This is a genomic window from Shewanella sp. SM71 (assembly GCF_025653905.1).
GTDB classification, from domain to species: domain Bacteria; phylum Pseudomonadota; class Gammaproteobacteria; order Enterobacterales; family Shewanellaceae; genus Shewanella; species Shewanella oncorhynchi.
In genome coordinates this window covers 57,672-164,045 of sequence record NZ_JAKKRW010000012.1, presented here as the reverse complement: position 1 = coordinate 164,045, position 106,374 = coordinate 57,672, and the positions used below count along the sequence as shown (strand labels likewise).

106 protein-coding genes, 6 tRNA genes and 1 other RNA gene are annotated in these 106,374 nt (G+C 46.1%); 37 read left to right on the top strand and 76 right to left on the bottom strand.

The window, feature by feature from the left end; genetic code table 11:
* Positions 1 to 257 precede the first annotated feature (257 nt).
* Entirely contained in the window at positions 258 to 1,553 is a 1,296-nt protein-coding gene (locus L5L97_RS13605; RefSeq protein WP_263182357.1) for a tyrosine-type recombinase/integrase, read from the bottom strand.
* Between the two features lie 61 nt (positions 1,554 to 1,614).
* Positions 1,615 to 1,833: a hypothetical protein gene (locus L5L97_RS13600; RefSeq protein WP_105252484.1), complete on the bottom strand. Its 219-nt coding sequence runs from the start codon at positions 1,831 to 1,833 to the stop codon at positions 1,615 to 1,617.
* Positions 1,834 to 2,013: 180 nt separating this feature from the next.
* Between L5L97_RS13600 and L5L97_RS13595 the strand changes: the two genes are divergently transcribed.
* Positions 2,014 to 3,585, top strand: a complete 1,572-nt coding sequence (locus tag L5L97_RS13595; protein ID WP_263182356.1) for a DUF3369 domain-containing protein — start codon at positions 2,014 to 2,016, stop codon at positions 3,583 to 3,585.
* Between the two features lie 70 nt (positions 3,586 to 3,655).
* On the opposite strand, the gene L5L97_RS13590 is transcribed toward L5L97_RS13595, so the two are convergent.
* On the bottom strand, positions 3,656 to 4,108 hold the full coding sequence (locus L5L97_RS13590) for a hypothetical protein (RefSeq protein WP_263182355.1): 453 nt from the start codon (positions 4,106 to 4,108) through the stop codon (positions 3,656 to 3,658).
* 258 nt (positions 4,109 to 4,366) lie between these two features.
* Between L5L97_RS13590 and ccoN the strand changes: the two genes are divergently transcribed.
* From ccoN to ttcA, 11 genes are all read left to right on the top strand, one after another.
* A complete protein-coding gene (gene ccoN / locus L5L97_RS13585; RefSeq protein ID WP_107404951.1) occupies positions 4,367 to 5,803 on the top strand; it encodes a cytochrome-c oxidase, cbb3-type subunit I in 1,437 nt (478 codons plus the stop codon).
* A gap of 13 nt (positions 5,804 to 5,816) precedes the next feature.
* Positions 5,817 to 6,443: a cytochrome-c oxidase, cbb3-type subunit II gene (gene ccoO / locus L5L97_RS13580; RefSeq protein WP_263182354.1), complete on the top strand. Its 627-nt coding sequence runs from the start codon at positions 5,817 to 5,819 to the stop codon at positions 6,441 to 6,443.
* An 11-nt stretch (positions 6,444 to 6,454) separates the two neighbouring features.
* Positions 6,455 to 6,631 (top strand): cbb3-type cytochrome oxidase subunit 3, encoded by a 177-nt coding sequence (locus L5L97_RS13575; RefSeq protein WP_107404487.1) that lies wholly within the window; start codon positions 6,455 to 6,457, stop codon positions 6,629 to 6,631.
* A complete protein-coding gene (ccoP, locus tag L5L97_RS13570; RefSeq protein WP_263182352.1) occupies positions 6,631 to 7,599 on the top strand; it encodes a cytochrome-c oxidase, cbb3-type subunit III in 969 nt (322 codons plus the stop codon). The genes L5L97_RS13575 and ccoP overlap by 1 nt, the downstream gene beginning before the upstream one ends.
* A 111-nt stretch (positions 7,600 to 7,710) precedes the next feature.
* Positions 7,711 to 8,190, top strand: coding sequence for a FixH family protein (locus L5L97_RS13565; RefSeq protein ID WP_263182351.1), 480 nt, complete (start codon positions 7,711 to 7,713; stop codon positions 8,188 to 8,190).
* A gap of 22 nt (positions 8,191 to 8,212) precedes the next feature.
* Positions 8,213 to 10,612, top strand: coding sequence for a heavy metal translocating P-type ATPase (locus tag L5L97_RS13560; protein ID WP_263182350.1), 2,400 nt, complete (start codon positions 8,213 to 8,215; stop codon positions 10,610 to 10,612).
* 38 nt (positions 10,613 to 10,650) lie between these two features.
* Complete coding sequence (gene ccoS, locus L5L97_RS13555; protein WP_173244909.1) at positions 10,651 to 10,899, top strand: cbb3-type cytochrome oxidase assembly protein CcoS; 249 nt, start codon at positions 10,651 to 10,653, stop codon at positions 10,897 to 10,899.
* Positions 10,896 to 11,588 carry a sulfite exporter TauE/SafE family protein gene (locus tag L5L97_RS13550; RefSeq protein ID WP_263182349.1) on the top strand — a complete coding sequence of 231 codons (693 nt, stop codon included), beginning with the start codon at positions 10,896 to 10,898 and terminating at the stop codon, positions 11,586 to 11,588. The genes ccoS and L5L97_RS13550 overlap by 4 nt, the downstream gene beginning before the upstream one ends.
* A gap of 55 nt (positions 11,589 to 11,643) precedes the next feature.
* Positions 11,644 to 12,396 carry an electron transport transcriptional regulator EtrA gene (gene etrA / locus L5L97_RS13545; protein WP_006081599.1) on the top strand — a complete coding sequence of 251 codons (753 nt, stop codon included), beginning with the start codon at positions 11,644 to 11,646 and terminating at the stop codon, positions 12,394 to 12,396.
* A 222-nt stretch (positions 12,397 to 12,618) separates the two neighbouring features.
* Positions 12,619 to 13,551: a universal stress protein UspE gene (gene uspE / locus L5L97_RS13540; protein ID WP_028759972.1), complete on the top strand. Its 933-nt coding sequence runs from the start codon at positions 12,619 to 12,621 to the stop codon at positions 13,549 to 13,551.
* Positions 13,552 to 13,629: 78 nt separating this feature from the next.
* Positions 13,630 to 14,598, top strand: a complete 969-nt coding sequence (gene ttcA / locus L5L97_RS13535; protein WP_173244915.1) for a tRNA 2-thiocytidine(32) synthetase TtcA — start codon at positions 13,630 to 13,632, stop codon at positions 14,596 to 14,598.
* A gap of 184 nt (positions 14,599 to 14,782) precedes the next feature.
* Here ttcA and L5L97_RS13530 read toward each other — a convergent pair whose 3' ends face one another.
* Both L5L97_RS13530 and L5L97_RS13525 read right to left on the bottom strand, forming a co-directional pair.
* Positions 14,783 to 15,406 carry a DUF2987 domain-containing protein gene (locus L5L97_RS13530; protein ID WP_028759974.1) on the bottom strand — a complete coding sequence of 208 codons (624 nt, stop codon included), beginning with the start codon at positions 15,404 to 15,406 and terminating at the stop codon, positions 14,783 to 14,785.
* Positions 15,399 to 16,211 carry a glucosaminidase domain-containing protein gene (locus tag L5L97_RS13525; RefSeq protein WP_263182348.1) on the bottom strand — a complete coding sequence of 271 codons (813 nt, stop codon included), beginning with the start codon at positions 16,209 to 16,211 and terminating at the stop codon, positions 15,399 to 15,401. The genes L5L97_RS13530 and L5L97_RS13525 overlap by 8 nt, the downstream gene beginning before the upstream one ends.
* Positions 16,212 to 16,521: 310 nt before the next feature.
* Between L5L97_RS13525 and L5L97_RS13520 the strand changes: the two genes are divergently transcribed.
* Positions 16,522 to 17,442, top strand: coding sequence for a YvcK family protein (locus L5L97_RS13520; protein WP_105253119.1), 921 nt, complete (start codon positions 16,522 to 16,524; stop codon positions 17,440 to 17,442).
* A 113-nt stretch (positions 17,443 to 17,555) separates the two neighbouring features.
* Here L5L97_RS13520 and L5L97_RS13515 read toward each other — a convergent pair whose 3' ends face one another.
* The 5 genes from L5L97_RS13515 to L5L97_RS13495 form a co-directional block, all read right to left on the bottom strand.
* Positions 17,556 to 18,749 (bottom strand): amino acid aminotransferase, encoded by a 1,194-nt coding sequence (locus tag L5L97_RS13515; protein WP_028759977.1) that lies wholly within the window; start codon positions 18,747 to 18,749, stop codon positions 17,556 to 17,558.
* A 392-nt stretch (positions 18,750 to 19,141) separates the two neighbouring features.
* Positions 19,142 to 19,228 (bottom strand) — tRNA-Leu (locus tag L5L97_RS13510).
* Between the two features lie 49 nt (positions 19,229 to 19,277).
* A tRNA-Cys gene (locus L5L97_RS13505) sits at positions 19,278 to 19,351 on the bottom strand.
* Between the two features lie 24 nt (positions 19,352 to 19,375).
* Positions 19,376 to 19,451 (bottom strand) — tRNA-Gly (locus L5L97_RS13500).
* Positions 19,452 to 19,824: 373 nt separating this feature from the next.
* Positions 19,825 to 21,258, bottom strand: coding sequence for a glyceraldehyde-3-phosphate dehydrogenase (locus L5L97_RS13495; RefSeq protein WP_028759978.1), 1,434 nt, complete (start codon positions 21,256 to 21,258; stop codon positions 19,825 to 19,827).
* Positions 21,259 to 21,461: 203 nt separating this feature from the next.
* On the opposite strand from L5L97_RS13495, the gene L5L97_RS13490 reads away from it, so the two are divergent.
* Both L5L97_RS13490 and gap read left to right on the top strand, forming a co-directional pair.
* On the top strand, positions 21,462 to 22,361 hold the full coding sequence (locus L5L97_RS13490; RefSeq protein ID WP_263182346.1) for a DUF2989 domain-containing protein: 900 nt from the start codon (positions 21,462 to 21,464) through the stop codon (positions 22,359 to 22,361).
* A 201-nt stretch (positions 22,362 to 22,562) separates the two neighbouring features.
* Positions 22,563 to 23,573, top strand: coding sequence for a type I glyceraldehyde-3-phosphate dehydrogenase (gene gap, locus L5L97_RS13485; RefSeq protein WP_006081590.1), 1,011 nt, complete (start codon positions 22,563 to 22,565; stop codon positions 23,571 to 23,573).
* Between the two features lie 163 nt (positions 23,574 to 23,736).
* Here the strand turns inward: gap and nadA are convergent, their stop codons facing one another.
* The 5 genes from nadA to astE all read right to left on the bottom strand — a co-directional run bounded on the left by nadA (position 23,737) and on the right by astE (position 29,940).
* On the bottom strand, positions 23,737 to 24,819 hold the full coding sequence (gene nadA / locus L5L97_RS13480) for a quinolinate synthase NadA (RefSeq protein WP_263182344.1): 1,083 nt from the start codon (positions 24,817 to 24,819) through the stop codon (positions 23,737 to 23,739).
* A 132-nt stretch (positions 24,820 to 24,951) separates the two neighbouring features.
* Positions 24,952 to 26,574 (bottom strand): dihydrolipoyllysine-residue acetyltransferase, encoded by a 1,623-nt coding sequence (locus L5L97_RS13475; protein ID WP_263182342.1) that lies wholly within the window; start codon positions 26,572 to 26,574, stop codon positions 24,952 to 24,954.
* Positions 26,575 to 26,583: 9 nt separating this feature from the next.
* Positions 26,584 to 27,561 carry an alpha-ketoacid dehydrogenase subunit beta gene (locus L5L97_RS13470; protein WP_014610632.1) on the bottom strand — a complete coding sequence of 326 codons (978 nt, stop codon included), beginning with the start codon at positions 27,559 to 27,561 and terminating at the stop codon, positions 26,584 to 26,586.
* Between the two features lie 3 nt (positions 27,562 to 27,564).
* On the bottom strand, positions 27,565 to 28,743 hold the full coding sequence (locus L5L97_RS13465) for a thiamine pyrophosphate-dependent dehydrogenase E1 component subunit alpha (RefSeq protein ID WP_107404477.1): 1,179 nt from the start codon (positions 28,741 to 28,743) through the stop codon (positions 27,565 to 27,567).
* 162 nt (positions 28,744 to 28,905) lie between these two features.
* Complete coding sequence (astE, locus tag L5L97_RS13460) at positions 28,906 to 29,940, bottom strand: succinylglutamate desuccinylase (protein ID WP_263182341.1); 1,035 nt, start codon at positions 29,938 to 29,940, stop codon at positions 28,906 to 28,908.
* Between the two features lie 331 nt (positions 29,941 to 30,271).
* On the opposite strand from astE, the gene msrA reads away from it, so the two are divergent.
* Complete coding sequence (msrA, locus tag L5L97_RS13455; protein ID WP_028759985.1) at positions 30,272 to 30,751, top strand: peptide-methionine (S)-S-oxide reductase MsrA; 480 nt, start codon at positions 30,272 to 30,274, stop codon at positions 30,749 to 30,751.
* Positions 30,752 to 30,867: 116 nt separating this feature from the next.
* Here the strand turns inward: msrA and pgm are convergent, their stop codons facing one another.
* Together pgm and seqA are read right to left on the bottom strand one after the other, a co-directional pair.
* A complete protein-coding gene (gene pgm, locus L5L97_RS13450) occupies positions 30,868 to 32,520 on the bottom strand; it encodes a phosphoglucomutase (alpha-D-glucose-1,6-bisphosphate-dependent) (RefSeq protein WP_263182340.1) in 1,653 nt (550 codons plus the stop codon).
* Positions 32,521 to 32,593: 73 nt separating this feature from the next.
* Entirely contained in the window at positions 32,594 to 33,136 is a 543-nt protein-coding gene (gene seqA / locus L5L97_RS13445) for a replication initiation negative regulator SeqA (RefSeq protein ID WP_198573466.1), read from the bottom strand.
* Between the two features lie 298 nt (positions 33,137 to 33,434).
* Here seqA and L5L97_RS13440 point away from each other — a divergent pair, with 298 nt between their 5' ends.
* The 6 genes from L5L97_RS13440 to efp all read left to right on the top strand — a co-directional run bounded on the left by L5L97_RS13440 (position 33,435) and on the right by efp (position 37,299).
* Positions 33,435 to 34,211: an alpha/beta fold hydrolase gene (locus L5L97_RS13440; protein WP_263182339.1), complete on the top strand. Its 777-nt coding sequence runs from the start codon at positions 33,435 to 33,437 to the stop codon at positions 34,209 to 34,211.
* A gap of 101 nt (positions 34,212 to 34,312) precedes the next feature.
* Positions 34,313 to 34,534 (top strand): DUF2788 domain-containing protein, encoded by a 222-nt coding sequence (locus tag L5L97_RS13435; protein WP_006081578.1) that lies wholly within the window; start codon positions 34,313 to 34,315, stop codon positions 34,532 to 34,534.
* Between the two features lie 10 nt (positions 34,535 to 34,544).
* Positions 34,545 to 34,817, top strand: a complete 273-nt coding sequence (ybfE, locus tag L5L97_RS13430; RefSeq protein WP_006081577.1) for a LexA regulated protein — start codon at positions 34,545 to 34,547, stop codon at positions 34,815 to 34,817.
* Positions 34,818 to 34,871: 54 nt separating this feature from the next.
* Positions 34,872 to 35,399, top strand: a complete 528-nt coding sequence (gene fldA / locus L5L97_RS13425; RefSeq protein ID WP_006081576.1) for a flavodoxin FldA — start codon at positions 34,872 to 34,874, stop codon at positions 35,397 to 35,399.
* Between the two features lie 112 nt (positions 35,400 to 35,511).
* Positions 35,512 to 36,693 (top strand): elongation factor P maturation arginine rhamnosyltransferase EarP, encoded by a 1,182-nt coding sequence (gene earP, locus L5L97_RS13420; RefSeq protein WP_263182337.1) that lies wholly within the window; start codon positions 35,512 to 35,514, stop codon positions 36,691 to 36,693.
* Between the two features lie 45 nt (positions 36,694 to 36,738).
* Positions 36,739 to 37,299: an elongation factor P gene (gene efp / locus L5L97_RS13415; RefSeq protein WP_105252465.1), complete on the top strand. Its 561-nt coding sequence runs from the start codon at positions 36,739 to 36,741 to the stop codon at positions 37,297 to 37,299.
* Positions 37,300 to 37,445: 146 nt separating this feature from the next.
* On the opposite strand, the gene L5L97_RS13410 is transcribed toward efp, so the two are convergent.
* On the bottom strand, positions 37,446 to 38,780 hold the full coding sequence (locus tag L5L97_RS13410; RefSeq protein WP_263182336.1) for a glutamine synthetase family protein: 1,335 nt from the start codon (positions 38,778 to 38,780) through the stop codon (positions 37,446 to 37,448).
* Between the two features lie 296 nt (positions 38,781 to 39,076).
* Complete coding sequence (locus tag L5L97_RS13405) at positions 39,077 to 40,459, bottom strand: Na+/H+ antiporter NhaC family protein (protein ID WP_113939692.1); 1,383 nt, start codon at positions 40,457 to 40,459, stop codon at positions 39,077 to 39,079.
* Positions 40,460 to 41,213: 754 nt separating this feature from the next.
* Here L5L97_RS13405 and L5L97_RS13400 point away from each other — a divergent pair.
* The 3 genes from L5L97_RS13400 to L5L97_RS13390 all read left to right on the top strand — a co-directional run bounded on the left by L5L97_RS13400 (position 41,214) and on the right by L5L97_RS13390 (position 44,603).
* A complete protein-coding gene (locus tag L5L97_RS13400; RefSeq protein WP_263182335.1) occupies positions 41,214 to 42,428 on the top strand; it encodes a pyridoxal phosphate-dependent aminotransferase in 1,215 nt (404 codons plus the stop codon).
* 212 nt (positions 42,429 to 42,640) lie between these two features.
* Positions 42,641 to 43,228, top strand: a complete 588-nt coding sequence (gene yfbR / locus L5L97_RS13395) for a 5'-deoxynucleotidase (protein WP_263182334.1) — start codon at positions 42,641 to 42,643, stop codon at positions 43,226 to 43,228.
* A gap of 25 nt (positions 43,229 to 43,253) precedes the next feature.
* Entirely contained in the window at positions 43,254 to 44,603 is a 1,350-nt protein-coding gene (locus L5L97_RS13390; RefSeq protein WP_168825240.1) for an anti-phage deoxyguanosine triphosphatase, read from the top strand.
* A 186-nt stretch (positions 44,604 to 44,789) separates the two neighbouring features.
* Here L5L97_RS13390 and L5L97_RS13385 read toward each other — a convergent pair whose 3' ends face one another.
* From L5L97_RS13385 to zwf, 4 genes are read right to left on the bottom strand one after another with little or no spacing between them, the layout of a single operon-like run.
* Entirely contained in the window at positions 44,790 to 45,431 is a 642-nt protein-coding gene (locus tag L5L97_RS13385; protein WP_028759995.1) for a bifunctional 4-hydroxy-2-oxoglutarate aldolase/2-dehydro-3-deoxy-phosphogluconate aldolase, read from the bottom strand.
* Positions 45,432 to 45,451: 20 nt separating this feature from the next.
* The gene (edd, locus tag L5L97_RS13380; RefSeq protein ID WP_263182370.1) at positions 45,452 to 47,278 is read right to left on the bottom strand and encodes a phosphogluconate dehydratase; all 1,827 of its coding nucleotides are present in this window, start codon (positions 47,276 to 47,278) and stop codon (positions 45,452 to 45,454) included.
* Between the two features lie 24 nt (positions 47,279 to 47,302).
* Positions 47,303 to 48,001, bottom strand: coding sequence for a 6-phosphogluconolactonase (gene pgl / locus L5L97_RS13375; protein ID WP_105252460.1), 699 nt, complete (start codon positions 47,999 to 48,001; stop codon positions 47,303 to 47,305).
* Between the two features lie 9 nt (positions 48,002 to 48,010).
* Entirely contained in the window at positions 48,011 to 49,483 is a 1,473-nt protein-coding gene (gene zwf / locus L5L97_RS13370) for a glucose-6-phosphate dehydrogenase (RefSeq protein WP_028759998.1), read from the bottom strand.
* Between the two features lie 312 nt (positions 49,484 to 49,795).
* Here zwf and L5L97_RS13365 point away from each other — a divergent pair, with 312 nt between their 5' ends.
* Together L5L97_RS13365 and pyk are read left to right on the top strand one after the other, a co-directional pair.
* Entirely contained in the window at positions 49,796 to 50,650 is an 855-nt protein-coding gene (locus tag L5L97_RS13365) for a MurR/RpiR family transcriptional regulator (RefSeq protein WP_006081563.1), read from the top strand.
* A 186-nt stretch (positions 50,651 to 50,836) separates the two neighbouring features.
* On the top strand, positions 50,837 to 52,276 hold the full coding sequence (gene pyk / locus L5L97_RS13360; protein WP_105252459.1) for a pyruvate kinase: 1,440 nt from the start codon (positions 50,837 to 50,839) through the stop codon (positions 52,274 to 52,276).
* A gap of 242 nt (positions 52,277 to 52,518) precedes the next feature.
* On the opposite strand, the gene L5L97_RS13355 is transcribed toward pyk, so the two are convergent.
* Both L5L97_RS13355 and L5L97_RS13350 read right to left on the bottom strand, forming a co-directional pair.
* Positions 52,519 to 54,798, bottom strand: a complete 2,280-nt coding sequence (locus L5L97_RS13355; protein WP_263182332.1) for an acyl-CoA dehydrogenase — start codon at positions 54,796 to 54,798, stop codon at positions 52,519 to 52,521.
* A 16-nt stretch (positions 54,799 to 54,814) separates the two neighbouring features.
* The gene (locus L5L97_RS13350; protein ID WP_263161120.1) at positions 54,815 to 55,453 is read right to left on the bottom strand and encodes a TetR/AcrR family transcriptional regulator; all 639 of its coding nucleotides are present in this window, start codon (positions 55,451 to 55,453) and stop codon (positions 54,815 to 54,817) included.
* Positions 55,454 to 55,673: 220 nt separating this feature from the next.
* Here L5L97_RS13350 and L5L97_RS13345 point away from each other — a divergent pair, with 220 nt between their 5' ends.
* Positions 55,674 to 57,539 carry a M2 family metallopeptidase gene (locus tag L5L97_RS13345; RefSeq protein ID WP_263182331.1) on the top strand — a complete coding sequence of 622 codons (1,866 nt, stop codon included), beginning with the start codon at positions 55,674 to 55,676 and terminating at the stop codon, positions 57,537 to 57,539.
* A gap of 84 nt (positions 57,540 to 57,623) precedes the next feature.
* Here L5L97_RS13345 and smrA read toward each other — a convergent pair whose 3' ends face one another.
* Complete coding sequence (gene smrA, locus L5L97_RS13340) at positions 57,624 to 58,214, bottom strand: DNA endonuclease SmrA (RefSeq protein WP_168825232.1); 591 nt, start codon at positions 58,212 to 58,214, stop codon at positions 57,624 to 57,626.
* 118 nt (positions 58,215 to 58,332) lie between these two features.
* Between smrA and L5L97_RS13335 the strand changes: the two genes are divergently transcribed.
* Positions 58,333 to 58,908: a nuclear transport factor 2 family protein gene (locus tag L5L97_RS13335; protein ID WP_263182328.1), complete on the top strand. Its 576-nt coding sequence runs from the start codon at positions 58,333 to 58,335 to the stop codon at positions 58,906 to 58,908.
* A 104-nt stretch (positions 58,909 to 59,012) separates the two neighbouring features.
* Complete coding sequence (locus L5L97_RS13330; protein ID WP_263182326.1) at positions 59,013 to 59,531, top strand: YchJ family protein; 519 nt, start codon at positions 59,013 to 59,015, stop codon at positions 59,529 to 59,531.
* A 170-nt stretch (positions 59,532 to 59,701) separates the two neighbouring features.
* On the opposite strand, the gene L5L97_RS13325 is transcribed toward L5L97_RS13330, so the two are convergent.
* From L5L97_RS13325 to L5L97_RS13315, 3 genes are all read right to left on the bottom strand, one after another.
* Positions 59,702 to 61,885: a putative bifunctional diguanylate cyclase/phosphodiesterase gene (locus L5L97_RS13325; RefSeq protein WP_263182325.1), complete on the bottom strand. Its 2,184-nt coding sequence runs from the start codon at positions 61,883 to 61,885 to the stop codon at positions 59,702 to 59,704.
* A gap of 244 nt (positions 61,886 to 62,129) precedes the next feature.
* A complete protein-coding gene (locus L5L97_RS13320) occupies positions 62,130 to 62,417 on the bottom strand; it encodes a DUF406 family protein (RefSeq protein WP_113939682.1) in 288 nt (95 codons plus the stop codon).
* A gap of 208 nt (positions 62,418 to 62,625) precedes the next feature.
* A complete protein-coding gene (locus L5L97_RS13315) occupies positions 62,626 to 63,114 on the bottom strand; it encodes a VC2046/SO_2500 family protein (protein ID WP_263141936.1) in 489 nt (162 codons plus the stop codon).
* 125 nt (positions 63,115 to 63,239) lie between these two features.
* Between L5L97_RS13315 and L5L97_RS13310 the strand changes: the two genes are divergently transcribed.
* The 4 genes from L5L97_RS13310 (at position 63,240) to L5L97_RS13295 (ending at position 65,084) form a co-directional block, all read left to right on the top strand.
* A tRNA-Tyr gene (locus tag L5L97_RS13310) sits at positions 63,240 to 63,324 on the top strand.
* A gap of 71 nt (positions 63,325 to 63,395) precedes the next feature.
* Positions 63,396 to 63,480: transfer RNA gene (locus tag L5L97_RS13305), tRNA-Tyr, on the top strand.
* 142 nt (positions 63,481 to 63,622) lie between these two features.
* Positions 63,623 to 63,707, top strand: a tRNA-Tyr gene (locus L5L97_RS13300).
* A gap of 231 nt (positions 63,708 to 63,938) precedes the next feature.
* Positions 63,939 to 65,084 carry a PLP-dependent cysteine synthase family protein gene (locus tag L5L97_RS13295; RefSeq protein ID WP_263182324.1) on the top strand — a complete coding sequence of 382 codons (1,146 nt, stop codon included), beginning with the start codon at positions 63,939 to 63,941 and terminating at the stop codon, positions 65,082 to 65,084.
* 98 nt (positions 65,085 to 65,182) lie between these two features.
* Here the strand turns inward: L5L97_RS13295 and queE are convergent, their stop codons facing one another.
* Positions 65,183 to 65,851 carry a 7-carboxy-7-deazaguanine synthase QueE gene (queE, locus tag L5L97_RS13290; RefSeq protein ID WP_263182323.1) on the bottom strand — a complete coding sequence of 223 codons (669 nt, stop codon included), beginning with the start codon at positions 65,849 to 65,851 and terminating at the stop codon, positions 65,183 to 65,185.
* 171 nt (positions 65,852 to 66,022) lie between these two features.
* Between queE and queC the strand changes: the two genes are divergently transcribed.
* On the top strand, positions 66,023 to 66,745 hold the full coding sequence (gene queC / locus L5L97_RS13285) for a 7-cyano-7-deazaguanine synthase QueC (protein ID WP_263182322.1): 723 nt from the start codon (positions 66,023 to 66,025) through the stop codon (positions 66,743 to 66,745).
* A complete protein-coding gene (gene rrtA, locus L5L97_RS13280; RefSeq protein WP_263182320.1) occupies positions 66,742 to 67,338 on the top strand; it encodes a rhombosortase in 597 nt (198 codons plus the stop codon). The genes queC and rrtA overlap by 4 nt, the downstream gene beginning before the upstream one ends.
* 76 nt (positions 67,339 to 67,414) lie before the next feature.
* On the opposite strand, the gene uvrB is transcribed toward rrtA, so the two are convergent.
* From uvrB to L5L97_RS13185, 19 genes are all read right to left on the bottom strand, one after another.
* Positions 67,415 to 69,421, bottom strand: coding sequence for an excinuclease ABC subunit UvrB (gene uvrB / locus L5L97_RS13275; protein WP_028760013.1), 2,007 nt, complete (start codon positions 69,419 to 69,421; stop codon positions 67,415 to 67,417).
* A 305-nt stretch (positions 69,422 to 69,726) separates the two neighbouring features.
* Positions 69,727 to 69,879, bottom strand: a complete 153-nt coding sequence (locus L5L97_RS13270) for a hypothetical protein (protein WP_158497640.1) — start codon at positions 69,877 to 69,879, stop codon at positions 69,727 to 69,729.
* A gap of 242 nt (positions 69,880 to 70,121) precedes the next feature.
* A complete protein-coding gene (locus L5L97_RS13265) occupies positions 70,122 to 70,883 on the bottom strand; it encodes a DNA adenine methylase (protein ID WP_168825217.1) in 762 nt (253 codons plus the stop codon).
* Between the two features lie 145 nt (positions 70,884 to 71,028).
* On the bottom strand, positions 71,029 to 71,250 hold the full coding sequence (locus tag L5L97_RS13260) for a hypothetical protein (RefSeq protein WP_076500504.1): 222 nt from the start codon (positions 71,248 to 71,250) through the stop codon (positions 71,029 to 71,031).
* Complete coding sequence (locus L5L97_RS13255; protein WP_263182319.1) at positions 71,247 to 73,034, bottom strand: hypothetical protein; 1,788 nt, start codon at positions 73,032 to 73,034, stop codon at positions 71,247 to 71,249. Before L5L97_RS13255 ends, L5L97_RS13260 begins: the two co-directional genes overlap by 4 nt.
* A 2-nt stretch (positions 73,035 to 73,036) precedes the next feature.
* Positions 73,037 to 73,336 carry a hypothetical protein gene (locus tag L5L97_RS13250; protein WP_263182318.1) on the bottom strand — a complete coding sequence of 100 codons (300 nt, stop codon included), beginning with the start codon at positions 73,334 to 73,336 and terminating at the stop codon, positions 73,037 to 73,039.
* Positions 73,329 to 74,354, bottom strand: coding sequence for a hypothetical protein (locus L5L97_RS13245; RefSeq protein WP_263182317.1), 1,026 nt, complete (start codon positions 74,352 to 74,354; stop codon positions 73,329 to 73,331). The genes L5L97_RS13250 and L5L97_RS13245 overlap by 8 nt, the downstream gene beginning before the upstream one ends.
* Positions 74,355 to 74,378: 24 nt before the next feature.
* On the bottom strand, positions 74,379 to 76,874 hold the full coding sequence (locus tag L5L97_RS13240) for a hypothetical protein (protein ID WP_263182316.1): 2,496 nt from the start codon (positions 76,872 to 76,874) through the stop codon (positions 74,379 to 74,381).
* Positions 76,875 to 76,886: 12 nt separating this feature from the next.
* Positions 76,887 to 77,252 (bottom strand): hypothetical protein, encoded by a 366-nt coding sequence (locus L5L97_RS13235; protein ID WP_131525971.1) that lies wholly within the window; start codon positions 77,250 to 77,252, stop codon positions 76,887 to 76,889.
* On the bottom strand, positions 77,249 to 81,175 hold the full coding sequence (locus tag L5L97_RS13230) for a tape measure protein (RefSeq protein WP_263182315.1): 3,927 nt from the start codon (positions 81,173 to 81,175) through the stop codon (positions 77,249 to 77,251). The genes L5L97_RS13235 and L5L97_RS13230 overlap by 4 nt, the downstream gene beginning before the upstream one ends.
* 119 nt (positions 81,176 to 81,294) lie before the next feature.
* Positions 81,295 to 82,041 (bottom strand): hypothetical protein, encoded by a 747-nt coding sequence (locus tag L5L97_RS13225; protein ID WP_263182314.1) that lies wholly within the window; start codon positions 82,039 to 82,041, stop codon positions 81,295 to 81,297.
* Positions 82,042 to 82,061: 20 nt separating this feature from the next.
* On the bottom strand, positions 82,062 to 82,502 hold the full coding sequence (locus tag L5L97_RS13220; protein ID WP_173497609.1) for a hypothetical protein: 441 nt from the start codon (positions 82,500 to 82,502) through the stop codon (positions 82,062 to 82,064).
* Positions 82,502 to 82,957 carry a gp436 family protein gene (locus tag L5L97_RS13215; RefSeq protein ID WP_263182313.1) on the bottom strand — a complete coding sequence of 152 codons (456 nt, stop codon included), beginning with the start codon at positions 82,955 to 82,957 and terminating at the stop codon, positions 82,502 to 82,504. The genes L5L97_RS13220 and L5L97_RS13215 overlap by 1 nt, the downstream gene beginning before the upstream one ends.
* A 2-nt stretch (positions 82,958 to 82,959) precedes the next feature.
* Positions 82,960 to 83,484 carry an HI1506-related protein gene (locus L5L97_RS13210; RefSeq protein ID WP_263182312.1) on the bottom strand — a complete coding sequence of 175 codons (525 nt, stop codon included), beginning with the start codon at positions 83,482 to 83,484 and terminating at the stop codon, positions 82,960 to 82,962.
* Positions 83,485 to 83,566: 82 nt separating this feature from the next.
* Entirely contained in the window at positions 83,567 to 84,487 is a 921-nt protein-coding gene (locus L5L97_RS13205) for a Mu-like prophage major head subunit gpT family protein (RefSeq protein WP_263182311.1), read from the bottom strand.
* Complete coding sequence (locus L5L97_RS13200; RefSeq protein WP_263182310.1) at positions 84,487 to 85,644, bottom strand: phage protease; 1,158 nt, start codon at positions 85,642 to 85,644, stop codon at positions 84,487 to 84,489. The genes L5L97_RS13205 and L5L97_RS13200 overlap by 1 nt, the downstream gene beginning before the upstream one ends.
* 95 nt (positions 85,645 to 85,739) lie before the next feature.
* Complete coding sequence (locus L5L97_RS13195; RefSeq protein ID WP_263182309.1) at positions 85,740 to 86,447, bottom strand: hypothetical protein; 708 nt, start codon at positions 86,445 to 86,447, stop codon at positions 85,740 to 85,742.
* A gap of 1 nt (position 86,448) precedes the next feature.
* Positions 86,449 to 86,877, bottom strand: coding sequence for a hypothetical protein (locus L5L97_RS13190; RefSeq protein WP_263182308.1), 429 nt, complete (start codon positions 86,875 to 86,877; stop codon positions 86,449 to 86,451).
* Positions 86,878 to 87,969: a hypothetical protein gene (locus L5L97_RS13185; protein WP_263182307.1), complete on the bottom strand. Its 1,092-nt coding sequence runs from the start codon at positions 87,967 to 87,969 to the stop codon at positions 86,878 to 86,880.
* Positions 87,970 to 88,271: 302 nt separating this feature from the next.
* On the opposite strand from L5L97_RS13185, the gene L5L97_RS13180 reads away from it, so the two are divergent.
* Entirely contained in the window at positions 88,272 to 89,114 is an 843-nt protein-coding gene (locus L5L97_RS13180; RefSeq protein ID WP_263182306.1) for a hypothetical protein, read from the top strand.
* 2 nt (positions 89,115 to 89,116) lie between these two features.
* Here L5L97_RS13180 and L5L97_RS13175 read toward each other — a convergent pair whose 3' ends face one another.
* The 27 genes from L5L97_RS13175 to L5L97_RS13045 form a co-directional block, all read right to left on the bottom strand.
* Positions 89,117 to 89,569 carry a phage virion morphogenesis protein gene (locus L5L97_RS13175; protein ID WP_263182305.1) on the bottom strand — a complete coding sequence of 151 codons (453 nt, stop codon included), beginning with the start codon at positions 89,567 to 89,569 and terminating at the stop codon, positions 89,117 to 89,119.
* 9 nt (positions 89,570 to 89,578) lie between these two features.
* Positions 89,579 to 90,898 (bottom strand): phage minor head protein, encoded by a 1,320-nt coding sequence (locus L5L97_RS13170; protein ID WP_263182304.1) that lies wholly within the window; start codon positions 90,896 to 90,898, stop codon positions 89,579 to 89,581.
* Positions 90,891 to 92,492 carry a DUF935 domain-containing protein gene (locus tag L5L97_RS13165; protein WP_263182303.1) on the bottom strand — a complete coding sequence of 534 codons (1,602 nt, stop codon included), beginning with the start codon at positions 92,490 to 92,492 and terminating at the stop codon, positions 90,891 to 90,893. The genes L5L97_RS13170 and L5L97_RS13165 overlap by 8 nt, the downstream gene beginning before the upstream one ends.
* The gene (locus L5L97_RS13160; protein ID WP_263182302.1) at positions 92,492 to 94,138 is read right to left on the bottom strand and encodes a hypothetical protein; all 1,647 of its coding nucleotides are present in this window, start codon (positions 94,136 to 94,138) and stop codon (positions 92,492 to 92,494) included. Before L5L97_RS13160 ends, L5L97_RS13165 begins: the two co-directional genes overlap by 1 nt.
* A complete protein-coding gene (locus tag L5L97_RS13155; RefSeq protein WP_263182301.1) occupies positions 94,138 to 94,707 on the bottom strand; it encodes a DUF3486 family protein in 570 nt (189 codons plus the stop codon). The genes L5L97_RS13160 and L5L97_RS13155 overlap by 1 nt, the downstream gene beginning before the upstream one ends.
* On the bottom strand, positions 94,697 to 94,969 hold the full coding sequence (locus L5L97_RS13150) for a hypothetical protein (protein WP_263182300.1): 273 nt from the start codon (positions 94,967 to 94,969) through the stop codon (positions 94,697 to 94,699). The genes L5L97_RS13155 and L5L97_RS13150 overlap by 11 nt, the downstream gene beginning before the upstream one ends.
* A gap of 2 nt (positions 94,970 to 94,971) precedes the next feature.
* Positions 94,972 to 95,268 (bottom strand): ArsR family transcriptional regulator, encoded by a 297-nt coding sequence (locus L5L97_RS13145; RefSeq protein WP_263182298.1) that lies wholly within the window; start codon positions 95,266 to 95,268, stop codon positions 94,972 to 94,974.
* Entirely contained in the window at positions 95,268 to 95,606 is a 339-nt protein-coding gene (locus tag L5L97_RS13140; RefSeq protein WP_012197073.1) for a DUF2730 domain-containing protein, read from the bottom strand. Before L5L97_RS13140 ends, L5L97_RS13145 begins: the two co-directional genes overlap by 1 nt.
* Entirely contained in the window at positions 95,603 to 95,827 is a 225-nt protein-coding gene (locus L5L97_RS13135; RefSeq protein WP_263182297.1) for a hypothetical protein, read from the bottom strand. The genes L5L97_RS13140 and L5L97_RS13135 overlap by 4 nt, the downstream gene beginning before the upstream one ends.
* A 96-nt stretch (positions 95,828 to 95,923) precedes the next feature.
* Entirely contained in the window at positions 95,924 to 96,493 is a 570-nt protein-coding gene (locus L5L97_RS13130) for a hypothetical protein (protein WP_263182295.1), read from the bottom strand.
* Entirely contained in the window at positions 96,490 to 97,059 is a 570-nt protein-coding gene (locus tag L5L97_RS13125; protein ID WP_263182294.1) for a lysozyme, read from the bottom strand. The genes L5L97_RS13130 and L5L97_RS13125 overlap by 4 nt, the downstream gene beginning before the upstream one ends.
* Positions 97,049 to 97,357 (bottom strand): hypothetical protein, encoded by a 309-nt coding sequence (locus L5L97_RS13120; protein ID WP_263182292.1) that lies wholly within the window; start codon positions 97,355 to 97,357, stop codon positions 97,049 to 97,051. Before L5L97_RS13120 ends, L5L97_RS13125 begins: the two co-directional genes overlap by 11 nt.
* 86 nt (positions 97,358 to 97,443) lie before the next feature.
* The gene (locus L5L97_RS13115) at positions 97,444 to 98,013 is read right to left on the bottom strand and encodes a hypothetical protein (protein ID WP_263182290.1); all 570 of its coding nucleotides are present in this window, start codon (positions 98,011 to 98,013) and stop codon (positions 97,444 to 97,446) included.
* Between the two features lie 5 nt (positions 98,014 to 98,018).
* Positions 98,019 to 98,363, bottom strand: coding sequence for an STAS-like domain-containing protein (locus L5L97_RS13110; protein WP_263182288.1), 345 nt, complete (start codon positions 98,361 to 98,363; stop codon positions 98,019 to 98,021).
* A 17-nt stretch (positions 98,364 to 98,380) separates the two neighbouring features.
* Entirely contained in the window at positions 98,381 to 99,334 is a 954-nt protein-coding gene (locus tag L5L97_RS13105) for a hypothetical protein (RefSeq protein ID WP_263182287.1), read from the bottom strand.
* An 85-nt stretch (positions 99,335 to 99,419) separates the two neighbouring features.
* Positions 99,420 to 99,875: a Mor transcription activator family protein gene (locus L5L97_RS13100; protein ID WP_131524994.1), complete on the bottom strand. Its 456-nt coding sequence runs from the start codon at positions 99,873 to 99,875 to the stop codon at positions 99,420 to 99,422.
* Complete coding sequence (locus tag L5L97_RS13095) at positions 99,868 to 100,503, bottom strand: gp16 family protein (RefSeq protein ID WP_263182286.1); 636 nt, start codon at positions 100,501 to 100,503, stop codon at positions 99,868 to 99,870. Before L5L97_RS13095 ends, L5L97_RS13100 begins: the two co-directional genes overlap by 8 nt.
* Entirely contained in the window at positions 100,497 to 100,718 is a 222-nt protein-coding gene (locus tag L5L97_RS13090; RefSeq protein ID WP_263182285.1) for a hypothetical protein, read from the bottom strand. The genes L5L97_RS13095 and L5L97_RS13090 overlap by 7 nt, the downstream gene beginning before the upstream one ends.
* Before the next feature lie 15 nt (positions 100,719 to 100,733).
* Positions 100,734 to 100,806: hammerhead ribozyme type II (locus tag L5L97_RS13085), an RNA gene on the bottom strand.
* A 2-nt stretch (positions 100,807 to 100,808) separates the two neighbouring features.
* Positions 100,809 to 101,117 (bottom strand): hypothetical protein, encoded by a 309-nt coding sequence (locus L5L97_RS13080; protein WP_263182283.1) that lies wholly within the window; start codon positions 101,115 to 101,117, stop codon positions 100,809 to 100,811.
* 19 nt (positions 101,118 to 101,136) lie between these two features.
* Complete coding sequence (locus tag L5L97_RS13075) at positions 101,137 to 101,772, bottom strand: DUF3164 family protein (RefSeq protein ID WP_076500561.1); 636 nt, start codon at positions 101,770 to 101,772, stop codon at positions 101,137 to 101,139.
* Position 101,773: 1 nt separating this feature from the next.
* Positions 101,774 to 101,986 carry a hypothetical protein gene (locus L5L97_RS13070; RefSeq protein WP_063884365.1) on the bottom strand — a complete coding sequence of 71 codons (213 nt, stop codon included), beginning with the start codon at positions 101,984 to 101,986 and terminating at the stop codon, positions 101,774 to 101,776.
* A 1-nt stretch (position 101,987) separates the two neighbouring features.
* Positions 101,988 to 102,503, bottom strand: coding sequence for a hypothetical protein (locus tag L5L97_RS13065; RefSeq protein ID WP_006087237.1), 516 nt, complete (start codon positions 102,501 to 102,503; stop codon positions 101,988 to 101,990).
* On the bottom strand, positions 102,500 to 103,036 hold the full coding sequence (locus L5L97_RS13060) for a hypothetical protein (protein ID WP_263182282.1): 537 nt from the start codon (positions 103,034 to 103,036) through the stop codon (positions 102,500 to 102,502). Before L5L97_RS13060 ends, L5L97_RS13065 begins: the two co-directional genes overlap by 4 nt.
* 5 nt (positions 103,037 to 103,041) lie before the next feature.
* The gene (locus L5L97_RS13055) at positions 103,042 to 103,764 is read right to left on the bottom strand and encodes an AAA family ATPase (protein ID WP_012089134.1); all 723 of its coding nucleotides are present in this window, start codon (positions 103,762 to 103,764) and stop codon (positions 103,042 to 103,044) included.
* 60 nt (positions 103,765 to 103,824) lie between these two features.
* A complete protein-coding gene (locus L5L97_RS13050; RefSeq protein ID WP_263182280.1) occupies positions 103,825 to 106,041 on the bottom strand; it encodes a DNA-binding protein in 2,217 nt (738 codons plus the stop codon).
* Entirely contained in the window at positions 106,034 to 106,261 is a 228-nt protein-coding gene (locus L5L97_RS13045) for a hypothetical protein (protein WP_041411143.1), read from the bottom strand. Before L5L97_RS13045 ends, L5L97_RS13050 begins: the two co-directional genes overlap by 8 nt.
* Positions 106,262 to 106,374 lie beyond the last annotated feature (113 nt).

Genomic DNA, 106,374 nt, shown 5'->3' with positions numbered 1-106,374 from the left:
GTTCTGATTGTTTCATGATTTTTCCCCTTGAATTTGGTATACAGTAATCATAACACAATCTTGATTAATGTATACATATTTCTAGTGAAAAAGTGAAATATTTTTTGAATAGAATGGTTAAACCATTTAATAGAATTAGCAGCGCACAATGCAGATTATATTAAACTCGCCTTTGGCGTCCCCTGCGCTAGCGCATTATGGCAGGGGCAGCAGTTCAACATGAATCTAGTTTACATTGTGCGCAGCTCTGTATCTAATCACTCTATGCCTTTCAAATGGTCGATTGGTTTGTTGAACGCACTCTCATGACGTTCAATTTGGCTTGTGTGCAAATATTGCGATGTAGTGTCGATACTTTCGTGGCCAGCGTCGGCTTGTACATGGGATAACGGTCTGCGGTTGATATTGATATCGTGCGTAATGCCGGTGTGACGAATATTGTGGGCAGTAAGTTTGCGCATCTGCGCCGCATCTTGTGTAAAGCCATCGATTTCTATACGTTCTGCAGCCAGATTAATTATTTTTTGAATTTCGTCGCGAACATGACGAATGCCTAGATTGGCATTGAGGATACCAACATCTCGGCCGCGTCCAGCAGCTTTATGCCGTACAAACAAAGGATGATTTTCGTTTGGTCCTGGATAATCCGTTAATCCTAAAAACTGACGATATTTGACTAATGCATCGAGCAAAGCTTTTGAAATCGCAACACTGCGTCTTTTACCACCTTTACTCAACGGAATATGAAAACTCCAGATGCCCGTTTGCTGATTACGTTTAAACTGGTTCATCACCGGCGAATAACCCGCACGTGCAGACACATCTGAAATGCGTAAATAACAGCAATAAATCAATATAACGAGGAATAAACTTCTTTGATGTAACTCAGGAAATTCTTCTGCTAGTCCAGTAACGGTCGCCATAATATATGACCACTGTAATTCAGTAAATGCGAGACTATTTTCATCTTCATGACTTTGACGCTGATATTGCCTTTTTGCTGCAAATCGACTGTGATTAAGCCAGATTTGAGCAGGATTCCGCTCACAATATTCTTCACTTGTCAGATACGAATAAAACGAAGACAAAATGGCCATTTTTGTTTTTAACGCATTATCGCTTAACACATAAGGCTGGATTTGCCCGAGTTGTTTTTTGCCGACAAATGGTCGCCATTGCGAGTTTGGAACCCGTTCATCATGCAGTTTATCGTACTTAAACTGTGGCACATTAAAATAACCGATCAGTGCTATCGGCGGTGCTTGGCAATAATCAACGTAACGGCTCATGTCTTTGCGCGTAACTTGAATGGGAGACATTGAAACTACATCAAAACACCAATGCAGAAACGTAGTGAGTTCACTGCGATAAGCTTTATAGTTGTTTTCGTTATGCTTTTGCTCAAATAGCCAATCACTGGCATGCTCGATGACTAAGCCCGCATCAACCACCTTTTTCATGCTAATTTGGGTGATATATTGGTTAACAATACTATTGCCAACTTGTATGAATTCAAATGAGTCAAATAACGGGATTACTGGAGGAAGTTGCATATTACATCTGAATTATAAGAGTTTCTTGTATGATAATACTTAAACGCAAATGCCGATAATGTTATTTATCGGCATCAAGATATGTCAGATTTTTAGCGCAACTTGAAAATGAACATTGCTGACAAGTAATACGCTTTTTGCAACAGATCAAGCATAGCTGCCACACTTGCTGTTTCGATTGGCTATCTAAGCACGTGAAGTCAGATGCGCAGATGTGTCCATCATGTATCAGCTGTGCCAATTTATGCGCTGAAATTGATAAGTTAATTCGATTAGTCATGCCCTTTCCCTCCCTATCATTATTTGATAGTAATAGAATACACAAATGAGAATCGTTATCAACAACGTAATTTAAGGATTACCACTCATCTCGCTATTTTATGCAAGATTTTGCACCGCTTTGAAATGTGTCTACTACACTGATTATGTGATCATTATTTTTACTTGAATGAGGTATCGGATGCTGATTGATCTTGCAAAGAAAAACCCTCTTTTTTCCGGTAAAAAGTCTACCGAGACAACAGAGTCTGGTATTCCTTGGAAGGTATTAGTGGTCGATGATGAACCTGATGTTCATACCGTCACTAAGCTTGCCCTCTCCCGCTTTAAACTTGATGGCCGTGCCCTCACCTTTATCAATGCTTATAGTGCCGAACAAGCAAAAGAATTACTCAATCAAGAACATGACATCGCCATTGCCTTTATTGATGTTGTCATGGAAAGTGACCATGCAGGGTTAGAACTAGTAAAGTGGATCCGTGAAGAATTACTGAATAAAACCACTCGATTGATCTTACGTACAGGCCAGCCAGGGCAAGCACCAGAAGAAGACGTTATCGTCAATTACGATATTAATGATTACAAAGCAAAAGCTGAACTCGATTCCCGTAAGCTGATGACCAGCGTCTACTCAGCCCTTCGCTCTTATCGCGATATCATGGAAATCGAGCAAGCAAGGCGCACCCAAATAAATCACCGTAAGGGCTTAGAAAGAGTACTAGAAGCCACCTCAGGATTATTTGAACTGCGCACCCTGCATAAATTCGCCGATGGACTGCTTACTCAAGTCGCCACCCTGCTCAATCTGGATTCAGAAACCCTACTGCTAACGTGCAATGCCATTGATGCGATCAGCGGTCATCTTGATCCCGTAAATATTGAGATCCTCGCGGGCACAGGCCAGTTTTCCAATAAAAACCATATTACTCAATTGCCAGAGCATATCGACCGCTTACTGCGCAATGCGCTCACGCAAAAACGTTGCCTTTATGAAGACAATTGTTTTGTCGGTTACTTCCCCACAAAAAGCGGGCTAATCAATCTACTCTATATGGATGGTATTGATAAAATTGATGATCTTGATAAGAAACTCATTGATATTTTTGCCATCAACGTCGGCGTTGCATTTGAGAACTTGCTGCTCAGTCAAGAAGTTGAAGATACCCAATCTGAGCTCATTCTGCGTTTAGGGGATGTGGTTGAAAGCCGCTCAAAAGAAGCCGCCAATCACGTGAAACGTATGGCGGAATATTGCTCCCAACTCGCTTTACTCGCTGGTTTACCTGAATACGAAGCCGATTTACTGCGCCGCGCCTCACCTATGCATGACATAGGTAAAATAGCGATCCCCGATGCCGTTCTGCTCAAACCCGGTAAGTTAGACGATGAAGAATGGCAAGTCATGCGTCAGCACCCTACGATTGGTCATCAGATTTTGGCGAATTCAGAGCGCCCTATCCTCAAAGCTGCATCGATTATTGCACTGCAACACCATGAAAAATATGATGGTTCTGGTTATCCCGCCAATTTAAAACAAGACGAAATTCACATTTTCGCGCGGATTGTGGCTATTGCAGATGTGTTTGATGCACTTTCTCATGCCCGCTGCTATAAAACGGCTTGGCCTTTAGAAGAGGTGTTAGCTGAAATGCGTAAAGGCGCTGCGAAACACTTTGATCCGCACTTATTACAGCTTTTTATCGATAATGTGGATATTTTTGTCAAAGTAAAAGACAGTTGGAAAGATAGTTAATCCTTAATCACCCGAGTTAACACTCTCTAATAATACGCTGAGGACGATTCGAATAAATATCTAGCCAGTCTTAGCCATTGTCATCAGCGAGAAAATCAAACACTGCCGTTTTAGTTTCGCCATTAAGGTTGAAACTAACAAAGCCGCGCCAAACCATATAACCACTGCTACAGGAGCCATATACCATCTGACCAATATAGGTCATTTCATCGGTTTGCTTCACATTTACAGGAATAACCCCCATAAACATATCTCTTCCTTCTAAACGAATTTGCACATTTTTGATAGGCGATGAAGCTAATAGCCTTAATGTTAATGGCTTTTCGCTCGGGGCATTCGCTGGCGATAGGCTAATAGCAAGCTTGATATCGTCCAATTGTTTAACACAATCCCCTGCCGAAAATTGACAGAGGGAAGGATCAAGACTGCTTTTATGTGTGACTTGCTTAGCATCTTCAGTACAAGCTGTGAGATTGATGAGAATTAACGCGATGAATAAATAGAGATTAGGACGATTTAGCACAAAGATTAACCTTATGACGCAATATGTTAACATTCTATGGCGTAGGTTGATCTAGATCAACTTTCCACACCCCTTCTTTGGTATCTTTTTTGATATTGCTCAAGTATCATTGCGAAACCTCATATTTGAGCAAAAATATGCAGGGTAACGCATTGACATGACTCAGCAACCTGAATAGGGAAGCTGATTTTTATGTCGTTTTATAACAGGTAAAGCTTGTCTTTACTCAAAGTATCAGTAATAAGCAGTGGAAGCATGATGATGAACCATTCCCAGCCAACAGGCGCTGATTACAATTACACCATTGTCCGCCAATTTGCCTTAACCACAGTTTTGTGGGGTATCGTTGGTATGTCAGTCGGTGTATTAATTGCGGCTCAGTTAATCTGGCCTCAGCTGAACTTTGACACTCCTTGGTTAACGTATAGTCGCTTGCGACCATTACACACCAATGCGGTGATCTTCGCGTTCGGTACATCAGCCCTTTTTGCAACATCCTATTATGTCGTACAACGTACCTGTCAAACCCGACTATTTGCACCTAAGTTAGCTGCATTTACGTTTTGGGGCTGGCAAGCAATTATTATCTCCGCAGTAATCACCTTACCCTTAGGCTACACATCGAGTAAGGAATACGCAGAGCTAGAGTGGCCTATCGATATCGCAATTGCTATCGTCTGGATAGCTTATGCTACGGTATTCTTTGGCACGATTGTTAAGCGCACAACTTCACATATTTATGTGGCAAACTGGTTCTTCGGGGGGTTTATCCTTACCGTAGCGGTACTTCATATTGTTAACTCAATGGCAGTACCTGTTAGCCTGTTTAAGTCATATTCTATATACAGTGGCGCTGTCGATGCCATGGTACAGTGGTGGTATGGTCATAACGCCGTTGGTTTCTTATTAACCGCAGGCTTCTTAGGGATGATGTATTACTTCGTACCTAAGCAAGCGGGTCGTCCTGTGTACTCTTACCGTCTATCAATTGTCCATTTTTGGGCTTTGATCGCACTGTATATTTGGGCAGGTCCTCACCATTTACATTATACCGCGCTACCTGACTGGACTCAGTCTTTAGGTATGGTGATGTCACTGATCCTATTCGCACCTTCTTGGGGCGGTATGATTAACGGTATCATGACCTTGTCTGGTGCTTGGCATAAACTGCGTACCGATCCTATTTTACGTTTCTTAGTTGTTTCTCTGTCTTTCTACGGTATGTCTACCTTCGAAGGCCCGATGATGGCAATTAAAACCGTTAACGCACTGTCACATTATACAGACTGGACTATCGGTCACGTTCACTCAGGCGCGCTAGGCTGGGTTGCTATGGTGTCTATTGGTTCTTTGTATCACCTGATCCCTGTGTTATTTGGCCACGGCCGTATGTACAGCGTCAAGTTAATCAATGTTCATTTCTGGTTAGCAACGATTGGTACTGTACTCTACATCGTCTCTATGTGGATTTCGGGTGTAATGCAAGGTTTAATGTGGCGCGCAGTGAATGCTGACGGTACTTTGACTTATAGCTTTGTTGAAAGTCTGGAAGCTTCTTATCCTTTCTACTTTGTGCGTTTCCTCGGCGGTTGTTTATTCCTTACCGGTATGCTGATCATGGCATATAACGTGATCCGTACAGTGAAAGCCTCTAAAGATTCATTGCCAGCATTGGCTGAACCCACAGCGGCTTAAAGGAGCAAACTCGATGAAATTTAATCATGAGATAGTCGAAAAAAACATCGGTTTGCTAGCGATTTTTACTGTTATCGCTATCAGCTTCGGTAGTCTGGTTGAAATCACACCGTTGATTTTTCAAAAAGATACGACTGAGCCAGTTGAAGGTTTAAAGCCATACACTGCCCTGCAAATCGAAGGTCGCGATCTATATGTGCGCGAAGGTTGCAGTAATTGCCATAGCCAAATGATTCGTCCTTTACGGGCTGAAACTGAACGTTATGGTCACTACTCTGTTGCGGGTGAATCGGTTTGGGACCATCCATTCCTATGGGGTTCTAAGCGTACAGGTCCTGATTTGGCACGTGTTGGCGGTCGTTATAGCGATAAATGGCATGAAGTTCACTTAATCGATCCTCGTGCTGTAGTACCTCAATCGAATATGCCTGGGTTCCCATGGTTAGCCGAAAACAAGTTAGACGGCGAACTGACGGGCGCGAAGATGACTATCCTACGTAACATGCATAAAGGCGGTTACAAAGGTAATGATCTTTATACCGATGAAGAAATCGCTGGCGCACAGAAAGCTGTTGCAGGTAAGACAGAGCTGGAAGCCTTGATTGCATATCTTCAGTCTTTGGGTCACGCACTCAAATAAGGAGGCAATATATGGATTACGGCACATTACAAGGCATCTTAACCATTATTGTGATGCTGACCTTTATCGGTATCTTTGCTTGGGCATATAGCTCGCGCCGTCAGAAATCATTTGATGAAGCAGCTAACCTTGTATTTTCCGATGAGGAAATCAGCAAGGAATCGAAGGACTCAGGAGAGAATAAGTGATGAGTAGCTTCTGGAGTGTTTGGATTACCGTACTCTCGTTAGTCGTGATCGCGGGTTGTTTTCTATTACTCCGCGTGTGTTCTAAGAACACCACGGGCGTAAAAGAAGGCGAATCCATGGGTCACAGTTTCGACGGTATTGAAGAACTCAATAACCCACTGCCAAAATGGTGGAGTTATATGTTCTATATCACTATCGTGTTTGGCTTGATCTATCTAGCCTTATTTCCTGGTTTAGGTAACTACAAAGGCCTTTTAGGCTGGACGAGTTCTAACCAAAGCATTGGTACTGAACAAGGTATTAAAGCCGATTCTGCCGCAGCCATTGAGCTTGCAGCAAAAGAAGGCCGTTATGTTCAGTATGACCAAGAAGTAAAACACGCTAGTGAAAAATATGGCCCAATCTTCGCGGCTTACTTGGCAACACCACTAGATGAATTAGTGAAAAACCAAGAAGCATTGAAAGTGGGTGGCCGTTTGTTCCTACAAAACTGCGCACAGTGCCATGGCTCTGACGCACGTGGTAGCAAAGGCTTCCCTAATCTCACCGATGGTGACTGGTTATATGGTGGCGACTTAGCCACGATTAAAACCACTATCATGGGTGGTCGTCATGGCATGATGCCGCCGAAAGGTGGTTTGCCAATCGATGACAGCGAAATTGCGGGTTTAGCTGAATACGTTGTTAAATTGTCTGGTCGTGAGCACGATGAAACACTCGCTGCCCAAGGTCAAGGCTCATTCATGAAAGGTTGTTTCGCGTGTCATGGTATGGACGCTAAAGGCAACAAATTCATGGGTGCTCCAAATTTAACTGACGATGTTTGGTTATATGGCGGTAGCCGCGGCGTGATCGAAGAAACCATTAAACATGGTCGCGCAGGTGTGATGCCGGCGTGGAAAGACGTTCTCGGTGAAGAGAAAGTTCACGTAATCGCAGCTTATGTTTATAGCTTGTCAAACAAGTAATTAGATATGAGTAACGCTAAGGCCTCGAAGACTTCGAGGCCTTTTTTTTAAAGTGCTAAAACCACCTTTTAACGGTAAAATGGCGCAAATTTTTTAGAATGGGTATCTGACATGAACGAACAACAAGCCTGGTATAAGCAGTTCTGGCCTTGGTTTTTAATTATTCTTCCTTTATGTGCTGTCATCGCAAGTTTTACCACACTGAAAATTGCCCTTACTAACTCGGACTCGTTAGTCGCCGAGGATTACTACAAAGAAGGCAAAGCCATTAATATGGACTTGAGTAAAGTGAAGTATGCCAAACAAATCGGCATGAGCTTTTTACTCGAACAAACTAATAATGAAATTTTACTGACGCAACAAGGTGGCCCCGCTTCTCAAGCTGCCCTAAAAGTCGAGTTCTACCATCCCACGATTGCCGACAGAGACATCAAGCTCACCGCAACGGCCGATGCCAGTAATGTGTATCGCATTACCGTGCCTGCCACACTGACCGGCCCTTGGGAAGTGCGTCTTGAAAGTTACGATGGCAAATGGCGCATTCACCAGCGCGTTGAATTAAAAGATCACGTCCAACTTTGGCTGAACTGATTGTGGTTAAATAAGTAGCACTATGACGTATCCAAGTTGTTTTCACTGCCAAGAGCCCGTGCTGACGGGCCAGCAGTTTGTGACTCGCATTAATGATCGTGATGAACTCATGTGTTGCCCTGGTTGTCAGGCGGTTTCTCAGGCGATTGTGGATGCGGGATTACTCAGTTACTACAAGTTCCGCACTGAACCTGGTAGTAAACAGAACGCCCTCGTCCCCGAAGCCTTAACGCAATTTAGTGCCTATGACTTGCCCGAAGTGCAGCAAGACTTTGTGCATTCTGAGGACAATGTCGAATCAGTGTCACTCTCCATCGATGGTATCACCTGTGCCGCCTGTGCTTGGTTAATTGAACACAAAGTCAAACAACTCGCGGGCGTGAGCCAAGTGCTAGTCAACTCAACCACCCAACGCGCCATGATCAGTTGGGATAAACGCAAGGTAAAACTTAGCGATATTCTCGGACAAATTAGTCGTATCGGCTATCAAGCCGCGCCCTACCAAGTTGACGAACAAGAGCTCAACAATAAACTCAATAGTCGCAAATTTTTACTACGTTTAGGCTTAGCTGGCTTTGCGACTATGCAAGTCATGATGTTCGCCCTCGCCCTTTATACTGGCTACTTCACCGATTTAGACGTGCAGTATCGGGACTATTTCCGCTGGGTTAGCATGATTTTTGCAACGCCTGTGGTGCTTTATTCGGCGCAACCCTTCTATTTTAGCGCCATTCGTACCCTGCTCAGCGGCAAACTCAATATGGATGTGTCTGTTTCGATTGCCATTGGTGGTGCCTATATCGCAAGCTGTTTTGCCACAGTGAATGGCACAGGCGAAGTGTATTTTGAATCCGTATCCATGTTTACTTTCTTTTTGTTACTTGGGCGTTACTTCGAGCAAAAGGCAAGACAAAAGGCCTCGGTCAGCTCCAGTAATTTACATAAATTGGTGCCGCTCACTGCACACTTAGTCACCGAAAATGGTCAAGAAGAAATTCCGGCCAAAAAGTTACGCCTCAATGATGTGATCCTTGTGAAACCAGGGGAAATGGTTGCGGCCGATGGTGTGGTGATTGAAGGCCACACAAACATCAATGAAGCTATGCTCACAGGTGAGCAAATGCCCATTGAAAAACAGCAAGATCAGCAAGTGTACGCTGGTACTATCAACGTCGACCAACCGATAAAAGTTAAAGTTACCGCATTGGGGCAAGACCAACTCGTGGCTGAAATTATTCGACTGCAGGAACTGGCATCCAATACAAAACCTGCGATAGCCCTATTAGCCGATAAATTATCCCGCTATTTCTCGGGTACGATTCTAACAATCGCGACGATGACCTATTTGGTTTGGCAACAGATTTCCCCAGAGGATGCCTTTTGGGTAACGCTATCGGTTCTGGTCGCGACTTGTCCTTGTGCCTTAGCGCTAGCGACACCGACCGCAGTCACCTGTGCAACCGCCATTTTTACCCGTCTTGGGATCATTACCCGCAAAGCCGGCGTATTTGAAAAACTGCCGCAGATTAAACATGTGGTCTTTGATAAAACTGGCACCCTTACCTGTGGTACGCTCTCTATCGGGCAAACGCAGTGCATGGCCGATTTAACAAAGACGCAGGCCTTAGCCATTGCCGCAGCGCTGGAAACGGGCTCTCGTCATCCGATTGCGGCTGCATTTGCCCTATTTGCCGATAATGCCTTGGTCGCGGAACAAGTTCACCATGAAGTTGGCTTTGGTGTTCGAGGCCGTATCGAGGGGACTGACTATTTAATTGGTAATGCTGTATTTACTGGCGCACGTGTCGATACTCAGGACCCAACCCAAAAGATTTGGTTAGCACGCTCAGCCAATGAGCAGCTTGAAGTGCTTGCCAGCTTTGAGATCCAAGACAATATTCGTCAAGACAGTAAGGCCACGATTGAGATATTAAAGCAACAAGGTTGCCGCATTAGTATCGCCAGTGGCGATAGCTCCGGACATGTGCATCAACTAGCCAAAGAGCTGGGAATTGAAGATGTGCACAGCGGATTAACGCCCGCGGGCAAACTTGCACTAGTGACGAAATTACAACAGCATACTCGCGTGGCGATGTTTGGCGATGGCATCAATGATGCGCCTGTACTTGCGGGGGCTGATTTGTCGGTCGCCATGGGCAGTGGCAGTGCGATTGCCAAAAACAGTGCCGATTTGATTTTACTGGGCGATCATCTATCCCGTTTCACCCAAGCTGTCGCGGTCGCTAAACTGACCACGCAAATTATTAAACAAAATTTAGCTTGGGCGCTGGGTTACAACGCCCTTATCTTGCCTTTAGCCGTCACTGGTCATGTGGCACCTTATATTGCCGCGATTGGCATGTCGGCGAGTTCTTTGATTGTGGTCGGTAATAGCCTGAGATTATTACGGGTAAAAGTGTGATCATAATAAAACGTTTAACCAGATACTAAGAGGTCATTATGGAAATTATTTATGTGCTTATCCCCATTGCCATGATCTTCGTCGCCATTGCGGTAATGGTATTTTTCTGGGCAGTGAAATCTGAGCAATTTGACGATCTTGACCGTCAAAGTGTTTCTATATTGTTTGATGAAAATACTGATAAACCAGGCCATCTACCCACCCCTGCCATTCAGTCAACAGCAGAACATGATGATATCGCAGCGCAGCAAGCGATAAAAAATCAGCAAAAAGGCATGCCTTTGTGATTGAGTACAATGTCACTGGTGCCTTTCTCGTCGGCTTGATGGGAGCTGCACATTGTTTTGGTATGTGTGGCGGTTTAGTGGGCGCGTTTTCCGCCCAAATCCCTCATCCTAAAATAGGTAACCAGCTGGCCCATCAGCTTAAATATTTACTGAATTACAATTTAGGCCGTATTTTAAGTTACACCTTAGCGGGCGGCTTAGTGGGTGCATCGTCGGCAGGTCTTGGTCACTTATTTGAACTGGATATTTATCTAATTGTCCTGCGCATGATTGCCGGACTGATGATGATCGCAACAGGGCTTTACATCGCTAAAATTTGGGTTGGAATCGTGCAAATTGAGCGTGTAGGTCAATGGCTATGGCAATATTTAAAACCGCTAGCACAGCGCCTTGTTCCTATTAAGAATCCGAGCCAAGCAGTCATGGCGGGATTCATTTGGGGCTGGCTCCCCTGCGGCCTCGTCTATAGCACCTTAACTTGGTCGGTTGCATCTGGCTCTGCCAGCCAAGGCGCCTTAATTATGTTAGCCTTTGGCTTGGGTACTTTACCCGCCCTATTAAGCGCTGGCGTGGCGGCAAAACGCCTTGCTGCATGGGTACAAAAGAAAACCGTTAGACTATTGAGCGGCTTACTGTTAATCGCCTTTGGTGGTCAAACTTTATATATCGCACTCGCGCAGCTAAACTAGCCCAAGTGAGTGAATTGGTTTAACATGGTTGCAGTGGATAAACTTGAGAATCAACATGACAATTGAACAAAATAAGAATCGTCGTCCTGCCGCTAGCGGATGCACAATCCATTGTCACGATTGCAGTATGGGTACCCTTTGTATTCCTTTTACCCTCAATGCAAGTGAGCTTGATCAGCTCGATGATATTATTGAGCGTAAAAAGCCAATCCAGAAAGGCGAGCAAATTTTTAAATCGGGTGATGCGTTGAAATCCCTGTTTGCGATCCGCTCTGGCACCATCAAAAGTTACACTATTACCGAGCAAGGTGATGAGCAGATAACGGGCTTTCATCTCGCGGGTGATGTGATTGGTTTTGATGGTATTCACGCTCAGTTGCACCAGAGTTTTGCACAGGCCCTCGAAACCTCTATGGTTTGTGAAATCCCCTTTAATATCCTCGATGAACTTTCGGGCACTATGCCTAAGTTACGTCAGCAGATCATGCGTCTAATGAGTAATGAGATCATGAGCGATCAAGAAATGATCCTGCTGCTCAGTAAGAAAAATGCCGAAGAACGTCTAGCAGCGTTTATCAGCAATTTAGCAAATCGTTTCGGCAGTCGTGGTTTCTCACCTAAAGAATTCCGTTTAACCATGACCCGCGGTGACATTGGCAATTATCTCGGTTTAACCGTTGAAACCATCAGCCGCTTACTTGGACGCTTCCAAAAGTCAGGCTTGATTGAGGTTAAGGGTAAGTACATCACTATCCTCGACTCGCAAGAGCTAAATCTGTTAGCGGGTAATTCTCGCATCGCGAGATAGTCAATCGCAAGAGCATTAACCGTGAGAGGTCAAGCCTAAATAATTGTCGCCAATAGCATAACAGTTTAATGGTAAAAGCTGTGCTTGCTAGACATGTCATGCAGATTAAGGCATGATTTTTAAGCGAGTTTTAATCAATTTCAAATGAGTTTGATCTAGAACAATACAGCTCACTGCCAAAGGCTCATGATGATATTGAGCCTATGACTAAAGGAACCAAACATGAAGGATTATCAAAAAATACTGGTTGTGGTTGACCCTACCACTGAGAATCAAGTTGCTCTTGCACGAGCGGTCGCCTTGGCCAGTAAATGCAACGCTCAAGTCACTGTGTTTCTTTCTATCTTCGATTTCTCTTACGAAATGACTTCGATTCTGTCGAATCAAGAACGCGAAGCCATGCGTCAAGGTGTCATAGATCAACGGCTTGCTTGGATCCAAGACTTACTCGCCGCTTATACTCATCTGCAACTCAACATCGATACTCAAGTCATTTGGCATAACCGCCCCTTTGAAAGCATTATTAATCATGCTATTTCAGGGCAATACGATTTGATTGTTAAAGGCACCCATGCCCATGACAAACTCAAGGCGGTGATCTTCACTCCAACTGATTGGCATTTAATGCGTAAAGCCCCTGTGCCAGTGTTGATGGTGAAAGCCCATGACTGGCCAGCCGCGGGCAAAATCCTCTGTGCTGTGAATGTGGCAACCGAAGATACCGATCATCAAATGCTTAACGGTAAAATTATTGAACATGCAAAAGATTTGGCGAAAAAGTTCTCTGCTGAAGTACATTTAGTTAATGGTTATCCCGGCACGCCAGTTAACTTAGCCATCGAGCTTCCTGACTTTGATGCCCAGTCATACAACGAAACCATTCGCATGCAGCATGAGCAGCGCGTGAGTTATCTTGCGAGCGCTTATGATATTAATCCAAGTCATTGCCATGTAAAAGAAGGTTTACCAGAGGATGTGATCCCTGAGCTGGCTGAAAAACTTGATGCTGAATTGGTGATCTTAGGGACTGTTGGTCGTACCGGATTTTCAGCAGCATTGATAGGCAATACCGCTGAACATGTTATCGATAGCATCAACTGCGATTTATTGGCTATTAAGCCCGACGGTTATAAATCACCGTTAGAAGAAGCCTAAGCAATACGCGGCTCTTTACCCCGCCAAAGATAGCTGGAATAATACGCGCCCTGAAACTGTGTTACTGGGCGCTTTTTTATGCTTGAAGCTATATCTGAAGTTACGGTAAATCCTATGCCGGAAGAATTATCAAAAAAACAAACTACCCGTCTGAATAAATTACAGAAGCGGCTTCGTCGTGAAGTGGGTAGCGCGATTGCCGATTACAATATGATTGAAGATGGCGATAAGATCATGTGCTGCCTCAGTGGCGGTAAAGACAGCTACGCCATGCTCGATATTTTGATGAATCTGCAGCAACGTGCGCCCATTCAGTTTGAAATCATTGCGGTTAATTTAGATCAGAAGCAACCGGGCTTCCCTGAGCATGTATTGCCCGCCTATCTCGATAAGCTCAATGTGCCTTATCACATACTCGAGAAAGATACTTACTCGATAGTGAAAGACAAAATCCCTGAAGGTAAAACCACCTGCTCCTTGTGCTCTCGCCTGCGCCGCGGCACGCTTTATGGCTTTGCTCAGCGTATCGGCGCCACTAAAATCGCCCTAGGCCATCACAGGGATGACATTATCGAGACCTTGTTCTTAAATATGTTCTTTGGCGGTAAGATGAAAGCAATGCCGCCAAAGCTGCTGTCGGATGATGGCGCTAATATCGTCATACGTCCCCTAGCCTATTGTCGCGAGAAAGATCTCGAAGAATATGCCAGCCTAAAAGAATTTCCAATCATTCCATGCAACTTGTGTGGCTCACAGGAAAACTTAAAGCGCGCCGCAGTCAAAGACATGCTGAATCAATGGGATAAACAATACCCCGGACGCATTGAAACGATTTTCACCGCCATGCAAAACACCGCACCATCACAGGGTGTTGACCGTGAACAGTTCGACTTTGTGTCTCTAACACGTGACCCAGATGCGCCTATGCGTGGTGATGTTGCTGAAGCCAATCTGCCTGCATTCGATTTTCTTGATATCGCCAATAGTGGTCGTATCGATTTGGATGCAGCAAAACGCATTGATATTGTTAACACTTACGAAGTCTAACTTAGACTGAATTTAGCGCCTATTCAGTAAGAGAAGTTAACGCAACGAAAGTAAACAAGATAAATTAACACAACAAAAATGCCCACTTAATGTGGGCATTTTTATGGCTACAGAATAAGTTTATCTTTGAGCCAGCGCTTCTGAATCGCTTATATCAAGACACCTATTCAAGATACAAAGATGATTACTTCACCCAAGGACTCAACACTAATGGCTGGGCACTGAAGCTTAGCGTGGTGATGCTTTCAAGCTCATTAGCGGCTAATTTATAACTGCCTTTTATCGCTTCTTCACGGCCATTAAGGCGTACATAGACTTCTTGTTCAGGTGAGAATTCAAAGTTTAAGCCAGTAATGGATTCCCTAAAATAACGCATCGGGAAGCCTTGCATAGCACCGAGCAGCGTGTCCATCTCAGTCATGATTTGTTGTAGGCGCGTTTTATCGTACTCTGCTAATGTCTGTTTTGCTCTAACTTGCATTGCAATACCACATCCCTCAGCGCTGCCAGCGAAATTCAGATTAACCAAGGCTCGCTGATCTTTTAAATCATCATCTAAGGGAATGAATAACCGCTGAGCATCAGTATACGTCAGTGGCGTTGAGGTTTTTTCACTGGAAATAGAACCACTTTGGATCAAACAATTCTTTTGCATTGGAACACTAAAAGCCACTTCCACGAGTTGATAACCGCCTTTATTGACTTGTTTTAACCTATCATAAAAGCCTTTATATTCAAGGGATACAGTTTCTGCAGCGGCGCTAGTTGCCAAAAAAAACAGGCTACTAAACAACAGTTTTTTATACATCGACATTCACCAAATATTTTTCATTATGACGTAACATATCAAGCAGCTCATCAATATAAGCTTCTTGTCTTTCAGAATAATTCACTAAACCGTAAATCAATTGATCCGCTGTTGGCTCTAGCTCCTGTGAACGTAAATCAGCTCGAATAGAGCGAAATAACGCATAGGCAGTATTAGAATTTAAATTACGCATATAGGATGAAACCGATTCATCGACCGATGAAAACACTTTCACCTCATGACTTTTACCCGAACCACGTGAGGACGGCACTATGCCGCAGCCAGAAGTAAAACACCATTCACCAAAAAAGTTAAAACCTTCTCTGGCAAAACGTGAACTCCCCCAACCCGATTCATTCGCGGCTTGAATTAACACCATAGATTCCGGCACGATATCGACACGTTTAAGTAAGCTTGCTAATGACTTAGCATCTACGTTACGCGCCGCATATTGGTATTTATCAAATAACGCATTGATCTGCGCTAATTCAGTATCAGATAAACTCTTACCATTATCGACTAAGGCAAGCATCTCATTGATAAAGCCACGCTCCATCAAGATAATGGCATTCTGTTGCTGAACAATCGGCCGCAGGAAATCAAAAAAAGCTTTCTTCTTTTCGGTAATGTCGCTGATCGCTGAAAAGTCAGGGACTTGCGTAACAGGATCGACATCGCTAACGAATTGGGGCGCAATAGCGGATGAGTCATTCGAGTGAGGAATGATGCAAACTCGTAATGCAAAAATCGCCACTATGACCATGGCTAATGCCAATGTAAACGAACCGATTCTACCCGTTTTCAATCATTCACCTTAGGTGTAACGCCCTTATTGGGCAAATAAAGGCCGGATTATAAGCTATTTGTCAGATTTCACGAAATTTGCCCATCATCATGATCACGAACTCAGGTACAATATTACGCCTGAGGCACCATTATCGAGTCGAGCTTGCTATTACGCCGTCATTTATAGATGCAAGCATTTGACTGAGTATTTATACTAAGGTTCCTTAGCGTTATCACCATTGCACAACGGCTCATGAGCCATCCCGCTTATAGCGACAATGGATGGCTATGACATTAAATTTTCGGGTATTCAGGAAGGAAAAACCCAGATGCAGCATTTGATGTTAAATCAATTTGAACGTGTCGTCGCCATTGGCGGAGGCCATGGTTTAGGCCGAGTATTATCCTCGCTCGATTTTTTAGGCAACCGCCTTACAGGGATTGTCGCCACCACTGATAATGGCGGTTCTACTGGTCGACTGAGAGCCGAACAAGACTGCATTGCTTGGGGTGATTTACGTAACTGCTTATCCCATTTAGCTAATCGTCCTTCCGTTGGCTCGCAATTGTTCGAATACCGTTTTCAAGGTGCCACTGAACTCAGTGGCCATAATTTAGGTAATTTAATCTTACTGGCTCTTGATCAACTCTGCGTTCGTCCATTAGAAGCAGTTAATCTCATCCGTAACTTACTTAAGATAGAAACCCAACTTATTCCCATGTCAGAGCAGCCCACTCACTTAGTGGCCCTGCAAGCCTGTGGCAGTAAAGTCTTTGGGGAAATTAATGTCGACAGTATGAATGAGGCTCCTATCGCGCTCTGCCTTGAGCCGCAGGTCGATGCCACCTTTGAAGCCTGTGAGGCCGTTCGGCACGCAGATTTAGTTATCCTAGGCCCTGGGAGTTTCTTAACCAGTATCATGCCGCCGCTGCTGTTACCTAAGTTCGCGAAAAGCCTCGCCGCTACTAAAGCACAGGTGATCTTTATCGATAACCTTGCCGAAGAGGCCTCACCCGCAGGTCGGTTTAGCATTGAGCAACGTATCGCTTGGTGTCACCAAGTGATTGGCAAGCCCATTATTCACAAAGTACTTCGCCACGGTGAACAAACGCGTTTAGGGCCACTGATTAACTATTTTCCGTTGAAGAATCGCCATAATCCCAATCTACATGATCAAGCTAATTTATTAGATGCATTAAGCGCCCTGCTGCGGATCAATGATCTCACTCAACAACCGCTTGCCTGCTAGTTCTTACCTGTTAATCATTTAATCGAAATAATAAAGGACAGCAAGTGCTGTCCTTTATATTGTAAAGCTAAAAGGAATGTCCCTTTAGTCTGTCTATAAGGCTGCTATAACCATTACAACACTTGTGCTATGGCTTTACAGATAACAGGCATATTCGTCTTAGTCATGCCTGCAACGCTAATGCGTCCAGAGCCGACAATATAGACACCGAATTCGTCTTTCAAACGTGCCACTTGGGCTTTGTTTAAACCTGAGAAACTGAACATGCCATTTTGGCGAGAAATAAAACTGAAGTCCTGAGTCACGCCCTCAGCCTTTAAGCTATCAACAAACAGAGTACGCATTTCGGCGATACGTTCACGCATCTCTTTGACTTCCTGCACCCACATGGCTTTCAGAGCTGCATCATTTAATATCGTGCTGACGATCAGTGCGCCGTGGGCTGGCGGATTAGAATAGTTGGCGCGTATGGTACGTTTCACTTGGCTAAAAGCACGTACGGCAGCATCAGCATCTTCAGCCACCACAGTCACGGCGCCAATACGCTCGTTGTATAAACCAAAGTTTTTAGAGAAAGAGTTAGCGACCAGCAACTCAGACACTTTAGACGCGACTAAACGCAGACCTGCCGCATCTTCTTCAATGCCAGCACCAAAACCTTGATAAGCAAAGTCAAACAGTGGCACGAGTTTCTTATCAGCACACAATTGAGCAACAAGTTCCCATTGCGCCAACGTTAAATCGATACCCGTTGGGTTATGGCAGCAACCGTGTAGCAGCACGACATCACCCGCATTGGCGTTAGATAAATCAGTCATCATGGTATCGAAATCGATGTCATGGGCTTCTGCTTTGTAATAACCGTACTCTTTAACCGTTAAACCCGCCGTTTCAAAAATATTCTGATGGTTGGCCCACGTTGGATTACTCACCCAAATCGTGTGCGAATCGGTATTACGCAGTAAAAACTCAGCAGCAATACGCAGTGCTCCTGTACCACCAGGAGCTTGCGCTGTGGCAGCACGGCCAGAAGAAATTAATGCACTGCCTTCGCCAAACAACAATGTTTGTACTACACGGTTATAAGCTTGAACGCCTTCAATGCCTAAGTAGTTTTTGGTCTTCTCTTGCTCAAGTAAAATGGCCTCGGCTTTTTTCACTGAAGCCAGAACGGGAGTCTGTCCTGCCTCATCCTTATAAATGCCAACACCAAGATTAACTTTATCCTGACGCGGATCAGCTTTAAAGGTATCGGTTAAACCAAGAATTGGATCAGCGGGTGCGAGTAATACTTGAGAGAAAATCATGACTACGTATCCTAATATGCGCGTGTAGGGGAAATTTCGGCTTATTTATACCACTGTCTTTAAGGGGGTAATAGCGACTTAAGTCCCTTCTTAGGGAAATTATTACACTATTGTCGATTCAATAATAAAAAGTACATTTTATTACGCAATTATTAGCCCAATAGTGACATTACTTAAATAAAGCGATTTACAACATCTAGATCACAAAATCACTCAGTTTTGTATTGTAGAAAAGAAACTGGTCAGAAGTCGCAATACTGAATGAGTAAAATAGTAGGCTTGGGCCTGACCAATCTATAGCTGTAGTGATACTAGATTAAGAATCATGAAATGTGGGTGTAGAAGTTATAAAGCAAAAAAGCCCTGACATCAGTCAGGGCTTTTCTGTTTTTTGGTACCCGAGGCCAGACTTGAACTGGCACGCTGTTACCAGCGAGGGATTTTAAATCCCTTGTGTCTACCGATTCCACCACTCGGGCAAACTCTTTATATTAACGACGGGAATCGTGTCATTAATACTTTAATCTATGGAGGCGCGACCCGGAGTCGAACCGAGATCGACGGATTTGCAATCCGCAGCATAGCCATTCTGCCATCGCGCCCAAACTGCCAAATTTATTAAAATTTGGAGCGACATATCGGGTTCGAACCGATGACCTATACCTTGGCAAGGTATCGCTCTACCAACTGAGCTAATGTCGCCTATCATTGCGCTTAATCATTTGAACTCATGCTCGGCATGCTTTCCCCTGACTGCGGATTGGCATTCTACCGATTTAGACCTCAGAGTCAATCAACAATTTTTAAAAAATGATCTAAGCCGCATCGTTTGCCCAATAAACCGCCACACCTCAGTAAAGTTGATGTTTCATTCATCAATTTAGGCTTTTTACCGATACTAATGCCGATGCTACCGCTAATTAAACGCGGCAGATAAACAGGGGATCATGGTGAGTTATGGAGTCGAGTCCAATAAAATTGTAGAAGTATAGAAAAACAAAAGCGCCCTATTGGGCGCTTTATTCAAAGGTTAGGCAAAGTTATTAATCACTCAAGCAAAAACTACGTGGGCAATTTACGCAGGTAGTGATAGCGTCGTTAAACCTAACATAGTTTGCATTACGCCAACCACTTGGCAACTGTAACCAAATTCGTTGTCATACCATACATAAAGAATGGCACGCTTGCCTTCTGCAATAGTCGCTTGTGAATCAACCACACCCGCGTAGCGAGAACCCACTAAATCGCTCGATACAATCTCAGTAGAGTCTGTGTAGTCAATTTGATTTTGCAGTGGTGATTGTAGCGCCGTATCTTTCAGATACTCGTTAAGCTCATCTTTACTGGTTTCAGCATTCAGGTTCATGCTGATGATCGCCATAGAGACGTTAGGCGTCGGCACACGAATCGCGTTACCTGTTAACTTACCGGCTAATGCAGGTAAAGCTTTAGCAACCGCTTTTGCTGCACCCGTTTCAGTGATCACCATGTTTAATGGTGCACTACGGCCACGACGGTCAGCAGTATGATAGTTATCAATCAGGTTTTGATCGTTAGTATAAGAATGAATCGTTTCAACGTGACCATTCTCGATACCATATTTATCATTCACAGCTTTCAGTACTGGCGTAATAGCATTGGTGGTACAACTCGCCGCAGAAACGATAATGTCTTCAGGGGTAATATCGCCTTCGTTCACACCGTAAACGATGTTCTTAATCGCGCCTTTTGCAGGAGCCGTCAGTAATACTTTGCTGGCACCTGGGCTCTTAAGGTGTAAACCAAGACCCGCTTCATCTTTCCAAATACCTGTATTATCGACAATCAATGCATCATTGATGTCGTATTTAGTGTAATCCACTTCGTCGGGTGAATTAGCATAGATCACTTGGATATAAGTGCCGTTGGCTATGATGGCGTTGTTCTCTTCGTCAACTTCAACAGAACCATTGAAAGGACCATGGACTGAGTCACGACGCAGTAAACTCGCGCGTTTTTCTAAATCACCTTTCTTGCCGCCACGTAAAACGATAGCGCGTAATCTTAACTTATTGCTGCGACCTGTGCGTTCAATCAGCAAGCGTGCCAATAAGCGACCGATACGGCCAAAACCATAAAGCACGACGTCACGCGGCGCGACATCATCGGCATGGTCGATAGCATCGGCCAATTCTTTTGCCATATAGCTTTCAATTTCGCTGACATCAGTATGGTCGCGCCAGTAATTGACAGCGAGTTTACCAATATCCACTTTACATTGTTTAACTGCGAGTTTGCTCAAAGCTTGAACGAAGGGGAAACTCTCGCGTAAACGTAATTTTTCACCGACATGACGACGAACTAAACGGTGCGCTTTAATGATTTCAATCGTAGAAGCATTGAGTAACGGCTTGCCGTAGACCACGACTTCAACGCCTTGGTTACGGTACAACTTGCCTAACAAAGGCTGCATCGCCTCTGCCATTTCAAAACGTTCTTGCCAACTTTGTAGGTGTTTATCAGCGCTCATTTACAGATCCTTTATCTCACTTTTCAATAAAATGTACTGAAAGGTTTGAGTAACATGACGAAAAGACCAATAATCTAATGCGGGTTTTAGGGAAAACCCTGTTTTGGTCGGCGCCATTGTAATGAAAGTCGCGCTTTGTTGCCAGTAAGATATTTTCTGTAAATCTGTAATTTTATTAGAAAAATTATCGTTTGGAGAGTGTTTTGAGACAAAATCTAGTAATAATTACATCATTTACCTTAGGGATGAGCTTTTTCGGTCTTTTCGGTTGTGATAATGACCGAAATATCTCAGCAATTTGTAAAAATAATCCTGAAATTTGTGCCGATTTGCATAAGGATAGCTGGTGTTTGACTGAAAAGACCAAACTTATCCAAAACCGCTACATGTTAAAAGACAACGAAAACCTCACAGGTAAGCAGCTCTACTCACAATTAACCTACCTTGAGGATTACAGCCGTTGCATTGAACTCGCCTCTGGCGTTCAGCATATCATCCACACCAATCGCACAGCAGATAGAGCCAGAGCCTTTAGACTAAGCACTCAAAATTTAAGTTTACTACAAGATCAAACCCGTGAACGGCAAGACCCTTTTATGTCCTATTACCAATGGACTCGCTTTGGCGATACCGCTGCGTTAAATAGATTATTAGAACAGGAAAACGCCGGCGAAGTGACTGACCCCTTTCTACTTGCCCAAGTCGCAACCTATTACAGCAATCGAAATGCCATCAAAGCGCAACAACTCTATCTTAAAGTCTTTGCGGAGATCCAATACGATGATTTCGACGTTAACTGGTTACTTGGGCTCGCATCTGCCTATCGCCAGCAACAGGTTTTAGATAAATCCTATATGCTAACAAAAGCAAATTTACTACTTACGCAGCAGAAGTATTCTGAAGAAAAAATGCTAGCCTTGCTCGGTGGCAATAAAACGCTGGCGACTGAACTCGATTTAAAAGCCCAAACCCTTATCGATGCGCTAAAAAAGGGCACTTATTCTATGAGCCCAGTAAGACAATGGCTTGATCCTCAAGCGGTTGCCCAAGCGCCAACTGTAACTGAGGTGGTGCCGCCTGCGCCTGTCGAAAAAGTAAACTAAGCAATCGATGGCAAAATGTTTGCCATCTTGTAATTTTTTACCCAATTAACGCGTAAAAAATGGCGATTTCGCGACCGATGTAAAAAAAATACCTAATTTGTTAATCAAGACAGCGGTAAAATGCCGATTTAACTTGACGATAGCTGTCAGTTTGGTAATTTTACTACCAGTTGAATTTTATAATCACCAGAGGGATATGAGATGACTATCCGTGTAGCAATAAATGGCTATGGCCGTATCGGTAGAAACGTATTACGCGCCTTGTACGAAAGCGAAAAAGCTTATCCAATCAAGATTGTCGCTATTAATGATTTAGGCGACGCTTCAATCAACGCTCACCTGACAAAATACGATTCTGTTCATGGTCGTTTCAATGCCAAGGTTGACCATGATGCAGAAGCCATTTATGTGAATGGCGATAAGATCCTCACTTTCCAAGAACGTGATCCTGCAAAACTGCCATGGGCAGAGCTACAGGTTGACGTGGTTTTCGAATGTACCGGTATCTTCACTTCTAAAGAAACCGTTCAACCACATTTAACCGCTGGCGCGAAGAAAGTGATTATTTCTGCTCCAGGCAAAAACGTCGATGCCACAGTTGTTTACGGTGTGAACAACAACGTGCTGACGTCAGACATGACAGTGATTTCAAATGCTTCTTGTACAACAAACTGTTTAGCCCCTTTTGCTAAGCCGTTAAATGACGAGATTGGTATCGAATCAGGCCTGATGACCACCATTCACGCTTATACCAACGATCAACGTTTATCTGACGTGTACCACACAGATTTACGTCGTGCCCGTGCTGCGGCACTGTCAATGATCCCAACTAAAACTGGCGCAGCTGCTGCTGTAGGTTTGGTTGTACCTGAATTACAAGGTAAATTCGACGGTTTAGCGGTTCGTGTACCTACAGTTAACGTATCACTCGTGGATTTATCTTTCATCGCTGCCCGTGACACTACAGTTGAAGAAGTGAATGCCATTATTGAACGTGCTGCCAGCGTTGCGCCATTGAGCGAAGTGTTAGCGGTAAACAAAGAGCCATTGGTGTCTATCGACTTTAACCACAATGCGTTTTCTTCGAACTTTGACGCCACTCAAACCCGTGTAAACGGTCGTTTAGTGAAAGTGATGTCTTGGTATGATAACGAGTGGGGATTCAGTAACCGTATGTTAGATAACGCGGTTGCACTGATGAACGCCAAGTAAGTAACCGTAAAGTAATCTAGTCACTAGATTCCGCGTTATTCAATTAAGCCTCGCATTTGCGGGGCTTTTTATTGCCTTAGTTTTAATAAAAACAACAGACATAAAAAATCCCCACGCTATGGTAGGGATTTTTATTAGGCTGAAGAAAAGCTAAATAATGCGCTTAGGCATTACCCTTCACTTTCATATTCAGTGTCTTGGCAAAATCCAGCATACGCGTCAGCGGAATAAGCGCCTTAACTCTTAAGTCTTCATCCACAAAAATCTCATGGGTGGTTTTATCGCTGTCGGCGAGTGACGCTTCAATTGCCGGCAAACCGTTCATCGCCATCCAAGGACAGTGGGCACAGCTCTTACAGGTTGCGCCATTTCCGCCCGTTGGCGCTTCAATTAAAATTTTACCTGGCGCCGCCTGCTGCATTTTATAAAAAATGCCGCGATCGGTTGCCACGATAAAGCGCTCATTTGGCATTGTCTGCGCCGCTTTGATCAGCTGACTGGTTGAGCCAACCGCATCGGCCATTGCCACCACACTGGCTGGCGACTCAGGGTGCACAAGAATCGCCGCATCTGGGTAAACGCTTTTCATATCGCGCAACGCGTTCGATTTAAACTCGTCGTGAACGATACAATCGCCCTGCCACATCAACATGTCGGCGCCCGTCTGCTTGGCAATATAGCTGCCTAAATGACGATCTGGTCCCCAAATGATCTTTTTGCCTTCGCTGTCTAAGTGCTCAACGATTTCAAGGGCAATACTGGAGGTCACCACCCAATCGGCGCGCGCTTTAACCGCAGCCGAGGTATTGGCGTAAACCACCACAGTATGATCTGGGTGCGCGTCGCAGAAAGCACTGAACTTATCGATTGGACAACCTAAGTCCAATGAACAAGTGGCTTCTAAGGTCGGCATTAAAATGTTTTTTTCTGGGCTTAAAATCTTGGCGGTTTCGCCCATAAACTTGACCCCAGCAACGATTAAGGTTTTTGCTGGGTGATCGCGGCCAAAACGCGCCATTTCTAAGGAGTCTGAAACGCAGCCGCCAGTCTCTTCGGCAAGGGCTTGGATTTCAGGATCGGTATAATAGTGGGCAACCAGAACGGCATCTTTTTCAATGAGCAGTTGTTTGATACGCGCCTTGTAATCGGCTTTTTGCGCATCGGACAAAGGCACTGGTTTAGGCGGAAACGGGTAATCAATGGTTTCTATTGTTGGAGCAAATGGGCTGGGGGCTAACTGACTCATAACACATCCATCAGGATAACTACGTTCGGGAATTATACGTAATCGGGATCAAAAGATTAACCCATTTGTGCAAAGCAAATAAAAAAGGACGCTTTTAGCGTCCTTTTAGTGTCAGTTATTCGTGCCAGTGGCTTAGCGCATCGCTAATAACATCTCTTGAGGCTGCTCAAGATACTGTTTCCACAGATTACAGAAGCGAGCAATCGTACCGCCATCGATCACTCTATGGTCACCTGACCAGCTCACTTGCATGATTTGGCGGGCTTCGACTTCCCCTTTCGCGTTAAAGCGTGGTAGGGTTTGCAACTTACCTAAGGCCACAATCGCCACCTCAGGTTTGTTGATGATAGGCGTCGCCACTGTGCCACCTAGAGCGCCAATGTTAGAAATAGATATAGTGCCGTCTTTCAGATCCGCTGGCGCCACGCGGCCGCTGCGGGCAGCTTGGGTCAGGCGGGTGATTTCTGCCGCCACTTCTAAAATGCTCTTATCCTGCACATCTTTGATGTTGGGCACCAAGAGACCGACTTTAGAATCCACTGCCATGCCGATATTGTGACGTGCCTTGTAAGTTAGTTCAGTGCAATCAGCATTCACTTGACTGTTCATCACAGGGAACTGACCTAACGCGAGCGACATTGACTTCATGAAGAAAGGCATCATGGTCAGCTTCACTTCATCAGACGAATACTTCACTTTCATGCTTTCACGCAATGCAACTAAGTCTGTTAAATCAAACTCTTCGCAATAGGTAAAGTGCGGAATGCTCGACACAGATTCCACCATCATGCGTGCCATCACAGCTTTTACGCCGCGAATAGGCTCAACCGTGTCAGCGCGTTGAGTCACTATGGATGTTGGAACTTGGGTTTGAGATGCTTGAGTCGCATGAACTGGCGCCTCTTTTACCTGAGCCACACTTGGAGCAGAAACATTGCTCGCGCCTTGTTGGAAGCGAGATATGTCTTCCTTATACACACGGCCGTGCTTTCCTGTGCCAGGTACTTGGCTCAAATCGATATCTAACGACCGCGCCATACGACGAACTGCGGGGCTGGCTAAGGCTTTACCTTGACGAGCAGGCTCTGCATTCACAGCCTGCGCTGCAGGTGCCGCATTGGCCACTGTATCTGTATTTGTTGTCGCTGCAGGTGCAAAAGCCGCCTGTTCAACTTCAATGGCAAATAAAGGCGCATGTACTTTAGCTAGCTGACCTTTGCGATAATGCAGTTTGGCAATTTTACCCGCTTTAATGGCAGGAATTTGCACCAGCGCTTTATCTGTCATCACGTCGGCAATCGGTTGATCTTCCTCAACCCAATCACCTTCACTTACCAACCATTCGACTAGCTCACATTCAACAATGCCTTCGCCAATATCTGGGAGTAAAAACTCTTCAATGCTGACTGATGAATGGGATGACGTGGTCGCGTTTGTGACTGCCACTGGCTCAGTCACTTTTGCAGTCGTCGCAGCAGGTTCAGCCGTAACAGATTCGCCTGCGATTTCAACGGCATCTTCAATTTTTACGGCATAGAGCGGCGCATGCACTTTCGCAATATCGCCCTTGGCGTAATACAGCTTAGTGACTACGCCCGCAAAAGGCGCTGGGATTTGAACAAGTGCTTTGTCTGTCATCACATCGGCAATAGGTTGGTCTTCAACGACTGTGTCGCCTTCTTTGACCAGCCATTCAACCAACTCACACTCCACAACACCTTCGCCAATATCCGGCAAAATAAAATCTTTAATCATACCGGACTCCTAGAAGGTCACTGATGCTTTGATGGCTTCAAAGGTCTTAAGCGCATCGGGCATATATTCTTTTTCATGGACGAGTGGATACGGGGTATCTAAACCACAAACGCGGCTAATGGGCGACTCTAGATACAAGAAGCATTCTTGCTGAATCGTCGCCGCAATTTCACCGGCAAAACCACCGGTTAATGGCGCTTCATGGTTAACCAATAAACGTCCGGTCTTTTTGACAGAATCGGCAACGGTATCGATATCCCAGGGTGACAAGGTGCGTAAATCGATAACTTCGCAGGAGATCCCTTCTTTAGCGGCCATGTCGGCGGCTTTTTCAAGGATTTCCATTTGCGCGCCCCACGCCACTAAGGTGATGTCTTTACCTTCGCGAACCACTTCAGCCTTGCCCAGTTCGATTTCATAATCGCCCGCTGGCACTTCGCCAACCGATGCGCGATATAAACGCTTAGGCTCAAAGAAGATCACCGGGTTTTTGTCACGGATTGACGCCAACAGCAGTCCTTTGGCTTGCTCAGGGTTGCGTGGTACCACGACTTTTAACCCCGGCGTCTGGGTAAAATAGGCTTCGGGTGATTGCGAGTGATAATGTCCGCCCGCGATACCGCCGCCATAGGGCGTACGGAACACTAATCCACCGACATCGAACTCATTACCGCTGCGGTAGCGGAACTTAGCCGACTCGTTGACGATTTGATCGAACGCCGGAAAGATATAATCGGCGAATTGGATTTCAGCCACGGCAGTCATGCCATTTGAGGCTAAACCATTGGCAAAACCGGCAATACCTTGCTCTGTCAGCGGCGTATTAAAGCAGCGAGCGCGACCGAATTTTTCTTGAAGACCGGAGGTGGCGCGAAATACCCCGCCAAAGTGGCCCACATCTTCACCAAAAACGACCATGCGTTCATCGGCTTGCATGGCAATCGACAAGGCCTCATTGACGGCCTGTAACATATTCATTTCAGCCACGGCTTATAGTCTCCCTGCACTTTTTGGATAGGCTTGCGGATATTTTTTGATATGTTCTTTAAGATCGGCGAGTTGCTTTCTCAGTACTGGCGTCGGCTTGTCGTACACATCTTCAATAATTTCATCCAGCATAGGCACAGGAATTTTTTCAGCCACTTTTACCGCAGCCAATACTTCTTCACGATATTTCTCATGCAGTTTCACATCATCCGCTTCAGCCAACCAACCTTTGTTGATAAGCCATAATTTGAAGCGTTTAACCGGATCGTGTTGCTGCCACTTGGCTTCTTCATCTTTCGAGCGATAACCAGAGGGATCGTCTGAAGAAGAGTGTGCGCCGAGACGGTAAGTCATGGCTTCAATCAGCACAGGCGCATTATGCTCAATCGCATAGGCGCGGGCTTGCTGGGTTGCCGCTAACACGGCCAACATGTCATTACCATCAACACGAATGGTGTGCATGCCATAACCGACACCACGGCTGGCAATACCGTTACCGGCAAACTGCTCTTCGGTGGGCGTTGAAATGGCGTAGCCATTGTTACGACAGAAGAAAATCACTGGGCATTTCAGTACCGCGGCCATGTTTAGGCCAGCATGAAAATCCCCTTCCGATGCAGCGCCTTCGCCAAAATAACAAACCGCGACTTTGCGCTTACCTTGCATTTTTAAGCTGTAGCCCACACCGGTCGCCTGCGGGATTTGCGTGGCTAACGGTGAAGAAATCGTTTGATAATGCAATGCCGCACTGCCGTAATGGATTGGCATTTGGCGACCTTTACCAAGATCTTTCTCGTTACTGAACATCTGATTCATAAACTGTTCAGTGGTAAAGCCGCGATAACGCAGCGCCGCATGCTCGCGATATTGCGCGAGGATCACATCTTCTTGATCGAGTGCGGCCACACTGCCGACAATCGCTGCTTCTTCACCCGTACAGGTCATGTAGAAGCTGATGCGCCCTTGGCGCTGGGCACCAAGCATACGTTCATCAAGTACCCGAGTGAATACACAGGTATCGTAAATTTTAGTGGCTAAGGTTTCATCTATCACAGGCAAAACCGCGGTTTCATAAGTGGTGCCGTCGGCTTGTAGAATTCGAAGGATAGGAATGTGTAGCGATGCCTTATCCAAGAAGCCGACACGGTGCACTGTATCAGTGTTGAGTGTTGCTTTGCTCATATTGTGCTCTTGTTATCTCATTACGCATCAAAGCGTTTTGATGCGTCTGTTTATACGAATATGCCCGACGAACATTACGTTAACGTAAACTACCTATCAACCATTGGCATAGCTCAAACCACAAGTTATCCCTGCCACGCATGTATATATTGCTTTACAAGCCTAACGCACGTCCGCATTCACCGCAGGGATCAGGCAAATCACAGTGCGATTGCCAATAGGCACTTTGGCATTAGGGAACACGACAGACTCAAACTCATGTTCCACTTTAATTTCTTGCCCACCTTCCCGCGCTAAAACAAAGCCCTTCGGGAAAGATCTGAAGTTTTCGACATCAGTTGCGAAGGTAAATTCAAAATCATCGAAATGTTTATTGATGACGCGGCACACTTGGTACAAGTTAACCTTATCGGCATCAAATGCATCCAGCTCCAACGGCTTAGCGGTGATCAAGCGCATGAACATTTCATGGGTCGCGATAAAACGCGTCATGTCGTTCTGCCCCATGGGATACACTTTGCCAAGCTCAATGGTAAAGGCATCGGCACCGTAGCGTTCAGAGGAAAAATAACTGAAGGTCGTGGTCGGTTCGTGGTGGAAAAGTACTGTATCGACGCCGCTTGCGGCTAAAAACATAATTTGCTCGCCGCTAAAGGCGCGCCCTGGACGGTAGGGATAGATAGCGAACTTTTCATGCTTCGAGGCGCGCATCGCCGTGTGCAAATCATAATGGATGCGCTGACGTCCATCGGCAACCGTAGTATAAAAACGATCGACATAGGCTTCGAGTTTTTTTGCGCGTACTCGCTCAGGGTTCACTAACCCTGGTGGATTGGAATGCTCACCACTAAAGAGACGATTCATGTTTTCGTCAATAATCCGCGTGCCGTTATTAATCGCTAATGGGTTACCAATGAGAAATAAAGTGCACTGCTTTGCGATGATCTTTTGCTGTAGAAGTTGTTTAATTAAGCTATTGCAGAGTTCAATGGGCGCGGTCTCGTTACCGTGAACACCGCAGGAAAGCACAATATCTTTTCCTTCATTCTGTATTGGTTCGAAAACAATAACACCGGTATCCCACACTTCCACTTGAGTATGATCGCCTAAGTTAAATGAAAATTCGCCATCGAACTGTTCAGGATGGGCTAAGGTGAGCGCTAAAAAATCCTTTGAATCTAACAGAGCTTGTAACACAGAATTCTCCTTATAATGGTGTGTAACAGTATTGGCGCAATAACATAAGTGCTGGCAGTAAATAACCTCTTAAGCATTTTTCTCACCGCGGTTAGTCTCACTCGCACCTAAAAAACGGCTTCAATACTAACACATGTTTTTAGTGCTGTTCTCAGACATTTATTGCCGTAGGACCCAGTTTTAAGCGGAATGACATTCAACTAAGCTGATTGTTAAATTCTCAGGACATTCCCTAAGAATTTCCCATGATAAATATTCCAGCTTGAGGCTTGCTTTTGCACTCAAGTTTTATCACAATCCTTAGCCATCTAGACTTCTATTGGATTTAATTATGGCGTTAGCAACCTTTGGTGCCGGCTGTTTCTGGGGCGTAGAGTATTTTTTTAGACAAGTGAACGGCGTATCGAATGCCACCTGCGGCTATATGGGCGGCAATAATGCGGCGACAACCTATGAAGAAGTCAAAAAAGGCAAAACGGGCCATGCCGAAGTGGTGCAAGTGGAATTCGATCCCGCCCTTGTCAGTTATGAAGACTTGCTCGATGTATTTTGGAAAAACCACAATCCAACGAGTCTGAACATGCAAGGCGGAGATATTGGCACTCAATATCGCAGTACCATTTTCTTCCACGACCGTGAGCAAAAAGCGGCCGCAGAAGCCTCAAAGTTAGCTTTTGCCCGCTCGGGCCGTTGGGGATTACGCCATATCGTTACTGAAATAGTGCCACTTCAACAGTTCCATGTGGCTGAGGAATATCATCAAAATTACATCGATAAGAATAACTTACCGAGTTGTCATATCGAGTACTAAATACGGTCAAATCAGTATTAGATCAACTACTCACAGCTGAATTAGACACAAACAAAAACGCACTCAAATCTGAGTGCGTTTTTTATTTTGAGACGTTAGCTAAACCTACTACTGCATTAAGCGTTTAGCGCCTTATCAATTAATGCCTGCGCATCTTTGATGATCTCAGCCAAATGCTGCTCACTGATAAAACTTTCGCCGTAGATTTTAAATAACGCTTCAGTGCCCGATGGACGCGCCGCAAACCACCCATTAGCTGTGGTAACTTTGATGCCGCCAATCGCCGCATTATTGCCTGGCGCATGGGTTAACACGTTTTCGATTGTCTCACCTGCAAGCACAGTGGCATTTAAAGTATCGGCATTGAGCAAAGCAAACTTGGCTTTGTTTTCAAGGCTGATTGGGCTATCGATACGCTTATAGAAACTTTGGCCAAATTGTTTTACTAGCTCTTGATGGCGTTGACCTGGGGTTTTACCTGTCACCGCAAGGATCTCTGCGGCAAGTAACCCTAAAATGAAGCCGTCTTTATCTGTGCACCATGTACTGCCATCACGGCGTAAAAATGCCGCGCCAGCACTCTCTTCACCGCCAAAGGCGATTGTGGCTTCGGCTAAACCGTCGACAAACCACTTAAAGCCCACTGGCACTTCGAGTAACTTTTTGCCGTGGAAAGCACAGATTTTATCGATAAGCGCACTCGATACTAAGGTTTTACCTATGGCTAAGGTATCACTCCAATCTGGTCTGTGTGTCAGTAAATAATCGATAGCGACCGCAAGATAATGATTCGGATCCATCAAACCCGTACCAGGGCAAACTATGCCGTGACGGTCATAATCGGGATCATTACCAAGGCATAAATCAAAGGATTCTTTATGGGCGAGTAAACCTGCCATCGCATAGGGAGACGAGCAATCCATGCGGATTTTGCCGTCTTTATCCAGCGGCATAAAGCTAAAGCTTGGGTCAACTTTATCATTAACTAACGTGATATCGAGCCCATAACGCGCGGCAATCGGTGCCCAGTAGAAAATACCCGAACCACCGAGTGGATCAACACCGATACGCAGCTTAGCGTTGGCAATCGCCTGCATGTCGATAACATTTTCTAAATCAGCCACATAAGGCGTGATCAAATCAATGGCGTTGACATAGCCTGATGCCAGCGCTTCGGCATACGCTAATTTTTGCACGCCAGCTAACGCTTGGCGCAAGTAATCATTGGCCCGCGATTCAATCCAAGCAGTGATATTACCTTCGGCCGGTCCACCATGGGGTGGATTGTATTTAATCCCACCATCTTGAGGCGGATTGTGGGAAGGCGTAATGATCAAACCATCGGACAATGCAGCACCCGTAATATTGGCTTCGCGATTGGCGCAAATCACCCCATGGGAAACCACTGGCGTAGGCGTAAATCCATCGTTCTGTTGGATTTTCACTGTGACTTTATTTGCCGCAAGCACTTCAATTGCCGACAAATAGGCCGCATAGGATAACGCATGAGTGTCAATCCCGAGGATCAACGGCCCATTGATATTCACCGATTGGCGATAATCCACCACAGCTTGGGTAATCGCCCAAATGTGTTGTTGGTTAAAACTGCCATTGAAGGCGCAGCCTCTGTGCCCAGAAGTGCCAAAGGTGACGCATTGTTGTACGTCATCCATATTTGGCGTGATGCTGTAATAATGGCTCATCAGTTTTGGAATATTGACCAGATCCGTCTGATTAGCGATTTGTCCTGCCCTTTGATGTATTGCCACCTATGGCTCTCCTGCACTCAATTACAATTAGAAAAAGTAGAAAAATGTCGTACTAACTTGGCTCATCCGCGGATTAAACGCGCTCAGCGATGCCCGCTGCTACTGTCGCATCACAACCAAATTGCACTAAAACTTCCGATAAAATAGTGCGTTTCTTGGCGGTATTGTTGTTACTCGTTACCCAGAAACCACTTGCCCCAATTTCTTTTGGGTTAGCCGAAGCACTCGCTTCGAGCAGTTGCTCCTTAGAGCGAGCAAAATACAAACGATCGCGTCCTTGGATCTGCAAAATTTGTGAGAATTGCTCTGGGGCTAATTGATACAAACTTTCGAGCAAAAACAGAAAACGCCCTACTGCGCCTTTTTGCTGCGATAACTGATGTTCATCGACTAAGCGACTAAAATCATTCACTGCTGGCACTGTTTGCGCCGCGATGGGCTGAATAGGTTCAGCTTCAAGGCTCGGTTGGCTAATCGCCAAAGGCTGGGGTTGTTCGACCGCATCGACGGACAGGCCGAGTAATCGACGAAGAATGTCAGAGGCGCTCTCACCAATTCGTTCTGTTTTGCTGGCAATATGACGATAGAGCTCTTCATCTACTTCGATATATTTCATAACCTTAATTATCCTTTGTTATTCGACAGGCTTAACCGAAAAAAGTGTACCACAGCGATCGGGGCAGATCATTGCGATCTGTTACCAGTGTATCTATCTCTATCAATCTGATAAAGCGCCATTATTCTAAAAGTGCGGGAAATAGCACAGCAAACTAGCAGTTAATCGACAATTGCCGAAAAAGCACACAAGTTACTGGCCGCCCCCACTATAGAAATGGCAACTGACTTGTCAAGCCAACGGCATTAAGGGCACAATTCGCGTCACGCTAAGCTAAAAATCTCCAACAGGAATCACCATGAACTTTGTTTCCACAGGCCAAGGACCCGCAGTTCTCTTGATCCACGGCTTGTTCGGTAATCTAGATAACCTCAAAGGCCTAGGGCAAGTATTAGAAAGCCAGTATCAAGTTATTCGTGTCGATGTGCCCAATCATGGTTTAAGTGAACATTGGGATCAAATGGACTACCCTCACCTGGCCACTTCAATGATCAGCTTGCTCGACGAATTGGCTATTGAACGCGCCCATATTGTGGGTCACTCTATGGGCGGTAAAATCGCCATGGCGACGGCGTTAGCCTTTCCAGAGCGCATTATCAGCATGGTGGCAGCCGATATCGCACCCGTCGCCTATGAGCCAAGACACGACACAGTGTTTGCGGCATTAGAAAGCCTGCCCTTAGAAGGCCATACCGACAGACGCTTTGCCCTAAACCACTTAATTGACAATGGTATTGACGAAGCGACGGCACAATTTTTACTCAAAAATCTACAACGCACTGATACTGGCTTTCGTTGGAAAATGAACTTAAGTGGCCTAAAGGCTTGTTATCCTAATATTATTGGCTGGCAAAATCAGACGCCAAATCCAGTACAAAGCTATGCTGGACCAACTCTGTTTATTCGCGGCGGCGACTCAAATTATGTCACTAGTGAGCACAGAAGCGCTATCATGGCGCAATTCCCCGCGGCACAGGCAAAAACACTTGAAGGATGTGGTCATTGGTTGCATGCGCAAAAACCCGTCATTTTTAACCGGATCGTGTCTGAATTTATTGACAAACATTCAATGTAAATCAGCAGCAAACTCGACCGAAAGCATATGGCAGCCGCCATCTTGTTGTGATATATTCGCGCCTCTTTTGGCCTTAGAACACTCTCAAGGACTAAGAAAGTATGTTATCTCAGTACATGGAACAAATTGAAACCATCGGCCTGAACCTGTTTTTTGCCTCGATATTTTTCTTTATCGGCATGGCCATCCACGATGTGCTTAAACAAGGTAACGTGCCAAAATTTGGTCGATTTATTGTTTGGTTAGTGTTATTTCTCGGCTGCGCCGGGTTTATTGTAAAAGGTATTATCCAGATCACTTGGGAAGGCTCAGGGATCGGTTAACAATAAGAACATGGCAAAAGAAGCGACAGACAGAACCACCATTGACCTTTTTGCCAATGAAAAGCGCCGGGGCCGCCCAAGAAGTAATCCTTTGTCCCGTAGCCAACAGCTTAAGGTCAACAAACGCAATCAAATCCAGCGCGATAAAGCCAACGGATTAAAGCGAATAGAGTTAAAGGTGTCACAAGATTTGTATGACGCCTTGAATGAGCAGGCATTGGCCAGTAACATCAGCCGTAGCCAGTTAATCGAATTAATTCTTCAGCAACAAGTTGAGTGCTGAACGAGTACCAGCAAGATTAACCTAATAAGTGAACTAGACATTAAAGGATAGACAATGGCAACTGTAGGTCTTTTTTTCGGTAGCGACACAGGTAACACCGAAGCTGTAGCCAAGATGATCCAGAAAAAACTGGGTAAAAAAATGGTTGAGGTGAAAGATATCGCCAAAAGTACCAAAGAACAGATTGCAGAGTATGACTTGCTGCTGTTCGGCATCCCGACCTGGTATTACGGTGAAGCGCAATGTGACTGGGATGATTTCTTCCCTGAATTAGAGCAAATTGATTTTACTGACAAACTTGTCGCTATTTTTGGTTGTGGTGATCAAGAAGACTACGCTGAGTACTTCCTTGATGCCATGGGCATGGTTGGCGATATTGTTCAGGCCCGTGGTGGTATCATCATCGGCCATTGGCCAACTGCAAGCTACAATTTTGAAGCCTCTAAAGGTCAAGTCGATGACGACCACTTTATTGGTTTAGGTATCGATGAAGATCGCCAGCCAGAGCTGACTGAAGAACGTGTTGATGCTTGGGTTAAGCAAATTTACGAAGAAATGTGTTTAGCTGAATTAGAAGATTAATTCTGTTAACCATTTGATTAAAGCGGCTTAACGCCGCTTTTTTTATGCATATATTTCTGACTTGTTGCAACTATCTACTTTTTGTAACTAAGAATAACGACATACCACACTCATGACCAACACAGCCCGCTCTAATCACTGGGATATTTTTTGCACCGTCGTTGATAACTACGGCGATATTGGCGTCACTTGGCGTTTAGCCAAACAAATGGCTAATGAGTACCACATTCCCGTTAATTTATGGGTCGACGACCTCGCAAGCTTCTCGCATATCTTACCGACACTCGATCCACTAAAAGCCACTCAAACCTTCAATGGTGTGAATATTATTCATTGGAAAGAGCCTTTGCCTATAAAGTTTGTTGCAGGAGCTGTGCTCATCGAAGCCTTTGCCTGTGAATTACCCGAACAGGTAAAAGCGCAGCTGGTTTATTTACATCAGAACGCCCCAAAATCTGTACCTGTCTGGCTGAATTTAGAGTATTTAAGTGCTGAGGATTGGGTTGAAGGCTGCCATGGTTTGCCATCGTTACAAGCCAATGGTTTGAAGAAGTATTTCTACTTTCCCGGTTTTAGCGCCAAAACGGGTGGACTCATTTGCGAGCAAAATTTGTTTGCAGAGCGTGATGCTTGGCAAGCTGATACTGCCAATAAATTGCAGCTTTTTACTGATCTAGGTCTTAAGGACATTCAGGCACAAGACACTGTTATTAGCGTTTTTAGCTATGAGACCGAGGCGCTACCCGCATTATGTGAGTTATGGCAGCAATCGGTAGAAAAAATCCATGCGCTGGTCCCCAAGGGGCGTAGCTTAAACAGTCTGACGCATTTACTACCCTGTGAAATTGCTGCTCTAGTGCCGGGTCAACAGATAAATCATGGCAATTTAACCCTGCACATTTTACCCATGACAGACCAACAGGGGTTTGATCGCCTGCTCTGGAGCAGTGATTTTAATATCGTGCGCGGTGAAGATTCCTTTTTACGTGCCCAATGGGCCGCAAAACCCTTCATTTGGCACATTTATCCCCAAGAAGATGATTATCACCTCGTAAAATTAGAAGCTTTTCTCAAACTTTACTGCGATAATCTGCCACCTAAAATTGCTTGTTATTGGTCTGAATTGAATCTCGCGTTCAACCAAGCACAGCAATCAGCCGTGAGCCTTCACTGGCAAAACCTTAATCCTGTTAATTTGCCCTTGTTGCATCACCATGCTAAACAATGGCCAATTAATGCATTAAATGCTGCAGATCTCGCTACTCGACTAGTTCAGTTCGTTAAAAACAGCTAAGATACTGCGCGAAAACAGAAAAATCTAAATATAGGAAATAGTGTAATGAAAACTGCTCATGAAATCCGTCCTGGTAACGTGATCATGTTAGATGGCAGCCCATGGGTTGTGCAGAAAACTGAAACAACTCGTTCTGGCCGTAACGCTGCTATCGTTAAGTTAAAGTTGAAAAACTTACTGCTTAACTCTGGTACTGAAACGACTTTCAAAGGTGAAGATAAGTTAGAAGACATCATCTTAGATCGTCTTGACTGCACATATTCTTACTTTGCAGATCCTATGTTTGTATTCATGGATGCAGAATACAACCAATACGACGTAGAAGCTGAAAACCTAGGTGATGCAGCGGCTTATATCGTTGACGGTATGGAAGAAACTTGCCAAGTGACTTTCTATGATGGCAAAGCTATCTCTGTTGAAATGCCAACCACTATCGTCCGTGAAGTGATCTACACTGAGCCTTCAGCTCGTGGCGATACTTCAGGTAAAGTAATGAAGCCAGCGACTATCACTGGCGGTGGCACAGTAAGTGTTGCTGACTTCGTGAAAGTAGGCGACAAAATTGAAATCGACACTCGTACTGGTGAATTCAAGAAGCGCGTTTAATCGCCCTTCTCGTTTCCAGACAAAGAAAAGCCAGTGCTTGCACTGGCTTTTTTTGTTGCTATTTTTTAGTTGAACATTTTTAAGACTCTTAAGTCATTGAAGGGGTAAAACTTTTATAAGTAATAATTCCCTTATTCATAAAAGCGTTAGCATTGCGGCCCTAAGAAACGTCGCTCCCAAGCCCCTATCTCACTCAAATAACTTTGGAATTCAATTTCCTTCACCGATACAAAGCCAGTGACAAAATCGTCCCCGAGTAAGCGTCGTGCCGAATCACTTTGGCGCATTTGCGTTAACGCAGCTAAAAATGTCTGCGCTAGGTCATGGCTGCTATCGTAGGCGCTCCCGGTTTCTGGTGCACTTGGCGATAATTTTTCTTCTATTCCGGCAAGGCCCGCTGCCAAAGATGCGGCAATCATCAGGTACGGATTAGCATCGGCGCCCGCAATGCGATTCTCTACCCGTCTCGCCACCGGAGCACTCAATGGCACACGTAAGCCAGTGGTGCGATTATCAACGCCCCAACTTAAATTAATCGGCGCTTGACTGCCGGAAATGTAACGTCTAAATGAATTGATATTGGGTGCGAATAACAACATTAAATCAGGTAGATACTTTTGTAATCCGCCGATGTAGTGGTGAAAACGGTCAGTGTCGCTACCATCTGCATGGCTGAAAATATTATGACCTTTCTCATCGACGACACTTTGATGTAAATGCATAGAACTGCCGGGTTGACCCGCTATGGGTTTTGCCATAAAAATCGCATTCAAACCATGTTTTATGGCGATTTCTTTCGCGGCATATTTGAACATAAAGGCTTGATCTGCAAGAGCCAACGGATCACCATGCACTAAGTTAATTTCATATTGTGATAGCCCCATTTCATGGATCCAAGTATCACCTTTAATCCCAATCGCATCGATGGCGGCATTAAACTCATCCCAAAATGGTGCGAGTTCATTGAGCATATTCATGCTAAACGCGGATTGACCATTTTCAACTCGGCCACTTTTTGAAATGGGCGCCTGATACGGAACACTCGGATCGGTATTCGCCTCCGTAAGATAAAATTCAATCTCGGGTGCCACCACAGGGGTTAACCCCAAGGCTTGGTAACGAGCCAGCACATTTTTTAACATAGAGCGCGGCGCAAATGGACATAAATTACCATCCAGTAATACGCAGTCATGGATGGCAAATGCGCGCGGCACTGTGCTCCATGGGATCATCTTGAGAGTGCTGTAATCGGGGACGAGTAAAAGATCAGGATCAGCATCAGGGAAAACAGGATCGTAGGAATACTCACCGGTAATCGCTTGCATCGAAATCGCTTGGGCAATACGTAATTCAGCACCCTGAGCAAAACTTCGGGCTGGCATAAGCTTTCCCCTTGGATAGCCTGAAATATCAGGGAATAAACACTCGACATCACGTATTGTGCCGTGCTCGAAAAACGCAGTAAGAAGAGTTGAGTCCATTTGATTCGTTTGCCACTAATGTTGAAAATAATGCCCTGAAGGATGCAAAGTATAATCAGGCTTTGATTTGAAAAGCTACATGGCGACGATGAAATATGTAAAATATAAATGACAATTTCGTAAAATATAATTTGACATCAGTTGAAAATCTTCATTTAACAGTGTAATCGTGTTTATCCTAGTTCAAGCCTCCTCACTCTTTACTCACCTTTTACTCATTCTAGCCGCCTAACCCCATTACGGCAGACATAAAAAAACCAGCCGTAGCTGGTTTCTTATATTAATCGTGACAGAAGTTATGCAATCACAATAAAGCCGATAAATGCTATTACTGCTGCGATAAGTGCATAAGGTAACTGAGTCACAGCATGGCTCACTAAGTTACAACCTGAGCCTTGGGCGGCCAATACGGTTGAATCTGAGTAGAAGCACGCTTGGCTACCAAATGATGATGCAGACAATAAGGCCCCAATGACTAATGGGATGTCCGCCCCAACCGCTTGCGCTAATGGCATCACGATAGGAATCGTCACGGCAAATATACCCCAGCTCGAACCTGTGGCAAATGCGAGTATAGCCATAGATAAGAACACTACCGCAGGCAGCAATTTAGGTGTCATAAATGGGCTTAATGATTCAATAACATACTGCGGCAGTAATAACTGATCGCACACATCCTTAAACACAAACGCCGCAATTACAGTGCTAATGGCTGGTAGCATGCTTTTAAAGCCATCGATCATTTGGTCCATCATCTCTGAAAATGGCATCAAACGCTGCACTGCATAATAAGGAATCGTGATAACTAAGGTCGCCAGCAAGCCTTTCCACACGTCGATATCAAAGTACACGGTAAAGGCAACTAACAAACCAATAGGCACTAAAAAGTTATGCAGTTTGCCCTGATTATCGGCGTGCTTAAATTCCTCTTCTATGGCTTTAACCGCATATTCATCCGAAGTTTGAACTTGGTCGAAATCCACTTGCGCTTCCGCGGGTTCACCTTGGGCAGCGCGCAGCTGCGCAGTCTTCATTGGACCAATGGCGGGCACAATACCTAATGCGACAAGTAGCACCATAGCCACAGCTAACCAAGCATAAAGCATGTAAGGAATGGCTTGCATATAAACTGCAATGCCTTGACCTTCGGCTGCCACACCGTTATCCACCAGTAATCCACCAAAAAATACCGCCCAAGTCGATAATGGCACTAACACGCACACGGGCGCGGCGGTGGAGTCCACGACATAGGCGAGCATTTCACGGGACACTTTAAATTTATCCGTTACACGCTTCATGGTTTCACCCACGGTCAACGCATTGAGATAGTCATCGATAAAAATCACGATCCCAAGGATAAATGTCATTAATAGGGAAGATTTAGGTCCTTTCGCCAATTTAAGTGCATTGCGGCCAAACGCTAATGCGCCGCCAGTTCGTACTAAAAGTGCGATGAGCGCACCAAAACCACCACACACCAGAATCAACCAACCTATGGTTTCATCGGCCATAACCTTCAATGACACACTAGCAAAATTGTTTAAGACTTGACTGGGATCGAGTAACAGGAAACCGGTTACCGCACCTATGATCAAAGATAAAATAGGACGGCGTAACCAAATAGCTAACACCAATACCACCAAAGGTGGAATGAGACTTAACGCTGTCGGTTCAGACATGCACTTAGGTCCTCTAAATAAATCGCCTAAAAGGCAAATGGTTTTAGAATAACGTCTGAAATCAACACGATTTAGAACGTCAACACAGCTGCTTCATGATGACTAACCCTGAAGATAAAACCCGCGAATTGCTTGCTATCTAAGGTGCCTTGCCAAAAACATCGCGCAGAAAATAAAGCGCATCGAATATTGAGTCAACTATAAATTTAACTTGATAGAAAATAAATTTAATTCCCGCGAGACAATTTTACATAACCATATAATTTAGAAGACTTTTAACGCCATCGCAACTTAAACATTTATGATCTTCTTAGCTTAATAAGCATTCAATAAATATGCCTAATTATCACAAGATAAAATGCCGCTTGCATAAGTTTACCTTATCAAAAATCTGTGATTAAAAATCAACCATTAAGTATCAGCTAAAATACATTTTCTTCTGTCACGATTAATATGGCTAATATAGAGAAATCAAATATGAGTCAGCTAATGAAAACGCATTTTCATCTTTCGAAATGAAAAAACATAAACAAGATTCCCCTACCAACCCAATAGATAAACAATCTTAAAATCATGCCAATATCAGAACATAAAACTTGTTCAGATTTCTTTAATCGACTGTTAAAGCATATTTAACTGAGGGATATTTATAAAAAAAGCGCAATTCTGTGCTTATCCCCCCTTTCATCTGCAATGAAATTTCGTTATGGTGCGCTAACTTAAGCCAAAACTTTATGCATGTTCCGAGGTGTAAATGCGCCCTATCATCAAATCCAACAAGCTGGATACCGTTTGCTATGACATCCGCGGCCCAGTGCACAAGGAAGCCAGACGTTTAGAAGACGAGGGGCATCGAATCCTCAAACTCAACATTGGTAATCCGGCCCCCTTTGGTTTCGAAGCGCCTGAAGAAATTGTGCGCGATGTGATCCTCAATTTACCCAGTGCCCAAGGCTACTGTGAGTCAAAAGGATTATTCTCTGCCCGTAAGGCCATAGTGCAGCATTATCAAGCCCAAGGTATTTTTGGTGTCGATATCGAAGATATCTATATAGGTAACGGCGTTTCAGAACTCATTATGATGGCGATGCAAGGCCTGCTGAATACCGATGATGAGATCTTAATCCCCTCACCAGACTATCCCCTGTGGACGGCTGCGGCGAATCTCGCGGGCGGCAAGGCTGTACATTATCGCTGTGATGAAGAAGCGGACTGGTTCCCCGATCTCAACGACATTAAAAGTAAAATTTCATCACGTACTCGCGGCATAGTGCTGATTAACCCGAACAACCCAACCGGAGCGGTATACAGCAGAGAATTACTGCTGCAAGTGGTTGAGCTTTGCCGTGAACACAGTTTGATTTTATTTGCCGATGAAATTTACGACAAAATTTTGTATGACGAAGCCAAGCATGTTCCTGCGGCTGGCCTGTCGGACGATATTTTAACTGTTACCTTCAATGGTCTATCAAAGGCTTATCGCGCAGCGGGCTTTCGCGTCGGTTGGATGATGTTGTCTGGCAATCTTAAAGCCGCGAAGAGCTATATCGAAGGTTTAGAGATGCTCTCCTCGATGCGCCTCTGTGCAAACGTGCCCAATCAACATGCGATTCAAACCGCGCTCGGCGGTTATCAGAGTATTAACGAGCTTATTTTGCCTAATGGCCGCCTCACAGTCCAAAGGGATGCCTGTTACGAATTACTTAACCAAATTCCAGGTGTGAGCGTTAAAAAACCAAAGGGCGCACTCTATGCCTTTCCGAAACTGGATATGAAAAAATTCAATCTGCGGGATGATGAGCGTTTAGTGCTGGATTTGCTCAGAGAAAAGAAAATCCTGTTAGTCCATGGCAGCGCCTTTAATTGGCCTGAGCCTGACCATTTGCGAGTGGTTTTCTTGCCCTATAAAGAAGATCTGAAAAAAGCATTTACCGAGTTTGGCGCCTTCCTCGAAAACTATCGGCAGTAAGTTTATCCTCAGTTAACAGTTTGAGTCATAAAGCGATCCTAGTGGTCGCTTTATTTTTAGCTATTTCTTTAAATCCTCTACGCTCATGCTCACGTGTCATCCAAGGCTGTGATAATCTAAGACTTCACTAGCGTCAATACTGCCTATTCACTCGTTTCATGTCTTCCATTGCAGCTTGTCGCCTACCGATTTCACTCTTTAGCAGGAAAACTATGAGTCATTTATTTGCGCATTTAGCTCGCATGAAACTTATCCAACGCTGGCCTTTGATGTACAACGTTCGCACTGAAAATGTTCAAGAACACTCGCTGCAAGTTGCCATGGTGGCCCATGCACTGGTGATCATCAGTAATAAAAAGTTCGGCACAACGCTCGATCCCCATCAAGCCACGAGTCTGGCGATTTTTCACGATGCCAGTGAAATTCTCACGGGTGACTTACCGACGCCGGTAAAATACTTCAATAAAGAAATTGAAGCCGAGTATAAAAAGATTGAGGCGATTGCCGAGCAGCGCATGTTAGATATGGTACCTGAGGAATTTAAAGAAGATTATCGCAGTCTGTTCATCAGCGATTACGCCGATCCCGTTTACAAGACCATAGTGAAATCCGCAGATACTCTGTGTGCCTATCTTAAATGCCTTGAGGAAAACCGCGCGGGCAACAGTGAATTCAATACCGCCCGTAAGCGTCTCGAAGACATGCTGTCGACGAATCCTGATCCCGCAGTACAGTATTTTATGAACTGCTTTGTACCCAGTTTCACTTTGAATTTAGACGAAATTAACAAGATGCTTTGATTTTCCACTCTCGCTAGGAATGCATATGACTTCAAGTGTTTGGCAAGAACGCCGTCATGGTGAAGATAAACAACGGCGCTTTGATCACCGCAGCCCCTACCAAAGAGACAGGGCGCGTATTCTCCACTCGGCCGCCTTTCGCCGCCTTCAGGCCAAGACCCAAGTGCTCGGTGTTGGCATGAATGACTTCTATCGCACCCGATTAACCCACTCACTCGAAGTCTCGCAAATTGGCACTGGCATAGCCGCGCAGCTCAGACGCAAATATCCACAACATAAGCAGCTGCTTTGCTCTATGAGCTTATTAGAGTCCCTGTGCTTGGCCCACGATATTGGTCATCCTCCCTTCGGCCACGGTGGCGAAGTGGCATTAAATTACATGATGCGCGACCATGGTGGTTTTGAAGGTAACGGCCAAACTTTTCGCATTTTATCTAAGCTTGAGCCCTATACATTAGATTTTGGGATGAACTTGTGTCGGCGTACCATGCTCGGGATTTTAAAATACCCCGCGCCGCACTCGAAGCTGTTTGTCGCGGGCGAGCATAGTGAAATCACAAACCACAGACAGTTAAAACCGTCACAATGGCCGCCGGTTAAGGGCATTTTCGACGATGATAACGACATCTTCGCTTGGGTGCTTGAGCCTTTGTCTGAGGCGGATAGCCGTCGTTTTACATCAACTCAGCAAGGTTCACACCCCGCCCTGCACCACTATCCGCATCTGCGAACCCAGTTTAAATCCTTCGATTGCTCGATTATGGAACTGGCTGATGACATCGCCTATGCGGTACACGATCTCGAAGATGCGATTGTGATGGGCATAGTCACAGCGTCCCAGTGGCATCAAGATGTGGCGCCGACACTGACCAACAGCAGTGATGCGTGGATAAAACAAGAGCTGGCAGATATTGGCAACAAGCTGTTTTCCCATGAGCATCACCTGCGTAAAGATGCCATAGGCACACTCGTTAATGGCTTTGTCACCGCTATTGTTATCTCAGAAGATGACGTGTTCGAAGAGCCATTATTGCGCTTTAATGCGACGTTAGAGCCAGAATTTGCCATTGCGCTCAATGTGCTCAAGCAACTGGTTTATAAATACGTGATCCGTAAACCTGAGATCCAAATGCTCGAATATAAAGGCCAGCAAATTGTGATGGGATTATTTGAAGCCTTCGCTTCCGATCCAGAGCGTTTACTACCACTGAACACCCAAGAGCGCTGGCGCGAAAGTGAGCAACAAGGCTTAAACAGTCACAGAGTGTTGGCGGACTATATTTCAGGAATGACTGATGAGTTTGCAGGCAGACTATATCAGCAGTTGTTTAGCCCAAAAGCCGGCTCAAATGTAGAACTGAGCAAGGAAATGTAGGCAAGCAGGCATTGCGCGGCCCGACTTGCTATAAAGCCAGACTGTTTGTAAATGCTCGTGTTACTGTAAAAACCAGACTTTCTACAGAGTCAGCTATCGCAGCCGTTCTCTATCAAAATGCGAAAGATAAAAGACAAAAAACCACCTCGCGGTGGTTTTTTATTTTGTCACTATTTCAAGCTCGATTTATAAAGCGCCGATGGCATCTTTACAAAGTTGAGTAATACGATCCCAATCGCCGTGTTCCATTGCATCCGTTGGCGCAATCCAACTACCACCAATACAATCGACGTTTTTCAGCGCTAAATAATCTTTATAGCTACTAGGCGTAATGCCACCTGTTGGGCAGAAGCGAATATCCGCTAGCGGACCCGAGAAGGCTTTCAGCGCATCAACACCACCCGAAGCTTCGGCTGGGAAGAATTTAAAGTGGGTGTAACCGAGCGCCATCCCCGTCATCACTTCTGAAATGCTCGCAACCCCTGGAATTAAAGGGATTGGACCATGCATACCCGCTTTAAGTAGTTCAACCGTTGCACCTGGGGTAATAATAAACTGCGCGCCAGCGGCAATCGCAAGATCAAGCTGAGCTTCGTTTAGGATAGTCCCTGCGCCCACTAAGGCCTCAGGCACTTCTTTGGCGATTTTAGTGATAGCTTCGAGTGCACAAGGCGTACGCAAAGTCACTTCTAACACGCTAATGCCACCGGCAACCAGTGCTCGCGCTAATGGCACCGCATGTTCAATCTTGTTAATCACCATAACAGGAACAATAGGGCTGCGTTTAAAAATATCTTGTGGCTGTAGTGACCAGTTATTCTCAAGCATTGCGTTATTCTTCCTTTGTATTAATAAAGTTCATCGATGGCATTAGTACAACGCGCACCAGTTTCTGGACTACTTAGATTTGAACGTAGCGCACTAAATAACTCGCGGCCCATGCCATAACGTGAGCGATGTAAATCCACAATTCCCGCGGCTCTGGTGGCAAGTTCAGCTTCAGAGACAAGCAGGCTCAGTTCGCCTGTTAACGCATCGACACGGATCAAGTCGCCATCTTGGACTTTGGCAATTAAACCGCCATCTAAGGCTTCTGGCGTTAAATGAATGGCCGCAGGGACTTTACCCGACGCACCAGACATGCGACCGTCGGTCAGCAGCGCGACTTTAAAGCCTTTGTCCTGAAGCGTTCCCAATAATGGGGTTAACTTGTGCAGTTCTGGCATACCGTTAGCTTTCGGGCCTTGACCTTTAACCACCACAACACAATCTCTATCCAAAGCACCGGCTTGGAACAAGGCATCGAGTTTGTTTTGATCGTCAATCACCACTGCGGGCGCTTCAACGACACGATGTTGTTCTTGTACTGCTGACACTTTGATCACAGCGCGGCCTAAGTTACCTTTGAGTAATTTTAAGCCACCGTTGCCTTGGAAAGGTGATGCGACTGACGTTAACACTTCAGTATCTAAGCTAGTCGTTGGACCATCGACCCAGCGCAGTTCACCGTCGAGCAGCCTTGGCTCTTGGGTATAACGGCGTAAACCAAAACCCGCAACGGTATCCACATCTTCATGCAATAGCCCCGCATCGAGCAATTCTTTGATTAAGTACGCCATGCCACCGGCTGCATGGAAATGATTAATATCGGCATGACCGTTTGGATACACGCGCGCCACTAATGGTACAGCATCGGATAATTCAGAAAAATCATCCCAGTTCACAATAATACCGGCAGCACGAGCCGCGGCGACAATGTGCATCGTCAAGTTAGTAGAACCGCCAGTAGCCAAAAGTGCCACAATGCCGTTAACCACAGATTTTTCGCTGACCACTTCACCGATTGGGGTATATTGGGTGCCCATTTCGGTTAAACGACACACTTGCTTAGCTGCCATCTTATTTAACGCTTCGCGCAGTGGATCATCAGGATTCACAAATGACGAGCCAGGTAACTGCAGGCCCATCACTTCAAGCATCAACTGATTCGAGTTTGCCGTGCCGTAGAAAGTACAGGTTCCTGCACTGTGGTAAGACTGGGCTTCAGCTTCTAACAGTTGCGCGCGATCCACTTTACCTTGGGCAAATTGCTGACGAATACGGGCTTTTTCTTTGTTCGGGATACCTGATTTCATCGGCCCAGCAGGCACGAATAACATAGGCAAGTGACCAAAACTTAAGGCGCCTATGAGTAAGCCTGGAACAATTTTATCGCAAATACCGAGCAGTAAAGCGCCATCGAACATGTTGTGAGACAAACCCACAGCCGTTGCCATCGCAATCACTTCACGACTCAGTAAGCTCAATTCCATACCGGGTTGACCTTGAGTCACACCATCACACATGGCCGGAACACCGCCTGCCACTTGTGCAACACTGCCGACTTCCTGACAGGCTTTTTTAAGCAATTCAGGATAGCTTTCATAGGGTTGGTGCGCAGATAACATATCGTTAAATGCCGTCACTATGCCGATGTTCGCCTTATTCAATTGACGCAATGCATTTTTGTCGTCTGGATTACAGGCGGCAAAACCATGGGCTAAGTTGCCACAGCTCAATGAGCTACGGTGTACACCATGGTTACGGGCATCATTCAATGCGGCGAGATAACCTTCACGTGACGCTTTGCTACGGGCAATAATTCTGTCGGTAACAGCTTGAACTACTGAGTGTATTTCTACTGAGTGCATAGTGACTCCTTAAGCGCTCCAGAACACATCAACGGGCGTTTTACGCTGCGCTAATACGGCTCTGATAGGCATAGCATGGACATCATCACTTTCTAACGCTTGACGATATACGGATAATTTCTGTTCCCCGACCAAGTGCAGATAAATTTGTCTGCTGTTCAAAATCGCACTCTTAGAGAGCGTAATTCTGCCATGGGGCGCTGTGGTGGGGTTCGTCGCCACACACAGGGCTTGGGTTGTGAGCGCATTTTCAAGCTCAGCACTGCAGGGAAACCAAGAGCAGGTATGACCATCGTTACCCATACCTAACACCACCACATCAAAAGGACGTGGGAAGTTAGACAAGGACTCTGCGGCCATATCGGCGCCCGCTTCTGCGGTCGAAAACATGTTTTTTAAACCGCGGAATTTGGCATTCGCCGCACGGTTTTGTAATAAATGTTCACGCACGAGACGCTCATTAGAAGCATCGGCGTCGGCTTCAACCCAGCGCTCATCGGCAAGCGTGATATAAACATCACTCCAATCGATGGATTTCATGCTCAATAGTTGAAATAACTTAAGCGGCGTCGAACCACCGGAAACCACTAAGCTCGCTTTTCCGCGGGCATCGACGGCTTCCTGCAACTGGCTCGCAATTCTATTCGCAAGCTGTTGTTCTAACGCACTTGGCGTATCGAAAGATTTGAATACGGTTTCTTTAATCATCAAAGTCTCCTACTCGTCCCACGAACGGCCATCTTTGGTGATCAAAGCAACTGACGCAACTGGACCCCAAGTACCCGCAGGATAAGGTTTTGGTTTTTCGTTGCTTTGTTCCCACGATTGGATAATACCATCCACCCAAGTCCATGCCTGCTCGACTTCGTCGCGGCGCACGAACAGCGCTTGATTACCGAGCATAGCTTCGAGTAACAGACGCTCGTAGGCATCGGCGATACGTTCATTTTTGAAGGTATCGGAGAAGCTCAAATCGAGTTTAGTGGTTTGTAGACGTTGTTTTTGCTCCAAACCTGGCACTTTGTTCATCATCTGGATTTCAACCCCTTCATGGGGTTGCAGACGAATAGTCAGCTTGTTGGGTGGCAGATTACGGTAGCTTGAGCGATACAAGTTATGCGGTGGGTTTTTGAAATACACCACAATTTCAGAGCTCTTAAACGGCATACGTTTACCGCTACGTAAATAGAAAGGCACGCCCGCCCAACGCCAGTTGTCGATATCCACACGAATAGCCACGAAGGTTTCTGTGTGTGATTGAAGGTTGGCGCCTTCTTCTTCTAAATAACCCGGGACTGGGCTGCCCTTTAAGAAGCCCGCACTGTACTGACCGCGTACGGTATTTTCATACACATTGTCAGAATTAATCGGACGCAGTGATTTGAGCACTTTGACTTTTTCATCACGGATGCTGTCAGCGTCTAAGTTAACGGGTGGATCCATAGCAACGAGCGTTAACACTTGCAGCAAATGGTTCTGGATCATGTCACGCATTTGACCCGCTTTGTCGAAGTAACCCCAACGGCCTTCGATGCCCACTTCTTCTGCGACTGTGATCTGGACGTGGTCAATCGTACGGTTGTCCCACTTAGAGGCAAATAAAGAGTTAGCAAAACGCAGTGCAATCAAGTTCTGTACGGTTTCTTTACCTAAGTAATGGTCGATACGGTAAACCTGACGTTCTTTGAAGTAAGCGGAAACTTGGTCATTGATAACGCGAGAAGAGTCTAAATCTGAGCCGATGGGCTTTTCGAGCACCACGCGTGAATCTGGGTGGATAAGATCTTGTTCATGCAAACAACGGCAAATGTCGCCGAATATTGCAGGTGGCGTAGCAAAGTAACTGACCATAACGCGCTCTTCTGGTTTGAGCAGATCATGGAAGGCACTGTAGCCCGCTGAATCGGTAAAGTTAGTGCCTATATAGTGGCAGCGGGACAGAAAACGTTGGAGAGTCTCTTCGCACAAAGGCTCTTTCACGAAGGTGTTTAATGCAAGCGTGACTAATTCGATAAACTCATCTTGAGTAAACTCGTCTTTCGCGACACCGATCACTTTCGTATCTTTATCGAGAAGTTCAGCTTTATCTAGCTGGTATAAAGAAGGTAACAACTTGCGTCGTGCCAAATCGCCTTTAGTACCAAAGAGTACGAAGTCACAAGCTTTGGCGCCTGATGTTGTTTTGCCCATTGCGTTACGATCTCCTTTGTATGTCGTGTCCCTTCATGTCGATGAAGAAATCCACACTTTTGTTGTAATATAACAACAGAATTTGTTAAATGCATCTATTTTTATAAATATTAACATTCTTGCTAACTAGTCACTTGCTGCATAAATCTGATATGCTTTTTGTGCTTAAATTACTGAAGGTAGTAAAGTCTTATTTCAAAATTGTACTGAAAAGTTACTACATAGAGTCTATTAGTGGGCTGCCAGTCTTGATCTGCTCCCACGAAATAAAAATAAATAAAATTACATTCTCAATTTAGCGGACATACGCGTATGAATACCCTAGAAAAGGTTCAAAAAAGCCTCACCCATTTTAGTAAATCAGAACGCAAAGTTGCAGAGGTGATCTTAGCATCACCACAAACAGCTATACATTCTAGCATCGCCACACTGGCTAAGATGGCAGATGTCAGTGAACCTACTGTGAATCGTTTCTGCCGCCGCTTAGATACTAAAGGTTTCCCTGATTTTAAGTTACATCTAGCGCAAAGTCTTGCGAACGGTACACCTTATGTGAGCCGCCACGTTGAAGAAGATGATTCGACTGAGTCTTATACGACAAAAATATTTGAATCTTCAATGGCTTCGCTCGATACCGCACGTCAAAGCCTAGACATTTCAGCCATTAATAAAGCCGTTGATATTCTCACTCAAGCTAAGACTATTTCCTTTTTTGGCCTAGGCGCATCCGCTTCAGTTGCCCATGACGCGCAAAATAAATTCTTCCGCTTTAATGTCCCTGTCATCTGTTTTGACGATGTTCTAATGCAACGCATGAGCTGTATTAACAGTAATGAGGGCGATGTGGTGGTATTGATTTCCCACACTGGCCGCACTAAGTCATTGATTGAAATAGCGCGTTTAGCGAGAGAAAATGGTGCAGCTGTGATTGGTATTACCGCCCGCAACTCGCCTTTGTCAATGGAATGTACACTGCCCGTGACAATGGAAGTGCCAGAAGATACAGACATGTATTTACCTATGGCCTCGCGTTTAGCCCAATTAGTCACTATAGATGTATTGGCAACGGGTTTTACCTTACGTAGAGGCCCACGTTTCCGCGATAATTTGAAACGAGTGAAAGAAGTGTTAAAAGAGTCTCGCATCAATAAAGATCCGATACTGTAACTCACTTCCTTTTCTAAAAATGGCTAGTGTTGATCCTTAACCTAGCCATTTATCGTGCAAATATCAGCGATACCTCACAATTTTCATACATAACTTTAGATCAATTTGATTGTAACTTTACTACAAAATTTGGAATTGCATGGTAATATAGTCCCAAGATTTTTTTAACTTTAACGGAGTATCCTTATGTTCCGCAGAACCAAAATCGTCACCACTCTAGGTCCCGCTACCGATCGTGATGATAATCTACGCCGCATCATCGCGGCAGGTGCAAACGTTGTACGTCTTAATTTCTCCCACGGTTCCCCTGAAGATCATCTAAAACGAGCAACTCAAGCGCGCGAAATCGCTAAAGAGTTAGGCGTTCATGTGGCCATTCTTGGTGACTTACAAGGCCCTAAAATCCGCGTTTCTACTTTCAAAGACAATAAGAAAGTACAACTCGTATTAGGTCAAGCCTATGTACTTGATGCCGAGTTAGCCAAAGGTGAAGGCGACGAGACCCAAGTGGGTATCGATTACAAGCAATTGCCAGACGATGTGACTGTTGGTGATATCCTGATGTTAGATGATGGCCGTGTTCAATTACGCGTTGAGCGTGTTGAAGGCCGTAAAGTGCATACCACAGTGACTGTGGCGGGCCCTTTATCTAACAACAAAGGTATTAACAAGCAAGGCGGCGGACTTTCTGCTGCTGCGCTAACCGAAAAAGACAAAGCTGACATTTTGACTGCAGCAATGATCCAAGTGGATTATTTAGCCGTGTCTTTCCCGCGCAGTGGTGCTGACTTGGACTATGCACGCGATCTTGCCCGTCAAGCAGGTTGTAATGCGTTGATCGTTGCTAAAGTTGAACGTGCTGAAGCGGTTGCGACCGATGCCGCTATGGATGATGTTATCTTAGCGTCTGACGTTGTTATGGTTGCCCGTGGTGACTTAGGTGTTGAAATTGGTGATGCTGCACTCGTTGCCGTGCAGAAGAAGTTAATCGCCCGTTCACGCCAACTGAATAAAGTCGTCATCACTGCCACTCAGATGATGGAATCGATGATTTCAAGCCCAATGCCAACCCGCGCCGAAGTGATGGACGTGGCGAACGCTGTACTTGATGGTACCGATGCTGTGATGTTATCTGCTGAAACTGCTGCCGGTGACTTCCCAGAAGAAACCGTTAAGGCAATGGCAAACGTGTGTGTTGGCGCTGAATCTCACCCAAGTGTGATTGTGTCTAAGCATAGATTAGATGTGCGTTTCACTTCAGTTGAAGAGACCATTGCACTATCAACTATGTATGCAGCAAACCACCTAGAAGGCGTTAAGGCGATTATCGCTCTGACTGAATCAGGTGCAACACCACAGTTGATGTCTCGTATCAGTTCTTCACTGCCAATCTTGGGTTTATCACGTCACGCAACAACCTTAGCCAAAATGGCGTTGTACCGCGGCGTGTTGCCAATCTACTTCGATTCAACGATCCACCCAGCCGATGAGCTAGCGCAAAAAGCGTTAGAAGCATTAACTGCGGCTGGTTATTTGAATAGCGGTGATATGGTGCTGATGACCAAAGGCGATGCAATGGAAACCATCGGCGGCACTAACACCTGTAAAGTGTTGATCGTAGCTTAAGTTGCTTAAGCTTCTTCTAACAACTCAAGCTCGTTAGAAAAAAGCCAATAAAAAACCACCTCATGAAGGTGGTTTTTTATATTGACTGTTATCTGTAAGTGCAGATTTCTGTTGGTGAAAATTTATTGGTCTCTCATTGCAGAGCTAAATCCAAGCGGCCCAAGCGGCGTAGCCATCGAACTTAACACCGCTTAGACCAAACTGCACTAACATTAAACGCTAACATCAAACACTAACAATCACTATAACGCTTCGAAATCATTCACATTAATTGCCGCTAAGCGCAGCTTATCAGCATGCTGTAACTTTTGATCTTCGTCGGCAGTAATAACGCCAGTCTCGAGTGCTTTTGCAAACAAAACTATATTCGGCACTTTTGCAGGCAAATCACCGGCACGCTGCGCTTTCTTCAGTTTTTTATAGATATCTTTACAGGCATATTGCGCGATAAATGCTTGCTCAACTTCAGCAATACCGCCCTTATCCCCTTCAAATTCAGGGCATAAGAAAGTAATACGTTCACGAGCAGGGCCAGGCTTCAACATGCCGCTAACTAAATCGGTCGCCATTTTGTCGCTCGGTGCAGTGAAGTGATTACCCAGTGGAAAAATTAAGCCACGCAGTAACCATGCCACAGGACGGCTCGGGAAGTTACGAATCGTGTCTTCCAACGCTTTAGCCGCCAAGTGCAAACGATTAGCCATTACATAACGTACCGCAGGCAAATCGTCCTGTTGACGGCCATTATCTTCAAACAACTTCAAGGTTGCTGAGCCTAAATATAACTGGCTGAGCACATCACCCATACGTGCTGAGAGCATTTCTTTGCGTTTTAAATCGCCGCCCATGATCAGCATTGATAAATCTGTCATTAAGGCTAATGCAGACGAAATACGCGACATATCTTTATAGTACTGCTTAGTTTCACCGCTCACTGGCGCACTGCCAAAACGGCTACCGCTTAACGCGCTAAACAAAGCACTGAAAGCATTACGCGTGGCATAACCCATGTGACCCATTAATAACGCATCAAAACGCTCTAAGGCTTCATGTTGGTTTTCCATCGCTGCGGCTTCCATTTCGGCAAGTACGTAAGGATGGCAGCGAGTCGCACCTTGACCAAAAATCATCAAGGAGCGGGTTAGAATGTTCGCGCCTTCCACAGTGATCGAAATTGGATTCGACATATAAGGGTGGCCTAAATAGTTTTTAGGTCCTAATTGAATGCCCTTACCCGATTGAATATCCATGGCATCGTTCATCACTGAACGGCCTAATTCAGTCATGTGGTACTTAGCTATCGCGGTCACGACCGAAGGTTTGACTTTTAGATCGATACCCGTGGTTGTTAAACGACGCGCAGCTTCTAACTGATAAGTGTTGGCAATAACACGTGCCAGCGCTTCTTGCACCCCTTCAAACTGGCCAATTGCCATACCAAACTGGTGACGCACATAGCTGTAAGCCGTTGTCGTCTTCGTCGCCATGTGACCAGAAGCCGTTGCCAATGCTGGCAATGAAATACCGCGGCCCGCTGACAAACACTCAACCAGCATACGCCAGCCTTTACCGGCAAACTCAGGGCCACCGATAATCCAATCGAGCGGAATAAACACTTCTTTACCTTGAGTAGTACCGTTCATAAACGCCATTCCCAGCGGATTATGACGACGACCAATCACCACACCAGGATGATCCGTTGGGATCAACGCACAGGTAATGCCTAAGTTTTTCTTATCGCCAAGCAGACCTTCAGGATCGCGCATTTGGAACGCTAAACCCAGAACTGTTGCTACAGGCGCCAGCGTGATATAACGCTTATCCCAGGTAAGTTTAAGCCCAAGCATTTCTTCGCCGTTGAAAGTATCACGACACACAATACCTACATCGGGGATAGCGCCGGCATCACTGCCCGCTTCTGGACCAGTTAATGCAAAACAAGGAATTTCATCGCCTTTAGCTAAAGCAGGTAACCAACGTTCTTTCTGCTCATTCGTACCATAATGGGTTAGCAACTCACCAGGGCCTAAAGAGTTAGGCACCATTACGGTCACGGCGGCGCTTACGCTACGGCTGGCTAATTTGCTGACAATGGTCGAGTTTGCATAGGCAGAGAAAGCTTTACCACCAAATTTCTTCGGAATAATCAGTGCGAAGAAACCTTCTTTCTTAAAGTATTCCCACAGCTCTGGCGGTAAATCCTTGCGGTTATGCACTATGTCGAAATCATCGATCATCGTCAGTGCTGTCATTACTTGATTATCAATAAAGTCTTTTTCTTCTGCAGTTAGCGTGGGTTTGCCATAGCTATGCAAGGTATTCCAGTTAGGATTTCCGCGAAATAACTCCCCTTCCCACCAGACATCACCCGCTTCCATCGCTTCACGCTCGGTATCTGAAAGTGGCGGCAAGACCTTCTTGAAAAAACTAAAAACTGGGCGGGTAATAAACTGCATCCGGATATTTTTCACCGCAAACAACACGACAATGGCTATCAGGGCAAGAATTATAATCGTCAACATTATCAAGACCTTTTAATTAAGAAGAAACGGGGACTGATACGCCAGCCGCCATGTAGGGGATCACTTTACGGATCACGGCTTCGATGTCGTTATGCTCACCAAACTCAGCAGCAGCAATGTCATTTAGGGCATCAGCGGACGCCATAGTGAACACGATAGTGCCTAAGGTAAAGTGTAAGCGCCAAAACATTTCAGCGGGTGGAATATGTGGTGCACTGGCCGACACGGCTTTAACAAAAGCATCGAGATGCTGGCCGTAATGGGTAGTAATAAACCAACGTAAATGCCCTTGGCTTTCGATATAGCCACGGCCTAAAAGCTGCAGGAAGATCGTGGTACCTTCGGTACGTAGCGCGTTTAAATCCAATAAAGGATCGACCAAAGAAGACAGGATCTCTTCGAGTTTAGCTTGTGCTGGAGCGGCATTTAAACGGTGAATTTGGCTTGAAGCAGCAGGCATAAATACGTCTAAATAGCGGGCTAACACTGCACGGATCAGCTCTTTTTTAGAACCAAAGTGATAATTGACCGATGCTAAATTCACCTCAGCTTTGCTGGTAATGAGTCGCAAGGAAGTCTCAGAAAAGCCCCGTTCGGCGAACAGTTTTTCTGCGGCATCAAGTATTCTAGTTTTTGTATCGGATCGACTTGCCATTCCGTGACCTTGAATTAATTTAAAACACTCGTTTAAATTAAACATTGGCACCACGGATGTCAAACTAAAATTGGACAAATTCACCGCTTTCTAGTCTGTGATACAAGTGGTATGTCATACATGTCCGAATAAGTGTTAAAAACAAGTCAATTAACCCTTGTGCAATAACCCTGTGGTTTAGGTAAACTGTGTAACACAAAAACAACAAGGACAACTAGACATGGTTATTTCATTGAATCGTCGCAGTAAAATCGCGCTCACAGTGGCACTCTCGCTGGGATTAACGGCCTGTAATGATCCACAAAGTAAAACAGACAAGACAGCTACTGCAGAAGCAGCTGTCATCAATACCGCCCCAGATAAAGCACAAGCCATTGCTTTTATTAATGATGCTGAAGCCAAGATGGCCGAATTATCGATTGAATCTAATCGCGCCGAGTGGATTTACAGCAACTTTATTACTGATGATACCGCGGCCCTTTCTGCCGCAGTCGGCGAAAAGGTCAGTGCAGCGTCGGTAAAATTTGCAACAGAGGCGGCTAAGTACGCCAATGTGGAACTCGATCCCATTAATGCCCGCAAGCTCAATATCCTGCGCAGTGCGTTAGTGTTACCCGCGCCGCTCGATCCTGCGAAAAATACCGAGCTGGCGCAAATTAGTTCAGAATTAAATGGCTTGTACGGCAAAGGAAAATACTGTTTTGCCGACGGCAAGTGTATGACTCAGCCTGAGCTATCGAGCTTAATGGCCGAATCACGTGATCCCGTAAAATTACTGGAAGCGTGGAAAGGCTGGCGTGAAATAGCTAAACCCATGCGCCCCTTGTTTCAACGCGAAGTTGAACTGGCCAATGAAGGCGCAAAGGATCTCGGTTATGCCAACCTGTCTGAACTATGGCGCAGTCAATATGATATGAAGCCCGATGACTTTTCACAGGAACTCGACCGTCTTTGGGGCCAAGTTAAGCCACTTTATGAGTCCTTGCACTGCTACGTACGGGGAGAATTGAATAAAGAGTACGGCGATAGCGTCGCACCGACCACTGGACCCATCCCGGCACACTTACTTGGCAACATGTGGGCCCAGCAATGGGGTAATGTGTATGATCTCGTCGCCCCTGACAATGCCGATCCGGGTTACGATGTCACTGAGTTACTCGCAAAGAAAGGCTATGACGAGCATAAAATGGTGAAACAAGCCGAAGGCTTCTTCACATCATTAGGGTTCGCACCATTGCCAGAAAGTTTTTGGGCACGTTCTTTATTCGTTCAGCCAAAGGACCGTGATGTGGTTTGTCACGCTTCGGCGTGGGATCTCGATAATCTCGACGATATCCGCATTAAAATGTGTATCCAAAAAACTGCCGAAGATTTTAGCGTTATCCACCACGAACTTGGGCATAACTTCTATCAACGCGCTTATAAGCAACAACCATTCCTGTTTAAAAACAGCGCTAACGACGGTTTCCATGAAGCCATTGGTGACACGATTGCCCTATCTATTACGCCAAGCTATTTAAAGCAGATCGGCTTATTAGAAGAAGTGCCTGATGCATCTAAGGATATCGGCCTCTTACTAAAACAAGCCTTAGACAAAATTGCTTTCTTGCCCTTTGGCCTGATGATAGATCAGTGGCGCTGGAAAGTGTTTAGCGGCGAAATCACGCCTGCCCAATATAACCAAGCTTGGTGGGATCTGAGGGAAAAATACCAAGGCGTAAAAGCACCGACTGAACGTAGTGAAGCAGATTTTGATCCGGGTGCTAAATACCATGTACCAGGCAATGTACCCTACACCCGTTACTTCCTAGCGCATATTTTGCAATTCCAATTCCATCAAGCGCTGTGTGAAACTGCAGGCGATAAAGGTCCGGTACACAGATGCAGTATTTATGGCAATCAAGCCGCGGGAGAGAAACTCAATAAGATGCTCGAGTTAGGCTTAAGTAAACCTTGGCCAGAAGCATTGAAAGAAGTCACCGGCAAAGAAACGATGGACGCAAAAGCGGTGCTCGATTACTTCGCCCCACTTAAAACATGGTTAGATGAGCAAAATACCACCGCAAACCGCCAGTGTGGTTGGTAAGGGGTCATTAAATTATCACCCAATAACATAAAACAAAATGCCCAATAAAATTGGGCATTTTTATTCAATCCTTATCTGTTTAATCTAACGCCATCCCATGCCTTTGCGATTGGCTTCACGGTTTTCAAGCTTGAGCTGTTCAGACTTAGTTAACATCACATAAAGTGCCCCAGCACCGCCCTGCTCGGTTTTCGCCGAATGATAGGCAAGCACCATATCGAGTTGTGATAACCAATAGCACACAGCGGATTTGAGCAATCCCGCAAAGGGTTGACTCTGATAGCCTTTACCGTGGATCAACATGACACAGCGTTCACCATGTGCCTGCGCTGCCAGTAAATAGTTAAGGACGGCATCACGAGCTTGGTTTAACCGATAAGCATGCACATCAAGCTCCATCTTGATGCTGTATTGCCCCATTCGGAGTCGTTTAAAAACACCGCTTTGTACTCCCTCACGCTTAAAGCTCACAATGTCATCTGGCGCTTGCTGTGGAAACGCTTTTAAATCCAGTGGCATACACGCTAGGAAGGCTTCCCGTTCTAAAGCATCGCGTCTGTGTATTTGCTCAGCCGTCAACGCTTTCGGTGCTAAATTTACCACTGGCATATCGCCTTTTAGTGGTACGACTCCAGCCATTTCCTCAAAAAACAGTGCTGATTCATCATCCAGCATGGCAAGCTCCTTTACTTCACACTCTTGTACAGAAACACACTTTGTAAACATTCAAGGCTTTAGTTCAGCGGGCGCCTCCATTATAGTGACGCCATGATTGCCAGATTAGAATAAAGTAATGAAATTTTTGCCGCTAGTCCTGATGTGCTTATTGTCACTGCCAAGCTTAGCCAATCCAGCTAAAACTCATACAAAATCCACTGATGATCAATTGATCAATGCTAATTACCCTTTGTTTATTAGCGCTTTTAATCAATTGTCCCCTGACGTGACTCGTGAGATTTACGCTGATGACGCTAGCTACTTATCTGAAAGTCAAAGTAAAGAAATTTACTATGGACGAGACAATATTGTCGCCATTTACAAGAAGTTTTTCGATAAAATCCGCGCCAAAAAAGCCTCTATCGACGTGGATTTTCGCATTACTAAACGCAAAATTATCGGTAATGGTGCCATAGATACAGGCTATTATTTGGTTCGATTTTACCCAGCACAAGAAACTGGCGAACCTGTGAGTGAATTTGCTGGCAAATTTGCTATTGGTACAGAAAAAGTCTCATCCACCCAATGGAAAGTGAGCTTAGATACCAATAACCGCGCAGAACCTAGCTATTATCTGAATGCGAAACCAGTGCCTAACTTGTATTATGGTCGCCAATTTCCGCCTTTACCTGCGGGTAAAAAATTACCCTAATGTTAATGCCTATTACGTTTAAATGGACTATCTCACATCTAATGTATTTAGATAGAAATCGAACAAATTTAAACAAATACAATTAAATTAAAGACTTAGAAAACATGACTACAACTAAGCAAGCCTGCCCCTGTGGCAGTGGGATAAGCTATCAAGATTGCTGTGGTCCACTGCATACGCATGTAGACTCTGGGCAAGTGATTGCCCGTACACCTGAACAGCTTATGCGCTCACGCTACTGCGCATTTGTATTGAAAAATTTTGATTACATTTTAAAAACACATCATCCAGACTATCTAAATGGCCTTACTCTCACGAGCCTCAATGCTGATCCTCATCCACATTGGTTAGGATTAGATGTACAGAGCAGTACTGAAACACCAAGCCACAATGCTCAAGCGGCGATAGTTGAACAACGACATGGCACTATTACTTTTAAAGCTTGGTATAAGCTCGATGGTGAAATTGATGCTATCTATGAGCGATCAGAATTCATCTACCAAGCAAGTCGCTGGTATTACAGCCAAGGCCAGCAAATGACGGCTAAATTACCCAGTAGAAATGATCTCTGTATTTGCCATAGTGGCAAAAAATTCAAACAATGCTGCTTAAAATCTCGATAGGTATACAGTGCTGAACTGCACTGGAAAATTACGATGAAGGTTTATAGTGCTAATTGAACAAGCACAGAGATGAATAATAAAGGCAACCTAGATTACAAACCTAGGTTGCCTTTATTTTATCGTGAGCAGCACATTTGAAATAATTGTGACTTAGTGGGTTATGTGTAACTTTAGTGAGTTATGACCGAAGCGCTTTTAGCCGACAAGATAAATTGTGCAAACTCAGGCTCCCGTAATGCAGGACTATAGAGATAACCCTGTGCCTGATGACAAAAACTTTTCGCTAAAAATGCTTCTTGCTCAAGGGTTTCAACCCCTTCTGCCGTCAGAGATATATTTAATGCATTCGCCATGGCGATAATGGCTGACACAATTTCGCGACTTTCGCGGCTGACGGTAAGATCTGAAATAAACGAACGATCAATCTTAAGTTTACTGATCGGAAACTGCTTCAAATAACGCATAGAGCAGTAACCCGTCCCAAAATCGTCAATCGCGAGCCCTACGCCTAATTCCGCTAATTCTTGGCATAACAAGGTCGCGTGGCGAATATCACCCATCAATTCAGTCTCTGTGATCTCTAAGATTAACGTCTTAGGTTTCAAGCGATAACGTGTCAACAACTGCCACACTTGCTCGAATAAATTACCACTGAAGAACTGGCGGGCCGACACATTCACATGCATTGTCATATCGGCATTATGATGCTGCCATAGGTTTAACTGTCGACATGCGGCCTCTAAAACCCAGCTGCCGATAGAATTAATCATCCCCGACTGCTCAGCAATATCAATAAAGGAAGCTGGAAATAACACGCCTCTTTTAGGGTGGTGCCAACGGATTAAGGCTTCGGCGCCAATATAGGTATTCTGCTCAAGATCCCTCAGAGGCTGATAATAAAGCTCAAACTGACGACCACGGATCGCACTGTGTAAATCACGTTCTATCTGCGCATCCTCTTTAAATGCACTCAATAACGTGCTGTTAAATACTTGGATTGCAGTGCCTTTTTTCTTTTTAGCATACTGCACTGCAATATCGGCACAGGTTAATGGGGCAAACAAACTCGCCACAGAGGCAATATCAACCACAGCTAAAGCAGGCTTTGGTTCGACTTGCTCACGGCCGATTAAAATAGGCATAGCAAGATGTTGATACAGGCGCGTACTAAAATAATCGAGATCGTAAACCGCATTATCATCGGTCAATAGCACGGCAAATTCATCGCTGCCGACGCGGGCAATTTCGGTGGCCTTATTAATCTCAGAAAAATGTTTCAAACGGCGGGCAATTTCTATCAACAAACTATCGCCATTTTCATGACCATAGGTATCGTTAAAACGCTTAAATCCCACTAAATCAACTAATAACAACAGTCCCTTCGTGGTACGTTCAAGGACTCGATTAAAATGAGTACGGTTATGTAGTCCCGTTAATCCACAACGCCAAGCAAGCCGTTCAAGCTCTGACTTATAGTTATGCTCGTCGGTATTTTCTTCACACGAGACCAAGGCATAATGATTGCCGCGATCGGTAATGAACTGACTCAGCACGTATGTCAGCCAATAACGACTGCCATCGGCACGACTAAACTGCACTTCGCCTTTGGCAATTTCGCCCCTAAAGATTTGCGCTAGAGTTTGCTCGGCTAATTGGGCATGCTGCTTGAAAAAAGCCAACTCACGGATATTCGCGCCGATAATCTGCTCACGAGGCATGCCGGTGATTTCACTGTGCGCCTGATTCACATACTCGACTTTTTCAGTATGCAGATTAATTAACATACTGATTTGTCGCGATTGTTCAGTGGCACAGCGAAATAAACTCAAGCTTTCTTCTTTATCGTAGCTGTGTTTTGTCGCTAAGGTCAGGGCTAATTGGTCAGCCATCTGGCACGCGAGGTGAATTTCACTGTCATGCCAGTGGGGAGTCAATTGTGCCCGTTCGATGCAGAGCACACCTTCGAGACGGCCATTGATACGAATAGCGATGTCAAGACTCGAGTTGATTTGCCTCGGGATAAAATAGCACTCAGCCAATTCACTTAAACGTGGATCGGTGAGGGCATTGCCTGCATCGATATGGCGCAGAGTTTTGAGCTCGTGTACATACCGGGGGCAATCTTGTAATAACTTAGGTCTATGAATGTCTTGCAACATCATAGAACCAAATTGTGCGACGAGTGATTGGGTTTGTTGATCAGATGAAAAAGTCCACACTGATACCAAAGAAACCGCTAAATTCTGGCACAACAACTCTGTGGTTAACTCTGCCGTCTTTGTGAAATCGCCCTGCTGTTTTGCAGTTGACTGTACCAAAGACTCCAATAAATGCTGATGCTGACGTCGCTTCACGCTGGTTCCCTACAAAACTTCGTGTTGGGCTAAAGGTCTTTGCTGTTAGCAAACTTACCTTGAAATTTAGAATTAAGCTGATTGAATTATTCTTATTTGGAGGCAGATTACACTAACTGTTGTAAGCACAGCAACATGTGGCACAATTTATTACAATTTGGTTAACAATAGCAGCATTTTTAGGCAATTAGCGCGATTTCCGGATATCCATAACCGACTAAAAACTAAAGTGCTGCTTTAAAAATTACAGGCCGTTTTCCAATTGAAAAATCATTTTTTCCGCGCTGACATTGAAGGTCAGCAGTAAGTCGACGCCTTCAGTCTTAGTCACAAATTCAGTTTGCACTTCAGCAAATCGAGTTTGAGCGCGTGTTGCCATGCTTTCGGCATCCGCTTGAGCGCTATCGCCAACAAAATTTAACGTCAATAACGTATCGTGTTCATCAATAACGGCGCCGATATCGACAAAGCTGCCGCAATCGGTGCAAGTGTCATTCACTGTCGGGCTCTGTGCTTCTATTATGCCTTTCATCTGTATTCCTTAATGTATAGAGCGACTGATTAACGGCATCACTAAAATATGCTCGTTAAATTTTTAACGCGGTAAATTTTAACTCGATAGGTTAATACGAATTATAGGTAATTAAGCTTCAAGATAACTGGCTTTAGCTCACGCTTATTTATCGAAATGGATCAGATTGACTTGATGGGTATTGAAGACCACTTGCGGGAAGACGGCCTTAGGCTGAAGCGAGCAAAGACACAAGATTACGTTGGATTGCCAATTGATCAGCAAAGTGCATGATCTCGACTTTGGGCGCGGTTAGTTGGCCCCTTTGCCTCAGCTGAGTCACATGGTCACAGTTACTTAACGCTTCTGCCATTGCGACTGACTCGCCGCCACGGATGACTAAGGCTTCCGGTCGCAATGCTTGTTGTAATTGAAACGCACGTGGACCTTGAGCCATAAAAATACTGCTGTTATCAACCACTGGTTCAGCAGACGATAAATCCGCCATTAAACTTTGCTGCGGTGGCAATTCGAACTGACGTTGTAATTTTTGCGCCATATCAAGTTCATTTTGCCATTGGAATTGCGCCATGTCCCGAGCGTCAACCGACAGTAACGACAGCAACAGGGCGAATTCGCCCCGTCTGTCGTTTTCTATCGCCGCGTTTAAGCGGGTGCCAATTTGGGCTTCGTTGACTAAAGGAACATCAATTTGCATAAAAAAACATCGTCAAAACAATTCGTTGTTAGTTAATCGACCATTTGATACATAACTTTAGGAATATTTTTAAATTGGGTATTTACATGGAAAAGGTTTCTGACTACTATGGCGGCCGCAATTGAGGAGGGGTTCCCGAGTGGCCAAAGGGATCAGACTGTAAATCTGACGGCTCAGCCTTCGAAGGTTCGAATCCTTCTCCCTCCACCATTTGCACTGCAAGTTTTATTGTGTTGTTCGAAAATGATGTAGAGTTTTACAAAAGCGTTAAAGGTATTCGTGGAGGGGTTCCCGAGTGGCCAAAGGGATCAGACTGTAAATCTGACGGCTCAGCCTTCGAAGGTTCGAATCCTTCTCCCTCCACCATCTTTATCTCTAACGCAGATAATCATTTTCAAAGACTAAACATGGCCAATGTTTAGTTTTGTCTTGATAAACAAGTCTGTTATTGATGATGTTTTGAAAGGCAATTTTAAAAGTCAGTTGTAAAGCTAAAAAGAAAGTTTGTGGAGGGGTTCCCGAGTGGCCAAAGGGATCAGACTGTAAATCTGACGGCTCAGCCTTCGAAGGTTCGAATCCTTCTCCCTCCACCATTTCTTTCACCCTCGCATATTCTTCTTGTTCCACTTCCGCTTAGTCTGTTCCAACTTAATCTGACTGTTCCAGCTTAATCTAATTAAATTCTTGGCATTTCTATATTAAGTAAACCTCTCGGTGAGCGACATTGGTTTTTGATTTCAATTACGTCGTGCTCTACTTTAAGCGAATGACTTCAAGCTCATCCAATAAAACCGCTTTGCCCGTCCCTGTGATATGCTCTGAAAATGATCCCTTTCGATGTGACTACTATGATTTCTAACACGATTCAACCACCAGTGGATTCTCACAGCGCTCACAGACTCTGCCCAACATGGGAAGCCCATGCGATAGGCAAGATTGAAGCGGATTTTCAGCGCAGCGCCGATACCCACTTGATTAAGCTTGAATTACCTATGCTCGATGGCATAGATATTTATCTTAAAGATGAAAGTACCCACCCGACAGGGAGTTTGAAGCATCGCCTCGCCCGCTCACTCTTCCTCTATGCCCTGTGTAACGGCTGGATTAAGCAAGGCACGCCAATTATAGAATCCTCATCGGGCAGTACGGCGATTTCTGAAGCCTACTTTGCCCGCTTACTCGGTTTACCTTTTATTGCCGTAATGCCCAAAAGCACAGCTAAAAAGAAGATTGAGCAGATCACTTTCTATGGCGGTCAATGTCATTTTGTCGATCATTCCAGTGAGATTTACGCCGAATCGGCGCGCCTTGCCGCAGAGCTAGGCGGCCATTATATGGATCAATTCACCTACGCCGAGCGTGCAACCGACTGGCGCGGTAATAACAATATCGCTAACTCGATTTTCAATCAGATGGAGCGCGAGCCACACACTATCCCGCGGTGGATAGTGATGAGCCCAGGCACTGGCGGCACATCGGCGACCATAGGCCGCTACATTCGCTATCAGAGGTTGGCAACACAACTTTGCGTGGTCGACCCGCAAAACTCCGTTTTTTTTGATTTCTATCAGAGCGGCGATGCCAGCTTAACCTGTTGCAATGGCAGTAAGATTGAAGGCATAGGTCGACCGAGAGTCGAGCCATCGTTTATTCCTGGAGTTGTCGATACTATGCAGCAAATTCCCGACGCCGCATCGGTGGCGACGATTCATTGGTTAGAACAATTAATTGGCCGCAAAACCGGCGCATCCACAGGAACCAACCTGTACGGTGCATTGCAACTTGCAGTACAAATGCAATCGCGCGGAGAGCAAGGCTCAATAGTGACCCTCATTTGTGACTCGGGTGAGCGTTACCTTGATACTTATTACGATACAGATTGGATTACAGCTAACATCGGCGATATTGCGCCCTATCAGCGCCAACTTGCAGCATTTAATCATTTCGGCCAGTTAAGTGAGCTTGATTAAGCGACTGTATTAAGTCGTTAGGTTTAGAATCCACAAAACATCCACCATAAAAAACGCCCCACAACTGTGAGGCGTTTTTTATGCTTTGCAAATTAGCATTAATCAATATTCAAATACTTATGGGTCTGGATCGATAAGCGCCAATTACGGGCGATACACACTTTCATCGCCAGTTCTGTCGCTCTAGGCTTTTGACTAATCGGCTGCAGGCAAATCGTTTTAGCTGAAATATCGATGTCTTGCAGTAACTCGTCAAGTTCATCGATGTGATTTTCAGTGGCGATAGGATGCTTAATCTCATTGGCGCGATTCAGCGCCTGTGCTAATACCTGATACCCCCCTTTCATGTTCACCTTGGGTGATACTGTCACCCAAGTGTCATCGGCACAGTTGATTTCGAAGGTGCCACTGGTTTCGATTTGAGTCGCAAAGCCTTGGCTGTGCAAGGTCTCGGTTAATTCGCGTAAATCGTACATACAAGGCTCACCGCCGGTGATAACTATATGGCGCGCAGTGAAAGCTTTAGCATGAAAAGCAGCGATAAGACTTTGCGCCGTATGATCAGCCCAGCGACCAATGGTGCCGTCCACGGTAATCACTTGCTCTGGCGAGACCTTATTGGCTTCAAGCACATCCCATGTCTGTTTCGTATCGCACCAAGCACATCCCACGGGACAACCTTGTAGGCGGACAAATATGGCGGGTACTCCGGTAAAGACACCTTCACCTTGAATGGTTTCAAATACTTCGTTGACTGGGTAGTTCATGCTGGCGTTCCACTTTTCTGGGGCGGCATTTATAGTGGATTTTAGCTTGAGCTGCAAGTTTTTGCGCCGAGAAAGCCTATTTGATCTAGATCGCCAGAGTTTGCAAGGACTATGGCCTGAGTTACACTAACGGCCTATTTATACCTGTTCTACGGTTAAGTGAAATCTTTTATGTCAACGAGCTTAGTGTCAAAACCCTTAGCGTCCAAAGCAGTGGTGGTATTCAGTGGCGGACAAGACTCAACAACTTGCCTTATTCAAGCCCTAACCCAGTACGATGAAGTACATGGGATCACTTTTGACTACGGTCAACGCCACCGCGAAGAAATTGAAGTTGCCAAATCCTTAGCAAAACGCTTGAAGATCACCAGTCATAAAGTCATGGATGTCACCTTACTCAATGAGTTAGCTATTTCAGCCCTCACCCGTGATGCGATACCCGTTTCACACGAGTTGATGGAAAATGGCTTACCCAATACCTTCGTGCCCGGCCGTAATATTTTATTTTTAACGCTTGCAGGTATTTATGCCTATCAATTAGGGGCGCAAGCGATTATCACAGGCGTGTGTGAAACCGATTTTTCAGGCTACCCTGATTGTCGTAACGATTTTGTCAAAGCGATGGAATCCGCCTTAGTTCAAGGCATGGATAAACAACTAAAAATCATCACGCCTTTAATGTGGCTCAATAAGGCACAAACCTGGGCACTGGCGGATAAATATCAGCAACTCGATCTGGTTCGCCACCATACTCTCACCTGTTATAACGGTGTGATTGGCGATGGCTGTGGTGATTGCCCTGCCTGTCATCTTCGCAAACGTGGATTAGATGATTATCTACAGAATAAAGCGGCGGTTATGGCTGAGCTTGACGCCAGCGAGCCAAAAGCATGACACGCAGTCCCTATTGGGTCGCGCTGATGGTGAGTCTGATCTGTGCGGGTTTGTATGCCGCAGGCTTAGCAAGCCCCGATGTCGATAACTTACTCGCCTATCGCCGCAGTGCAATTAGTGAGGGTGAATGGTGGCGATTAATCAGTGGAAATTTACTGCACACGAATCAATGGCATCTATTGATGAACCTTGCAGGGCTGTGGGTGGTGCTATTTTTGCACCATTTTCATTATCATCTCAAAGGCTTAAGTGCACTATTTTTCGTGTTATGTTTACTTGAAGGTATAGGCTTGTATTTAGGCTATCCGCAATTGCTCGGTTATGTCGGCTTAAGCGGTATGTTGCATGGTTTGTTCGCCTACGGCGCAGTGCAGGATATTGTCCGTAAGCTGCGCTCAGGCTATCTGCTGCTCGTTGGCGTTATCATCAAGGTCGGTTACGAACAGCTTTATGGTGCCAGCAGTGATGTCACCGCCATGATAGGTGCGCGCGTGGCAACCGAGGCGCATTTGGTCGGCTTAATCTGCGGGCTGATTTGCACTTTAGCGGTGTTTATCAAGCTAAAAATGAGCCAATCAAAAGTCCCTGCTTAATCCAAGTCAAGATATTAAAAAGCCGTCGCTGCATGATTGCTGGACGGCTTTTTTAATGCTGAGCGCAAGAATAAATCTAGGCTTTGATCAACAGGTCCCGCAGGTGCTTGACTTCATCACGCATTGCCGCCGCTTGTTCAAACTCTAAGTTGCGCGCATGTTCATGCATCTTCTTCTCAAGCTGATCGATTTGATGGCTCAACTCTGCCGCATCGGCTTTATGGTAATGGGACTTAGGCTCAGCCACTTTGCCATACACAGCTTTACTGTCGCGGCCATCATCCACATCCATCACATCGGTGATCCGTTTAACGACGCCCTTAGGCGTGATACCGTGTTTTAAGTTGTGCGCCCGCTGACGTTCACGACGTCGGTCAGTTTCACCTATCGCTTTCTCCATCGAATTGGTGATGCGATCGGCATAGAGGATCACTTTACCATTGACGTTACGCGCCGCGCGGCCAATCGTTTGGATGAGCGAGCGTTCAGAGCGCAAGAAGCCCTCTTTATCGGCATCTAAAATACACACCAATGACACTTCAGGCATATCTAAGCCTTCGCGCAATAAGTTGATCCCAACCAGCACATCAAACTTACCTAAACGCAGATCGCGGATGATCTCGACCCGTTCGACTGTGTCTATGTCCGAATGCAGATAACGCACTTTTACGCCATGTTCGTCGAGGTATTCAGTCAAATCCTCCGACATACGCTTAGTCAACGTCGTCACTAACACCCGCTCATTGACGGCCACTCGCTTGGCGATTTCAGACAATAAATCGTCCACTTGGGTCCCAACAGGGCGCACTTCTAATTCAGGATCGAGCAATCCCGTTGGCCGCACAACCTGCTCAGCAATCTCGCCTTCGCTCTTTTCCAGCTCGTAGGCACTCGGTGTTGCCGACACATAGATAGTTTGCGGCATCAATTGCTCAAACTCTTCAAACTTGAGCGGCCGGTTATCCAAGGCGGACGGTAAGCGGAAACCGTATTCCACAAGTGTGGTTTTACGGGAACGGTCACCTTTGTACATAGCGCCGATTTGCGGCACAGTCACATGGGATTCATCGATAATTAATAAGCCGTCGGCAGGCAAATAGTCGAGCAAGGTTGGTGGCCCTTCCCCCGGTGCGCGGCCAGACAAATAGCGCGAGTAGTTTTCGATGCCAGAGCAGTAACCCAACTCCACCATCATTTCCACATCGTATTGCACCCGCTCATGGATACGCTGGGCTTCAATTAACTTGTTGTTATCGAGTAGATATTGTTTACGCTCACGCAGTTCTTCTTTAATAAACTCAGTGGCAGCGATAATTTTTTCCCGCGGCGTGACATAGTGTGTTTTAGGGTAAACCGTCGTACGGGCGATACGTTTAATAATATGGCCCGTTAACGGGTCAAACTCACTTAAGCGTTCAATCTCATCGTCGAACAACTCGACTCGAATGGCATTACGCTCAGAATCGGCAGGGAAAATATCAATCACTTCACCGCGCACACGATAAGTACCACGTTGTAGCTCAATATCATTGCGCTTGTACTGCAATTCACTGAGACGAATTAAGATGTCACGCTGCCCCATCACATCGCCTTGGCGTAAATGCAGCAACATTTTTAAATAGGAATCGGGATCGCCCAAGCCATAAATAGCCGACACCGAAGCAATCAGCACCACATCTTTACGTTCTAACAGCGCCTTAGTGGCGGATAAGCGCATCTGCTCAATGTGAGCATTAACCGAAGCGTCCTTTTCGATAAAGGTATTTGACGCAGGTACATAGGCTTCTGGCTGATAGTAATCGTAGTAAGAAACGAAATACTCGACCGCATTATGGGGAAAGAACTCTTTCATCTCGCCATAAAGCTGCGCCGCCAAGGTTTTATTAGGCGCCATGATAATCGTGGGTCGGCCTAACTTTTGGATCACATTGGCAATCGTGAAGGTTTTACCTGAGCCCGTCACCCCGAGTAAGGTTTGGCAGGCCAGACCCGCTTCGAGTCCATCGACTAATTTGGCAATCGCTGTAGGTTGGTCGCCTGCGGGGGCGAATTGCGATTCAAGCTGAAAAACAGATTCTGACACGCGCACATATCCTTTTAGTGAGTCGCCCCATTCTAATCAAGTCACCGACTAAGCTCCACAGTTATCCTTCCTGTCGTCATATCAATACGATCTAAAACCGCAAGATGACAATTTAAAGGAAGAAACATGAAACTTTTAAACTAAGGCGTTTTCAGCGTTTTTTGCTCACAAAACACCCGCAAACTAAGCAAAAATGCCAATTTAATACACAAGAAATCAATTTCGTTCGATTACAAAATTGCAACCTTGTTTTTACCCTCAATAAAAACCACTTGCTTTTAGTATGCATTTGATAATGCTTAAATTTATTTTTGAACCCCAAAATAGTGCATTTTAAGTCCGCCGCCCATACCCCAAGGCTTTGGCGGCCATTTTTCAGGACAACTCACAGGGTTATCCACAGATTTTGTTGATAAGTCGAAATAACCTAGAAACCACGCGGGATTGGAGGCTGTCATGTGTCTTAACAACCGTCTCTCGGCATTTAGTAATTTAATTACATTTGATAAATGTTGCTACTTGTGTAGCGCGCCACGAGATTTGATAAACGAATTCACCTAAATTGAAAATTAGTGATTAATCAATTACTCGTTGGTTCACTTAGTTTGATAAATATGGGTTCACTCAATTTGATAAACTTCTCAATAAGCCCCCTAAATCGAGGGCTATTGAGTCTTTTCTACTTAGTTAATACGTTGCTCTACCAGTTCCAAATGAGCAGTTCTTGCTGCTCTCCAGAGCGTTTTGAGCCTCCTACCGTGTAACGTATTCCCAGAGTCTTCATTTGTAGTCCAGCGAATGCCTCGCGCATCTCTGGTATGTCATTCACACTGATCACCATCTTGCCTTTGATCGTCTTCGCAAGCTCGGCCATCAAGGCATATTGCTCTAGTCCAAACTCTACACCATAGCCTGCCGTACTCCAGTAAGGCGGGTCTAAATAGAACAAGGTTTCTGGCTTATCGTATCGCCTTACGCACTCAGCCCAGTCCAACCGCTCGATATAGGTTCTTGCCAAGCGTAGGTGAGCAACGCTGAGATCTTCCTCAATCCTTAACAAGTTCAAACCAGCGGGTCGAGACGCTGAACACCCAAAATTCTGACCTGATACTTTCCCGCCAAACGCCAGCTTTTGAAGATAGTAGAAGCGACTCGCTCGCTGAATATCGGTTAGTGTTTCAGGGTTAGTATTCTTCTGCCATAAAAACTCTTCACGGCTAATTAAAGCCCATTTAAAGTGCCTTATAAACTCCTCTAAATGATGTTTAATGACTCGATAAAGATTCACCAAGTCGCCATTCATATCGTTGACCACTTCCACCCTTGCCTCGTCCTTGCTGAAGAACATTGCTGCACCGCCGCAGAAGGGTTCGACATAGGTATGATGCTCAGGGAATATCGGTAAAATCTGCTTAACTAATCTACGCTTACCACCCATCCAAGGGATAATCGGTTTTGGCATGTGAGCCTCCTTTTTTAGGATTTTTTATGCTAGGCTCGGTTCGCCGTGTCGACGCGGTGAGGGAGCCTTGGTTGGCTCACAGGGAGTTATCCTGTGTGTTGACGGTCTAGCAGTGTTGGTAGCATTGCTAGACCGCTCTCTTTTATCAAATCTCTAATTCAACATACGTCAGGTCGGCGGCTTGGCCTTGGATCTGACCATCGACGATATACACTTTCCCGCTTGCAACTGAGTCACCCAAAACAGTCTGATAACTGCCATCGGCGTGCTGTACTGTTGTAGTGCCATTTGTCACGTTAATCACAGTGGCAACACTGCGCTGGGGCTTGGGGTTTAAGTTCGCTAAGCGTTGATAGATGTTGCTCATGCTGCCACCTCATTACGCAATAGCGTCACGGTTTGATTCACTGTAACCATCCCCGTTGACTCATTAACGCTGCCACTAATGCTGAAGCTTTCACACACTGACTTAAACACCTCGGCACCTTTACGAACCCCAATTAACATGCCTAGGCGCATGGGTGGTAAATCCGCCATGACCTTAGCGCGAATGCTGTTTTGCACCTTATTACCTGCGTTGGCTAATTCGGCCGTTGCGCGCATTCTTGCGGCTTGATTATCAGTGATTAACTTATCCACTATATCAGCAGCAAAGTTGTCACCAGCGGTCCCGAAACGTTTCACTTTCGCCGCCACGCCTTGTTGCTCACCACGCACAAACACCGCATTAGCATCGGGACGAATATCAATACGCTCGTTAAATTCGAGGATCACTCCGTCATGCAAAATCACATCGGGAATTGCGCTTGCGGTATTCCAAGGCACGACTGGCCACTGAGGGATCACCGTTATAGTCTGAGTTTCATCATTCACATCGAGCATGGCCCCAATGCTATTTGCCATCATGTTAATGGCTTCAGCGGGAGTTTTAGCGGCATAACTAAAGGCGTTTGCGGGTACAGGGTAATCACTAATTTTACTGGCGACAGTCCACCCAGTATTGGCCACAATATCGGCCATCAAACCAATAAAGCTGCGGGCTACTACGTTCACATAGTTGATGGCCTTTCGGTTCGGGCTGGCGAGAGTTGCTAAACGGCCTCGACCTGTCGCGCTATAACTGGTTTTGCCAAAGGCTTTAGATTCGCTGGGAGACTCACAAAGCAGGTAAAAGTCATAGCCATTAATGCTTATTTTCAGTAATTCATTAGCGGCACGCTCGGCATCAATACGGGATGAAAACGCTAAGCTTCCGCTACTGGCCCATTGCGAACGGGACTGAGAAATAGATACTGATTTGAGCACCACAGCAACGCCGTCACTCACACGAACACAACTGATTTGAGGCTGCATGAGGTAACTCCTTCTGATTTGCGGTTCGATGGGGATCTTAAAATCAATGGTGGGTAAAGATGGATTTGTGCCTATCAGGCCGCCGCCATCGTCCCAGTAACAAACATTGGGTGAAGGGGTAAAGTTGAGCACAATCGGGCTTGCGGCATTTCCCCAAGGGTCACTAAAGTTAATGGTGATCTTGCCTTTGGGTGGTCGGTATTTGCTCGAACACACCCACCGCGCCGCATGTGGCCCCCATGCTATTCCTTTCATATCGCCTGCAGCACGAATATTCGAGTGGGCAAGCTTAACCTCAGTCGCGACTAACTCACTTTGCCTAAAACCCAGTGCGATAATCTGCGTGGTAGCCTCTGGCTGCCGCCATAGCATTTCAACCCGTGATGGCACTAAGTCAGGCAATAGCCATAGGCTAGAAGCTTGCACACTATGTAACTGCGGCACCAACCAAAGCAAATCAGCTTTACATGGCACTAGGTTATTCCAGCGCCAAACCACTGAGGCGGTAATACCCAGTAATGTTTTAGCTTGCCACTTGGCCGTCACGATTTGCGTCACATGGCCAACTTGCCATTGTGACGTTAATTGTGTGGCATGGCTTTGGGTGGCTTCTTTAATGGTTAGCTGCTGTGCAACGCTCGGCGCAATCGAAATACCTATGCCGCACATAATACCAATGGTACCCGCGCTAATGGGTACCTCTGGTATCTCTGGCGTGGGTTCATCACCAAAATTAATGGTGAGCGGTGAATGGGCGTTTAGCCATTGGCCGCTAAAATTAATCGTGATAGCAGTCATAGCTATAGATTCACACGGTTAGCATCAACTAATTCACTGGTAACACCATCAACTATTTCAGCATTAAAGTTTTTGTCATCATCCATAATGACCACAATCACGCCGTCTGTAGCTTGAGTTGGTGGTAACAGTAACTTGACTACACCACTAGGCGGGAAGTCGCCAAGCCTTAAGGTGTAAAAAGTCGCTCTATCAATCACGGCGTATCGTTCAGCAAACTTATCTTGATTGGTTATCGAGAGTTGCCCAAGAAGGTATACACCTTTAGAAATCGTTGGGGATGGCAATGTAACACTAGGCATACCATTCTCCCGTTGAAAGCCATACTCTTGATCCACCAAAGTGGTATTGAGGCATTAGGTGCCACTCAATACCGTCTGCTATCCACTTATAAATATTGGGTTCAATTGCACAACCAAGAAAGGTTGATAAATGCAATCCCGGCAACATGCCCCTTATAACAGGTTGTAGCATGCTCCGTAAGTGATTAACGCCTTGACTATCAACGTATGACGATGAGTTACCGGAGTCTGAAATCTGACTAGACTGCAATCCTATGACCAAAGGCATGAATGTCATATTGAAACTTGGCGGAGGCGTGGCTGTTACTGGTGATGTTCCATAACCTGTCGAAAGGGGCAAATTGGTTTGTAGCAATACGCCCCTTTTAGGACTTACCAAGCTAGCTGTCTCATATAATTTTAAACAATCATTGTTAGCATTGTACGCATATAACAGGCTACCGCCTCCGTTACCCGTCAATGACACATCGGCTTGAACTGGTGATGATATTGTAATAAATGTATGAACATCACCTGGTACGAAACTTTGAAAATCACCGACAAACAACAACGGCATAGTGCTTGTTGTACCAGCAACATTTCCCCCTGTTTGCGCTGTGCTACCGTAAATTAAAATGTAAAAAGATTTTGGGGTTGCATATACCACCCATCGAGTATGAATGTTTGAACAAGTCACAAAATAATCACGATAGCTGGCACCTGCTACCGTTGACCAATCAGGATTTAACGAGCTAATGAATGGTGCATTTTGTGTAAACAATACATCATTACTAACATCACCGGAGGTCTTAGCCCATATTTTAACAAAACCGCCTGAACCATGTTCGGTCGAATTTCTAAATACAATACTGTTAGCGGCAGCATCCTGAAATGGTGCAGTCCACCCAGCTCCAGGCTTAGAGCCATATCCATCAACAAGGCATTTCTTCAAAATATTGATAATTTCAGAAGGCTTTCGAGTTCCAATCGAAGGCGCACCCGCATCATCCCAGCGATATACTGTTGGTGTAAAACCCATAATAATGACTCCTTTAAATTTCGCTTACGACTCATTGCCAAACAATGACAATACGGCTTTATCTATGGTAATTTGGCTGTGGCCAACCTGCACATTGCGCAGCAACATGATGGGTTTTGATGACGCAAAAGTGGCAAAGCGCACCGCCTCACCCGTTTGCCAGCCGCCACCCCATGCGCCTTTTCTGAGCACAAAATAAGGGGTATTTGTCACGGGGTTGATAGGGGCAAAATCATTGAGGGTATCACCAGTCGCAATTTGTCCGAGGCGGCGACCGACGCAGCGAAATGCGGTTTCACTGGTCATGATCATCACCCAATCTTCGTTTACTGCAGTGTTATTTTTAACCTCTACCGGATAGTCAACGGCGTTAAAATTACCCGTGGCTTGAGTGCCATCAACATCCCAGTTATTTGACCAGGCGGTCATATCCCGTACTTGGCCAACACGCGCCTGCAAATCACCTAAAATCTGCACACTGGCCACAGTTGCCCCAATCGGGTATTCGCGTGATAAAGGTTTTGCCAGCACTATGCTGCTTGGGGTAAAGCTTGAAACTAACGCAAGCTCGCTAATGACATCGGTCAGCACAAAGGGCGGCACAAAACCAGTAAAGGCGCTATTAATGGTGACAGTGCCTGCCGCTTTATTCATGGTGAAATGGGTGTTTTCGCTGGTCCATAGGCTGGCGCCATTCGCATCTGTAATATCGCTAAATGCTGCGTTTTGACGAATGTTATACACGGTACCAGCCGTGGCGGTGACTTGCTGCACTTGTGAGTGTGACAGCGCCACAGTGCCCCACTGGCGGAACATATTCACAATGCCATCATAAGGGATACGCAGCGGGTTAAGGCCATAAATCTCAGCGGGTGGTAGTTGGCGCACTTGATCGCTAATGTCATAGCGCAACGTGGTTAAATCCACTGGGGCACCAAAGGTCAGTTCCACAATGCCACTGCTAATGCTGCCGTTAATGCCAGTGCCAGCAACCCCCCCTTGAGCATTGGCAGAGGCACTAATCAGCGCTCGGTCAGAGATACGTTCAACCTGCACATAAAAGCTTTCTAATAAGGGATTTGGCACGGACAAGGTGAACTTAGCGACCGTATCACCTGCAGCAGCCGCCGCGCTCGATTCGACTAATCCGGCAAAGGTAAACGTAAACTCGCCACGGCTAACGACTTGCTTAGTCACCGCACCTGTTAAGTAGTTAATCGTTGCGAGGTGTTCTGTACCATCATATAGCTTGCCTGTAGTGCCCTCGGCACTCACTCTCTCATACACATCTTGGGCAGCATAGTTTGTATCAGCAAAAACAGCTCGGCCTTTAATACTTCCCACTGTCAGTTGCTTGTTGGTGGGGAACGGGTTGGCGCTTGAATAGATGCTGTATTTATAGGATGAAACATAAAATAGGCTCACGGTTGACGCATCATTAAATCTTGTACTTGAGGTGAGCGTTACCGTGATATTACCTGAGCCAATTGTCACGGATTGAATGTAGCTGGTATAACCGCCGAACGTGGCCGTGGGTAACGTTGAAACGGCAACTAATCCGTTTTCATCGGTTAATAAATCCGTGGTGGTAAAAGTATAGCTATAGGTGCCTGCACTTGAAGGTTGGGTGATCACTTTGCGGATCACTTGGCTTACAGTGGCATCCCCGTTTTCACTGCCGCCGACAATGGTATTGCCTGGCTTGGGTAACACAGTGGTAATGGATGGCAGTAATGACAACTGCGTCGCCCCCACGGCTAAATTAACGCCATTGGCCACAGCCGTTAATTTGGTTACGCCATGAAACTTAAGGGGTGATGCGGTATTAGATAAGCGCAGCTTAGTACACTTACTTTGTCCATTAACAATTAATGATGGCCATGGAGTGGCAAAAGGAATGGGTGGATCGAAAGTGACGGTACCGACTTGACCATTAACATTATTGGTCTTGGTTACTTTGCAAAAGTGAGTTTTGCGCGGCCAATCGGCATTTTCCACCCCAGTATATTCCACAGTAATACAAATCACTTGGCCCACAACCAAATAGGTCGTTTTCCAGTAATCGCGATCATTAAAGCGATAAGTCGATTGCAAGTAATCTGAGGAAAACGAATTTTGATTAACAAGGAACCCTGGGCCACCTTCGCGGATTAATTCCCCTGCAGTGACAGACGACTCAATGATCTCCTTCATATCCGTCATGCGAGACTCATCATCCAGCGCAGGCGATTCAATCATAAACACATTCACCAACGGATCGACTGGTGGCTCACTCACAAACACATGGGCTTGCTTAAGTTTGTTAGTGTCATTTGTATAAAGCGTGGGGAAGCACTTAACGATATCGATACTCGATTGAGCATGATCAATATCAGAGATAGCATCAAACAGTTCATTAATCTGCCCTGATTGCACTACGTTGTTCGTGCGCTGGCCGCCAGCCTCATTGCTTGAACCTAATAGTTCAGGCTTGAAGATTTTTAAGCTGTCGCGAGAAATCGGAGTCGGAGAAGTTGCCATATTAAACAGCCTTTAAACAGTGATTAACTTGAGGGTGATGGCATCGACAGCATCGGGGGCGCTATCGCTGTAGTTAATGTCTGGTGCACCGCTAATCGGTTGATCGCGGTAATCCCAAATCACGCTAAAAACAGTGCCGTTAATATCCAGATTGAAACTAGCAGCCCCTTTTGTATTGGCGTGGCTTTCAAGGGCTTCAAACAGACTTAAAGATTCGCCATCACTAAAGAGCATAATGGAACGCCCTGCCTGTTTAGCCGCGACTTCAACATGCTGCGAGCCATCGAGCGCAAACTCAGTGCTACTCACAAAGGGCGTATACCCAAAGCGGTTAAGCCAAATAAAATGCGGTAATTGAAGCGTGTCTAAGGTGATCATGAGGTGGCCTTAATCTGTTCTAGTTCGCGCAAAAACAGCTGCTTAAACTCATCAAGCAAATCGGCTTTCACCACATTGCCCGATGGCATTGCCAGCTCTAACCGATAAATTTGTACACTGCCGCCTGTGTTCTGATTACTCACCGATGGCGAAGTGGTTTGGCTTGTAGTACTGCGAGTGGAATTCGTCGCGGTGCTTGCACTGCTTGATGCACGCTCGATCGCCTGCGCGTTACGTTCTACCGCCTCTGCTTCGATTTGTTTTAGTTTGGTGGCGTAGATTTGCTGACTCAGTTGCAGTGCTTCTTGGGCACTGGCAATGGACTCTTTATCCTGAGCCGTGCGGGCTGCATCGAGCTGCACCTTAAGCTCAGCTTGTTGCTGTTCATAGCGGCGCTTCTCGATAGCGGCTTGGTTATTGTTGAGCTGATCCATCTCATCTTTGAGACTGCCCAAGGTCGCGTTGATATCGTCACGCAGGCCGAGAATACGATCGCGGGTAGCATCAATGGCCACTTGCAGTGGCTTAAGATCTTCGTCACCTAGCTCGCGTATATTCCACTTTGCCTCACGGCTAATTTGATTAACGCGATCGAGGCTAATGCTTGAGCTTTCGAGTTCTTCAGTCCATTTGCGGGTCAGTAAGGTTTCATTGATGATCTGCTTTTCGCGGATAAAAGCTTGGTTACTGAGCTGCGCCAGCACACCCCAAAAGCCCGTATTCACCCGCATATTGTTCATGATGCTTTTAGTCAGCTCATCGACGCGGGCGTTGAGTTTTTCGGTGCTATCTTCGTTAAAGTTGAACTGTTTATTTAAGTGGGCATAGGCACCCGCAAATAGGTTGACATACTCAGTGGCGCGGCCAGTGGTTTCCTCTAATTGTTCAAGTTCTTCGCGTTGCTCAATTAAGGTTTTAGTGGTCTTTTTTACCTGTTCGTCAGTCTCTTGCTCACCATCTTCCAAACCGCCCATTAAGCGTTGCAATATTCTGAGCACTTCAACTAAGCGCTCTTTTTGTCGCAGGTATTCTTCCGCCGTGATGCCGCCGTCTTTATAGGCTTGTTCGAGCCTCAACATCTCATCAGATACAGCGGCATACTTGCTTTTTATCTGTTCATAATTAGCAGCTTCGAGTGCCTGAACCTCACTGAGCTGCTTAGTTTGGTCACTTAACTTGCCCTGTAAACTAATCAGATCTTGTTGGGCTTTTGCTTTGGCTTTACTCGATACCGTCGAGCTGTTCATCACATCACGGCATTGCTTCAAACGGGCTTCAGTTTCTGCCACTGCGCGGCTTAGCTTGGCTTGCTCGGGTGAAAGTTCCTTCACGCTGTCTGTATAGCCGTATTGCTTTGCAGTCAGCTCGCTCAGTTCCTTGGTTAGCCCAAGGGTAGCAGCTTGCGCTTTCAAGGTTTCGGGTACCGCAGCGCCCGTCGCTTCGGCGGCCGTTAATGCCGCTTTAGCCCAGGCTAAAAACGCATCCTTTTGTTGCTCAATCGGTTCACGGTTATTCTTAATCAGATTAAAGGCCGCTTCGGCTTTCGTATTCACCTGCTCTAAGGCATGGCTACTGGTCAGCCCTAAGTCCTTATAGGCTTGCTCCAATGCCTCGGTGCCCTTAGCAGTAGCATCAAGATAAGTTTGCTGCTCTTCAAACTTGGCGCGCAGTATTGTGAGTAACTTAACGTGGCCTTCGTATTGCTCCCCCGCCGCCTTTAACGGCACTAAGGCGGCATCAATTTGGCGAATAAAACCGCCCATACCACCCTTAACGCCATCGAGCGATTTAGTTTGTTCGCTTAAGGTAAAGGTCAGGCGCAGCGCTTCTTCAACCGTTAATTTAATCGGCTCAACGACGTCAACGGCGGCCTGTTTGACTTCTTCCATGGCTTTAGCGGCGTTTTTCCACTTACCAGTGGCGTCGTCATAAATCAGTTTGCCTTCGTCTACCGCCTTGTTGAACTCGGCCATAGTGGTAAAGGCTACGCCCGTTTGCTCACTGAGATCCTTAAGTGAGTACTCCAATTGTTTGGCGCTAGACGCGGCAGCGCGTTTAGATTTTTCCAGTGCTTCTTCAGCAATCAATAACTCTTGGTATACCCGAGCGACCTCGATCAACTCGCTAATCAGCGCTAAGTACAAACCCGCTTTAGCCGCTGCTGCCAAGGCGGTTTTAAGTTTACCAGCAGCTAAGGCCGCGCCCTCACTCGCCGCAGTGGTACCCATAATCGCGCCAGTGTAAAGACGCATCACGCCGATAGCGGCATTGGCTCCAGTAATCACATCACTAAAATAGCTACCGACTTTTAACGCGAGAAATGCCTTAGCCACAAAACCAATTTCATCACGGAAGTGGTAAAGCATAGCCGCGCCATCTTGCACCGCTGAGCCTATGCTCACGATCGTGTCGCTGACTTGCTGCGCCCATTCCTTTAAACGGCCATCGGCGGCCATGGCGGCAAACTCAAGATTCAACTCACTGATCTGGCCCTTAAGCCAATCAAGTGCACCGGACTGAGCCACGAGATCATAGAAGGATGAAAGGTTGTCTTTGAGGTTTGATACTTGGCCACTGAGCAACGCCATCTGCGCTGCTGCGCTGCCATTAGCGGCTCGGCCCATTTCATCAATCAAGCCTTGAATCACATCGCGGCCAAGCTTGCCTTGCTCACTGAGCTTTTGCAGCTCTAAGGTGTTCTTTCCCGTGACCTTAGCTAGCATGTCCCATACGGGCACGCCGCGCTCAATCAACTGCAGGATCTCTTCGCCCTGTAGCTTTTGTTTTGCCCAGGCTTGGCCGAGTGCCAAGGTGATCCCTTCGACTTCTTGAAAACCGCCACCGAGTTTAAAGGCTTGATCCACAATCGCCTTCATGGTGCCGTTCATAGGATCAAGGCCAAAGGCTTTGGCCTTCACAAACGCTTGGTTGACTTCGTTCAGTTGCAGTGGCACATCGATGGCGAATTGCTTTACCCAAGCGGTGGCTTGTTTGCCAGATTCAAAACCGCCCATCACGGCATTCATTTGCACGCCAAGACGTTCAAATTGATCGCCCGTGGCAAAAATATCCTTCAACGCTTGGGCCACGCGGTCAAAGCCCAAATAGGCACCCGCTAAAGCGGTCACTTGGCCGATCACGCCACGCAGGGAACTGGCTTGATCACGGGCGCTGGCATTGCCCTTATCTAACTGATTCGCAAACTTATCGACATTGCGGCCAGTGCCGTCAAATTCGGCACTTAGCTTGCGCTGCGCTGTGGTCAGGTTGTTGTAATCAATGCCCGATTTTGACAGGGCATTTTGCAGCTTAGTGTGGCTGGATGATTGCTGCGCTAACTCGCGCTGCATTTGCTCCAGCTCTTTTTCAGCCACATCAATAGAGCGTGCCAGCTGCACAAAAGGCGCATCCGTTTGGCTGGCACGTTGCTTTAAGTCCTGCAGTGCTAAGGCGGCGGCAGTGACAGCAAGCTCTTGTTGTTCAAGCTCATTACGTGACCGCTTAAAGGTGTTGATCAGGTCTTGCTGGTTAGCCAGTTCATCGAGCTTATTGGCTAAGGTATTGGCTTTTTGGCTGGTCGATTGGCTGCTATCGCCTACGTCATCAAGCCCAGTTGCTAAAGGCTTGAGATCATTAGTAAACTGCTCTGTTTGGTTGCTGGTATTACGGCCGCTTTGGGCCACTTGGTCTAACTGGTCGCTTAACGGATCAAGGCTATTTTTGAGTTCATCAACTTGGTTAGCACCCGCTTGGCTGGCATCACTCACGCCATCAAGTTCATCAGCGAGCGCCTGCGTCTTAGGATTCGCCGCATCCGACTCAGTGCCGATGCGCTTAAGCTCATCGACTAAAGCCGCTATGTGTTGCTTGCCCGTGGCTTCTGCCACGATCCGCAGGGCGAGTTCTAAGGTTTTATCAGCCATGGCTATCTCGTTAATGCTCTCATTAGTATCTAAATAATCGGTGTTTAAACGGCGGTTAAATGGGGATTAAAGGGCATGGCAATTGAGTACGGCCATGCCTTTGGGTTAAGCAAAACCGCTTACGCATCCAGCTCTAGGTACTCGAACGGATGATCCTTACCCGCGACTAACTGGGCTTTACCTGCAAGGGTGGCGCTCACAAACTCGCTGGCGGCAAAATCGAGCGCAGCCGTAGGCGATAAGCTGGCGTCGAAAATTTCGAGCTTAATCGGCTTGCCTGTTTCGAGGTTTTTACCTTCACCGAAGAGCCGCGCTCGGGTTTGAGCACTAATGCCACCACGAACTAGCGTGCCGGAAATGGCGTTATGTTGGCCTGTCACCGTCACCGCGCCGCCCGCTTCAATTGCGCCGCCTTTTACGGCACGCACTAGCCCTAGGGCATAGTTCACCTCATAGTCAGTGCCCAGCACTAAGGTGGTAGCGTCTTTCTTCACCACAAAACCGAGGGCGGCAAAGTTACTTTCAGGTAGCTGTATCCAACGTTGATTGGTTGGTAAGGTCACAGCTTCATCGGTTAAGGTGCCGCTGCCCGTGTTCAGCACTTGGGTATCACCCAGCAGTGCCATAGCAATCAGTTCGGCAGGTTGATCGTCGAAGGACCATTCCACCTCAACAGGTTTTGCAATTTTCACCACGCTTAAGGCTTGGCCGTAGCTGTCTTTCTTTTTACTTGGACGTACCTTTTCATCGGCGTCGGTTTTAATGGCGAGCTTAGTGGTGTTGATGGGACCAATGATCCCCGTTGATTGCCCTTGGGCATTTAGACGGTCAACAAAGAAGTTGCCTGCGACTAATAATCCACTCATGGTGAGTTCCTCTTAGGTTGTTAAGGTTTGAATCTCAAAATCACACTTAACGCCACGGGGTAATAACCGTGGCTTTTAGTGAAACGGGGTTTAACGGGACTGTTAACGCGCACAAAGGGGCCAAGCATCTGACCATCCACCGCAATGGACTTACCCACAATCGCGTTTAACAGGCTGACTAATAGCTCACCTGCTTGGCCTTCGTGGATAGATAAACGGCAAGCCAATACCACAAGCCAAGTCTGCTTAATTTGGCTGGTGTTGCCGCCTTGTGCGGTATCCGCCAGCGTATCGCCCATATACAGCACATGGGCGGCGGGGGTGATTTGGCTGCGCTCATCCACTTCGCTTAGCTCATTGGCTTGATAGACCTTTTTCAGCTTCTGGCTCGTCACTAATGGCTCAAGTATTTGAGTCAGCGCATCACCTGCAGCAAGGTAGTTATCTTTAATTTCAAACATCAGATAAACCCCTTAGACGATGCACGGCCAAACACGCTGCCTGCACTTTCGATACTGACTACTAGCTCACTTTGGCTAGCGACTTCACCCGTATCAGCTAGCCCCAAACTGATATCGCCTTTGCTCACAGCGGTTAAAAACTTCACCACAGCGGTATAGCGTTTCTCGACTTGTTCAGGGGCTTTATCGCCATACAAGAAGTAACGGGCGATATCGCAGCAGTTACGCTCCAATACGGCGGGAACAGTGGTTAACGGCAAGGTGTAACGGCCCACGATATAGCCATCAATCTCGGCCGACGCATCACTCAGCGCTTGCTCAAGCACGACGGTATTTATTTCCCCTGGCACACTGTCTTCACGCTCGGTGAGCAGCATTAAGTCCTGTGCACCAAAGCGACTGAGCATGTTGTCAGGGGTGGCGTACATGGCTCTTGTGATGGCTAAGTCGGCCATGGCTATTCACCTGCTTCGTTGGTGACGGTGCACGATGTTTCAGTGCTTGGCGTTTCAGCGCTTGGGGTAGCCGTTTCACTCGCACCTGGCACTGTGACTCTTACCGCCCGAATAGCATTGACTAAGTCAGGTTTATTCATCGAGTTAAAGCCGATGATCTCCAAGTCTTTTGCTAACGCCTTAAGATCTTTTACCGTGAGCTGGTCTAACAGTTCATCTACTGTCAGTTGGTTTAAGACTTTCTCTTCACCGCTAGGCTCTTTCACGCCAGTCAGCTTGCCTGTGATATCGGTGCCTAATGTCTGATCACCGTCTGGAATGTCCACACTCCCCGACGCTGGTGCCATATCACGCACGGATACTTTAAGGCGCTGGTCAGCTTCAAACGCTGCAACTTGCTCATCCGACAGCTCGGCCAGCGGTATAAGGTTTTCGCCTTTGGAAAGCGCCATGCCCGCACGGCGGTAGCCAGTGTGCGCAAGACAGATAACCAACAGGACTTGAATGTTCTTAGAAGGATTCGCCATTTCATTGTTACCTCACTCGATGTTGGGGTGCGGGCGCATCCTTGTGCCTGCGATTCGCTGCTCAAACTTAAGGGGTGAACACCTAAAACTGTGGCACCACAAGGATCTCGAACTTGCCTTTCAGTTCGTTATCCACGGTCACGCCACCTTCATCAATGCGCTCACGGGTCATTAACTTGAGTGCGACGTCTTCAAGAGAAGCTGGGATCACCAACAAATTGGGGCGTATCTTGAGCTTCTTACCGCCATCGCTGGTAAAAGCTTGCATGGCTTTGTAAGCACTCCATAGGTTGGTGGCATTGAGAGTACGCTTGTTGGCGAAGGCCATTTGCCAGAAGCCAAAGCCCGCTTCACAGCGCATATCGGTGCCGAACTGGAACTCGTTATTGGTCCAAACTGCAGGGTCAGTTGGATTAAACAGGGTGTTTAAATCCAGCTTGCGACGCTCTTGGAAGATGAGTGGCTTTAATGGGCGCGTGGTATCGAGCAAAAACCAAGGTTCCCCCGTATAAGCGCCATCAACCACCATGTTGGCCACCGATACGTCAGCACCCGTTCCATCGTGCTTCTCGTTAACGGGATGGTCAGTGTCAAAAAAGTTCTGCCCGTCATAACACAAAGTGCCAAAGCCTTCGGCTAATAGCTCGAACACTAGATCGTCGGGAAACTCTTCACCTTCCTGCGCCAATGCCTGCACCATAGGTTTGTAAATCCCTAAAGTGTCATCTTCAACATCATCACGACTAATACCAATCGTGGTTTCAAAGGTACGGTTAGTGATTGAATAACCATGCTCTTTGATGGAGTTGATCACCCGCGCACCAATCCATTCGCGCATGGTCGGCATTGAACCTAACCAGCCGTAGGTATTGGACTTAGTATTGCTTGGCACGACTGAGGCAATTTTTAAATACAGTGGCTCAGTCTTAGCTAAAGCATTTTGAAACTCGCTACGCACCATAGTGCGCAGAGCTTGTAATACTGGGGCGTTAATAGCAGCCATTATTTGTGCTCCTGATCAGCGGCGATAGCTTTAGCAAAGTCAGCTTGTGACATGCCCCAAGAATCGGCCATTTTGATTTGGTCGGCAGTCAGTGCCGCGAGTTTGGTGTCCTTGTCCTTGATAGGATCGGGAACTGTGGTGGTTTGCTTGGCCGTTAATGCGGCAATAGCCACACGCTCACCCAGGTTGGCTGTAAGCGCCGCCATGGATTGCTGGCCTAACTTGGTTAGGTAATCACGTTCACACTCAAAGGCTTTGCCTTCATCTATCGCCGCCTTCACGGTCTGCTCAACGGTAAGCACACCGTTTTCAGCAGTGAGTGCAACAAGTTGCGCGCGCAGGGCAGCGACAGTTGCCGCTGGAACGTACTGGCTTAGATCAACCGAGGGCGATGTAGCACTCAGCGCGGTAAGCTGTTGCTTTAAGCCATCAACGCTATTTGCTGCCGTGGTTAGCGTATTAAGTGCAGATAGCGCCGCGACCTCTTGCTCTGCCGTTAAGGCCGTTGCATCCTCGGGCACATCTACCCCAAGGGCGGCTAAGATTTTTCTCAGTAATGGGTTCACATGGAGTTCCTCCGTGTCGGTGGATTGGATAGGTTCGTGTGGATTGAGGCTTGTATTAAGAGCAGCCAATGCGGCCAACGATGCGAGTGGCAGCATGCCATCGACACCAGGGCGGTTAGTTAACGCGGCTGAGTGGATAAATTGCGGGCGGCCAGTGCTGGTGTCATAACCGAACACTAGGCTGAAGTACTTGTATTCTTTGGCGGTGAGGTAAGCGATGGCGTTATCGGTAAAGCGCGGCTTAATAAACAAGCCCTGCCCTTGTCGATATTGCACGTCATCGATGTTGAACCAACCCGCAGCGGGTGCAGGCAGGCCATTCTTCTCTTTGTTGAGGGTTTGGTGTTCGTAGTCAATAACCAGATCACCGGCTTTATGGGGGGTGTTTGCTTGCAGGGCCGCGAACGCAACGCTATCCATCAACCACTTGCCACCAGCCACATCATCAGGGCGACCATCTACGGCGGCAAAGTGGCCATCAGGCAGCGCCTGAATGTAGCCATCTTCACCAACCACAAAGGTTGCTTCTGAATTGACGTTTAACTGGCTGCTTAAGGCGGCAAAACCCAAAGCGGTGTTGGTTGCAGACATAAAAAAGGCACTCTCAATAACATTGGAGTGCCTATGATGATCTCGCTCTGCTCGCTAGCGGATTGGAAAGGTTTCGGGATTAGACTTATTTAACTTCATTTACAGCATTTAAGACAACTGTGGCTACAATTTTTTCTTGTTTTTGCACTTTTATCAGAAGCAACATCATGAAGTGATACAGTCAAATGCTTAACTTTGAATAGCTGCCCAGAACTCTTATGTCTATGAACTGTGTAGAAGTATCGTGCACCTTTTTCTAGCGGGTCTTCGAGAAACCTTATACTGTATTCAGATTCTTCAATCTCCTTTTGTAGAAGATAATCTCTCCATTTTTGCAGTACTTCAGTGGGATTAGACAAGCGACAATATATAAGTAATGCACCTTCTTTCTGTACTTTGGAGCCTGTTACATACCTATCAACAAGTTGCCTAAAGCCTTCCATAATATGTGTATTACTATTATCTAACTTAGCTTCTCCCAGCCAAACGAAATTATCTCTAAAATTTATCGAGAAATCACAATTCCCATTATAATATGCATCTTGCTCGGCAAGAATACCAGTAAACCGAAATGCATTAACCATTTCTAATGTAGTTCTATCTTCTGAGTCACGAGCTCTTAAGTGGGGGTGCATATCAATTCTACTTATTATCAAGTCTAATGTTTCATATATACAACTTATGAATGAATCATAATCCCTTCCATATAAATCTCGCTGAAGTCCTAAAGTACAATTTGGAAGCCAATGGTTTAAGCTACCATTTTCCACTTGTTCCAACGTCATTTGTTCAAGGCCATTCATGCTATTTCACCTCAACATCTAACTGATGAAATCTATTAAGAGAAAACAAGATGCAAACCTTACTCTCATAGTCATAAATTAACTCGCCTGTATTTGGATGTACAATTGAACCATGTAATTTAGCATCTAACAATTCTTCTACGCTCAATGGGTGCCACAAACCATCATCCACAAGAAAATAATTTACCTTTAAAAATTCAATGTGTTTATCAAGTAGGTAGTTTATTATTATTTTAACTTCATCCTCACATCCTAGTTGAACTACACCGTTTTTTATTGCTTCATGATAAATCTGATGAAAACCTATGTTGCTATAATCATTTCTTAACGCACGTTTTTTGAAATACTCAAAAACAAGCAAGACAATTTTTAGAGAGTTATCACCTCTCCAGTCATTTTTTATCAATGCTTCTATCTGACTAAAGTACATCTACACATGACTTCCAAAATATGATGACTTACAATCCTTTATCGATTGAATAAAATAATCGTAATCACTTTTAGAACAGCACTCTGATAATACCACATAACTTAGATATGGTGATGCATCACCAGTCATTCTGGAAACTCCTGGGAAATATAATTCAGAATTATATTGTTCACTTCCAATTTTATTAACTTTTTTTACGGCTATTCTAAATAATTGAATATCAGAAACCTTCTCAACTCCGGCTTTATGAAACAACTGTTGCCTAAGATCATGATGACCCAATCTCAATCGCTCATGATGAATTACATCACCTACACAAAAACCAAGCTCACATGCACGATCTTGATGGTTATGGTAAATTGCAGGGATTAAAGTGAAAAAATTTAATCTAGCGAAATTTTTAGCATCTAACTCAACTACTGTTCTCAGGTCTTTATAAAATACGTCTCTTAGTAAATTAAATGAATTATCAGTGTCGTCCTTAGATAAATAAGCTGCAGTATCTAATTTTAGTTCAATAGTAGAATCGGATTTCCTCAAATAGACTGAATCATAATAACGTCTAGTTATTCGTCTTTTTGCTCTTATTTCAAAAACACCATCCAATGAATCAAAGACATCAGTATTTTTTAAACTAGAGACGCTGATTGGAAATGTTTCTACCATGCTTTTTACAGATGCATATACAAAGTTAATACCATCAGCATCTTCTGAAACATGTGTTAAACAAGGAAGTTCACTCAACAGTAAGTCAGTACTTTCATCAATGTAAGGATAATTTATTGCAACAGCATCAATTGATGGTTTTACCATGGTTGCATTCCTATATATGAAAAGGAAGGCCTTATGATCTACTTCATCTACAGATACCGTTTTATTAAAGTACAAGAAGTGGTTTTTGTAGAACTCATCTAATTTTAAAAAAGAGTCCCTAACAATATCATTCATCTCGTACTCACGCCATTTATTAGCTGTAGCGGCAAGCCCTCTAGCAAAATCGAGCTTGGCATTAGTACCTAAAACTCTAAAAACACCCCATGACACTCTTTTTTCTAAAGAGTTAATAATTATATTTCTTTTAACTTCATCCATCCCTAGCTCCAAAGTCATAATTCACTTTACTTTTATAAATCACATCATTTTTTAAATGTTAAACAACAAAAATGATTGCGATGCAGTATTTTTTATCTTAGTTATGTTCAATAAAAACGAGCAGACCAATCATACCCTACTTTAAAACCCGTTTAAATCCTTTGTAAAGCGTTTAAGTGGTTTAGCGATAAGCCGTTACACCAAGTTGAGAGTTAAAGCGCTTAAATCGCGTTTGAAAGCTTTACGCTTCGGAGCTTGTCACCTTAGAATACTGTCATTACTTTGACCTCCAAGGACGGCGTATGACCACCAATCCCCCTAAGCAACTCCAAGCCAAGCAGGCACAAACTCCTCGAGCTGAAAAATCTTTTAAATGGCTCATTATTTTACTGGCCATTGTTGCAGGCTGTTTGCTTGCTTTTTACTTTTTAAACTTCCGCGGGGGTATCGGGGATAAAGGTGACTTTGGTGCCTTTGGGGATTACTTTGGTGGCGTGCTAAACCCAATCCTTGGTTTTGCTACTGTTAGCCTTCTAGTCTGGTCATTAAAGTACCAGATGGATGAACTGGCTCTTTCACGACAGGAACTTGCTCTAACTCGCCAAGAACTTGCTGAAACCAAAGAAGAAACGGCTCTCAGTCGTAAAGCAATGGAAGAACAAGTCAATCACATCAAAAATGAAGCAAAGCTAAACGAATTGACAAGACTATTAGACCTTTCTCAAAAAAAATATGAAGTGATTATTGGTCAACCGTTCCCAGTGAAATCAGTCCAAACAAGCCCCCAATCGACTCAAATGCTTAATGATACATATCATTCATTTCTAAATAATACACTGTTACATGTTGATCCCCATTACTACCCTAAATTTGCACTTGCTGTAACAAAAAACGAAGATGTAACAAGCCATTTAAATAGATTAAGGCGTGAGACGATACTCATTTCTGACTTGGCACTTAAATACTATTCAATTAATGAAAGTGAAGAGTTTGCAAGGGCTTATATGTTTGATTCTTACGATATGCTGCAAATAATAAGCCGAATTTATCCAGATGAAATAACTCAAGACAGAATCACTACAATTGCTTCTCTTTTAGCTGAATACATGGATGTGGCTAAAGTTTCAAACACTGACAAATCTTAACTTTATAATAAATATCCTCCCAAAATCCCTAATATAGATTGCTCATCCTCAGTGCTCACACCTAGATATGGGCGTGCTGGAATACCCGCTGGGCCTGCGGGCATATCATCGGTGCCGCCGAACTGATGAATGGCGGCATAGATTTTATTGCTACCAATGGCCGCCCAAAAGTCGCCGCTGTCGGCAGCTACGCTGGCAGCTAGCCCGCCAGCACTGGCTTGTAATATCTTACCGCCCTGGCGTTTAGGGTTGGCCTTAAGGTAGGCATCACTTAAAGATGCCCAGGCTTGACCTGTTACGGGATCGGCCTCTGCTTCAAAGGCTGATTCGGTGGCGGACTCTAGCACAGCGGCAATATCGTTCATGGGTTCGCTTAAGTCATCGAGCTTAATCAGCAAGCTATCAAGCACCTGCAATACAGTGCCGTTGGTAAACTGAATATCCACTTTATTCATAGTGCATCCCTACCCTTTTAACTGACCTTCAAGCACTTGGTATTGGGCTTGCTGTAATTGTGTTAGCGATAATGTCAGTAGTTGCACTTCACCCTCATTAGGCTGGTGCGTTAGCTGCCATGCGCTATTGATGATTACTTTATTCTTGCTGCCATTGCCCTCGATGCCATCAACAGCTGCATACACATACAGCAAGTGTTGATTTTCGCTGTCCCATATTACTGCCTCAGGTGTTGTCAACATCAAAGGTAATCGCTTTACCACACTAGATTGAAGCCCGCTTTTTGCTGTCAGCTCACGCGCCCTTATCGCAAGTAAGGCGCTGGGCTCTCGCCCTAAACGCACTGTCACTGCGGTTTGAATCGAGGGCGTCATAAAACCTAAAGCCTGTACGCCTAAGCCTGGTCTTCGTTTCTGCCCTGGATTGGCGGCAAGTACTTCATCCGTCCATTGGGCAAACTGGGCGTGGCGCAGTGGGCTATTATTGAGTGCTTGAATAAACTGCGCGCGGGTATCGAGGGATTGAATAGTGCCCAGCTTTTTAGCAACGGCCACGTCGGTACCAAAGGCGGCTTCGCCTGGACTATAGGCCCAGCCTAAATCGGGGCTCATGCTGCTGCCATCGGGCAGATCGATACGCGCATGGGGCACGGTTAACACTTCACCCGTTCCGCGCGCGACTGTCTCAGTGTCAAAGCGCTGGATATAACCTTCGCCATTTTCCACAGTGATCCCCATCGCCTTCACTTGCGCCTCGGTGAGCGCCCGAACGCGGCAACGACAGCCCCAGCCATTGGGAGGATAAATGATGTCCCATATTGGATCGTCAAAGCGGAACACTTTACCCCTAAGCCGCGCATGGGCTGGCCGCGTTTGGCCGTCATCTATCGCCACATACTGCCAATAGGGGTGGGTTTTAGTACGCGATAACATGCGCCGATAGCGCCCAGCCATGTAAGCGGTTTGCAGGTTTTGACGATAGATAGTGTTTAAGCGGTAGGGACTCCCCAGCTGTACCTCGCGGCCATCGACTTCCTTTTTACCCCACCATCCGAGCTTTTCGAGTTGAGGTTTAAGGTTTGCCTGAAACTGCTTAGCGGTTAACCCTTGGCTTAGGGCTGCATCCACTTGATTACGGATCGCCGTGAGCACATCCATCTGTGCCGCCTTGGCCACCGTAAAGGCACGGGCGTGGGCGCGGGTCCACACGTCTTGCCAATCGTCACTGATGGCAAAGCCTTTGGCACGAAAATAAGCCACCGCATCGGCGGGGGCTTGGTTAATGACAATGCTTAAATCAACGGTTTTAGGCACTCTTGGTTTAGGCATTGGCCATGCCCCACAGTTCGGCCACAAACATTAACCGCGCTAAGGTTTCGGTAAGCTGCTCGGTATCCATGGCGGGATAGTCCTGTTCCAGTTGCGCCCGCAGCTGCTCCGGCTCGCTCTGCAGTTGTGCCAGTAATGGCTCTACCATCGCCATATAGGCTTCGCTCATTTGCCCTTGAGTGAGTGCATCCAAGGCTTTATCTAAGGCGGTTTGGCTCGGTTCACTCAACGGGGCATCTGACTGCTTAGCGGCCCCCTCTTGCGCAGAGAGCGCAGCCAAGGCCGTCTGGTTAGCAGCGCTGGCATTGGGGTCTTCTTGCTGGATCACCAGCACGGCTTCACCATTAGCGGGCTTAGGGATACGGGTCTTTTCATGCAGCCAGTTTTGTGGGATCTGCATGCCCATGCTGACGAACGCACGCAGCGGATACGCTAAGGCCCGTAAGTCTTCGGCTTCTGTGGTATCAAAGACTAAACGTGGATGACGACGATGGCTTTGATAACTCTTGCAGTTGAGGGCATATAAAGGGGCCACTAAGTCGCGGGTTAAGGTTTCGGCAATCAGGGTAAGGTCAGCATCACGCAGCTCTTGGCGCACTTCGTTATGCACGTTACCGAGCGCATTGGTTGAGCTTTTACCATCGGCTTGGCTGGTCAAGGTGCCGCCTAAAATCACCTTGCTCATGGTCTTTTCAGCCCAGCTAATCATCAAATCAAAGGGATCGGCTTGGCCTGTGGCGGCACTCTCAAAATCCATCACCATGCCCTTGGGCATAATGCCACCCGCGTTATGGCCAATGCTCATCACTGCATTTAACAGGGCGCGCTTTTCCTCATCGCTGGCACCCGCTGGATACTGACCAATACGCAGCGGCAAACCGTAGATCTCAAGGAACTCGGCTAAGTCGCGCACACTGTAGTTTTTAAAAATGAACGGCCAGATTAACTGCCGCACTAAACCACTGCGGCTAACATAGCCCGACTTGGCTGGATGAATATGTTTGATCCAACCAAAGGGCCACAGCTCAGCGCCATTGACCGTGGCATCACGCAGCCGCAGTTCGTTACGCCGCTCAGGGTGAGTCATAAACCAAGACGGATCGCGATACTCTGGCACTTCAATAAACCATTCCCCTAGCTCTCGCGTCCAGGCTAACTCGTGCATGCTAAAGCCCTTGAGAATAGCATCGCTCATTGACTTAATGAGCGCCTTTATCCAGTTACCTTCTTCGAGCATTTCTTGCAGATATTCAGTGTCGGCCTTTTCCTGTGGCGTCGGGTTACGGGGCGGTATTAAATAGTAATCCACGCCGATCAGCGCCCGTTTGCGCTTGTCTAACTCGGCATATAGGTGGCCGTCTTTCTCTTCGATATCTTCGGCCAGTTCACATTGGGCAATGAGATCGCCTTGCTCGGCGGCCTGCAAAATATTGGCTGCACTGGCGGGCGTTAAGCCACTACTGGGGTGCTGGCTAAAGGTGCGTTGCAGACCAATTAAACGCACATCGTCGGTCTGCAGCGCTTTGGCTTCACGCTGCTTAAACGGCCGACCACTGGCGTCCAAAATACGTGATTCAGTTGTTTTTTCTTGCATTACCAGCAACCTCGCTGCGTTTGATGATCATCATCCTCATGGGCATTTGCATTTGCATGGGCATTCGGATTACGGTGATCACTCCTAGGAATGGGGGTGAACTCTATGGGTGCACCGTCTAAGGTGGAGGCGTATACCATCAAGAACAGGCTGATTGCGGCATCACCGTGGCGTTCTTTTTCTTGACCTGTTCGCACATCGCCAAGGCATGGCGTACCTCGACGGTTAATGCTCAAGGCCCGCAGATCAGTACTGGTGTCATCGTCCCTTGGAATAGTGATAAGCCCATCTTCAAAGTGACTTTTAAAACGTGGCATTTGCTCGCGGTAAAAGGGCTCAGACAGCATCACGCAGGCGATCACTTCACTGCCGTATTTATCCTGGGCGTACTCCGCTAACGCTTGACCATTACCGCGTGCATCCATCGCGCCGCCCCTCAGCCGTGGCAAGCGGTCCACAATGTAAAACAGGATCTGCTCTTGCTGGCGAAAGGGAATGTTTTTAAGCTCAACCTGTAACTTGGTTTTAATGTGGAGATCTTGGGCTATTTCACCTACGTCAATCACGGTTAAGTCACCACTACGGGCAAAGTCTTCACCAAAACAATGGGGGCGTGCAGGGTCTAAGCTATCGAGAACCGGCTTCAGTTCATCCTCACACCACTTAAGGATCTCCGCCGCCCGTAACCCCTCTGGCCATTGTCCAAAAGCGTCGTCTTTTTTAAGGCGAACAACGGGGCCGCTATCTGTCACGCTGGCCATGCGGGCTTCGATTAACGCGCGGTTAAGATAGGCGCCACCGCCCGATTTAGGGACGCAGAAGTATTCTTCTAACGCATCCTCTTCGGTAGCAGTGGCTTTGAGTAATTTTGCTTTCCAGTCATCCTCGGCCGCTTGGCTCCATTCGATGCCGCGCACTTGGCAAATACGCTTATACAGCCCCTCATTACAGGCATCATCTAAGGTGACGCGGTGAATGGAGTAATCTTTTTTACCCGCACGGGAATCATTAATCAGCTCATTGAACTGGTTATCAATGCCATTATGGGTGGAGATCAAGCGTACCTTCGCGCCCCACATGGTCAGCGCCAATGCCGCTTTTAGCACTTCGGCCAAGCGTTCGTGGAACGCTGCTTCGTCTATGGTCACATTGCCTTGCATACCACGCAGGTTTGAGGGATTACTCGATAGCGCTTGCACCTTAAAACCTGAGGCAAAGTAAATGGCAAAGGTCAGGATCTCTTTGCCGTCTTGGCCTTCATCAACAAACACTTCTTCTTGGATTTCGCCTGCGGCTTTATCAAATACTTTGGCCCACATGGCCGCAGCGTCGATAAATTCCCGTGCCATTTCTTTGTTACTGCCCACATAAAAATGGTTAGTCCCCCCTTGGCCACGGGCAGCGCCAGCGGTAAGAGAAGCATCGGCAGCCTCGGCCCAAGTGAGTCCAGTTCGGCGCGACTTTTCGGCAATTTTCAGCGGTGACTCGTCGGCTATCCAGCGTTTCTGATAACCGAGCAGCACCTCTTTTGGATCAAAGCGACTTAGGCAACTTGCCTCATACGTGGGATCAAAGCTGCTTGCTGTTGGCGTGATGGCTAGCGCTACCGCAGTCACGGCCGCTAACACCTTTTTTTTAATGGTCATCAGGCAATCCCCAATATTTCGCGCTTAAGCAAGGCCACAGCATCACTGGTTAAACCTGCAGTTTTAGCTACCTTCTCGGCGGCATTAGCCGCTTCGGCCGCGAACGCAGTGCGGATCTCTTTCTCGCGCTTATGGCTGGCGATTGCAGCAGACTCCAAACGCTGCACCGCTAACATGGCGTCTTTAATCATGCCAACGTCGGCACCTTCGCCCGTTTCATCTTGGTTTAATAGGGCTTTAAACAGCTGCGAACGCGCCATTTCGAGGATGAGTTTAGTGACTTCACCTGTGGGTTTATCACCCAGTTCTGCCGTCCACACTTGGGTGATCTCACGCATTTCGCGCAGGGATTTACCCACAGCCTCCATCTTGGTGGCATAGCGGTTGATGCCTGCGCGGGAAAGCTGCTGTTCTTCTGGTAGCCCTGCGGCTTTAATCAGCGCATTGATTTCATCAAGTAAATCAATCTGCTGAATCGAGCCATTACGCAGCCCCGCATCGAGTTTTTTGCGGATAGGATCAGGCAGCAAATCGACTTTAGAGCGTCGGCCTCGGGTTTCACTCGCCATTGTAAGCTCCTTTAGAAGACTTTATCGAAGCAGCAATGTCCTTCTGCGCTTGAGCCATGGCTTTTTGCAAAGCTCTTTCGGCCTGTGCAACTTGGGGCACTTTGGCGAAATACATCTTGCGGAACTCACCTTCGATATACCGCTTACCTTCTTTTTCCATCATTGGTTTAATGACTTGGTTTTCTACATCAGCGGTAACAAAAGCGAGAGCTAAGTGATAAAGCACGTTCTTTTGTCCAGCGGATAACGGTTTAACGGCCATGGCTACTCTCCCGCCCGTGGACGCTTAACGCCTGGTACCGTTGCGCGACCTGTGGCTACATCTTGGCCGCGACCTGTTAGGGTGGCCGTGGTCACTTTGCCAACTAACTCGGTTTTAATCAGCCCTTGCTCGTTAAGCCAAGCGAGCTGCACCTTTAAAGAGTCGCGGCTAATATCGAGGCCATAGGCATTTAAGCCATCTTGTAAGATGGACTCATTGAGTGCGAAGGCTCCCGCCTCTGTCAGTAATCGAAGCACCACAAGGCGTTGGTGCTCATTGATAATTTGCTGCATCGCCATTATTGGTGGCCTCCTTTCAGTTCGTTTTCGAGAAGCATGTCGGTCTTGGTTTCTAAGCGCCTAATGCCTTGTTCCATTGCGCCAAAACGCTCACCTAAACCTGTGAGGGTTTTATCGAGCGCATGCAGTTCGTCACGGGTCGGCATGTACTCCAATTGCATTTCAGTTTCGCTAAGGCGCTTGTCGATTTCAGCCACCTTTTGGATCACTTTTTCATGCTCAATCCGTGGGGTAAATCGCGTGCTAAACCACGCCATCAGCAGTGCACAGAAAACGCTAATGACGCTGCCAATGAAGCCCCAATACTTACCGAAATATTCAAATAGCGATTCGATCATAAACGCTTCCCATAGCGCATCTTCTGGCGCTTATCTTCATCTTCTTGGCAACTGATACAGCGCAACTCGTTAAGCCGCTGTGGCTCATTTGGCTCTAAGCAATCAATACAGATGCCATTGCCTTGGCGATGCTGTTTGTGCTTGGCGGCATCCCTTACTGCATCAACGCAGGCAGCTCGCTCGCGGGTTTCCATATTGCTAGCCCAATCGGTTTCGTCCATGCCTATCCCTAATATTTGTCTTATTTTGTTTGGTCTGTTTGATGGCGTTGACGCCAATCGTGCAGGGCTTGCCAGTCGAGATTGCATTGCCCAAGGTCAGTGAGTAGCGAGAGCATTAGCCCCGCTGACTTTGGGTTGGATAGGCACTGTTCCTTCTGGGTTTGCAAGCACTGCAATACCTGTAGTGGAACCTGAGTGACTTTGCACTCGCGCATCAGTACTTCGGGCGGCAACACATATTGGGTCTTGTAAATGGGCACGTAACGCACAGCGGGCGGCGTTGTCGTACACGCGCACAACATCGTTAGGCACACTAGCCACACGCCATGTTTGTGTTTGTTCATCCTGGGCGTCCTCAAGTAGCTGGGTCAGTTGGTGGTTAAGGTCTTGATTACGGGTAGCTAACGCGGCCTTTTGCTGCTCAACGGTTTGCACCTGTAGGGCAAGGGTTTCGCCTTCGTCTTTTAGGGCAATGCGTTCAACGTTGGCGTCTTGTAGCCATACCGCTAGCGTGTCTGCACTCTGTTTTAGGGCAGCATTGTCAGTTAACGCTTGGGTGAGCTGGCTCTTAGTGCTCTGCTGTTGGTGGTACATCAGCCCAATGGTGACTAATGCCAGTGACAAAAATAGCCACTGCACAGTGCTAATGATTTGTGAGGGATTCATTGCGTGCCTCCCTTTGATTGCGAGAGGCCCAGTTCGCTTAGGCAAATGGCTTGCTCTTCGGCACGGCGCTTGATGAGGCCATTTAGGCGCACCTTGTTACCGAATAGGTCGGTGCCATACGTCCAGCCATTACAGACGCGCTCACCCGTTTGCTTATTGGTTGAACAGGCTTGGGTTAGCTCTTTGCACGCGCCCACTCTGTCGCCCGCTAACAGCTTTTTACGCAGGGTTGAGCTGGCAAAGTTGCCGTATCCCGCCCAGTGCAAAAACGATAAATAGGCGGCGTGCTCGCTGTGGGTGAGCGTTACGGGCGCGGTGAGGCTGAGCAGCTGCTTATCTTCCTTGGCGATATCCTTGGCAAAGATCTCCATGCATTGCTGCTCGGTGAAGGTTTGATCAAGCTTTAAGTCTTTGCTCGTATGGCCACGGCAGGCGGTCAGCACGCCCACCGCATCGACATAGACGCTCAGACTATTGCCTTCCCATTTATCGGTAAGCTGTGCGCCAGTGATGGCCGCCGAACTTAAGCCAGCGGCCAGTAAAATCGCCTTGAGTTTACTGTTCATTAGGCACCGCCATAGCTTGTGCCTTGCGTTGATCGCGGGCTTTTAAAACATGGAGGTGAGTGACGGCATGCCAGCCTTGTTCAAAGTAGCTTTGACGGGTGAGACTGTGGCTGTACAAGGGTACGGTGGCGGGCACATCGCCTGCTAACTCCGCCTTGATGCGGGCATTAAAACCGTCCTTAGCGCACTGGCGATAGACTCGGTTTTGTATGCGTTTGGGCTGCGCATTCGCAATCGGCATACTGTTAACGCCGCTGCGAACCTTGCATTTACGAGAGTTGTGGGTGACAAAGGCCATAAAAAAACCGAGACAGTGAACATAGGTTCATTGTCTCGGCTTAAGGGTTTAGAGCGGATTGGAAAGGTTTCGGGATTGTAAGGAAACTAACTAGCGCGAATTGTTTTATTAGCTGTAACCAAATTAAGTCCATCTACACTAAAAAAGTCTGCATCATCAGTCAAAACCAATGTTATTTCATTCTCTGTTAATTCCTTTTCAAGGAATAAATCATATCCGTCGAGGTAAACTTGCGCATATCTTTCAATATACTTTTCACACGTATATGGCAAGCTAGGAGTTAAAGGTGTTGCCCATGATTGAAGTGCAGCAATAACGCTATGTATTTCTCCAGCAACTATTTCTCTACCTTTTTCTCTTAACCATTTTTTTCTTAAATGTCTAGAACCACACGCATCTAACGTTGATTCAACACCCGCAACAATATGGACTAGCTCAGGAATAGAATATTGGGAGAAATATAAGGTATTCTCATTTTCTATTAACTTTGCTAATAACGATGAATAATCATTTAGTTGATATGGTGCAGGTTTTAAGCTGCTGGGGAAAACTCGAGAACTTGCATAGGTATTCCAATAAATGACGTTTGTATCTAAGAATACCTTTTGTTTTACAGGGAAATTATCACTTTCTAGCTTGAAAACTAATTTTTGCACAAGTGCTACTCCAATCCAGACTCAATTCCTGCTTGGACTTTCTGTTGCTCAGCTTCAGATTTTGCATAAAACTCAATCGCATTATGTATAACTTGATTTAGAAGCCTGCGACCTACGTCAGTCAAGTTAATAAAAGAAAATTTTTCTTTCATTTTTTTAACGTCCATATCACCTAAATAAGTAGCCACTGCTTCGTTGAAAAATGGTGAAGCATAAATACTAATACCTTCAAAATTAAGGCAAATGTGCTCATCACTAGAAACTACAGTATCAATTACATCTTTAACTTTCTTACCACTCTCTCTTGAGATTGCCGTCTTCCCAATAACATCAGCAACTAAAATATCCATGCCCGCTCCTACTATAACTAAAAATAATCCGGCACTTGCTCATCTTTAAAACAGTACAACACATCTCTTTTACATCGAAGGGTGATCCTAACCCAACTTCCATGAACATTAATCGGCGCAGGTTCGTATATATCAAGTTTATTTTCACGCCTATAAAACACGTTATCAGTATATATCTCCATAACGCCTTCGTTTATGTCTACAAACTGAGTAAGTAAATGCAATCCCAACCCCCTAGGTTGAGTTGTACCACTATCCTTCAAATTTGCAGTATAAGTCGAATTTCCTCTGACTAATGCCCAAGATAAAGCAACTTTAGCCTCTAACGTCTGACGCAAAAACTGACAGATACTAACTACAATACCTTGCCCCGTATCGCCTACAAGCAAGGATAGCGTCTTTTCTTTGTTATCATAAGAACCACAGCAATGTACAGTACGGGAATGGCTATGCTCAAATGCATTTGCAAAAATTTCCCACATAGAGCTCAAAACTGAAGCTTTTACTTCTAACGACAGATTTAATCGGTTTCTACTAAGCCAATCAGCTTCTAAGTATCGAAGAACATCCCGCTCTGAATGCACAATGCTGTCAAACTTCCGGTATGGAATGATATCATTAGAAACTGATCTAAACCCGAACTTATCAAGGGAATGTAACAATTCCATGTTCCGAAGCTTCAAGTGAACTTGATCATTCATGCTATTTGTTTCAACTTTGATCTTACAATCATAGTTTTCAACTAGATATTGAATATAAGCACCTATCAGCGCAGTGAGGTTTACGCCTGCATAATTGCATTTATCGAACACAATAAAGATGTTATAAAATCGGTCTTTTAGTAACTCACGCCCGAACAACCTTCTCCATAGAACATAAAATGCTTCGTCAGTGTCCCGAACAGATGGAATACTGATAGTTAGTTCTTCAACATTTATGTCCTGCTTCAAGGTCTTGAGTTCCGATTGCATAGTCAATTAATAAATCAAAAATACCGTAACATTTTGTATTATACATATTTTTGCATTGAGAACAGAGAATAGCTTTAAATTATACTCAAAACAACCTCCTTTGCTTCCTTGCCACAAATGCCGCCCTTTGCTCTGCCACTATCTGGCTGATCCGGCGCTCAGTGAGGCCATAGTCACGGCTTAACTGCTCTAGGTTATTGCCCTTAAACTCGCGCCAAATGCGGATATCCCGCAGCGCATCCTTGAGGCGTTCACCATTGGGGATGTAGATATCACGCCCACCTAGGTAGGCGCTTAGGCTAGTGGCTAAGGCTTCACTGACATTATCCGCGTTATCAATATCATATTGTTTTAGCGTTTGGCGCATCACATCACACAAGCTTTGCAGGGTTGAGGGCCAGCGACGTATAAAGTCCTCACGCTCATCGGGCTTAAGTGTGGCTAAGGTTTCGAGGGCTTGTTCCAGCTCGGCGGCGCTGGTGGACAATAAATCCAACTGATTTTCGGGAATACTAACCGCGTTTAGAGTGTTCTTACTCATGGTCATGCCTCTCGTATTGCGCGACGATCACTTCATAGTTTGCGGGGCGTGTACCTGCTTCATTCATCTTTAGCCGCTCACCACGGACGGTAATGCGCTCAATCAACACCCGCTTGTGCCAGTTTTTAAGGCTTTCTAATACCTTGTAGGCTTGCTGTTCTGTCATCCATGGGGTGGCGTCCACGCCTTGGGTTTGGTTATTAGTAATGCGGCTGCGTAGCGTCATGCGACGCACATAGGCATCAAGCGCCGATTCACTGTTATCCTGGATCACTAAGTGATGGCCCATGGTGATCCAAATAGCACGTATTTTATCTATGCTGGCTAATTTGCTTTTACCCGCAACAGGACTTAAACGACGTTTAACCGCTGTTTTATTGTTGGTTACAGTAGGTTTAAAGCCCTTTTGTTTAAACACTTCTAGCGCCTGTTCAAGCTCTGGCAAGTTCATTGCCCGCAAGGAATCTTTACCCGTGACATTTTTCAGCATGGCGCGGTAGATGGCTTCATCGAGCTGCAATGCTCCCTTAGCCACATTGATTAAAGTGATCAGGCGCTTCTTGTGTTGAGCGACTGGGTGCGCCTGCGCATTAATTTGCACAGGGGCTTTTTGATTAGTTTCTAACATTCGTCATCCTCATCGGTTGTCGCACTGGATACTATCTTGATGGCGGTAGGCTGACTCTTAAGCTGCTGCCAATTCGGTGTTGCTGCATTTAAAAAGTTAAGAGCCCAAAGCTCACGATCGGCGAGCAGTTCTGCCTTAGTTTTCCCCTTACGAACGGGCCTAACTGGGCAGTTCGCAATGGCATATTTGAGTAAGCGTTTAGCATAGGGTGTCATTCATCTTTACTCTTTGGTTAGCTGCTCATCAGTGCCTAATCACTACATTAGACAGACCTCGCTCCAAGCTATGGAGCGGGTTTCGCAGGGTTAACGCATTACTGGCTTTGGCTCTAGCAGTTCTAAATTATTGAGTGACTTCTCCATAAAAAAGGCGATCACAGCGCGGCGTTCGCCTGCAAACTCTTGGCTTAACTCCTTGAGCGCATTGAGCAGCGCGGCGCACATCATCAAGCAGTAATGCGGCCTTTCAGCAGCTAGGCCACTGAGCTCGCTGCGCAGATTGTCAAAGCTAGCTTCAAGTAAGGTCGCTTGGCGTAATTGAAACGCCACCCGATCGAGTGCGGCTTGGTTGTCATCGAATAGGTGTTGAATGCCCGATTGTGTACTGAGTGTCATGATGTGCTCCTTGCTCCCCCTAAAGGGTGCTGATATCCAGTGGTAGTTGGGTATATTTGCCATTAGGCTGACGCTCATATAAACGCAGGTACTGACTAGTGCCTGTGATTTGAATCGCGTCGGCTATGGCGTCCATGGCCCGTTTCCAGTTGGCATCGTCGATATCCAGCTGGCGCAGACTGAGCACTTGGTTAACGTCGATTCGGCCTTGCTGGTTTACCCGAAAGGCATGCTCAACCATCGCCATCAGGCGGGTATCCGCGCCACCGCTCCAGCTTTTAATGCAGTCATCAATCAAGGTTTTAGCGGTTTGAATGCGTTCATCAAATACGCGGTGTTCACCCACGGCACGGCGCACTTGGTACTTGCCATCAAAGCTAGTAAGCAAAATATTGCCCTTGCTGCCACCGACCTTAACGCCATATTCACTAGCCGATAGTTCGGCAAAGCCATCAATTTGCACCATCGTCATCAGTTTGAAATTAAGCATCTGTTCTCGCAGTTCCTTGGCAGAACCGACAATAGCCAGCACTACTTCGTCGCGCAGTTTGTCCACGGGCTTGATACGATCTTCATGCACCAAATCGCCTACCGCGTTTTTGCGGTAGCCCTGCGGAATAGCAGCTTGGTTGTGGGTTTGTTCTTGTGTGTTCATCTTATTTGTCCTCATTCCAGCGCACTGTCACGCCATGAAATTGCACCGCCATACAACGGCGACGAATGCCTTTTATATTCTCGATAATCTCAACTGCCATGCGTTTAAAATCACGGCTTGGAACGTCAATTTGGATAACACCGCGATGCTGGCTAACGACCTTCATCCCACGAAGCCTTAAGGCGGCAATCACATTGATAGCTTTTGTTTGCATGTTATTTACCTTTCCATTTGTTATCCCAAAGGGCGCTATTTAGGCGGTTAGCCACCTTTTGCAACTCCCTTTCGAGTAGTTCGATATGCTGTAGTTGATCGCCCTGGGCGAGTCGGCGACAGAACGCGAGCTGTTCCTCTACGTTGTAACGACTGTCTGTCGCTGATTGAACATCGATCCTCTGTGTTACTGCCGACTGCTTTAACTGCGAATGTGGGCAGCCACCGCGACAGGCGCGATAGAGCCGGACGCGTTGTGGGTTGGTAGAGCTAAAAGGCCGTTCTTGATTGTCTTTGCAGGTATCAACGCTGATTTGTCCTGCAACGGGGCACTGTACGTGGTGACGTAAGTAGCGCCCTTCGACACGATTTTTAATGGTGTCGATATTGCCTTTGTATTTGTTCAGCAGGACCTGATTAAGCATGGTCGGACTGACACCTAGCTCTCTGGCAATCTGCGCTTGGCTGCTCTCGCTGACTTTTAACTCAAGCACTTGGAACCATTTTTCCTTGTTCATAGCGCCTCCCTATAGGGATAAAACTTCGATTTGGTTGGTGCATAAATACCGTCATCGATTAGCTCTGGTGCTAAAGCGCCACAGTCAACGTTGAGGTGATAAATGATCATTTCCTCTTCGATAGCTCTGATGCGGATCAAGCCTGCCCGTTGTAGGGCATTGAGGTAACGCTTTACCGTTGAGCGCGCCACCCTAGCTGTGACCATGATTTCTTCAATCGAGAAATTGCGCATGATGCGGCAGCTGTTCCAGATCCGCTGATTCGCTTTAATCTTGGCGAACTGAGACTGGCGCTTTAACGGGCTGTCATCGTTTAACCAGTAGCGATTGGTCAGCCCTGTACGCCCTTTCCATTCGAGTGTTAAGCGCCCTTCTCGATACAAATCACGCAAAAAGCGATTCGCGAGGCACTTGGGCATTCCCGATGCATCGGCAACTTGTTCAGCACTAAAGCTGACTTTTCGATTGCGACAACAGCACATAAACAACCATGCGCTATTCCTTAACGGGGTTGAGCGTTTGACTTGTGCCATGACGCTTAACCCACAAGGCTTGGACGTCGAACACCATGGAATGGCTGTGCACCCCAGTGTTCTGCTGTGACGTAATCAAGCTCGTTCATTTTGGCGAGACGTTCGATTTGATTAAGGCCAATGACAATGCGACGAGCCTCACCACTGCTGGCTTTACGCAGTTCATCTAGGAGTTCTGGTTCGACTTTGATGTCGTTGTCTAAGAGGGAATCGGCCATCACCATGACGTCATCTAAGTCGGCTGGTCGAAACTCAACCCACTCTGAAATACGGTTAAAGAACTGTTTGCGTGTACTGATACGGCGGGCGATTTGGTCCATACCAATGAGGATCACAGGGACTTCGGTGTTGTCGTAGAGATCACGCACCGTTTCAAGCATACGAACGTCCGACATGAGGTAGTCGGCTTCATCGATGAACAGTGGGCGTTCGTACATGCTCATTTGCTCAATAGTGAAATCGACCATCTTATTAATGCGCCACATGCCGCTCGATCCGAGTTCGCCGACAATGCGGTTCATTAGCGTACTGGCACTGTCTGTGGCCATGGCTCGAACATAGATACCGTTCACTTGGTTAAACAAATAAGTGGTTGCAGTTGTTTTACCAAAGCCACTTGGGCCGTGGTACAAACCGAGACCTGGTACACCTATGCCTCGGGTACAAAGGTTGTCGAAGGCGTCTTGGGCTGTCAGAACATTTTTTACAGGTGCGATCACTGCTTTCATTTTGTATACTCCATTTGCTTTAGTTTTATGGCCTTCATGGCCGTTATGGGTCATAAGTGCTCAGTTGGTCGCTCTGCGCTTATGGCCCATGATTTCATCAATGCGTTTTGCCCCTAACTTGTTGTGCTTTTTGTAATCCTTTAGGAATGCATCCTCCTTTGGCGTTAATTCACGGTTGAGAGATTCAGCGGCAAGCAAACGTGCCTTTTCGTGCTCATTACGCACTAAGGTTGCATGCTGTTGATTAATGGTGTTTTTACGTTCTTCAATCGCTTTACGCTTCTGGCGTAAATGTTCAATTTGTTGGTCGCTATAAGCAGGCTTATTGGTTTTAACGAGCTGCTCTGCAGCCTCAGTTAATGCCATTAAGCTGGGGTTTTGATGGGCTATTGGCTGGGTTGGAAACTCAACTAGTGACTTAGCCTGCTTGGCATAGTGTTCAATGACGGTTTGATGGATCTCGCCTATGTTGAACGTTTTAGCGAGTTGCTTCATTTCGGCCCTGAAACTACGCAGTGACTTGGCTTCTTCTTTTTTGGTTTGACGATAAGCCGCAGGGCTGATCTCTTGACCTAAAAGACGGCTATCAACCGCTTCAATTCGTGTTTCCCAATTATTGATCGGGTAAATAAACGCACGAGCGACGTCTGTTGGATCGAGGAATACTCGGACTCTTTGCCCCTTCCATTCATGCTCCAACATTTCCGGTGCCGTATAACGCAATCCTCCCGCTTTAATAAAGCCCTTAAGGATGGTGTACTCGCCAACGTGGTTAAGTAGGAGATCTAAGGCTTCAGGATGTTCGACTGCCCGCACTTGATATTGAGCTGCGCGATAGACTTCATTGGGTGTTTTACCCTTTAGGCCATCGTGTGCGCGGAGGTGATAATAGGCATCAACCCAATTATCAAGAAGTTGCTGCAATTCCGGTTGCGTCATACGGAGATCGTAATCAGCCTTTTCGTTCTCTTTTTTGTTGCGCTCTTTAAGGCGTACCGCAAATTCTTTCCGAGCCTCGATAGCCTCGCGATCATTGACGTTATGGCCAATGTAGCCAGGCAGTAACTCAATAAGATCATGGCTGAGCGTCTTAAAGAAACGTTCGATAAAGGGCTTTTCCCAACCTGAGTATGGGTTAGCTCGGCTTTGTTCTAAGTCGAGTAAGTGATAGATGCTCGTGGTTCGCTGGCTGACATAATCGCTGCCGTTATCGGTACGCATTAAGCCGCCTTGGTTTGGAACTCCCCAAGCCAGTAAGGTCTTGCGCATTAAAAGGCAAATGCCTTCGCTTGATGAAGTTGGTGAAACAAGCAGTTTGACGCGACGTGTGAAGCAGTCGATCACCGCAATAATGGTGTGTCGCCCTTCTTTCAACATGGCATCGACTGGGGTTGAGTCAAATTCCCATACATCGTTTGGCGCAGCCATCCATGGATAGGTTTGCTCAACTGCAGTCCGGTATTTATCGTTGAATTTTTTAGGGTTTGTAGTGAATGTAAAAGCCGCTTGATTCTGGCTTATCCATTTATTCACCCAGCGGCGAATGCTGGAGATGCTTGGGATCTGCCAAGGCATGTCGGTTTTTATCGCATAGATCTCGGCTAGCTTTTTAAGCTGCTTTGCCTTGCCTGCCAGATGCGGTTTGGCAGTGATCAGCCCCTTTAGGAAGTCGGCTAAGTCGGGCTCGTCATTCAGTAGACAAGGACGCTCAACTTTATATTTACCAGCGAGTGCGCTAACGCCATCTTTTTCTAAGACCTTTTCCCAACGGCGGATCGTTACAATAGAAACACTGCTAATAATTGAGAATACCCAGTCCGGTAGTGCAATCGAACGCTGGGCATACGCTTTGCAGAATGCTTTTTCACCATCAACGAGCTTGCGAACCTCAAGGTAAGGCATGCAGAATTTAGCCTTGGCATTGACGATCAGCATCTTTGCATCAGCCCGCTTTTGCGCTTTATCAGGTAGATTTATAAACTGCTGAATGCTCTTGGCTTTTTCTGTTTGACTCACTGCAGGGATTTGCAGTTTGGCAACAGCAGATCCCGCACGCATCAGGGACGTTGGAGATTTTGCTATCTTCTCCGCTTCCTGTTTTGCCAGCTTCTGACGAGCCTCAAGGGGTAAACTATTTAGGTGATATTCAAATCCTCCACCTAGCCCTTGTCGCCTTTGCTTTTGCCAGTTTTCATGTTTTGCCCTATCACGGATGCGTCTATCCCCGACATCCAATAGCTCTGCAATTTCTACAGTGCTAAACCATTCCTTAGTCATGGTGCTCTCCCACTAAATCAACACCAAGGTATTCAGATAAAGCAGCCATGATCTTTATGGCTTTTAAGCGTTTAGGTTTACGACCTGTATTGGGTGCAAACCATTGAACGCACTTCTGAACCGTCCTTGGGTTATATCCATGCGTAATCGCCCACGCACGGCAGCTTTGTCCATTTGCGAGCAAGGCTGCATGTATATGACGAGCGCTTTCTATCTTCATAAGAATTACCGTGCTAATATTTTGATTACGTTCGCATTGCGAACGAACGCAGTTTAACTACAATACGTTACGCACTGCGTAACGTATTGCGAATATAGATCCGAGTTAGGCAC

Bases quoted from the DNA above. Each gene is read 5' to 3' on its own strand.
- L5L97_RS13440 (WP_263182339.1), top strand. From the start codon at position 33,435: ATGAACTTTGTTTCCACAGGCCAAGGACCCGCAGTTCTCTTGATCCAC.
- ccoS (WP_173244909.1), top strand. From the start codon at position 10,651: ATGGAAATTATTTATGTGCTTATCCCCATTGCCATGATCTTCGTCGCC.
- L5L97_RS13530 (WP_028759974.1), bottom strand. From the start codon at position 15,406: ATGTATAAAAAACTGTTGTTTAGTAGCCTGTTTTTTTTGGCAACTAGC.
- L5L97_RS13260 (WP_076500504.1), bottom strand. From the start codon at position 71,250: ATGAGCAACATCTATCAACGCTTAGCGAACTTAAACCCCAAGCCCCAG.
- L5L97_RS13410 (WP_263182336.1), bottom strand. From the start codon at position 38,780: ATGGACTCAACTCTTCTTACTGCGTTTTTCGAGCACGGCACAATACGT.
- L5L97_RS13190 (WP_263182308.1), bottom strand. From the start codon at position 86,877: ATGTACTTTAGTCAGATAGAAGCATTGATAAAAAATGACTGGAGAGGT.
- L5L97_RS13350 (WP_263161120.1), bottom strand. From the start codon at position 55,453: ATGGCAAGTCGATCCGATACAAAAACTAGAATACTTGATGCCGCAGAA.
- L5L97_RS13060 (WP_263182282.1), bottom strand. From the start codon at position 103,036: ATGGCACAAGTCAAACGCTCAACCCCGTTAAGGAATAGCGCATGGTTG.
- pyk (WP_105252459.1), top strand. From the start codon at position 50,837: ATGTTCCGCAGAACCAAAATCGTCACCACTCTAGGTCCCGCTACCGAT.
- L5L97_RS13335 (WP_263182328.1), top strand. From the start codon at position 58,333: ATGAAATTTTTGCCGCTAGTCCTGATGTGCTTATTGTCACTGCCAAGC.
- L5L97_RS13055 (WP_012089134.1), bottom strand. From the start codon at position 103,764: ATGAAAGCAGTGATCGCACCTGTAAAAAATGTTCTGACAGCCCAAGAC.
- fldA (WP_006081576.1), top strand. From the start codon at position 34,872: ATGGCAACTGTAGGTCTTTTTTTCGGTAGCGACACAGGTAACACCGAA.
- queE (WP_263182323.1), bottom strand. From the start codon at position 65,851: ATGAACTACCCAGTCAACGAAGTATTTGAAACCATTCAAGGTGAAGGT.
- L5L97_RS13390 (WP_168825240.1), top strand. From the start codon at position 43,254: ATGACTTCAAGTGTTTGGCAAGAACGCCGTCATGGTGAAGATAAACAA.
- L5L97_RS13070 (WP_063884365.1), bottom strand. From the start codon at position 101,986: ATGCAAACAAAAGCTATCAATGTGATTGCCGCCTTAAGGCTTCGTGGG.
- zwf (WP_028759998.1), bottom strand. From the start codon at position 49,483: ATGGGCAAAACAACATCAGGCGCCAAAGCTTGTGACTTCGTACTCTTT.
- L5L97_RS13050 (WP_263182280.1), bottom strand. From the start codon at position 106,041: ATGACTAAGGAATGGTTTAGCACTGTAGAAATTGCAGAGCTATTGGAT.
- L5L97_RS13155 (WP_263182301.1), bottom strand. From the start codon at position 94,707: ATGGCGAGTGAAACCCGAGGCCGACGCTCTAAAGTCGATTTGCTGCCT.
- L5L97_RS13205 (WP_263182311.1), bottom strand. From the start codon at position 84,487: ATGGCTGCTATTAACGCCCCAGTATTACAAGCTCTGCGCACTATGGTG.
- pgl (WP_105252460.1), bottom strand. From the start codon at position 48,001: ATGATTAAAGAAACCGTATTCAAATCTTTCGATACGCCAAGTGCGTTA.
- uspE (WP_028759972.1), top strand. From the start codon at position 12,619: ATGAAGGATTATCAAAAAATACTGGTTGTGGTTGACCCTACCACTGAG.
- L5L97_RS13575 (WP_107404487.1), top strand. From the start codon at position 6,455: ATGGATTACGGCACATTACAAGGCATCTTAACCATTATTGTGATGCTG.
- efp (WP_105252465.1), top strand. From the start codon at position 36,739: ATGAAAACTGCTCATGAAATCCGTCCTGGTAACGTGATCATGTTAGAT.
- L5L97_RS13255 (WP_263182319.1), bottom strand. From the start codon at position 73,034: ATGACTGCTATCACGATTAATTTTAGCGGCCAATGGCTAAACGCCCAT.
- L5L97_RS13195 (WP_263182309.1), bottom strand. From the start codon at position 86,447: ATGAATGGCCTTGAACAAATGACGTTGGAACAAGTGGAAAATGGTAGC.
- L5L97_RS13250 (WP_263182318.1), bottom strand. From the start codon at position 73,336: ATGCCTAGTGTTACATTGCCATCCCCAACGATTTCTAAAGGTGTATAC.
- rrtA (WP_263182320.1), top strand. From the start codon at position 66,742: ATGACACGCAGTCCCTATTGGGTCGCGCTGATGGTGAGTCTGATCTGT.
- L5L97_RS13605 (WP_263182357.1), bottom strand. From the start codon at position 1,553: ATGCAACTTCCTCCAGTAATCCCGTTATTTGACTCATTTGAATTCATA.
- L5L97_RS13185 (WP_263182307.1), bottom strand. From the start codon at position 87,969: ATGGATGAAGTTAAAAGAAATATAATTATTAACTCTTTAGAAAAAAGA.
- msrA (WP_028759985.1), top strand. From the start codon at position 30,272: ATGGCGTTAGCAACCTTTGGTGCCGGCTGTTTCTGGGGCGTAGAGTAT.
- smrA (WP_168825232.1), bottom strand. From the start codon at position 58,214: ATGCTGGATGATGAATCAGCACTGTTTTTTGAGGAAATGGCTGGAGTC.
- L5L97_RS13475 (WP_263182342.1), bottom strand. From the start codon at position 26,574: ATGATTAAAGATTTTATTTTGCCGGATATTGGCGAAGGTGTTGTGGAG.
- L5L97_RS13345 (WP_263182331.1), top strand. From the start codon at position 55,674: ATGGTTATTTCATTGAATCGTCGCAGTAAAATCGCGCTCACAGTGGCA.
- L5L97_RS13405 (WP_113939692.1), bottom strand. From the start codon at position 40,459: ATGTCTGAACCGACAGCGTTAAGTCTCATTCCACCTTTGGTGGTATTG.
- L5L97_RS13135 (WP_263182297.1), bottom strand. From the start codon at position 95,827: ATGGACGAAACCGATTGGGCTAGCAATATGGAAACCCGCGAGCGAGCT.
- L5L97_RS13435 (WP_006081578.1), top strand. From the start codon at position 34,313: ATGTTATCTCAGTACATGGAACAAATTGAAACCATCGGCCTGAACCTG.
- L5L97_RS13465 (WP_107404477.1), bottom strand. From the start codon at position 28,743: ATGAGCAAAGCAACACTCAACACTGATACAGTGCACCGTGTCGGCTTC.
- earP (WP_263182337.1), top strand. From the start codon at position 35,512: ATGACCAACACAGCCCGCTCTAATCACTGGGATATTTTTTGCACCGTC.
- L5L97_RS13600 (WP_105252484.1), bottom strand. From the start codon at position 1,833: ATGACTAATCGAATTAACTTATCAATTTCAGCGCATAAATTGGCACAG.
- etrA (WP_006081599.1), top strand. From the start codon at position 11,644: ATGACAATTGAACAAAATAAGAATCGTCGTCCTGCCGCTAGCGGATGC.
- ttcA (WP_173244915.1), top strand. From the start codon at position 13,630: ATGCTTGAAGCTATATCTGAAGTTACGGTAAATCCTATGCCGGAAGAA.
- L5L97_RS13265 (WP_168825217.1), bottom strand. From the start codon at position 70,883: ATGCCAAAACCGATTATCCCTTGGATGGGTGGTAAGCGTAGATTAGTT.
- L5L97_RS13080 (WP_263182283.1), bottom strand. From the start codon at position 101,117: ATGACACTCAGTACACAATCGGGCATTCAACACCTATTCGATGACAAC.
- L5L97_RS13565 (WP_263182351.1), top strand. From the start codon at position 7,711: ATGAACGAACAACAAGCCTGGTATAAGCAGTTCTGGCCTTGGTTTTTA.
- L5L97_RS13140 (WP_012197073.1), bottom strand. From the start codon at position 95,606: ATGATCGAATCGCTATTTGAATATTTCGGTAAGTATTGGGGCTTCATT.
- L5L97_RS13230 (WP_263182315.1), bottom strand. From the start codon at position 81,175: ATGGCTGATAAAACCTTAGAACTCGCCCTGCGGATCGTGGCAGAAGCC.
- nadA (WP_263182344.1), bottom strand. From the start codon at position 24,819: ATGAGTCAGTTAGCCCCCAGCCCATTTGCTCCAACAATAGAAACCATT.
- L5L97_RS13125 (WP_263182294.1), bottom strand. From the start codon at position 97,059: ATGAACAGTAAACTCAAGGCGATTTTACTGGCCGCTGGCTTAAGTTCG.
- L5L97_RS13145 (WP_263182298.1), bottom strand. From the start codon at position 95,268: ATGGCGATGCAGCAAATTATCAATGAGCACCAACGCCTTGTGGTGCTT.
- L5L97_RS13175 (WP_263182305.1), bottom strand. From the start codon at position 89,569: ATGAATAAAGTGGATATTCAGTTTACCAACGGCACTGTATTGCAGGTG.
- L5L97_RS13045 (WP_041411143.1), bottom strand. From the start codon at position 106,261: ATGAAGATAGAAAGCGCTCGTCATATACATGCAGCCTTGCTCGCAAAT.
- L5L97_RS13200 (WP_263182310.1), bottom strand. From the start codon at position 85,644: ATGTCTGCAACCAACACCGCTTTGGGTTTTGCCGCCTTAAGCAGCCAG.
- L5L97_RS13110 (WP_263182288.1), bottom strand. From the start codon at position 98,363: ATGGATATTTTAGTTGCTGATGTTATTGGGAAGACGGCAATCTCAAGA.
- L5L97_RS13130 (WP_263182295.1), bottom strand. From the start codon at position 96,493: ATGAATCCCTCACAAATCATTAGCACTGTGCAGTGGCTATTTTTGTCA.
- ccoP (WP_263182352.1), top strand. From the start codon at position 6,631: ATGAGTAGCTTCTGGAGTGTTTGGATTACCGTACTCTCGTTAGTCGTG.
- L5L97_RS13355 (WP_263182332.1), bottom strand. From the start codon at position 54,798: ATGTTGACGATTATAATTCTTGCCCTGATAGCCATTGTCGTGTTGTTT.
- L5L97_RS13150 (WP_263182300.1), bottom strand. From the start codon at position 94,969: ATGGCCGTTAAACCGTTATCCGCTGGACAAAAGAACGTGCTTTATCAC.
- L5L97_RS13105 (WP_263182287.1), bottom strand. From the start codon at position 99,334: ATGCAATCGGAACTCAAGACCTTGAAGCAGGACATAAATGTTGAAGAA.
- L5L97_RS13210 (WP_263182312.1), bottom strand. From the start codon at position 83,484: ATGGCGAATCCTTCTAAGAACATTCAAGTCCTGTTGGTTATCTGTCTT.
- L5L97_RS13160 (WP_263182302.1), bottom strand. From the start codon at position 94,138: ATGACCATTAAAAAAAAGGTGTTAGCGGCCGTGACTGCGGTAGCGCTA.
- L5L97_RS13090 (WP_263182285.1), bottom strand. From the start codon at position 100,718: ATGACACCCTATGCTAAACGCTTACTCAAATATGCCATTGCGAACTGC.
- seqA (WP_198573466.1), bottom strand. From the start codon at position 33,136: ATGAAATATATCGAAGTAGATGAAGAGCTCTATCGTCATATTGCCAGC.
- queC (WP_263182322.1), top strand. From the start codon at position 66,023: ATGTCAACGAGCTTAGTGTCAAAACCCTTAGCGTCCAAAGCAGTGGTG.
- L5L97_RS13595 (WP_263182356.1), top strand. From the start codon at position 2,014: ATGCTGATTGATCTTGCAAAGAAAAACCCTCTTTTTTCCGGTAAAAAG.
- L5L97_RS13385 (WP_028759995.1), bottom strand. From the start codon at position 45,431: ATGCTTGAGAATAACTGGTCACTACAGCCACAAGATATTTTTAAACGC.
- L5L97_RS13495 (WP_028759978.1), bottom strand. From the start codon at position 21,258: ATGAGCGCTGATAAACACCTACAAAGTTGGCAAGAACGTTTTGAAATG.
- L5L97_RS13075 (WP_076500561.1), bottom strand. From the start codon at position 101,772: ATGAACACACAAGAACAAACCCACAACCAAGCTGCTATTCCGCAGGGC.
- L5L97_RS13120 (WP_263182292.1), bottom strand. From the start codon at position 97,357: ATGGCCTTTGTCACCCACAACTCTCGTAAATGCAAGGTTCGCAGCGGC.
- L5L97_RS13095 (WP_263182286.1), bottom strand. From the start codon at position 100,503: ATGTTAGAAACTAATCAAAAAGCCCCTGTGCAAATTAATGCGCAGGCG.
- L5L97_RS13240 (WP_263182316.1), bottom strand. From the start codon at position 76,874: ATGGCAACTTCTCCGACTCCGATTTCTCGCGACAGCTTAAAAATCTTC.
- L5L97_RS13270 (WP_158497640.1), bottom strand. From the start codon at position 69,879: ATGACAGCCTCCAATCCCGCGTGGTTTCTAGGTTATTTCGACTTATCA.
- ybfE (WP_006081577.1), top strand. From the start codon at position 34,545: ATGGCAAAAGAAGCGACAGACAGAACCACCATTGACCTTTTTGCCAAT.
- L5L97_RS13220 (WP_173497609.1), bottom strand. From the start codon at position 82,502: ATGTTTGAAATTAAAGATAACTACCTTGCTGCAGGTGATGCGCTGACT.
- L5L97_RS13180 (WP_263182306.1), top strand. From the start codon at position 88,272: ATGACCACCAATCCCCCTAAGCAACTCCAAGCCAAGCAGGCACAAACT.
- L5L97_RS13520 (WP_105253119.1), top strand. From the start codon at position 16,522: ATGCAGCATTTGATGTTAAATCAATTTGAACGTGTCGTCGCCATTGGC.
- gap (WP_006081590.1), top strand. From the start codon at position 22,563: ATGACTATCCGTGTAGCAATAAATGGCTATGGCCGTATCGGTAGAAAC.
- L5L97_RS13165 (WP_263182303.1), bottom strand. From the start codon at position 92,492: ATGCAAGAAAAAACAACTGAATCACGTATTTTGGACGCCAGTGGTCGG.
- L5L97_RS13365 (WP_006081563.1), top strand. From the start codon at position 49,796: ATGAATACCCTAGAAAAGGTTCAAAAAAGCCTCACCCATTTTAGTAAA.
- L5L97_RS13400 (WP_263182335.1), top strand. From the start codon at position 41,214: ATGCGCCCTATCATCAAATCCAACAAGCTGGATACCGTTTGCTATGAC.
- L5L97_RS13245 (WP_263182317.1), bottom strand. From the start codon at position 74,354: ATGGGTTTTACACCAACAGTATATCGCTGGGATGATGCGGGTGCGCCT.
- L5L97_RS13295 (WP_263182324.1), top strand. From the start codon at position 63,939: ATGATCCCTTTCGATGTGACTACTATGATTTCTAACACGATTCAACCA.
- L5L97_RS13515 (WP_028759977.1), bottom strand. From the start codon at position 18,749: ATGATTTTCTCTCAAGTATTACTCGCACCCGCTGATCCAATTCTTGGT.
- L5L97_RS13225 (WP_263182314.1), bottom strand. From the start codon at position 82,041: ATGAGTGGATTATTAGTCGCAGGCAACTTCTTTGTTGACCGTCTAAAT.
- ccoN (WP_107404951.1), top strand. From the start codon at position 4,367: ATGATGAACCATTCCCAGCCAACAGGCGCTGATTACAATTACACCATT.
- ccoO (WP_263182354.1), top strand. From the start codon at position 5,817: ATGAAATTTAATCATGAGATAGTCGAAAAAAACATCGGTTTGCTAGCG.
- L5L97_RS13560 (WP_263182350.1), top strand. From the start codon at position 8,213: ATGACGTATCCAAGTTGTTTTCACTGCCAAGAGCCCGTGCTGACGGGC.
- yfbR (WP_263182334.1), top strand. From the start codon at position 42,641: ATGAGTCATTTATTTGCGCATTTAGCTCGCATGAAACTTATCCAACGC.
- L5L97_RS13100 (WP_131524994.1), bottom strand. From the start codon at position 99,875: ATGAGTAAGAACACTCTAAACGCGGTTAGTATTCCCGAAAATCAGTTG.
- L5L97_RS13170 (WP_263182304.1), bottom strand. From the start codon at position 90,898: ATGCCTAAACCAAGAGTGCCTAAAACCGTTGATTTAAGCATTGTCATT.
- L5L97_RS13235 (WP_131525971.1), bottom strand. From the start codon at position 77,252: ATGATCACCTTAGACACGCTTCAATTACCGCATTTTATTTGGCTTAAC.
- L5L97_RS13330 (WP_263182326.1), top strand. From the start codon at position 59,013: ATGACTACAACTAAGCAAGCCTGCCCCTGTGGCAGTGGGATAAGCTAT.
- L5L97_RS13315 (WP_263141936.1), bottom strand. From the start codon at position 63,114: ATGCAAATTGATGTTCCTTTAGTCAACGAAGCCCAAATTGGCACCCGC.
- L5L97_RS13065 (WP_006087237.1), bottom strand. From the start codon at position 102,503: ATGAACAAGGAAAAATGGTTCCAAGTGCTTGAGTTAAAAGTCAGCGAG.
- L5L97_RS13215 (WP_263182313.1), bottom strand. From the start codon at position 82,957: ATGGCCGACTTAGCCATCACAAGAGCCATGTACGCCACCCCTGACAAC.
- L5L97_RS13320 (WP_113939682.1), bottom strand. From the start codon at position 62,417: ATGAAAGGCATAATAGAAGCACAGAGCCCGACAGTGAATGACACTTGC.